The organism is Pseudorhodoferax sp. LjRoot39, from assembly GCF_964253035.1.
GTDB lineage: Bacteria > Pseudomonadota > Gammaproteobacteria > Burkholderiales > Burkholderiaceae_C > Pseudorhodoferax.
In genome coordinates, this window is the sequence record NZ_CAXUQL020000001.1 from 3,560,029 (window position 1) to 3,672,604 (window position 112,576).

Consider the following 112,576-nt stretch of genomic DNA (forward strand, 5'->3'; position numbering starts at 1 on the left):
CACGGTCTACCAGCCCCGCGTGGGCGGCGACAAGGCCAACGGCTCCGCCGTCCCCGCCGCGGCCGCCGCTGCCTCCTCACCGCGCTGAGCCGACGATGAGCGAACCGAACTCCCTGGACCAGCCCAAGGCTGGATTCAACCTCTCGCGCTGGGCGCTCGACCACCCGGCGCTGACGCGCTACCTGATGGTGGTGCTGATGCTGCTGGGTTTTGCCACCTACTTCCAGCTGGGGCAGGACGAGGACCCGCCGTTCACCTTCCGCGCCATGGTCATGCGCACCTACTGGCCCGGCGCCACGGCGCAGCAGGTGGCCGAGCAGGTGACCGACAAGCTGGAGCGCACGCTGCAGGAGGTGCCGTACGCCTTCCGCATCCGCAGCTACTCCAAGCCCGGCGAGTCGCAGATCATCTTCGAGCTCAAGGACAACTCGCCGCCCAAGGACGTGGCCAACCTCTGGTACGTGGTGCGCAAGAAGATCGGCGACATGCGCTACACGCTGCCGCAGAGCGTGCAGGGGCCGTTCTTCAACGACGACTTCGGCGATGTCTACGGCGTGATCTATGCGCTGTCGGCCGACGGCTTCAGCTACGCCGAGCTCAAGACCTTTGCCGACGATGCGCGCCAGACGCTGCTGCGCGTGCCCGACGTGGCCAAGGTCGAGCTGTTCGGCGTGCAGGACGAGAAGGTCTACATCGAGGTCTCGCAGCGCCGGCTGGCGCAGCTCGGGCTGGACTTCTCGCAGGTGCTGGACCAGCTCGGCCAGCAGAACGCGGTGGCCAGCGCCGGTGCCATCCAGACGCCGCTGGACGTGCTGCAGGTGCGCGTGACGGGCCAGTTCGGCGCCGTCGAGCAGCTGCGCGACATGCCGATCCGCGGGCCTTCGGGTGCGCAGCTGCGCCTGGGCGACATCGCCGAGGTGCGGCGCGGCTACGTCGATCCGCCGGGCGTGAAGGTGCGCCACGACGGGCGCGAGGTCATTGCGCTGGGCGTGTCCATGACCAAGGGCGGCGACATCATCCGGCTGGGCAAGGCGCTCAAGACGGCCTTCGGCGACATCGAGAAAGGCCTGCCGGCCGGCGTGCAGCTGGCCCAGGTGCAGGACCAGCCCAGCGCCGTGTCCAACTCGGTCAACGAGTTCGTGAAGGTGCTGATCGAGGCCGTGGTCATCGTGCTGGCCGTGAGCTTCATCGCGCTGGGCTTCCACCGCCGGCCCGGCGAGCATGGCCTGCTGCGCCGCTACTACATCGACATCCGGCCGGGCCTGGTGGTGGGCATCACCATCCCGCTGGTGCTGGCCGTGACCTTCCTGGCCATGTGGTACTGGGGCATCGGCCTGCACAAGATCTCGCTGGGCTCGCTGATCATCGCGCTGGGCCTGCTGGTGGACGACGCCATCATTGCGGTGGAGATGATGGTGCGCAAGATGGAGGAGGGCTACGACAAGGTGCGTGCCGCCACCTTCGCCTACGAGATCACCGCCATGCCCATGCTGACGGGCACGCTGATCACGGCCGTGGGCTTTCTGCCCATCGGCATCGCCAAGTCGGTCACCGGCGAATACACCTTCGCGATCTTCGCGGTGACCGTGATCGCGCTGGTGCTGAGCTGGTTCGTCTCGGTCTACTTCGTGCCCTACCTGGGCACGCTGATCCTCAAGGCCCAGCCGCACCATGGCGAAGGAGCGGAACATGGCCAGCCGCACGAGATGTTCGACTCGGGCTTCTACAACGCCTTTCGCAAGTCCGTGCACTGGTGCGTGGCGCACCGCTGGCTGACCATCCTGGCCACCATCGGCGTGTTCGCGCTGGGCATCGTGGGCATGGGCAAGGTGCAGCAGCAGTTCTTCCCCGATTCGAGCCGGCCCGAGATCCTGGTGGACCTGTGGCTGCCCGAAGGTTCCTCGTTCGCCGCGAACGAGGCGGTTGCCAGGCGTGTCGAGCAGCGGCTGCAGCAGGAGCAGGGCGTGCGCTCGGTCACGCTGTGGATCGGCTCGGGCGTGCCGCGCTTCTACCTGCCGCTGGACCAGGTGTTCCCGCAGACCAACGTGTCGCAGTTCATCGTGCTGACCGACTCGGTGCCGGTGCGCGAGCGCCTGCGCGTGGCCCTGCCCAAGCTGCTGGCCGAGGAGTTCCCCGAGGTACGCGGCCGCGTCAAGCTGCTGCCCAACGGGCCGCCGGTGCCCTACCCGGTGCAGTTCCGCGTGGTCGGTGGCGATCCGCAACTGCTGCGCCTGCGTGCCGACGAGGTCAAGGCCGCGATGCGCGAAAGCCCGAACACGCGTGGCGTCAACGACAACTGGAACGAATCGGTGAAGACCGTGCGGCTGGAGATCGACCAGGCCAAGGCCCGCGCGCTGGGCGTGACCAGCCAGTCCATCGCGCAGACCGCCAACATCGCGCTGACCGGCACGACGGTGGGGCAGTTCCGCGAGTACGACAAGCTGATCGACATCGTGCTGCGCCAGCCGGCCAGCGAGCGTGCGCTGATCACCAACATCGTCAACGCCTACGTGCCGACGGCCTCGGGCCGGTCGATCCCGCTCACGCAGATCGCCACGCCGGTGTTCAGCTGGGAGCCCGGCGTGATGTGGCGCGAGAACCGCGACTACGCCATCACCGTGCAGAGTGACGTGGTGGAAGGCCTGCAGGGTGCCACGGTGACCGACGAGCTGCTGCCCAAGCTGCGTGCGTTGGAGGCCCAATGGAAGCAGCAGGGCCCGGGCGGCTACGCAGTGCAGGTCTCGGGCGCCGTGGAGGAAAGCAGCCGCGGCTCCTCGTCGATCGCGGCCGGCGTTCCCATCATGCTGTTCCTGACCTTCACGCTGTTGATGCTGCAGCTGCAAAGCTTCAGCCGCTCGGTGCTGGTGTTCCTGACCGGCCCGCTGGGCATCGCCGGCGTGGCCGGCGCGCTGCTGGTGCTGAACCGGCCGTTCGGCTTCGTCGCGCTGCTGGGCGTGATCGCGCTGATGGGCATGATCCAGCGCAACTCGGTGATTCTGATCGACCAGATCGAGCAGGATCGTGCGCGCGGCGTGCCGGCCTGGGACGCCATCGTCGAGTCGGCCGTGCGGCGGCTGCGCCCCATCGTGCTGACCGCGCTGGCGGCCGTGCTGGCCATGATCCCGCTGTCGCGCTCGGTATTCTGGGGGCCGATGGCGGTGGCCATCATGGGCGGCCTGATCGTCGCCACGGTGCTCACGCTGCTGTCGCTGCCGGCGATGTATGCGGCCTGGTTCCGCGTGAAGAAGCCCACCGACGAGGAACGCGCGCTGGCGCCGGCACCGGGCGTTTGAATCGCGCCGGCCGGCCCGGAAAGCCGGCCCGCGCAACCGGCTAAAATGCCCGGTTGACCGAAACTGCGCGGGTGGCGAAATTGGTAGACGCACCAGGTTTAGGTCCTGACGCCAGCAATGGTGTGGGGGTTCGAGTCCCCCCCCGCGCACCACACCCTATTTCTTTTACCGAGACCACCATGGCCGTTACCGTTGAAAACCTCGAGAAGCTGGAGCGCAAGATCACCCTGTCGCTGCCGGTGGAAGCGATCCAGAACGAGGTCAACAACCGCCTCAAGAAGCTGGCACGCACCGTGAAGATGGATGGCTTCCGTCCGGGCAAGGTGCCGATGAACGTCGTGGCGCAGCGCTATGGCTACTCGGTGCACTACGAAGTCATGAACGACAAGGTGGGCGAGGCCTTCTCGGCCGCGGCCAACGAAGCCCAGCTGCGCGTGGCCGGTCAGCCGCGCATCAGCGAGAAGGAAGGCGCGCCCGAGGGCCAGCTGGCCTTCGACGCGGTGTTCGAAGTCTTCCCCGAGGTGGTCATCAACGACCTGGGCACGGCCGAGATCGAGCGCCTGTCTGCCGAAGTGACGGACGAAGCCATCGACAAGACGCTGGACATCCTGCGCAAGCAGCGCCGCAGCTTCGCCCAGCGCGCCCAGGACGCCGCCGCCGCTGACGGCGACCGCGTGACGGTCGACTTCGAAGGCAAGATCGACGGCGAGCCCTTCCAGGGCGGCAAGGCCGAGGACTTCCAGTACGTGGTTGGCGAAGGCCAGATGCTCAAGGAGTTCGAGGACGCCGTGCGCGGCATGAAGTCCGGCGAAAGCCGCACCTTCCCGCTGGCCTTCCCGGCCGATTACCACGGCAAGGACGTGGCCGGCAAGCAGGCAGACTTCCTGGTCACGGTCAAGAAGATCGAGTCCAGCCACATGCCCGAGGTGGACGACGCGCTGGCCAAGTCCCTGGGCATCGCCGACGGCACCGTGGCCGGCCTGCGCGCCGACATCCGCAAGAACCTGGAGCGCGAAGTCAAGTTCCGCCTGCTGGCCCGCAACAAGCAGGCCGTCATGGACGCGCTGCTGACCAAGGCCGAGCTGGACCTGCCCAACGCCAGCGTGCAGGCCGAAGTCGGCCGCATGATCGAGAGCACGCGTGCCGACCTCAAGCAACGTGGCCTGAAGGACGCTGACAGCGCGCCGATCCCCGAGGAGATCGTGCGTCCCCAGGCCGAGCGCCGCGTGCGCCTGGGCCTGGTGGTGGCCGAGCTCGTGAAGAAGAACGAACTGCTGGCCAAGCCCGAGCAGATCAAGGCCCACATCGACGACCTGGCCGCCAGCTATGAAAAGCCGGAAGACGTGGTGCGCTGGTACTACGGCGACCGCCAACGCCTGGCCGACGTGGAAGCTGCCGTGATCGAGAACAACGTGACCGACTACGTGCTGGCCCAGGCCAAGGTCACTGACAAGGCGATCGGCTTCGACGAGCTGATGGCGCAGCAGGGCTGATGCCCGTGCGGGCCTTGCGTTGTTGCGCGAGGCCCCCATCTGACGCTTGCCAACCTAATTCCGGAGAAAACATGGCCATCCACAACAGTTCGCTCGAGACCCAGAACCTGGGCATGGTTCCGATGGTGATCGAGCAGTCGGGCCGCGGCGAGCGCTCCTACGACATCTACTCGCGCCTGCTGAAAGAGCGCGTGATCTTCCTGGTGGGCGAGGTCAACGACCAGACCGCCAACCTGGTGGTGGCGCAGCTGCTGTTCCTGGAGAGCGAGAACCCCGACAAGGACATCTCGTTCTACATCAACTCGCCCGGTGGCAGCGTGACGGCCGGCATGGCCATCTACGACACCATGCAGTTCATCAAGCCCGATGTGTCCACGCTGTGCGTGGGCTTCGCGGCCAGCATGGGCGCCTTCCTGCTGGCGGCCGGCGCCAAGGGCAAGCGCTTCTCGCTGCCCAATTCGAAGATCATGATCCACCAGGTGCTGGGCGGCGCACGTGGCCAGGCGACCGACATCGAGATCCATGCGCGCGACATCCTGCGCACCAAGGACCAGATGAACCGCATCCTGGCCGAGCGCACCGGCCAGCCGCTGGAGAAGGTCAAGCACGACACCGAGCGCGATTACTTCCTGGAAGCCAACGAGGCCAAGGACTACGGTCTCATCGACCAGGTGATCGCCCGCCGGCCCTGATCCGGCCCCCCGCGGCAACCGCGCGGACTGCGCGGAAAACGGCGCTTTTTTGCTGAAAGGCGCCGTTTTTCGTTTGGTTATCATTGCCCAACGTCTTTTTAAAGGCATTCCTCCATGGCCGAGAAAAAAGGCTCCTCCAGCGAAAAGACCCTGTACTGCTCGTTCTGCGGGAAGAGCCAGCACGAGGTGAAGAAGCTCATCGCCGGACCGTCCGTGTTCATCTGCGACGAGTGCATCGACCTGTGCAACGAGATCATCCGCGACGAGGTGCCCGCTGCCGGCGAGGCGCGCGAGGGCCGTGGCGACCTGCCGACGCCGCTGGAGATCAAGAACAACCTGGACAACTACGTGATCGGCCAGGAAGTGGCCAAGCGCACGCTGTCCGTGGCGGTCTACAACCACTACAAGCGCCTGCGCTACAAGGACAAGGCCAAGAAGGAAGAGGTCGAACTCTCCAAGAGCAACATCCTCTTGATCGGCCCCACGGGTTCGGGCAAGACGCTCTTGGCGCAGACGCTGGCGCGCATGCTGGACGTGCCCTTCGTGATGGCCGACGCCACCACGCTGACCGAGGCCGGCTATGTCGGCGAGGACGTCGAGAACATCGTCGCCAAGCTGCTGCAGAGCTGCAACTACGACGTGGAGCGGGCCCAGCGCGGCATCGTCTACATCGACGAGATCGACAAGATCTCGCGCAAGTCCGACAACCCCTCGATCACGCGCGACGTGTCGGGCGAGGGCGTGCAGCAGGCTTTGCTCAAGCTCATCGAAGGCACCATGGCCAGCGTGCCGCCGCAGGGCGGGCGCAAGCACCCGAACCAGGATTTCCTGCAGATCGACACGACCAACATCCTGTTCATCTGCGGCGGTGCATTCGCGGGCCTGGAGAAGGTCATCGGCAGCCGCCAGGAATCCTCGGGCATCGGCTTCGGTGCTGCCGTCAAGAGCAAGGCCGAGCGCGCGCTGACCGAGGTGTTCCGCGAGGTCGAGCCCGAAGACCTGATCAAGTTCGGTCTGATCCCCGAACTGGTCGGCCGCATGCCTGTGGTGGCCACGCTGGCCGAACTGAGCGAAGACGCATTGGTGCAAATCCTGACCGAGCCCAAGAACGCGCTCGTCAAGCAATACGCCAAGCTGTTGTCCATGGAGGACGTGGACCTGGAGATCCGCCCCGCGGCGCTCAAGGCCATCGCCCGCAAGGCGCTGGCGCGCAAGACCGGCGCGCGCGGCCTGCGCTCCATCCTGGAGCTGTCGCTGATCGACACCATGTTCGACCTGCCCAACCAGACCAATGTCGACAAGGTGGTCGTCGACGAGTCCACCATCGAAGAAAACAAGGCGCCGCTGCTGGTGTACCGCGAAGCGGCCAAGAAAGCCTGACCGTGCTGCCGGTGTCCGCAAGCGCGGCGCCGGCTTTCTTCAACCCCTCCTGTGCCGCTCGCGGCACGGGTTGAAAATGTGACATCGGCGACCATATTCGCTGGGTCACACAAAGGATTCTGATGTCCGGTCAAACCCCCCTGCCAGCCGAGCCGCTGGACCTGCCGCTGTTGCCGCTGCGCGATGTGGTGGTGTTCCCCCACATGGTGATCCCGCTGTTCGTGGGCCGCCCCAAGAGCATCAAGGCGCTGGAAGCCGCGATGGAGGCCGAGCGCCGCATCATGCTGGTGGCGCAGAAGGCCGCCGCCAAGGACGAGCCGCTGGTCACCGACATGTTCGACGTCGGCTGCGTCTCCACCATCCTGCAGATGCTGAAGCTGCCCGACGGCACCGTGAAGGTGCTGGTCGAAGGCCAGCAGCGCGCACGCGTGAACCACATCGAGGACGGCGAGTCGCACTTCAATGCCAGCGTCACGCCCATCGCGCTACCCGACGCTTCGCAGAAGAACACCGAGGTCGAGGCGCTGCGCCGTGCCGTGATGCAGCAGTTCGACCAGTACGTCAAGCTGAACAAGAAGATCCCGCCCGAGATCCTGACATCGATCTCGAGCATCGACGATGCCGGCCGCCTGGCCGACACCATCGCCGCGCACCTGCCGCTCAAGCTGGACAACAAGCAGGTCGTGCTCGACCTGTCGGACGTGCGCGAGCGGCTGGAGAACCTGTACGGCCAGCTCGAGCGCGAGGTCGACATCCTCAACGTCGACAAGAAGATCCGTGGCCGCGTGAAGCGGCAGATGGAGAAGAACCAGCGCGACTTCTACCTGAACGAGCAGGTCAAGGCGATCCAGAAGGAACTGGGCGAGGGCGAGGAGGGCGCCGACATCGAGGAGATCGAGAAGAAGATCCGCCTCGCCAAGATGCCCAAGGAGGCCTTGAAGAAGGCCGAGGCCGAGCTCAAGAAGCTCAAGCTCATGTCGCCCATGTCGGCCGAGGCCACCGTGGTGCGCAACTACATCGACGTGCTGACCAACCTGCCCTGGAGCAAGCGCACGAAGATCAAGCACGACTTGGCCAACGCCGAGGAAGTGCTCAACGAAGACCACTACGGTCTGGACAAGGTCAAGGACCGCATCCTCGAGTACCTCGCGGTGCAGCAGCGCGTGGACAAGGTCAAGGCACCCATCCTGTGCCTGGTCGGACCCCCGGGCGTGGGCAAGACCTCGCTCGGCCAGTCCGTGGCCAAGGCCACCGGGCGCAAGTACGTGCGCATGGCGCTGGGCGGCATGCGCGACGAGGCCGAGATCCGCGGCCACCGCCGCACCTACATCGGCGCGCTGCCGGGCAAGGTGCTGCAGAGCCTGTCCAAGGTCGGCACGCGCAACCCGCTGTTCCTGCTCGACGAGATCGACAAGCTGGGCACGGACTTCCGCGGCGATCCGTCGAGCGCGCTGCTCGAGGTGCTGGACCCCGAGCAGAACCACACCTTCGGCGATCACTACGTCGAGGTCGATTTCGACCTGTCGGACGTGATGTTCGTCGCCACCTCGAACTCGATGAACATCCCGCCGGCCCTGCTGGACCGCATGGAAGTCATCCGCCTGTCGGGCTACACCGAGGACGAGAAGGTCAACATCGCGCTGAAGTACCTGCTGCCCAAGCAGCTCAAGAACAACGGCGTGAAGGACGAGGAACTGCTGGTCGCCGAAGATGCCGTGCGCGACGTGGTGCGCTACTACACGCGTGAAGCCGGCGTGCGTTCGCTCGAGCGCGAGCTGTCCAAGATCTGCCGCAAGGTGGTCAAGGGCCTGCAGCTCAAGAAGATGACGCCGCAGGTGGTCGTCAACGCCGACAACCTCAACGACTTCCTGGGCGTGCGCAAGTACACCTATGGCCGCGCCGAAAACCAGAACCAAGTGGGCCAGGTGGTCGGCCTGGCCTGGACCGAAGTCGGCGGCGACCTGCTGACCATCGAGGCCGCGACCATGCCCGGCAAGGGCGTGATCACGCGCACGGGTTCGCTGGGCGACGTCATGAAGGAATCGGTCGAGGCCGCCCGCACCGTGGTGCGCAGCCGTTCACGGCTGCTGGGCATCAAGGACGAAGCCTTCGAGAAGCGCGACATCCACATCCACGTGCCCGACGGCGCCACGCCCAAGGACGGCCCCAGCGCGGGCGCGGCGATGACCACGGCCTTCGTGTCGGCGCTGACGGGCATCCCGGTGCGCAGCGACGTCGCCATGACCGGCGAGATCACGCTGCGCGGCGAGGTGACGGCCATTGGCGGCCTGAAGGAAAAGCTGCTGGCCGCGCTGCGCGGCGGCATCAAGACCGTGCTGATTCCGGAAGAGAACGCCAAGGACCTGCAGGAAATTCCCGAGAACGTGAAGAACGGTTTGGAGATCGTGCCGGTCAAGTGGATCGACCAGGTGCTGCAGGTGGCGCTGGAGCGCGTGCCCACGCCGCTGGCCGACGAGGAGCCGGCAGCGGCACCGTTGGACGTGCCCGCGGCGGCGGAAGCCACCCGCGTGTCGACCAAGCACTGAGATCGAAAAGTTCGTTGGTCCGGCCTTGGAGTGGATTTTTTTGGTCTATAATCTGAGGCTTCGCGGGAATAGCTCAGTTGGTAGAGCGCAACCTTGCCAAGGTTGAGGTCGAGAGTTCGAGACTCTTTTCCCGCTCCAAATTGGTACGAAAGTACAAGGCTGCAGAGAAGGCATCGCTCTGCAGCTGCGAAGAATGATGCGGGAGTAGCTCAGTTGGTAGAGCGCAACCTTGCCAAGGTTGAGGTCGAGAGTTCGAGACTCTTCTCCCGCTCCAGTTGCAGAGAAGGCATCGCTCTGCAACGGTGAAGAAAGATGCGGGAATAGCTCAGTTGGTAGAGCGCAACCTTGCCAAGGTTGAGGTCGAGAGTTCGAGACTCTTTTCCCGCTCCAGATCGAAAGGCCTTGCGATTCGTCGCAAGGCCTTTTTCTTTGGCGGTTTCAGTGGCTGCGGGCTGCGCGTGCCACGCTGGCGGGCACCGGGATGCTGATGTCCAGCAGCATCTGCGCCATGCCCTTGCCCAGCGGGTCCATGCGCATGGACGACGGGCCGCCACCGTCCAGCGCTTCGTGCAGCAGGAGGTTCATGGCCGCGATGCCGGGCAGGTAGAAGCGTTCGACGCGGCCGTGCACCATGTGCGCGAAGTAGGCCGCGACCACGGCGGGCGTGAGCCGGTCCCACAGCAGCGGCAGCCATTCGGGCCGGCGCGCCACGATGCCGATGTTGGAGATGTCGCCCTTGTCGCCGCTGCGCGCCCAGGCCAGGTCGATCAGGCGCACTTGCGCGCTGGGCTCGTCCGGTTCGGACCACGCCGGCACGGGTGGGACGGGCGCCGCGCCGCTCTGCGCGCTGCCGGGCCCCATCTCCATGCCCTGGCGCTGGCCGTCGAGCGACACGCTGACCTGCACGGCGCGCTTGTCGAGCAGGAAAGCGAAGGGCTTGACCAGCGGCGACACCGCCGGCCGCCCACCGCCCGGGCTGGTCGTGCCCGGCGCCCAGGAGGTGCCCGAGGGCGCGATCTCGCGCGCGAACATTGCCAGCGCGTTCTTGTCCGGATGGTTGGCGACCACGCGCAGCATCACCTCGCGTGCCGCCGCAGTGCGCGCATGCGGGCCGTACAGCGTCTCGGCGCCCAGCACCTCCAGGTAGGTCGAGGTGTAGGGCGGCAGGCCCTGGGCCTGCAGGATCTCGCTGGTGCGCGCGAGGATGGCCTCGCCCGTGCGGCGCGCCTTCTTCGCCGCGTCGATGCCGACGAACACCATGCTGCCCGCGCAGCGAAAGCCATCGAACTGCGTGGCCGAGACCTTGTAGTGCGGCGTCGGCGCGCTGCCACGGGCCGGGCCCACCCGCACGCGTTCTGCATCCAGTTGCGTGATCTCGACGAAGCGGAAGTCGCAGCGCACATCGGGCAGCAGGTAGTCGCCCGGGTCGCCGATCTCGTAGAGCAACTGCTCGGCCACGTTGGCGCGCAGCATCCTGCCGCCAGTGCCTTCGGGCTTGGTCACGACGAAGCTGCCGTCGGCGCTGCACTCCACGACCGGGTAGCCCATGTGGGCCCAGTCCGGCACGTCCTCCCAGTCCGTGTGCAGGCCGCCCGTGGCCTGGCAGCCGCATTCGATGATGTGGCCGGCCAAGCTGCCCGAGGCCAGCCGGTCGTGGTCGTCGGCAGCCCAGCCGAAGGCGTGCATGAGCGCGCCCAGCGTCACGGCGCTGTCCACGCAGCGGCCGGTGATGACCACGTCGGCGCCGGCCGCCAGCGCCGCTGCGATCGGCGTGGCGCCCAGGTAGGCGTTGGCGCTCAGCACCTTCTCGGGCAGCGGTTCACCGGTGAACATGTCGCGTGCGCCGGCCGCACGCAGCGCAGGCATCTGCGCGCTCACGTCGTCGCCCTCGACCACCGCGATGCGCAGCGCGATGCCCTGCGAATCGGCCAGCGCTTGCAGCGCCGCAGCGCAGCCCTGCGGGTTGATGCCGCCGGCGTTGCTGACCACGCGGATGCCCTGGCGCTTGACCTCGGCCAGCACGGACTTCATCGCGATGTCGACAAAGTCTGTCGCATAGCCCAGCTCCGGTTTCCTGGCCCGCGCGGCGGCCAGGATGGCCATGGTGGTCTCCGCCAGGTAGTCGAACACCAGGTAGTCGAGCCGGCCGCCGCGCACCAGTTGCGGCGCTGCCACCATGCTGTCGCCCCAGAAGCCTGAGGCCCCGCCGATGCGGACGGTCCTGGCGGTGGCGGCAGATGGGCTCATGCGGTGTCTCCTGTCGATGGCGGACAAGCAGCTTAGCCCCTGGCCTTCGCCGCCGCTTGTGTCGAGGCGCTGGCAAAGAAGATTGCAATTTGTTCATTTCACATCACATAATCTCGCGAGATATTGCTCATTTTTTGGACAAGTAACCACTCTTGCCGATCGCCCCCGTAGACCTTTGCCGCGGCGTACAGCCCGTCTTCAACCATGTTCCTCAACCGCTTGCGCGTCGCCCACAAACTCTGGTCCTCCATGCTGCTGCTGTTGCTCGCTGTCGTCGCGCTCGGCGGCCTGACGCTGTACAACGCCGGCCAGGCGTACCGGCAATCCCTGGCGGCCATGACGGCGGCGAATGCCCTGATCGAGCAGTCCATGCTCTGGAAGGGCCTGACCGAAGCAGCGGTCATCCGCAGCATGGCTTCGGCCATCAGCGCCGACCCTGCGGTGGGCGAGCTCTTCAAGGCCAACGTGGCGGGCGACGCCGACCGCATCGCCAAGCTGCGCGAGAGCATCACCAAGCAGGCCGCTGCGCCCACGGACCAGACCCAGCTCAAGGACATCGTCGCCAAGGGCGGCGCGCTGCTGACGGCCAGCCGCAAGGCCCGCGAACTCGGTGCCGCCGGCGAGCGGGCCGCGGCGATCGCATTGGTCCAGGGCGAATACAGCGCCGCCGCCCGCGCCTACCTGGAGTCGATCGACGTGTTCGTCGAGCTGCAGCGCCGCAAGGGTGCCGACGCGGCTGCCGCGGCCGACCGCGCGCGCGAGGCCAGCGCGTCCTGGGGCGCGGCGGGCGCGGTCATCGTGGTGTTGCTGGGCATGCTGGTCGCCTGGTGGCTGGTGCGCTCGATCCGCCAGCCGCTGCAGGAGTCCATCCGCGTGGCCACGGCCATCGCCGAGGGCGACCTGACGCAGCGCATCGATGCGCGCCGCCTCGACGAATTCGGTGAACTGATGCGCGCGCTGCAGCACATGAACAGTTCGTTGGCGAACATCGTGGGCAATGTGCGTTCGTCCACCGACAGCATCGCCACCGCCTCCAGCGAGATCGCGCAGGGCAACGCCGACCTGTCCAACCGCACCGAGCAGACGGCCAGCAGCCTGCAGAGCACCGCCGCGTCGATGGAACAGCTGACCGCCACGGTGCAGCAGACCGCGGGCTCGGCCGGTACCGCCAGCCAACTGGTGGCCTCGGCCACCGAGGTGGCCTCGCGCGGTGGCCAGGTCGTCTCGCAGGTGGTCAGCACCATGAGCGACATCAACACCAGCAGCAAGAAGATCAGCGACATCATCGGCGTGATCGACGGCATCGCGTTCCAGACCAACATCCTGGCGCTCAACGCAGCGGTGGAGGCCGCGCGTGCGGGCGAGCAGGGGCGCGGCTTCGCCGTCGTCGCCAGCGAGGTGCGCAGCCTGGCCGGCCGGTCGGCCGAGGCGGCCAAGGAGATCAAGGGCCTGATCGGCGCCTCGGTGCAGAAGGTCGAGAGCGGCACCCAGCTGGTGGCCGACGCGGGCCGCACGATGGAGGAGATCGTGCATTCGGTGCAGCGCGTCAACGACATCATCGGCGAGATCCGTAGCGCCACATCGGAGCAGAGCCAGGGCATCTCCGGCGTCAACCGGTCGGTCGCGGAGCTGGACCAGATGACGCAGCAGAACTCCGCCCTGGTCGAGCAGAGCTCTGCGGCCGCGCAAAGCCTGCGCGAGCAGGCACAGGGCCTGGCCGGACTGGTGTCGGTGTTCCGGGTGGGTGGCGTGCAGGGCGCACGACCGGCCTTGCCGGGCTGAGCGGCGCCGCCAGGGGCGGGGGGGCTCCAGCCAGTTCGCGCAAGACCGGGGCGTGCGCTGGCCGCTAGCCTTGGTGCCTACCTGGAGGCCCCATGGACTTTCTCGACGCCCCCGCGCTGCCCTTTTACTTCACGCCCGAGCACGAACAATTCCGGGCCGCGCTGCGTGGCTTCATCGCGCGCGAGATCACGCCGCATGTGAACGCCTGGGATGAGGCCGAGACCTTCCCGCGCGAACTCTATGCGCGCGTGGCCGAACTCGGCGTGCAGGGCCTGGGCTATCCAGAGGCGTACGGCGGCACGCCGGCCGACATCTTCTACCAGCTCGTCGTGGCCGAGGAGTTCGCCCGCTGCGGTTGCGGCGGCGTGCAGGCTTCGCTGAACTCGCACAGCATCGCATTGCCGCCCATCCTCAAGGCCGGCAGCGCCGCCATCCAGCGCCGCGTGATCCCGCCCGTGCTGCGCGGCGAGAAGATCGCGGCCCTGGCCGTGACCGAGCCCAGCGGTGGCTCCGACGTGGCGCACCTGCGCACCACCGCCATCCGCGATGGCGACCACTACATCGTCAACGGCGAGAAGACCTTCATCACCTCGGGCATGCGGGCCGACTTCATCACCACGGCCGTGCGCACCGATCCCGCGGTCAAGAGCGCGGGCGGCATCTCGGTGCTCGTGATCGATGGCGACCAGCCCGGCCTCACGCGCACGCCGCTGCGCAAGATGGGCTGGTGGAGCTCGGACACCGCCCACCTGCGCTTCGACAACTGCCGCGTGCCCGTGGCCAACCTCGTGGGCGAGGAGAACCAGGGCTTCAAGGTGATCATGAACAACTTCAACAGCGAGCGCCTGTTCATGGCCGCGCTGGCCTGCGGTTTCGCCGAGGTCTGCCTGCGCGAGGCCGTGGACTGGGCGCGCCAGCGCCAGATCGCAGGCAGCCCGCTGGCCGAACGCCAGGTGGTGCGCCACAAGCTCATGGACATGACGCAGCGCATCGACGCCGCGCGCACCTTGGTCTACGAACTCGCCTGGCGCATCGAGCACCGGCACGCGCGCCCTGCCCAACTCGTCGCCCGCGTGTGCCTGGCCAAGGTACAGGCCACGCAGGCCATGCAGTTCTGTGCCGACCAGGCCGTGCAGCTGCTGGGTGGCATGGGCTTCATGCGCGGCACGGCCAGCGAGCGCATCTACCGCGAGGTCAAGGTCATGATGATCGGCGGTGGCTCGGAAGAGGTCATGAAGGACCTGGCGGCGCGCCAGTTCGGCGTCTGAGGGGCAGCGACTCGGCGCAAGACCCGCTGTGCGCCCTTGCCTAAGCTGCCATGCGAAACCAAGGCTCCTGCCACAGCACGGCGAAACCCCATGAGCACCATCGAGTCCACCATCTCTCCAGGCGGCGACGCCTTCGAAGCCAACCGCACCGGCATGCTGTCCCTGCTCGACCGCGTGCGCGGCTACGAGCAGCGCAGCATCGCCACCTCGGGCAAGTCGCGCGAGCGCTTCGAAAAGCGCGGCCAACTGCTGCCGCGCGAACGCCTCGCGTTGTTGCTGGACCCCGGCACGCCGTTCCTGGAGATCGGAGCGCTGGCCGGCCTGGGCCTGGACAACCCGGATCTTGAGAAGAGCGTGCCCGGCGGTGGCGTGATCGGCGGCATCGGCTGGGTCTCGGGCGTGCGCGTGATGGTCAACGCCTCGGATTCCGGCATCGACGCCGGCGCGCTGCAGCCCATGGGCATTCCCAAGCAGCTGCGCCTGCAGGAGCTGGCCCTGGAGAACAAGCTGCCCTACGTGCAACTGGTCGAGAGCGCGGGTGCCAACCTCATGACCTACCAGGTCGAGGAGTTCGTGACGGGCGGCAACCTGTTCCGCAACCTCGCGCGCCTCTCGGCCGCAGGCCTGCCCGTGGTCACCGTCACGCACGGCTCGTCCACGGCCGGCGGGGCCTACCAGACCGGGCTGTCGGACTACATCGTCATGGTGCGGGGCCGCTCGCGCGCCTTCCTGGCCGGCCCGCCGCTGCTCAAGGCCGCCACGGGCGAGATCGCCACCGAGGAGGAACTCGGCGGCGCCGAGATGCACACGTCCATCTCCGGCCTGGGCGACTACCTGGCCGAGGACGACCGCGACGCGATCCGCATCGCCCGCGAGATCCTGGCCAACATCGACTGGCAGCGCGGCATGCCGGACCAGCCCGCGCGCAGCTTCAAGCCGCCGCGCTACGACGCCGAGGAACTGCTGGGCATCATGCCCATGGACCACAAGCGCCCGGTGGACATGAAGCAGGTCATCGCGCGCATCGCCGACGACTCCGAGTTCCTGGAGTTCGGCGCCAACTACGGCGGCGCCACCGTGGTCGGCCACATCAAGGTCGAAGGCATGCCGCTGGGCATCGTCACCAACAACGGGCCCATCGACCCGGCCGGTGCGACCAAGGCCACGCACTTCATCCAGGCCTGCTGCCAGAGCCGCACGCCCATCCTGTACCTCAACAACACGACCGGCTTCATGGTCGGCAAGGCGTATGAGGAGGCCGGCATCATCAAGCACGGCTCCAAGATGATCCAGGCCGTGACCTGCGCCACCGTGCCGCAGATCACCATCTACTGCGGCGCCTCGTTCGGCGCGGGCAACTACGGCATGTGCGGGCGCGGTTTCCATCCGCGCTTCTGCTTCTCGTGGCCCAACGCCAAGACCGCCGTGATGGGCGGCGAGCAGGCCGCCCAGACCATGGTCAACGTGACCGAGGCCGCCATGAGGCGCAAGGGCGCCGAGGTCGACCGCGCCAAGCTGGCGGAGATGGAGCGCCGCATCATCGAGCGCTTCGACAGCCAGATGAGCGTGTTCACCACCAGCGCGCGCATGCTGGACGACGCCGTGATCGACCCGCGCGACACGCGCGAGGTGCTGGCCCGCGTGCTGTCGATCTGCCGCGAGGCCGAGCTGCGCCAGCCCCAGCCCATGCAGTTCGCGGTCGCCCGCCCTTGAGGAACACAGCGATGCAATTGACGCCCGAACACGAGAGCGTGCGCGACACGCTGATCCGCTTTATCGACAAGGAGGTCAACCCCCATGTCGACGCATGGGAGCGCGACCAGATCTTCCCGGCCCATCAGGTCTTTCGCCGGCTCGGCGAACTCGGCATGCTGGGGCTGACCAAGCCCCAGGAGAACGGCGGTGCCGGCCTGGACTATTCCTACGGCGCCGTGATGGCCGAGGCCCTGGCCCGCATGCACTGCGGCGGCGTCCCCATGGCCATCGGCGTGCAGACCGACATGGCCACGCCGGCGCTGGCACACCGCGGCAGCAAGGAGCTGCGCGAGGAGTTCCTGGCACCCGCTATCGCAGGCGAGTACGTGGCCTGCCTGGGCGTCTCCGAGGTCGGCAGCGGCTCGGACGTGGCATCGGTGAAGACCACGGCGCGCAGGGAGGGCGGCGACTACGTCATCGACGGCGGCAAGATGTGGACCACCAACGGCACGCAGGCGGACTTCTGCGTCGTGCTGGCCAACACCTCGGAAGGCTCCTCGCACAAGAACAAGTCGCTGATCGTCGTGCCCATGAAGACGCCCGGCGTCAGCGTGGCGCGCAAGCTCGTCAAGATGGGCATGCACGCGTCCGACACGGCGCAGCTGCACTTCGACGGCGTGCGCGTGCCGCAGCGCTACCGGATCGGCGAGGAGGGCATGGGCTTCATCTACCAGATGGAGCAGTTCCAGATCGAGCGGCTCTGGGGCGCGCTGAACGCGGGTGCGATGGCGCAGCGCGCCATCGACACCACCGTCGCCTACACGCGCGAGCGGCGTGCCTTCGGCCGCTCCATCCTCGACAACCAGTGGGTGCACTTCAAGCTGGCCGAACTGCAGACCGAGGTGGCGGCCCTGCGTGCGCTGAGCTGGCAGGGCGTGCAGGAGGTGGTGGCCGGGCAGGACGCCACGCGCACCGCCACCATGGCCAAGCTCAAGGCCGGCCGCGTGGTCCGCGAGGTGGCCGACGGCTGCCTGCAGTTCTGGGGCGGCATGGGTTACATGGACGAGACGCCGATCTCGCGCATCTTCCGCGACGGCAGGCTGACCTCCATCGGCGGTGGAGCAGACGAGGTGATGCTCCAGATCCTTTCGAAGTTCATGGGCACGTTTCCTTCTGGGAATTGACATATGACGTTGCGCCATGCACCCATGGGAGAGGCGGGGCCGGACCACGCCGACGGTGTGCTCTCCTCCGCGAATGTCCCCCGGTCCGGGCCGCAGGCGGCCCGGACCTCCTCCTTTATTTCGCTGCGAAGAACACACCGTCGACGTGGTCGGTCAGCGTTGCGTCGCATTTGCCAGCACGACGCAACGTGTCCAAGGTCGAGGGTACAGGGTGGCTCCTGCAGCGAAATAAAGGAGGAGCCTGGGCCGCCTGCGGCTCTGGCGGAGGACATTCGCGGAAGGAGCCACCCGGTGGCCTCGGCCCACGCGCCACCCTCACACGCGACCCCAGCCCCCCAGCGCGAAGAACAGCCGACATGACCACACGCACCACCCCCTTCCGCAAGATCCTGATCGCCAACCGCGGCGAGATCGCGCTGCGCATCATCCGCACGGCGCGCGCGCTGGGCTACCGCACGGTGGCCGTGTATTCGACGGCCGACGCCGGCGCCCGCCATGTGCGCGAGGCCGACCAGGCCGTCTGCATCGGCGAGCCCTTGCCCGCGCAGTCCTACCTGCGCATCCCCGCCATCATCGAAGCGGCCCGCCTGAGCGGCGCCGACGCCGTGCACCCGGGCTATGGCTTCCTGGCCGAGAACGAGGACTTCGCCCAGGCCTGCAAGGACGCGGGCCTGGTCTTCATCGGCCCCTCGGCCGAGGCCATCCGTTCGATGGGCCACAAGGCTGGCGCCAAGGCCTTGATGATCGAGGCCGGCGTGCCGTGCATCCCGGGCTACCAGGGCGAGGACCAGGGCGAAGAACGCATGGCGCAGGAGGCCGCGCGCATCGGCTTTCCCGTGATGGTCAAGGCCACGGCCGGCGGCGGTGGGCGCGGCATGCGGCTCGTCCCCTCGGCCGAACAGTTCGTCGAACTGCTGCGCAGCGCGCGCTCGGAGGCGCTGAGCGCCTTCGGCGACCCCGAGGTGATCCTGGAACGCGCCATCGTGCAGCCGCGCCACATCGAGATCCAGGTCTTCGCCGACCGCCATGGCAATGCCATCCACCTGGGCGAGCGCGACTGCTCGGTGCAGCGCCGCCACCAGAAGCTCGTGGAAGAGGCGCCGTCGCCGGCCGTCGATGCCGCACTGCGCGCGCGCATGGGTGCGGTGGCGGTCAAGGCCGTGCAGGCCATCCGCTACGAAGGCGCGGGCACGCTGGAGTTCCTGCTCGATGGCGACGGCAACTTCTACTTCATGGAAATGAACACGCGGCTGCAGGTCGAGCACCCAGTCACCGAGGCCATCACCGGCCTGGACCTCGTGGCGCTGCAGCTGCGCGTGGCCGCCGGCGAACCGCTGCCGCTCACGCAGGAGCAGGTGCGTTTCCAAGGCCATGCCATCGAGGTGCGCCTGTGCGCCGAGGATGCCGACAAGGGCTTCATGCCCCAGAGCGGCCGCATGGCGCTGTGGCAGATGCCCGCCGCGCTGCGCGTGGAGCACGGTCTGGAGCCCGGCGCCGAGATCCCGCCGTTCTACGACTCGATGATCGCCAAGCTCATCGCCCACGGCGACTCGCGCGAGGCCGCGCGGCGTCAACTGCTGGCGGGCCTGGAGGATGCCGTGGCATTGGGCGTCACGACCAACCAGGGCTTTCTGCAGCGCTGCCTGGCGCATCCGGTGTTCGCGGCCGGTGGCGCCACCACGGCCTTCATTGCGCAGCACCAGGATGCGCTGCTGGCGCCCGATGCGGCCCTGCGCGTGCGCGCCGCGGCCATCGCCGCCGTGCTGCTGGACGAAACCACCGGCGCGCAGCGCGCAGCCTCGGCGCAGCGCATGACGCACCGCCTGCCCATCGGCCTGCGCTTCGAACTCGAAGGCCAGGCCGTCAGCGCAAGGCTGACGCAGCCCAGCCGCCACCGCTACCAGGTGGAGATCGGTGAGTCCCGGCTGGACGTGGTGCTGGACGCCATCGGCGCCGACACCGCGCGCTTCACCTGCGCGGGCCTCGGCGAGCGCGCGGTGTTCCACCGCGACGGCGCCAGCCTGTTGCTGTTGCTGCGCGGCCAGCCGCTGCGCGTGCAGGACCAGACCCGCGCCGCCGCGCAGCGCCAGGGCGAGCAGGGCGGCGATGGCAAGCTGCGCGCCTCCATGAACGGCCGCGTGGTGGCCGTGCTGGCGGCCGTGGGCGACGTGGTGCAGGCCGGCCAGCCGGTGGTGACGCTGGAGGCCATGAAGATGGAACACATCCACGCCGCGCCCTGCACCGGCCGCCTGGTGGCGCTGCACGTGAAGACTGGCGACCAGGTCGCATCCAGGCGTGTGGTCGCCGAGATCGAAGCCGAAGCGGCTGCCTGAACCACCCCACCGGAGAAGCACATGGGAGACACCGCATCCGATGCCGTGGTCTGCGACAAGCGCGGCCACGCGCTGTGGATCACGATCAACCGCCCCGACAAGCGCAACGCCATCAACAAGGACGTGGTGGCCGGCATCCGTGCCGGCTGGCGTGCCGCCCATGCCGACCCCGGCGTGCGCGTGATCGTGCTGACCGGCGCAGGCGAGAAGGCCTTCTGCGCGGGCGGCGACCTGCAGCCCGGCGCCGGCTTCGCGTTCGACCTGTCGCAGCCCAGCGTGGACTACGCCGACATGCTGCGCGAGGTGCAGAACGGCACCCTGCCCTCGATCGCGCGCATCAACGGCGTCTGCATGGCCGGCGGCGTGGGTCTGGCCTGCATGACCGATTTGGCGGTTGCGGCCAAGCATGCGCAGTTCGGCCTGCCCGAGGTCAAGATCGGCCTGTTCCCCATGCAGGTGCTGAGCCTGCTGCAGGACATTGTCCCGCGCCGCACCGTGCGCGAGTGGTGCCTGACCGGCGAGCCCTTCGGTGCCGACGAGGCGCGCGAGGCAGGTCTCGTGAACTACGTGGTGCCGGGGGCGGCGCTGGACGCCAAGACCGACTGGCTGGCCGAGCGCCTGGCCGGCAAGTCGCCCACCGCCATCCGGCGCGGCAAGTACGCGATGCGCGCCATGGCCGCAATGTCCTTCGACGAGGGCATCGCCTACACCGAGAGCCAGATCGCGCTGCTGGCCATGACCGAGGACGCGCGCGAGGGCCTGGCGGCGTTCAACGAGAAGAGGAAGCCGGTGTGGACGGGGCGCTGAACGCCACCGCCGCGGCGGTCGGCGGCGCTGCGTGGTGGGCGCGCCGCGCGAGCCCAAATGAGGTCGCAGACGGCGGCTCGTGCGCCCGCCGGGAGGTCGGTGCCTGGTCGGGGCGAGGGCTGATCGTTCGAGCGCCCGGAATGACTGTGAACGATGGCGGTCTTCGATGCGGTCGATTGCCTGACGACCGAGCAGGCCTGCGCGGAGGACCTGACGGCGGCACTGGAAGACGGTGATCCGGCATTGGTCACCGCTGCATTGGGCGATGTGGCGCGCGCGCTGGGCTTGCAGCTGCACGTGGAGCTCGCAGCATCGGCCTGAGGTGCGCGGGCGAATGCGCTGGTCTCAGCGCTGCTGTGTCGCGAAGCGCCGCCCGATCCACTCCAGCAGCAGCGCGTTGACCTCCTCGGGCTTCTCCTGCTGCGTCCAGTGCCCGCAGTCGGCCACGGTGGCGCGCTCCAGGTCGGGCACGATGCGCTCCATGCCGCGCGTGGTCGCGGGTGGCAGGAAGATGTCCTGCGCTGCGCTGACCATGAGCGCGGGCACACCGACGTTGTCGGGCGTGGCGGCCGTGTCTTCCCAGTTGCGGCGCAGGTTGCGGTACCAGTTGAGCGGGCCCGTGAAGCCGTTGCGCTCGTAGGCGCGCACGAACACGGCCAGTTCCTCCTCGCTGAGCAACGGCGCGCCCATGACCTTGTCGTGGCCCTTGAACAACTCGGCCGGCAGCGCCTGCAAGTCGGGGGATACCTGTTCGAATTCGGCCAGGGTCACGCCGGGGCGGCGCATCAGGCCCCGCAGCGTGGCGTCCACATCCTCGCCCAGCAGCTTCTCGCCGACGCCGGGCTCCTGGTACTGCACCATGTAGTGCGTGGGGCCGCGCGTGCGGCGCATGGTCTCCACGAGGTCGGTCTCGGTGCGGCGCGTGTAGGGCGTGTTCAGCGAGACCACGCCCAGCACGCGGTCGGCATGGTCGCGTGCCAGCGTCCAGGCCAGTGCGCCGCCGAAGTCATGGCCGACGACCACCGCGCGCGCAATGCCCAGCGCATCGAGCAGGCCGGTCACGTCCAGCGCGAGGTTCTGCATGCGGTAGTCCTCCACCGTGCCTTGCGCGCCGGTCTCGCCGTAGCCGCGCAGGTCGGGTGCCAGCACGCCGTAGCCGGCCGCGGCCAGCGCGGCGACCTGGTGGCGCCACGAGTAGGCCAGTTCGGGAAAGCCGTGCAGCAGCACCACGGTGGGTCGGCCCGGCGTGGCCTCGACCATGCTGGCGGCCATGGAGATGCCGTTGCTCTGCAGACGGCGCCAGCCGGGCAGGGCCGGGATGGCGGAGGAGAAGGGGGCGGTGGTGTGCATGCCGCGCACTCTAGCGCGGCGCTGCCCGGCGCGGTGTCGCATGCGCCGCTCGCTCCGGGGCCAGGTTTGCGGGTAAACCCGGTGCATTCGAGCGAAGTGTATCGATATAGTAAATCGATTCAGTAAACCGATGCACAAACGATCAGGAGACCGCCATGCCATCCCGCCGAAGCTTCTTGCAGACCGCCGCCTTGTCTTCCGTCGCCGCCGCGCCCTGGGTGGTGCGGGCCCAGGCGCCGATCGCGCTGCGCTTTTCCTCGTCCATGCTGGCCGACGACAACGCCGCGCACTTCGTCTGGTACCGCAGCTTCGAGACGGCGCTGAAGGCCTCCACCGGCGAGCGCTTCAAGATCGACTACTTCCCGAACAACCAGCTCGGCAAGGAGGCCGACGTGGTGCAGCAGGTCAAGGTCGGCTCCATCGACATGGTGGTCACCGGCTCGTCGATCTTTGCCACCGTGGCGCCCGAGATCGGCATGCTGGACCTGGGCTATCTGTTCGACAGCTACTTTCATGCCGGCAAGGCGTTGGACGGCAGCGTCGGCAGGCAGCTGGACGAGATCCTGAACAAGCGCTCGGGCTGCTCGGTGCTGACCTGGGCCTCGCACTTCGGTGCGCGCAGCGTCTACACCAAGGCGCAGGTGAAATCGCTGGCCGAAATCAAGGGCGTCAAGCTGCGTGTGCTGCCCACGCCGGCCTTCATCGAGACCTTCAAGGCCATGGGCGCCATCCCCACGCCCATCCCGTTTGGCGAGCTCTACATGGCGGCGCAGACCGGCGTGGTCGACGGCTTCGAGCACGACGCCGCCACCGTGCTGGCCAGCAAGCTCAACGAGGTCACCAAGTCCTGCTGGCTGACCGAGCATCTGTTCAGCCCCATGGTGGTGGTGATCGGCAAGCGCGGCCTGGGCAAGATCCCGGCCGACCTCAAGCCCGCCTTCATGAAGGCCGTGGCCGATGCCACTGCGCAGCAGCGCACCATCGCCAGCCAGAAGAGCGCGGCGGCGGTGGAGGAACTCAAGGCCAAGGGCATGAGCTTCTTCCCGATGGCGGCCAACGAGCGCGCCACGGTGCGTGCCGAGATGCAGAAATCGCTGTGGTCGGGCTTCGCCAAGCAGTATCCGGTGACCGAGCCTCTGTTCAAGGCGATCGACGCGGCGAGGAGCCAGGCGTGAGCGCAGCAGTTGGCGCAGCACCCACGCTGGGTTTCCGTTCCGACACCACGGCCGGTAACTGGCTCGGCCGCCTCACGCGCGCGACCGAGGCCCTGTCGGGCATCGTGCTCGCGGTCGACGTGGTCGTGGTGTTCCTGTCGGTCGTCTTCCGCTACTTCCTGCACGACCCGGTGGACTGGGCCGAGGAGATCGCGCGCGCACTCATGATCGTGCTGGTGTTCTTCGGTGCCGCCACCGTGCTGGCACGCAGCCAGCATGTGGGCGTGGACCTGTTCCGCGACATGCTGCCCAGCGCCTGGCGGCCAGCCATGATCCAGGTCGTGCACTGGATCATCGCCGGCGTGTCGGCCAGCCTGTGCCTGTCCTCGGTGCTGCTGCTGGTGGACACCTGGGAGCAGACCACCTCGATCGGCCTGCCGCAATGGCTTTACGTGTTCCCGGTGGTGTTCGGCAGCGCGTTCATGACGCTGTTCGGCATCGCCAACGCCTGCAACGGCCCGGGCCGCCTGGTGCGCGCCACGCTCATCGGCTGCGTGGTCGCCGCGCTGGTGGTCTATGGCTGGAACCTGGTGCTGCCCAGCCACGCGATTCCGCACGGCCTGCTGCTGGCCGTGGGCTTCGTCGGCGGCCTGGTGCTGGGCGTGCCGATCGGCTTCGCGCTGGCCTTCGCGGCGCTGCTGTACTTCCTGTCCGACCCCAGCCTGCCGATGCTGGTGTACTCGCAGCAGGTCATGGCCGGGGCCGACCACTTCGTGCTGCTGGCGATCCCGTTCTTCGTGCTGGCCGGCCTGCTGATGGAGGCCAATGGCATGTCGGCCCGGCTCATCGAGCTCTTGCTGCGCATGTTCGGCCGCGTGCGCGGCGGCCTGGGCATCATCTCCATCCTGGCCACGGCCTTCTTTTCGGGCGTGTCGGGATCCAAGCTGGCCGACATCGCGGCCGTGGGCGGCATCGTGATGCCGGCCGTGCGCCGCACCAAGCAGGACCCGAACGAGGCCGCGGGCCTGCTGGCCTGCACGGCCGTGATGGCCGAGACGATTCCGCCCTGCATCAACATGATCATCATGGGTTTCGTTGCGAACATCTCGATCGCAGGGCTGTTCATGGCCGGGCTGATCCCGGCCGCGGTGCTGGCGCTGTCGCTGGCCGTGATCGCGGTGATCGTGGGCAAGAAGATCAACCCCGACGATGCCTTCGACAAGCGCACCGCGCTGCTGCCGCTGATCGGTGGCGCGCTGGTGGCGCTGCTCATGGTCGGCATGATCGGCAAGGGCGTGACCTCGGGCGTGGCCACCTCCACCGAGGTCTCGGCCTTCGCCGTGGTCTACGCGCTGGTGGTCGGCGGCCTGGCCTTCCGCGAACTGAGCATGGCCTCGGTGGCAGCGCTGTTCAAGCGTTCGGCCTCCATGGCGGGCAGCATCCTGTTCATCGTCGCGGCGGCCTCCAGCGTGTCGTTCGCGCTGACCATCGAGCAGATTCCGCAGATGGTCTCGGGCTGGATGATCGCGTTCGCGCAGGACTACGGCAGCACCATGTTCCTGCTGCTGGCCGTCGGCATCATGATCGTGTTCGGCGCCGTGCTGGAAGGCGCGCCCGCGCTCATCATCTTCGGCCCGCTGCTGGCCCCCATTGCGCAGCAGCTCGGCATCGACCTGCTGCACTTCGGCACGGTCATGGTCATCGCCATGGGCCTGGGCCTGTTCGCACCGCCGATCGGCCTGGGCCTGTTCGCCACCTGCGCGATCACGGGCACCACGGTGCGCGATGTGGCCCGGCCTATGATGAAGTACCTGGCAGTGCTGCTGGCCACGCTCATCGTGCTGGTGCTCGTGCCCGCGTTCTCGCTGTGGCTGCCGAACCGGCTCGGCCTGTGAAATGAAACCACCCCGTTTGGATTTCGAAGGGCGTGTAGAAGTCCCATCCCCCTCCAGGGGCGCACCCAGCGGTCCGGCAGAGCCGGCCCCGCGGGTGCACTTGCATGGCCTGCTCCGCGGCCTTCTGAACCGCTGCTTGCGAGCCGGTTTCGTGCCCTGCGACTGCGCGCTGGCCCATTGAACAACTGAACAGCTTCTTCCCACGTGACCACCATCCAGGACGTCGCCCGCCATGCCGAGGTCTCGGCCAGCACGGTCTCCAACGTGCTCAACGGCCGGGCCGACCGCATGCGGCCCGAGACGCGCGAGCGCGTGCAGGCCGCCATCGCGGCCTTGCAATTCCGCCCCAGCAAGCTGGCCCAGCAGCTCAAGACCGGGCAGACGCCGCTGCTCGGCCTGCTCGTGCCGTCGATGGCCAACCCCATGTACGGCTTCATCGCGCGCGAGGTGGAGACCTGCGCGCAGGAGCGCTTCGGCCTGCGCCTCTTGATTGGCAGCACCTACCGCGATGCGGCCAAGGAGGCCGCCTTCTTCGAGGACATGCTGGCCCACGGCGTGCGCCGCGTGATCGTGATCTCCTCGCTGGCCGAGGAGCGGCACCTGGAGTCGGCCGTGGAGCGCGGCATGGCCGTGATGAGCTACGACCGGCGCGCCACGCCTGGCCAGCCCTCGGCCGTGGGCCACGTGACGCCCGACAACTTCGAGGCCGGCCGCCTGGCTACCGCCCACCTGGTCGCGCACGGCCACCGCCGGCTGGCCTTCATCACGGTGGCCGGCATGACCATGAGCCGGCGCGACAAGATGGCGGGCTTCCATGCCGCCGCTGCGGCCGCTGGCCTGGCCGACAGCGCGAAGGTGCTGGACGGCGGGCCGCTGGACGAGTACGGCGACTCGGTGATCGCCGAGGTCGGCCGCGCCATGGGCCTGCAGCTGGCGGCCGACCCCGGGCGGCCGACCGGCCTGGTCGCGCTCAACGACCTGATGGCGCTGGGCCTCATGGCCGGGCTGCGCGAGGGTGGGGTGGACGTGCCCGGCCAGGTCTCGGTCGTGGGCATCGACGGCCTGTTCCTGGCCGCGTTGTCCAACCCCGGCCTGACCCATGTGCAGCTGCCCATCCGCGAGATGGCGCAGGCCATGGTGGAGGCCATCGCGGGCGAAGGCGCGCCGCCGCCCGAACAGATCTTTCGCCAGGTGCGGCTCGTCGAGCGCGGCTCCGTGGCACCGCCACCGCTTGCAGACAAGGCGAGGACATGACGACGGTTTTTGTGAGCCATCCGCAGGACAAGCTCGAGCACTACTTTGGCCAGCGCGCACTCGCGCAGCTGCGCAGCGTGGCCGAGGTGCGCTGCAACCCCGAGGCACGCGAACTCGCCCTGCCCGAACTCGTCGATGCGCTGGACGGTTGCGACGCACTCATCGCCTACCGCGGCACGGCCGGCCCCGAGGCGCTGTTCGCGGCCCGCCCGCAGCTGGCCGCCTTCGTGCGCTGTGCCATCGACATCCGCACCGTGGACGTGCCGGCCGCCAGCCGCCACGGCGTGCTGGTCACCCAGGCCAGCGCGGGCTTCATCGCCTCGGTGTCGGAATGGATCGTCGGCGCCATGGTCGACCTGGGCCGGGGCACCAGCCGCTACACCGCGGCCTACCACGCGGGCCAGGTGCCGACGCCGGTCATGGGCCGGCAGCTGCGCGGCAGCACGCTGGGCGTGGTGGGCTACGGCCAGATCGCGCGCTACCTGTGCGAGCTGGCGCTGGCGCTGGGCATGCAGGTGCGCGTGGCCGCGCCCGAGGCCGTGCCTGCCGAGGGCGCGCTGCGTCAGGCGCCGCTGCCCGCGCTGCTGGCCGAGAGCGACTTCGTGGTCTGCCTGGCGCCGGCCAAGCCCGAGACCCACCATTTGTTCGACGCCGCAGCCTTCGCCGCCATGCGGCCCGGCAGCTTCTTCGTGAACGCGGCGCGCGGCGAGCTCGTGGACGAGGCTGCGCTGCGGGCCGCGCTCGACAGCGGCCACCTGGCCGGTGCCGCGCTCGACGTGGGCATGGCGCCCGACCAGATGCCCAGCCCCGCGCTGGCCTGCCACCCGCGCGTGGTGGCCGCGCCGCACATCGGCGGGCTCACGCCGCCAGCCATCGAGCACCAGGCGCTGGAAACCGTCGCGCAGATCGGCGCGCTGCTGCGCGGCGAGATGCCGCCCGGGGCCGTCAACGCGGGCGATGCCACGCGCGTGCGGCGCTGGCCTGCCTTCGCTGCCGCCACGGCCTGACTCCCCTGGAACTTCCATGACCACTGCCACTTTCGACGGCGCGTGCGACTGCCACGTGCACATCTACGAGCCCGGCTACGCGCTGGCGCCCACCGCCACCTTCACGCCGCCCGATGCGCCGCTGTCGGCCTACCGCGCCGTGCAGCAGGCCCTGGGCCTGCGCCGCGCGGTGATCGTGCAGCCCACGGGCTATGGTTTCGACAACGCCTGCACGCTGGCGGCCGTGGCGGGGCTGGGCGCCGACGGGCGGGCCGTGGTGGTGGTGCCGCCCGACGTGTCCGACGCCAAACTCGAACGCCTGCATGCGGCCGGCGCGCGCGGCATCCGCTTCATGATGCTGTCCGGCGGCCTGCTGCCTTGGGACGCGCTGGAGACCCTGGCCGCGCGCGTGCAGCCGCTGGACTGGCACATCGACCTGCAGTTCGACGGGCGAGACGTGCCGCAGCATGTGGAGCGGCTGCGGCGACTGCCAGGCAAGCTCGTGATCGACCACATCGGCAAGTTCCTGGGACCGACCACGCCGGACGACGCGGCCTTCGGCGCGCTGCGCCGTGTGCTCGACGCCGGCCGCTGCTGGGTCAAGCTGGCTGCGCCCTATGAAACCTCGCGCAGCGGCCCGCCGGCCTATGCCGACGTGGCGCCGCTCGCGCGTGCGTTGGCCGAGCACCATGCCGAACGCTGCATCTGGGCCAGCAACTGGCCGCACCCCAACGTGCAGCCCCAGCCCGACAACAGGGCGCTGCTCGACTGGGCACTGGCGTGCATCGGCGACACGCAGCGCGCCCAGCGCATCCTCGTGGACAACCCAGCCGCGCTGTACGGGTTCTGAGAAGCTGTGAACGAACCGCTCACGCCCACGCGAGGCCCCCAATGACGAACTTCTCACGTTGCGACCGCTGCTCCCAGGGCCTCGCCCTTCGGGCCGGGGCGCGCCAAGCCACATGCGGGCGTTGCAGTCCTTGCCCGGGCACGAGCCCGGGCGGCGGACTGCGCCTACGCCTGTGGCCCGGCGCACCCCGTCGTGGACGCGATCGGTTCATTCACAGCTTCTGAGCGGACCGGCGCACAGGGCCGCAGGCCGGCCACTGCGTGCACCTGCGTCCCCGCGCGGCGTCTGTGCGCGCATTCATCCATCGCAGGCGCCGCCAAGTCTTGCGCCCAGGCGCTGCGCTGATCGGCGGTCCGTCCGGGCAGACCCGCAGTGCCACAGCGAGTTGACGCAAGAGCCGGTGCAACCCCGCCGGTAGCCTTCCGCCATCGCCACGAGGGCACGGTGGCCGGTTGCAGGCGGCCGGCTGCCGGGCCGCCGGACCTGCTTTCCAACGAAGGACATGCGCATGCAAGACCCCGCCACGAACGACCGCACACTGGTCGATGGCCTGGCCCGCCAGCTCGCCACCCGGCCGCAGGCCCTGGCCTACCGCTGCGGCGAGCGCCGTCTCACGTTCGCCGATGTGGAGCGCGAGACCAACCGGCTGGCCAACGCGCTGGCCGCCAGCGGCGTGGGCCGCGGCAGCCGCGTGGCGGTGCTGACCAAGCACCACATCGAGTGCCTGCTGGTCACGCTGGCGGCCTGCAAGCTGGGCGCCGTCTGCATGCCCGTGAACTGGCGCCTCACGGGGGCCGAGGTGGCCTACATCGTCAACCACGGCGAGGCCAGCTTCCTGATGGCCGATGCCGAGTTCCTGCCCACCGTGCAGGCGGCGGAACTGCCGGGCATCACCACCCTGGTCAGCACGCTGGGCGGCAGCGGCAGCGGCAGCGGCACCGTGCCCGGCCTGGCCGACTGGTACGCCGGCTTCGACGCGCAATGCACGCCCGTGGCGGTGGATGCGCAGGACGCGGCGCTGCAGCTGTACTCCTCGGGCACGACCGGCCTGCCCAAGGGCGTCGTGCTGTCGCACGCCGGGCTGTTGTCGACCTCGCGCGTGGTGGCGCGCGACTGGAAGTTCGACGCGCGGCATGTGCTGGGCAATCCGCTGCCGGTGTTCCACGTGGCCGGCATGACCATGCTGCTGCTCACGCTCTACACGGGCGGGCAGACCGCCTCGTACCCGGACTTCGACCCCAAGGCCTACCTGGCGGCCTTCGCCGCGCACGGCATCACCCACACCTTCGTGGTGCCGGCCATGCTGCTGTTCATGCTGCAGGTGCCGGGCGCCAGGGAAAGCCCGAAGCCGGCGCTGCAGCTGATCGCCTACGGCGGCTCGCCGATCAGCGAGACCGTGCTGCAGCAGGCCTTCGCCGTGTTCGGCTGCGACTTCCTGCAGGTCTACGGCCTGACCGAGGTCTCCGGCCCGGCCACCTTCCTGATGCCCGAGGACCACCGCGCCGGCGATGCGGAACTGCTGCGCGCGGCGGGCCGGCCCATCGGCGGCGCGCGGCTGCGCATCGTGGACCCGATCACCCAGGCGGATGTGGAGGAGGGCGCGGTCGGCGAGGTGTGGATCGAGTCCGACCGCAACCTGCTGGCGTACTGGCGCAACCCCGAGGCCACCGCCGCCGCCTACCCGGAAGGGCGCAACGCCAACGGCGGCTGGTTCCGCTCGGGCGACGGCGGCTACCTCAAGGACGGCTACCTCTACATCCACGACCGCATCAAGGACATGATCGTCTCGGGCGGCGAGAACATCTATCCCGCCGAGGTCGAGAACGTGCTGATGCGCCACCCGGCCGTGGCCGACGGCGCCGTGATCGGCGTGCCCGACAGCACCTGGGGCGAGGCGGTGAAAGCCTGCGTGGTGCTGCGGCCCGGCCACACGGCCGACGCGGCCGGCGTCATCGCCTTCATGCGCGAGCACCTGGCGCACTACAAGTGCCCCAAGAGCGTGGACATCGTCGAGGCCTTGCCGCGCAACCCGAGCGGAAAGATCCTGAAGCGCGTGCTGCGCGAGCCCTACTGGAAGGGCCAGCGCCGCGCCGTGGGTTGACTGCGCCCAACACATCGAAGGAGACAAGCCATGCTGAAGAAATTCGTCCTCGCCGCCACCGCGGCCCTGGCCTGCTGGGCCGTGCCGCACACCGTGCTGGCCCAGGCCGGCAAACCCATCAAGATCGCGCTGATCGCGAGCAAGACCGGCCCGTCGGAGCAGTACGCGCGCGACACCGAACGCGGCGTGCGCCTGGCGCTGGAGTACCTGACGCAGGGCTCCATGACGCTGCTGGACCGCAAGATCGAACTGATCGTCAAGGACGACCAGATGAAGCCCGAGCAGTCCAAGGCGCTGCTGACCCAGGCCTACGCCGACGACAAGGCCGACATCGCCATCGGCACCTCGTGGTCGGGTGGCGCGCTGGCCATGGCGCCCGTGGCCGAGGAGTACGGCAAGATCCTGATGCTGGAGCCGGCGATTGCCGATTCGCTGACCGGATCGGCCTGGAACAAGTACCTGTTCCGCGCCAGCCGCAACTCGTTCCAGGACGCACTGGCTACGGCGGCGGCGCTCAAGGATGGCGACAACGTGGCCTTCCTCGCGCCCGACTATGTCTATGGCAAGGACGGCGTCAAGGCCTTCAAGGACGCGCTGGGCGCCACCAAGCGCAAGGCCAACCTGGTGCACGACGAGTTCATCCCGCTGGCCACCACCGACTTCACCGCGCCCATGCAGCGCATCTTCGACCGCATGAAGGACTTGAAGGGCAACAAGTACCTGGTGGTGATCTGGGGCGCGCCGAACCCGATCCGCAAGATCTCCGAGCTGAACCCGGGCCGCTACGGCATCGAGTTCCTGTCCATCGGCGGTGCCAACCTGGAGAACGCCAAGCCGTGGAAGGGCTTGGACATCGGCGGCGGCACCTTCTACTACTACGACTTCCCCAAGAACCCCATGAACGACTGGCTCGTGGCCGAGCACAGGAAGCGCTACAACGTGCCGCCCGATCTGTTCACCGCCGGCGGCTTCACGGCTGCGGCGGCCGTGGTGGCGGGCATCCGCAAGGCCGGCAGCGTGGACACGCCCAAGCTCATCGCGGCCATGGAGGGCATGGAGTTCGACACGCCCAAGGGCAAGATGACCTTCCGCAAGGAAGACCACCAGGCCATGCAGGTGCAGTACCAGTTCCGCATGAAGAAGGACGGCAAGAGCGAGTGGGACCTCTTCGAACTCGTGCGCGAGATCCCGGCCAGCGAGATGCCGGTGCCGATCACCGTCAAGCCGTAACGGCATGGCGAGCACCCCCGCGCTGGCCAGTCGCGGTCTGGGCATCCGCTTCGGCGGCCACGCGGCCGTGGACGATGTCAGCACCGCATTCGCGGCCGGCACCTTGACCGCCATCGTCGGCCCCAACGGTGCCGGCAAGACCACCTACTTCAACCTGCTGTCGGGCCAGCTCCAGGCCAGCGCGGGCCAGGTGCTCTACAAGGGCGAGGACATCACGCGCCTGAGTGCCGCGCAGCGCACCACGCGCGGCATCGGCCGGGCGTTCCAGCTCACCAACCTGTTCCCGCGCCTGTCGGTGGGCGAGAACGTGCGCCTGGCCGTGCAGAGCCGCCACCGCGCCGGCTTCAACATGCTGGCGCTTTGGCGCCAGCGCGCTGACCTCATCGAAGAGGCCGAGGCCTGCCTGGAGCAGGTGGGCCTGGCCGCGCGGCGCGACGACCAGGCGGCCAAGCTGCCGCACGGCGACAAGCGCAAGCTGGAGGTGGCCATGCTGATGGCGCTGGAACCCGAGGTGGTGATGTTCGACGAGCCCACGGCCGGCATGAGCGTGGACGAGGTGCCGGTGATCCTGGAGCTGATCCGGCGCCTCAAGGCGCGCGGCGACAAGACCATCCTGCTCGTGGAGCACAAGATGGACGTGATCCAAACGCTTGCCGACCGCATCGTGGTGCTGCACAACGGCCGCCTGGTGGCCGATGGGCTGCCGGCCGAGGTGATGGCCTCGCCCATCGTGCAAGAGGCCTACCTGGGCGTGCGGCGCAAGCACAAGGACAAGGGCAAGGAGGTGGCCCATGTCTGAGCCCTTGTTGCGCCTGGAAGGCGTGCACACCCACATCGGCGAGTACCACATCCTGCAGGGCGTGGACCTGGCCGTGCCGCGCGGCGCGCTCACGGTGCTGCTGGGCCGCAACGGCGCCGGCAAGAGCACCACGCTGCGCACCATCATGGGCCTGTGGCAGGCCAGCCGCGGCCGCACCACGTTCGCGGGCCGCGACATCACCGCTGCCAGCACACCCGACATCGCGCGCGCCGGCATCGCCTTCGTGCCCGAGGACATGGGCATCTTCGCCGGCCTCACGGTGCAGGAGAACCTGCGCCTGGCCGCCATCGCGGGGCGCTTCGATCAGGCGCGGCTGGACTGGATCTTCGGCCTGTTCCCCGCGCTCAAGCGCTTCTGGCTGCGGCCCGGCGGCCTGCTCTCGGGCGGGCAGAAGCAGATGCTGGCCATTGCGCGCGCCATCGTCGAGCCGCGCCAGCTGCTGCTCATCGACGAGCCGACCAAGGGCCTGGCGCCGGCCATCATCGACAACCTGGCCCAGGCCTTCGAGGACCTGAAGGTGCGCGACACCACCATCCTGCTGGTGGAGCAGAACTTCCACTTCGTGCGCGGCCTGGGCGAGCACGTGGCCGTGATGGACGACGGCCGCATCGTGCACACCGGCGCGATGGCCGAGCTGTCGGCCGACGAAGCCCTGCAGTCCCGCCTGCTCGGTCTCCACGCGGGAGCGGTCCACTGATGCGCACATTCGCTGGAGACACCATGGCCGTCGTCGAAGCTCCCCAGGCCACCGCCGCGCCCGAACCCCTGCCGGGCCGCCAGCGCGACTGGCTGCCGGCCGCCATGATCGTCGGCTTCATCGCACTGGCGCTGCCGCTGATCGGCAGCGTGCCGACCTGGATCACGCTGACCGTGGCCGCGCTGGCCATGGGCATGATGCTGTTCATCATGGCCAGCGGGCTCACGCTGGTGTTCGGCCTCATGGACGTGATGAACCTGGGCCATGCCGCCTTCGTGGCCGTGGGCGCCTACACGGCCACGCTGCTGGTGGGGCCGCTCAAGGGTCTGCTGGCGTCGCCTTCGGTGGGCGCGAGCCTCGTCGCCATCGTGGCCGTGATCGCGGCCGCCATGGCCGTCACTGCCGCGCTGGGCTGGGTCTACGAGCGGCTGTTCATCAAGCCGGCCTATGGCGACCACCTGAAGCAGATCCTCGTGACCATCGGCTCCATGATCATCGTCGAGCAGCTGGTGCTGGTGCTGTTCGGCGTGAACCAGATGCTGCTGCCGCTGCCCGAGGCCGTGCGCGGCTCCGTCGTCATCGGCGAGGTGGGCATCGAGCGCTACCGGCTGGTGGCGGTCGGCGTGGGCGCCGTGGTGTTCGTGGCGCTCACGCTGCTGCTCGGCCGCACGCGCATCGGCCTGTTGATCCGCGCCGGCGTGGAGAACCGCGCCATGGTCGAGGCGCTGGGCTACCGCGTGCGCGGCATCTTCGTCGGCGTGTTCGTGGCCGGCTCGGCGCTGGCCGGCCTGGGCGGCGTGATGTGGGCCTTCTACCGCGAGCAGTTCACGGTGGCCATCGGCGCCGAGGTGCTGGTGCAGATGCTGATCATCGTGGTGATCGGCGGGCTGGGCTCGGTCGCTGGCTGCTTCGCTGGCGCCATGCTGATCGCGCTGGCCACCAACTACGTGGGCTTCCTGCTGCCGGACCTGGCGCTGGTCTCCAACATCCTCGTGATGACCGGCGTGCTGCTGTGGCGCCCGCAGGGTCTGTACCCCGTGAATCAACACTGACCATGCTCACACACCTGTTGTCCGGCGACTTCCCACGCAGCCGCGTGCTGTCGGGCGTGCTGCTGCTGATCCTGCTGTACCTGGCGAGCGCGCCCTTCCTGTTCCCCGGTGCGCGGGCGCTCAACGTTGCGGCCACCATCTGTGTGTTCGTGGTGCTGGTGGCCTCGTTCGACCTGCTGCTGGGCTACTGCGGCGTGGTCTCGTTCGCGCACGCCATGTTCTACGGCATCGGCGCCTACGGCGTGGCCATCGCCATGCACAGCCTCGGGCCGACCTGGGGCGCGATGGCGCTGGGCACGCTGGCATCGGTCGCAGTGGCGGTGCTGCTGTCCTTCCTGATCGCGCTGATCTCGCTGCGCGTGCGCGCGATCTTCTACACCATGATGACGCTGGCCTTTGGCGCGGCCTTCGGTGCGCTGGTGCTGCGCCTGTCGGACCTGACCGGCGGCGACGACGGCCGCAGCTTCCGCCTGCCCGAGGTGCTGATGCCGGCGTTCCGGCCGTTCGAGGACGATGTGTTCGGCGTCACGGTCAACGGCAAGGTGTTCGTCTACTACCTGGTGTTCGCGGTCTCGGTGCTGCTGTTCCTGCTGATGCTGCGCGTGGTCAATTCGCGCTTCGGCCGCGTGCTGGAGGCCATCCGCGAGAACGACTTCCGCGCCGAGGCGATCGGCTACCGCACGCTGCACTACCGCATCGTCATCAACTGCCTGGCGGCCGCCATCGCGGCCTGCGCCGGCGTGCTGATGGCGCTGTGGCTGCGCTACGTGGGGCCGCAGACCACGGTGGGCTTCAACGTCATGCTCAACATCCTGCTCATGGCCGTGATCGGCGGCCTGGGCACGGTCTACGGCGCGGTGGTCGGCGTCACGCTGTACGTGGTGGCCGAGAACTACCTGCAGAGCCTGCTGGGCGGCGTGAGCGCGGGCGCCAAAGGCTTGCTGCTGCTGCCCGAGCTGTTCCATCCGGACCGGTGGATGCTGTGGCTGGGGGTGGTGTTCGTGCTGGCGGTGTATTTCTTTCCGACGGGGATCGTGGGGCGGCTGCGGGGCTTGCGCGCGCGCTCTGCGTAGTCACTCATGTTGGATGCCAGGGAAAGGGCGGCTTCCGGAACTTGCGGCACGGAAAATGAAAAGTTCGTCGCTCTGCGGGTGTCTGGTGTGCGCCTATGGCAGAAGTCCGAGCTTGCGGACGAGCTACCAGAAAACTGACATCGCGATCGCTAGCGCATGGGCGCGCGCTTGCGCTGCATGGCAACCCTTGATTCGCTTCATACAAGAACCTGAGCGTATGTCAGAACGTGCACTGCGAAAGACGTACGAAGCCGCCGCTGTTGGGCGCTGACGAACCACCGGTCAAGCGGCCGCACGCGCTCGAATGTCTTGCAGGAGATTCACCAGCGCCGACACCTCGTCAGAGGGAAGATAGGTGATCTGCTCGATCACCGCCATCGGGTTGGAGATGCCGCAGGTCCAGAAGGCATTCCAGATGGCGTCGACTTGGCTGCGGAGTTCGCCGGTGAGCATGCGGGGTTCTAGCTTTCGAAAGTGGGTTCAGGTGGTGATGACGACGGGCACGGCCGCCTGCGCTGCCACCTGTTGGGCGACGGGGGTGTAGAGGTCCACGTCGGACTCTGGCGTGCGGATGGAGACGACGAGGCTGTAGCGGGCGGGCAGGTCGTAGCGCTCCTGCGCTGGGCGCGTGCGCCACCAGCCTTTGGCAGGGTACACAGCGATGAAGCCACGGTTGGCCAGTTCGGCGGCGACGCCGCACCAGATATCTTGGTGCAGCGATCCCCGGTGGCGTTGCCTGTCGCCCAGAAGCCAGTTCGGGTCGCGTGGGTCGATGGGGTCGCCGTCGTCTTCCCGCTCGGCCGCCGCGTTGATGCGCGCGACGAAGTCGTCGGTGGTCGCGTCGAGCGGGCGCTGCACATCAAAACGCAGCCGATGTGAGGGGTAGTGGAATTTCGACGACGTGCCGCGGGCCGATGGGTTGGGCTCGATGAAGTACGACAGGGTGACGCACAGCTCGACCTGGGTGTCTGGCGGCAGGGCCAGCAGTTGCTCCTTCGGCCAAGGTAGGGCGTGCAGGTTCATGTCGCGGCTGACGACGCCTTTGCCGGTGACCTTCTGGAAAGGGCGCACCATGTCCTCGACGACCAGCGTCAGGGAGTTGCCTGCGCTCCAGAGCGCACGCTCCAGACTGGGCACGCCCCCAACCGCAGTGACGGATCAAGTTCACATGGTCGGCTTTGCTGGCGTGGCCGTGCGCGGGCAGGTAGCCCGCCTTCATGGCGGTGGTCCATTCGGCTGAGTGGACGATCAGCGCCCGGATCGTCTCGGGCCGCAACCTTGGATAGGCCGCCATCAGTTGCGCCGCCATGCGGGCGCCGAGTGCTGACGCAGCGCTGGTCGCATTGGTGGTCGTGAACAGGCGCTCCAGCGGGAGGTTGTGCATTGTGAGAAGGTGCAGGCTGGTGACGCCGATGGCGCCGCGCGCATCCTTGCCGGCGTTGCCGCCTTCGAAGACCACGTCGGGCTTCAAGGGCCACGCCGAATGCCAGCCGTTCGACGTGCGCGTGTACGGGCTGAGGCCGCCACGCGGCGCCACGGGCACGAGGCCTTGTGCATCAGGCTCGGTGATGGTGACCTTGTCTGTGCAGGCGCCGACTGTCAGTGCATTCCAGGCCTGGCCAGGATCGCGAATGCCGCGTGAACCCAGGCTGGCCGGGTAGGTGTTCCAGGACTGCGCGTCTTCGGTATTGCCGGCGCACAACACGAAGAGGCGAGGAAACTCGCCGTTGCCGTCGTAGTCACTGGCAAGTCGATCCACGGTCGCCGACCAGGCCGAAGGACGGCCTCGGTCTCGGTCATCGTCGGAGGTGACCGCCGACGTGAACACCCGTGGTCGATGGGGGGCAGTGGTCTCGGGCTGCGAGACCGCATCCGCAAACAGATAGCCGTGGTGCCGCGCATCGCCGGGATTTGCACCCTGCTCTGGCGTGAGCTTCACGGACTCCAGGCGGTGCGCCACCGCCAGCGGGCCGTCCGCGGCCAGCGCTGCAGACAGATCGCCCAGCGCCACGAGCCCGGCAAGGCCGGTTCCGTGGTTGGCAGTGTCGTCAACGCCCCAGGTTGGATTCACGGTGTACAGGTCTGCGCTGGCGATGAATGGGGACAGCAGCGGGTGACCTCGGTTGACACCCGAGTCCAGCAGGCACACCCGGGGCGTCGCGTCGTCGTCGGTCGCCACGGTCAAGCGGGCGAGGGCTTCGCCCACCCACTCCTGCTGCTCGGGCGGCGTCATGCCGTCGAAGAAGTGGGCGGTTTCCTTGGCCCGGCGCAGCTCTGCCACGCAATTGAGCGTCATGACCGAGGTTGAGAACTGCTGTTCCGAGCCGAACATCAGCACGATGGTGCGCTCGGGAAAACTGATGTGGTGCTCGCTGACATGGCATTGGGCCAGCGCCGCCAGCTTTCGGAAGTCGGCGAGCACCGCCTGGCGGTCACCGCGTACGGGCAGCCAGACCTCCCACCAGATGGATTCAGCCGTGTCCAGCGGCAGCAGGGCTGGATCGTCGGTCCACAGTGCGCGGACCTCGGCGCGACGGATTGCCGAGATCGTGTTCAACAGCGCATGGTGATCGAGTGCATGACCCTTGACGTTCTTGCGCTCGGCAAGGTAGTCCTCGACATATTTCTCGAAGTGCGCCAGCTTGCCGTCTGGAACGAAGACATTGGCAGAGGTCGTGCCGCCGTCGACACGCACGCTCAGCACCTCGATTTTCTTCTGGGCGTCCTTGCCAAGCTCGTAGCCCAGGCTCTCGAAGGCCAGCGCCGCGTCGGGTTGCCCTACAAACTGAACTTGCAGGCCAAGCCCGCTTTCCAGCCCCTGCGCTTGTTGAACTGCGACGACCTGCTGAGCGAGGGGGCGCAGCGCGAGCAGCTGGGCCTTGAGTGCGTTGCCGTGTTGAGCGCGGTCGAGGACCGGAACAGCGCTCGACCCTCCTCCAGACGACGGCGCTGTGAACGCCTGCGCGGTCGATGTGTTCGCGAGAACGAGGTGTGGGTGTCTATCGGGTGGTTGATCCGGCATGGACTGACGGGTGCTTCGAGTTGTGTGTCAGCCTTGCACTGATCAGGCGGCGTTCCCCCAAGGCTCGCCCCAGCTCCGCTGGTTGCACTTTCGTCTGGTCATGCAGGATCGCGTCTTTGATGGACGCATCGACTGCGCGACATATTTCAGCGTGGCTCAGTCCTTCGGCCCGCCCATGCAGCGCTTCCTTTCGGAAGGGCTTGGGCACGAAGTGGCCCAGACGCGACCGAATAAGTTCTACCGCCTGGACTGGCGATGGCAGGTGGTACTCCACCACATCGTCAAATCGGCGAAAGAGCGCATAGTCCAGAATTTCGGCGTGATTGGTTGCGGCGACGATCAAACTGTTCGACGTGTCCTGCTCGATCATTTGCAGGAAGCTGTTCAAGACCCGGCGGATCTCGCCTACATCATTCGCCATCCCGCGCTGCGTACCGATGGCGTCGAACTCATCGAAAAAGTAGACGCCACGGATGTCCGTGATGGCGTCGAAGACCTGCCGGAGCTTGGCCGCGGTCTCGCCCATGAATTTGGTGATGAGCGAATCCAGGCGGACCAGGAACAGAGGAATACCCAGCTCTCCCGCCAAGGCCGCGGCGGTCAGGGTCTTGCCGGTTCCAGGCGGCCCAACAAGCAGCAGCTTGCGGCGAGGCGCCAGCCCGTGCTCTTTGATTCGGGCAAGCTGGCGCTGTTCCCTGATCACACGATGGAGCTGGGTAGCAGCTACTTCGTCCAGCACCATGTCCCCCAGGCGGTTGGCCGGATGCGACACCATCAACAGGCTGGCCAATTCGCCCTGTGGCTTGGCGGCGCTGCCGATAGCGACCAGCTTTCCCGATGCATCCTGGCCGACACGTGCCTTGGCCGCATCGATCATGTCGCGCAGTTCCTGGGCCAGCTTGCCGTGCCCCAGCTTCGCCTCGTGCGCGGCCACCTGCATGGCGACCGACAAGAACTGCCCATCATCGCGACTGATGTGCGACTTGACGAGCGCCTTGAGTTGGTCTGAACTGGCCAAGGGAAGGGACGGTGTGTGGTGCGGGGAGGTAAGAGGCTATTGTGCCCGTTGAATGCGACTCCACCCCCCGGGCACGGCCCTCAGCCGTGCTGCCTATGGGGCCGCCGTCAAGCTGCCATCGAACAACTCAACCGCCCCGCGGCCGTCGCACCGCACGCACCTTCCCACTGGACCCTCCACCGCAGTAGAACAACTCCGCGCCGTCCCATTCCAGCCCGCTCACATGCAGGCCGGCGGGCATGCGCAGGCGCTCGCGCACGGCGCCGCTGGCCGGGTCGAGGCGGCGCAGTTCGCTCTCGTCGTGTTCCCAGGTGCCGTGCCAGAGTTCGCCCTCGACCCAGGTCACGCCGGTCACGAAGCGGTCGGACGCGATGGTGCGCAGCACGGCGCCCGTGGCCGGATCGACCTGGTGGATGGCGCGGTCGCTGTACTGGCCGACCCAGAGATGGCCCTCGGCCCAGGTCAGGCCCGAGTCCTTGCCGGCGCCGGGCGCGGGGATGGCGTGCAGCACCTCTCCCGTGGCCGGGTCGAGCTTCTCGATGCGCGCGCCGGCGATCTGCCAGAGATGTTTGCCGTCCCAGGCGGTGCCGGCGTCGCAGGCGCGGTCCAGTTGGCGCGTGGGCTCGCCGCTGGCGGGGTCGACCGCGATCAGCGCGCCGTCGGTTGCGACCCAGACCTGGCGGCCGTCGTGCGAGACGCCGTGCACGCGTGGCGCGGCGGGGAAGGGGCCGTACTCGCGCACGACTTCGGCGCTGCGGACGGGGGCTGGGGTGGCGGTGGACATGGGGCTTTTCCTGTGGGGCGGCGAAGGGCGCCGGGTGAAGCCATTGTTAGCCCGGGGGCAGCGCGGTGGGGAGTAACAAGACCGTCGTGAATCCGGCCAGCGGCGGCGCCAGCCAGCGCCGCGCGCGGGCCTGGCCGATGGCGCGCACGCGGCCCTGCGCCGCGAGTTCCACCAGCGCGCGCTGCACCGTGCGCTGGCTCGCGTCCAGCGCCAGGCCCAGGGCCGAGGTGGACCAGGCCGCGCCGTCCGACAGCAGCGCGAGCAGGGCGGCCTGCTCGCCCGCGATCGGCGGTGCGAGCACGGCGACGGCGCGCCCCGCGGCCGGCCGCAGCGCATAGCCGGTGGCCGTGGCCTCGACCAGCGCGTGGCCCCGCAGCAGCGCGCGCAGCCGGCCCAGCTCCACGCGCAGGCGGGCGCGGTGCGTCTCGTCGGGCTGCCGGATGCGGAAGGCCGTGGCGATCAGCGCCGCGCGCTCGGCCGCACCGGGCCAGGCCTGGGCCAGCGCGTGCGCGAGCGTGAACAGCACGGGCCGGCGCGCCAGAGCGATCCAGTGCGGGCCGCATTGCAGGCCACGGCGGCAGCCATCGGCCACCAGCGCGCCCGAGGCGAGCAGGGAGGCCACCGCATCGAGTGCCAGCGGCGCGTCGCGGCCCTGGTCCACGCGCCGGGCGGCCGGCTGTTCCAGCGCGGTCCGGGCCGCCTGCACCTCGGCCTGCAGGGCCGGCACGCCGGCCTGCGCGGCGGCGGCCTGGGCGCGCGCCAGCGCGGCGCGCGCCGGGCCGGTGCGCAGCGCGCGCAGGTCGAGTTCGGCCGCGCAGAGTTCGGCCACGGCGCGCAGCCGGGCCGGCATGGCGGGTGCGGGTTGCAAGGGCGCGAGTGCCTGCGCCGCCTCGGCCAGCCGGCCCAGCAGCAGCGCACGCCGCACCGCGACGAGCCGGGCCAGCAGCGCATTGGCCAGGTCGCCCTGGGCCTGCAGCGTGGCGAGGGCGGCCAGCAGCGGGCGCGTGGAACCGCCCAGGTCGCGCACGGCCAGCGCGATCTCGGCCTCGGCCACCACGCAGCGCGCCCGCGCCACCGCGGCGCGCGGGCCGAAGCCGCGTGCCGCGCGGCGCAGCAGTTCGCGCGCGCGCCCGTGCTCGCCGAGCTGGGCCATGGCGATGCCGCGCAGGGCCAGCGCGGTCGGGTCGTCGTGCAGCGCGACGAGGCGCAGCGCGCCCAGCGCGTCGCCGATGGCGAGCGCGCGGGCGGCGGCGGTGGCGAGGGCCTGCATGCGCGCATTGTGGGCGCGCCGGCCCGTGCAGGCCGTGGCGCTAGATCGACAGCCGCGCCATGCGCGGCAGCGTGCGCTCGCCCGATTTCTGCAGGTGCCGGCGCATGCGCTTCTCGGCCAGGGCCTGGTCGCCGGCCAGGATGGCCTCGGTTATGCCGCGGTACTCGGCCACCATGGCGCGCAGGTCGGCGGCCGTGAGTGCATGGTAGAACTGGGCGCGGAACAGGTGGGCGCGCGATTGCGGCAGCACGCGGTCCAGCTCCTGGTTGCCGGCGATGTCGAACATCACCTTGTAGTAATTGGCGCGCGCATCGAGCACGCGGTCCAGGGCTTCGGGCGTGTCGGCGGTGACGAGCTTGTGCGCCGCCGCCGCGAAGCGGCGCGCATTGTCGCCAGCGCCGATGCGGGCCGCGGCCAGCCGCGCCGCCAGGCCCGAGAGCACCTCCAGCACGCCGAGCAGGTTGGCCGCGTCCTCGTGCGTGAGCGAACGGATCACGGCGCCGCGGTGCGGCGTGAGTTCGACCACGCCGCTGGCGGCCAGGATGCGCAGGGCCTCGCGCACCGTGCTGCGGCTGACCTGCAGCTCACGCGTGAGGTCCGCTTCCACGAGGCGCTGCCCCACGGCGAAGCGGCGCATCAGGATGCCCTTGCTGATCGCATCGGCCACGCGGTCGGGCGTGCTGCGCGGGTGGCGCTCGGCTGCTGCGCCTGTGCGCGAGGCGGCGCGTGCCGCGCTCGGGGATGGGGTTGTGCTCACAGGTCGGCCTCGGTCTGCGCGATGGGTGCGTTGCGCCACAAGCGTGCGGTGCATCGCTGCAGTTCGCACCATACGCCGTCGGGCCTGGATTGTCCGGCAATATCGGCGGACATGGCCCCCTGTGTCGGCAGGCTCGACGCCGCCACCGGCCGGGCTGCTACCGCGCAGATGCCGCCGGGCCGTCGATGGCCTCGACCAACTCCAGCTGGGCGCGCACGACGCCGCGCCGCAGCATGCCCAGTTCGCGCGCGGCGGCCGTCGAGACGTCGCCGATGCGGTCGGCGCTCCAGGCGCCGCGGTCGTTGACGCGCACCACCACGCTGTGCCGGTTGAGCAGGTTGGTCACGCGCACCAGCGTGCCGAAAGGCAGGGTCTCGTGCGCCATGGTCATCTTCTCGGGATCGAAGCGTTCGCCGCTGGCCGTCGGGCGGCCGGCGAGCCGGCGCGCGTAGTAGGTCAGGCGCCCCTCCAGTGCATGCACGGTTCCGGCCACCAGGCCCTCGGCCGCAGCCGGCTGAGCCCGGGCAGGCGCGGTGCAGGCCAGCAGCAGCGCGGCGCAACAGCAGCCCAGGCGGGCGATGCGGACGATGGGCAGGGACTTCATGGCGCCCGCATTGTCGCGCAGGCCGCAGCGCCTGGGCGCAAGCCGCCCGCTCGGGCGCCGCATACGCTCGCGAACAAGGCTTCTTGCCTGCCGGCTTGCACGCCGGACAAACCCTGATGATTGTCAGACAATCCAGCCCTACCATCCACGGCCATTGCAGGTGCCAACCGCGCCTGTTTCAACACGCGGCACACCAGCCGCCCCGAAAGGACGATGTGTACGAGTTCTCGCCCAGGGTCCAGGATCTGCAGCAGCGCCTCGCCGCCTTCATGGAGGCGCACATCTACCCCAACGAGCAGCGCTACTACCGCGAGGCCGAGGAGCTCGGCCCCTGGAAGGTCGCGCCGGTGCTGGACGAACTCAAGCCGCTGGCGCGGGCGGCAGGCCTGTGGAACCTGTTCCTGCCAGCCTCCGAGCACGGGGCCGGCCTGTCGAACTTCGACTACGCGCCGCTGTGCGAGATCATGGGCCGCTCGCACCTGGCGCCCGAGGTCTTCAACTGCTCGGCGCCCGACACCGGCAACATGGAGGTGCTGGCACGCTATGCCACACCCGAGCACCAGGAGCGCTGGTTGAAGCCGCTGCTGGCCGGCGAGATCCGCTCGTGCTTCGCGATGACCGAGCCGGCCGTGGCCTCCAGCGACGCGACCAACATCGAAAGCTCCATCGTGCGCGATGGCGACCACTACGTGGTCAACGGCCACAAGTGGTACACGACCAACGCGACCGACCCGCGCTGCCGCATCTGCATCTTCATGGGCAAGTCCGATCCCGACAACGCCGACCGCCACCGGCAACAGTCCATGGTGCTGGTGCCCATGGACACGCCGGGTGTCAAGGTGCTGCGCTCCATCCCGGTGTTCGGCTTCTACGGCGTGCCCGATCGGGCTTCCGAGGTCGTCTTCGAGAACGTGCGTGTGCCGGTGTCCCACATGCTGCTGGGCGAGGGCCGCGGCTTCGAGATCGCGCAGGGCCGGCTCGGCCCGGGCCGCATCCACCACTGCATGCGGCTGATCGGCCTGGCGGAACGCATGCTCGAACGCATGTGCAAGCGCAGCCTCACGCGCACGGCCTTCGGCAAGACGCTGGCCCAGCAGGGCGTGACGCTGGAGCGCATCGCGCAGTCGCGCATCCTGATCGACCAGGCACGGCTGCTCACGCTCAACGCCGCGCACCGCATGGACACCGTGGGCAACAAGGCGGCCAAGGCCGAGATCGCGATGATCAAGGTGGCGGCGCCGCAGATGGCCTGCCAGGTCATCGACTGGGTGATCCAGGCACATGGCGGCGGCGGCACCAACAACGATCTGGGCATCGCCGCGGCCTACGCCACGGCCCGGCTGCTGCGCCTGGCCGACGGCCCGGACGAAGTCCATTGCGCGCAGATCGGCAAACTCGAACTGGCAAAGTACCGCTGAGGCGCCCGCCGCGCACACCAGCAACAGGAGACAAGGCATGCAGATCGATTTCCAGGGCACCGGCCTGCAGGCCGTCCGCCGCCCGCCCGGCGCCGACTGGCAGCGCATGATGTGGATCAACGCCGACCGCGTGCTCTACCTGGGCCTGCTCGGCGAGCCCACGGTGCGCTGCTTCGGTGGCTTCTCGGTCTATCTGTCGCTGCGCGGCACGCACCGCATCTGCGTGGACGGCGGCGACTGGCAGGACAGCGCGGTCTCCGTGGTGCCGCCCTACGTGCGCCACCGCATCGTCTCGGGCGAACGCATGATCTGCAACCTGCTGGTCGAGGCCGAGACGGTGGACCTGGCGGCGCTGCCGCCGCACCTGCGGGTGGGCCGCGGCGCCGTGGACGCTCCGGCGGCGCTGCAGCGCATGCGCGAGGCGCTGGACATCCTGGGCCGTGCCGACAACCGCCGCTATGCCAGCACGGCGGCGTTCGACGAAGCCTTCTTCGGCGCGCCGCTGCGCACGCGGGCGCTGGATGCGCGGGTGCTGGCCGTGCTGGACCGCATCAAGTCCGACCCGAATGGCCATGTCTCTGCGCAGGAGTGCGCCGCCGCCGCGCACCTGTCGGTCTCGCGCTTCCTGCATCTGTTCAAGGCCGAGACCGGCTCGCCGTTCCGCAGCTTTCGCACCTGGCAACGCGCGCGCAGCCTTCTGTACTACGTGACGCAGAGTAGCAACCTGACCGACATCGCGCTGGACGCGGGCTACCCGGATTCCACGCACTTCAGCCACTCGATCCGCCAGGTCTACGGGCTCACGCCCAAGTCCATCTTCGCGGGCAGCCGCAAGCTGGCGCTGTACGCCAGCGGCGCCGGTGTGCCGCGCTTCAGCTACCACTAGCATGCAGATCGATCTCGACTACACAGGCCGCCATGTCGTCGTGTTCGGCGGCACCACGGGCATCAACTTCGGCATGGCCCAGGCCTTTGCGCGCCAGGGTGCGAAGCTCACCGTGGCCAGCCGCAAGCAGGACAACGTGGACGCCGCCGTGGCCAGCCTGCGCGAGGCTGGCGGCGAGGTGCATGGCGTGGTGGCCGACGTGCGCGACTTCGAGGCCGTGGGCGCGGCCTTTGCGCAGTCGGTGGCGCGCTTCGGGCCGGTGGACGTGCTGGTCTCGGGCGCGGCCGGCAACTTCCTGTGCGCGGCCGAGGCCATGTCGTCCAACGGCTTCAAGGTCGTGGTGGACATCGACCTGGTCGGCAGCTTCCACGTGCTGCGCCAGGCCCACGCGCACCTGCGCAAGCCCGGCGCCTCGGTGATCCAGATCACGGCGCCGCAGTCCTTCGTGCCGATGCGCTACCAGGCCCATGCGAGCGCCGCCAAGGCCGGCGTGGACCAGCTCACGCGCACGCTGGCGCTGGAGTGGGGCGGCGAGGGCATCCGCGTCAACTCCATCTCGCCGGGTCCCATCGATGGGACCGAGGGCTTCCGCAAGCTCATGGCGCCGACCGCCGAAGACCGCGCCTTCGCGCAGGAGCAGGTGCCGCTGCAGCGCTTCGGCAGCCTGGACGACATCGCCAACCTGGCGCTGTTCCTGGGCTCGCCGTATGCGGGCTACATCTCGGGCGCGCTGATCCCCTGCGATGGCGGCGGCGCGCTGGAGAGCGTCAAGCCGGCGCTGGAGGCTGCGGGCCGCCGCGCTCTGGGCTGAGCGGCCAGTCTCACCAGGCCATCGCGTCTGCGTCCCGCGATCACGGGATGCGCAATCACGGGATGGTCGCGCGCGCGCCGTCTCCCGATACTCCAGCGCGTCCCCATGCGGCGCAGGGTGCGCCGGCACGGGAATTCCCTTGCTGGAGGCTGGCGATGGTCAGAAGCTGTGTGCGCGCCGCTGCGGTGGCCTGGGCGGTGTGTTGCGGGCTGCTGCTCGGCGGTCCGTGGTCTGCGGCGCAGGCCGCGCCCATCGTGTTCGAGAAGGCCACGGACAACGGCACGGGCGCGGCTGCGGGCCGTTTCACGGCTGCGTTGAATCCCGGCAGCGGCGCCAGCCAGGCCTTGCTGCAGTTGTTCACCGCGGCGGACCCGGGGGCCCGGATCACAGGCCTGTATGTGCAGGACGGCACGGGCGCCGTCGCACGCGACAGCATCTCTGGCGGTCCGCTGGTGCGGCTGTCCGAGACCCAGGTCCACGAGGTGGTGCTGGCCAGTCCCGGCGCCAACAAGATCGCCGTGATCAAGGCCTTGTCGGACGCTCTGGCCATCCCGCTCGGCGCGGCGAAGAACCTGGTGGACAACGCGCCCAGCGTGGTCCGCACGGGCAGCACGTCCGCGGGCCACGCGCAGCTCCAGCAGGCCCTGGAAAGCGTCGGCGCACAGGTGAGGCTGAACAGCTACCCCGACCCCTCGGTCCCCGCCGGCGCGAACCTGGGCGTGACCATGCCGGGCGCAGCCCCCACGGGCTACGACGTGGTGCTGGCCAGCGTCGGCGCCAGCAAGCTCAACGTCATCAAGGTGGTCCGTGACCTGACCAACCTCGGCTTGACGCAGGCCAAGAAGCTCGTGGACGAGGCGCCATCCGTGCTGCTGGCCAACGCGGGCCGCGACGCGGCGGCCGCGATGCAGCAGGCCCTGCAGGAGGTCGGCGCCACGGTGGTGCTGGAGCCAGTCGGCGGGACGCCGGGGCAGGGCGTCGCGCTGCCGGCCGGCAGCGCCGGCATCGCGCCCGACTTCGCCTTCGGCTTCGCGTACGACGATCCCGATGTCCGGCCCACGCTGCAGTTGGCGCTGAACCTGGACGGCGTGTTGGCCGACCTGCTGCAGGCCTGGCAGGACGGACGCTTCCTGCTGGGCCTGCGCGTCATCGATGGCAACGGCGTCTCCGATCTCTACCTGGCTGCCAGCGACGCACCGCCGGCCGAGGTGCCCGAGCCGCCCACGGCGGCATTGCTTGGGCTGGCGCTGCTGGGCTTGCTGCACCGCCGGGCGCACGCCGGGGCCGCGGGCGCGCTGCCGGCCACGGTGGCCTGAGCGCCCGCTACGGCCGCTACGGGCGCTCGGCCAGGAACGCCGCCACGAGTGCGTTCGCATGCCCATGGCCCAGGCCATGCTCGGCTTTCAGCCAGGCGACGTACTCCATGTGCTTGCGCGGCTCCGCCGTGCGCAGCAGTGCCATCCAGTGGCTGATGGGCTGCCCGTACTTGCTCTCGATCGACGGGAAGTAGGAGGCGGGGCCTTTGCTCGTGCCTGACGTGGCCATGGCGTGATTCCTTCTGTTGTGGCGTGGTGGGGGCGGAACGCGCGGTTCGGCGCATCCCGCTCCCACGACGTGCGACGCCGCAGCATATCGACATGCGCGAACGGTCCGGCCCGCGGCGGGCCGCTCCCGCCTTGGCGTGACAGCGCGGTCGCGCCGCTGGCACCGTACCGCCTCGGCGGGATGTGCGGCGCACCCCCCGCTGCCTACAGTGCGGACGCCCGGTAGCACGGGCCCACGCGGCACGGCGGCTCGCCGAGGTGCCCATGCGTTCTGAACCGGAGCCGTTTCCCCATGCACCTGTTGACGATGTTGTTCACGCCCGCGCAGCGCCGGCGCGCGACCCTGGTCCTGGGCGCCGCCGTGCTGGCCCTGTCCGCCTGCGGTGGCGGTGACGACACCGCGCCAGCGGGCGACCCGGGCACCACGCCGCCCGTGGTCACGCCGCCGGTGACCCCGCCCGCGACACCGCCGGCACCGACCATCGCACAGCAGCCGCAGCCGGCCACCGTCACGGCGGGTGCGCCGGCCAGCTTCAGCGTGGCGGCCAGCTGCAGCAGCGGCACCCTGAGCACGCAATGGCAGCGCAACAACGGCGCGGCCGGCGACTTCGCCGCCATCGCCGGCGCCACCGCGACCGGCTACAGCCTGAACACCGCACTGGCCGACAGCGGGGCCCAGTTCCGCGCCGTGCTGTCCTGCGGCGGCGACAGCACGACCAGCGACGTGGCCGCGCTCACCGTCGAGGCCGCGCCACCGCTGGCAGGGCCGCTGCTGGCGCCGCTGGCCGTCAACGGATTGCGCGACCAGGCCGACATCGGCATGTCGCGCGGCATCGTGCGTGAACCCTCGGGCAGCTTCGCCTTCGTCTCGGGCAACACCGTGCGCCGCCTGGCGGCCGACCTGTCGTCCATCACGCTGATCGCCGGCGAGAGCGACAGCGCCGCACCGCGTTCGACCACGGACGGCACCGGCACCGCCGCGCGCTTCAACCACCCGATGGGCATCGCCGTGGACAGCGACGGCAACCTCTACGTGACCGAGGAGCTTGGCAACACGGTCCGCCGGATCACGCCCGCGGGCGTGGTGACGACGCTCGCCGGCGCGGCCGGTGTGGCTGGGATGGCCGATGGCGCGGGCAGCGCCGCGCGCTTCTCTGCCCCGGTGGGCATCGCCCTGGGCGCCGATGGCGACCTCTACGTGGCGGACAGCGGCAACGCCCGCATCCGGCGCGTCAGCCTGGCTGGCGCCGTCTCCACCTATGCCGGTAACGGCAACTTCAGCTGGCTCGACGGACCGGCCGCCAGCGCGCAGTTCGCCGTGCCGACCGGCGTCGCCGCCGCGGCCGACGGCACCGTGTACGTGAGCGAGTTCGGCCGTGTGCGCCGCATCGCGCGCAGCGGCGCCGGTGCGGGCCAGGTCGACACGTTCGCCGGCAAGGGCCCCGTGCAGGGCGACGACAATGCCGACGGCACCGGCCTGGCAGCTGGCCTGCCGACGACAGGGTTCCTGGCCCTGAGCGGCAACACGCTGTACCTGCGCGATGGTATCGGCCTGCTGCGCGCCATCGACACCGGCACGGCCGTCGTCACCACGGTGGCCGGCTCCCGGCCCACGGCGGCCGAGTACAACGGCCCGTCCTCCTCCTACCCTGGCCTGGTCGACGGCCCGCCCGGCCAGTCGCGGCTGGACCGGTTCCGCGGCGGCGTGGCCGTGGTGGGCGATGGCAGCTTCATCCTGACCGACAACACCGCCGGCGCGGTGCGCCGGGTCGACGCCAGCGGCCTCGTCACCACCATCGCCACGGCCAGTGCCTACGCCGTGGCACCCCAGGCACGCGGCGGCACCGGCGTGCTGGCGCAGATGACGCTGCGCAGTTCCGTGTTCGGCGCCGCGCCCATGGCCGCCGCGCCCGACGGCAGCCTGGTCCTGAGCCAGGCCAACAGCGTGCTGCGGCGCATCGCGCCCGATGGCAGCGTGACCAGCATCGTCGGCCTGCCGGGTAACCGCTGGAACGTCGACGGGACTGGCAGCGCGGCGCTGCTCAATGCCGGCATCGCAACGACCATCGACGCCGCGGGCAACATCTTCTTCTTCGACGCCTTCAATATCCGCCGCATCGACGCCGGTAACACCACGACGCCGCTGGCCGGTGCGGCTTACGACTCCATTCCGAGCCAGAGCGCGCCGCCTCCGGAGCGCGGTGCGGCCGACGGCAGCGGCGCAGCGGCACGCTTCGGCGCGGTCGCGGCGCTGGTGAGCGGTGCGGGCGGCGAGCTGTTCGCCGCCGACCCGGAGAACCGGGCCATCCGGCGCATCGACGCCGCTGGCAACGTGAGCACCTATGCGGGTGCGTTGGGGCAGTCCGGCACCGCCGACGGCCCGGCCGCGAGCGCGCGCTTCAGCGGACCGGAGGGTCTGGCGCGCACGCCCGACGGCGCGCTGTGGGTGCTCGACGGCAGCCGCGGCAACGGCGCCGCGACGCTGCGCCGCATCGCGCCGGACGGAACCGTCAGCAGCTTCGCCAGTCTGGCCCTGCGCATCGCCGTCGATCCGGCCGGCACGCTCTACGCGATCACCAACCTGGGCGACCTGGCCCGCGTGGACCCGGCCACCGGCGCGTTCACGACGCTGATCCCGCGTGGCCAAGGTGTCACGCTGGGCAGCAGCCCGACGTTGGGCGGCACCGGCACGCTGGTGGCGACCGGCATCAAGCGCCTGGTGCTGGTCTCGGACAACCAGCTGCTGCAGGCCACGCTGCCCTGAGAAGCTGTGAACGAACCGCTCACGCCCACGCGAGGCCCCCCAATGACGAACTTCTCACGTTGCGACCGCTGCTCCCAGGGCCTCGCCCTTTGGGCCGGGGCGCGCCAAGCCACATGCGGGCGTTGCAGTCCTTGCCCGGGCACGAGCCCGGGCGGCGGACTGCGCCTACGCCTGTGGCCCGGCGCACCCCGTCGTGGACGCGATCGGTTCATTCACAGCTTCTGAGCTGAACCTAGCGGCTGGCGCGCCGCGGTTTCGGGTGGTGCTCCACGGCCGCGGCTTCGCCCAGCCATTCCGCCTCCCAGCGCCCGCTGGCGATCAGCGTGCGCGCCGCGTCGCCGAGCGCCTGCGCGACCACCGTCGCGGCCGCGTCGAGCGGCCGGTCGGCGGCGGTTGCGAGGCTGTAGCTGCGCTGCAGTTCGGGCTGCACCACGCGCGCGACCAGCCAGGGCGTGCTGCGGCGGCCGGCGTCGGGCAGGGCACAGGCGGGCGTGAACGTGAAGCCGGCGCCGCTCGCGTAGAGCGAGCGGATCACGCGCGCGGAATCGTGCTCGTGCGCGATGTTGAGCACCACGTCCTGGCTGGCGGCGGCATCCTCCACGCGCTGGCGGATCGAGAAGCGGCGCGACTGCAGCACCAGCGGCTGGGCCGCGGCGTCGGCGAAGGCGATGCGCGGATGGCTGCCGCGCTGCGCGGCGCGCTGCAGCAGCGGGGCCACGCTGCCGTCGGCGTCGTGGCCGCAGAAGTACATGGCCTCGCGCGCGAACGGGCGGCAGCGCAGGCCGTCGACCTGGGTCGTGTCGACCAGGAGGCCGATGTCGGCGCGCCGGTCGAGCATGGCCTTCCGCACCATCAGACTCAGGTCGTCGAGCACGAACACGCGGATGCGCGGGTGCGCGGCCTTGAGTCCGGCCAACACCGGCCCCATCAGCAGCGAGGCCAGCAGGAAAGGCAGGGCCACGGTGACCGAGCCCTCGGGGCCCTGCGGCAGGCTGCGCACGCGCTCGCGCACAGCCGCCGCATCCGACAGCAGCCGGCGCGCGTCCTGGTAGAGCTGCAGCCCGGCCGGCGTGGGCGTCATGCCCGCGTGCGAGCGCTCGAACAGCTGGGCGCCGAGATCGGCCTCGAGCTTGCGGATCTGGGCCGTCAGCGCGGGCTGGGCCACGAACAGCGTGCCGGCCGCACGCGACAGGCTGCCCGCCTCCAGCACGGCGATGAAGTAGCGCAGGGTTCGCAGTTCCACGGGGGCCGACTGTAAGCCCCCACCCGCGCGCCTCACATCGGCGCCAGCCCCACGCGCTTCATCATGGCCTCGGTGAAGGCCATCTCGCGCGTGGAGCCGCGCACATAGTCCTCGCCGTCCAGCATGTCGACACCGCCGCCCTGGGCCTGCAGGGCCTCGACCACGCGCGGCTGCTGCAGCGCAGTGCGGAAGGCCGTGCGGATGCGCTCGACCACGGCGTCCGGCGTGCCGGCCGGCACCGACACGCCGCCCCAGGACACCAGCTCGACGCCGGGCACGCCGGCCTCGGCCAGCGTGGGCACCTGCGCCAGCATGGGGTTGCGGCGCGGGCCGGCCACGGCCAGCGCGCGCAGCTGGCCGGCCTTGATCTGCTGGTAGGGTACGGACAGGATGGGCGTGCCGAACACCACCTGCCTGCCCAGCACCGCGTTGACGAGTTCGGAGGCGCCCTTGTAGGGCACGTGCAGCGCACGGGCATCGAGCGCGCTCAGCAGCAGCTCCATGCCCAGGTGCGAGGGCGTGCCCACGCCGCCCGAGGCGTATTCGAGCTTGCCCGGCGCGGCGCGCAGTTTTGCGGCCAGCGCCTGCACGCTGGCTATGCCGGAGTCGGCATGCACGATCAGCACGATGTCCGAACTCGTGAGCCGCATCACGTGGCGGAAGTCCTTGAGCGCGTCGAAGCCGGGCTGCCTGTACATGCGCATGTTGGCCGCCATGGGCGCCGCCGAGTAGACCCAGGTGTAGCCGTCGGCCGGTGCCTTGGCCGCCAGCCGCGCACCGATGTTGCCGGCCGCACCGCCCTTGTTCTCGATCACCACGGGCTGGCCCAGCAGCGGGCCCACGGCCTCGGCCAGGATGCGCGCGGTGTTGTCCGGGCCGGTGGCGGCCAGGTAGGGCAGCAGCCACTTGATGGGGCGGCTGGGGTAGGGATCGGCAGCGCGGGCCAGTGGCGCGAAGGCGGTGGCCAGGCCGGCGCCCAGCAGGGCGCGGCGTTGCAGCTTCAAGGTTTGCATAAGGGGTGTCTCCGGTGTTCTTCGAGGTGTGTGCGGCTCAGGTGGTTTCGAGCAGCTCCTTGGCGATGGTGTTCTTCTGGATCTCGCTGGTGCCGGTCAGCACGCGGTACATGCGCAGCATGCGGAACAGGAACTCCACGCGCCGGCCCTGCACGATGCCTTCGCCGCCGTGGATCTGCACGGCGCGGTCGGCCACGCGGAACGCGGTCTCCGAGCAGAACAGCTTGGCCATGGAGGTCTCGGCCCGCGCGGCGCCGCCGGCGTCCAGCGCGCGGGCCGTGCCCAGCATCAGCGCGCGCGCCGCGGCCAGCTCGGTCGCCATCTCGGCCAGCATGTGCTGGATCGCCTGGAACTGCGCGATGCTGCGGCCGAACTGGCGGCGCTGCAGCGCGTAGTCGCGCGCGTCGCGCAGTGCGAGTTGCGCCAGACCCAGCATGGCCGGGCAGTGCAGCAGCCGGTTCACGCTGATGCGGCCCAGCGCCAGCGCCAGGCCGCGGCCAGGTTCGCCGATGCGGTTGGCCAGCGGCACGCGGCAATCCTCCAGCACGATGTCGCCCGTGCCGCTCTGGCCGGCCATGGTCTTGTAGCCCGTCTCCACGCGCGCACCGGGGCTGCGCAAGTCGACGAAGAAGGCCGTCACCTCGCGCTCGGTGGCGCCCTCGGGGGCGGTGGAGGCCAGCAGCACGGCCGCGTCGGCGAAGGGCGAGCCCGAGATGAAGCGCTTGCGGCCGTTCACGACGTAGTGCTCGCCCTGCAGCACGGCGCGCGTCTGCACGGCGCCGGCGTCCGAGCCGGCCTCGGCCTCGGTCAGCGCGAAGCAGATCGCCATCTCGGCCTGGGCCACGGGCACGATGAACTGCGCCATCTGCTGCGGCGTGGCCTGGCGCGCCAACGCACCCACGCGCGGCGGGCCGCTGAGCTCGCCGAACACGTGCGGCGCGAACGGCGAGCCGCTGGCGTAGATGGCCTCCTTGATCAGCACGTGGTCCAGCACCGGCAGGCCCAGGCCGCCCATGGGCTCGGGCAGCGTCATGCCGTAGAAGCCCAGCGCGTGCGCGCGGCGCCAGACCTGCTGCAGCAACGCGCGGTCGGCGCCGTGCTCGTGGTCGATGCCGTGGGCGCGGGCCAGCTCGGCCAGTTCGCCATGCAGGAAGTCCTGCACGCGCGCGATGATCTCGGCGGCGCGGGGGCTGCCTTCGAAGGGGCCGTCGAACAGAGGTTTGGAAGCGGCGGTCATGGTTCAGTTCACCTTGCGGCTGTGGTTGGCCCAATAGGGAGCCTGGATGGCCTTGCGCGCCACCTTGCCGTTGCTGTTCTTCTCCAGCGCGGCGACGAACTCCAGGTGGCGCGGCCGCTTGAAGCCGGCCAGCCGCTCGGCGCAGAAGGCGTCCAGCGCGCGCGCATCGGCAGCCTGGCCGGGCCGCAGCACCACGTGGGCGGCGACGGACTCGCCCCACTTGTCGTCGGGCACGGCGAACACGCAGGCCTCGGCCACGGCCGCATGCTGGTACAGCACTGCCTCGACCTCGGAGGGGTAGACGTTGAAACCGCCGCTGATGACCATGTCCTTCTTGCGGTCGACGATGTAGACGAAGCCTTCCTCGTCCAGCCGCGCCAGGTCGCCCGTGTAGTAGCGGCCGTCCTTCAAAACCTCGGCCGTGAGTTCGGGCGCGCGCCAGTAGCCGGCGAACACGTCCTCGCCGCCGACCACGATCTCGCCGATCTCGCCCAGCGCGACGGGTTGGCCGGCGTCGTCCAGGATCTGCACGTCGCACTCCAGCAGCGGGCGGCCGCAGGAGGCCAGGCGCTCGGGCCGCGCGGCGCGGGCATGCAGGTGGTCTTCGACCGTGAGGCCGCAGACGCCCGATGTGGTCTCGCCCGCGCCGTAGCCCTGCGACAGCACCGGGCCGAACACGTCCATGGCCTGCAGGATGCGGGCCGGCGCCATGGGGGCAGCGCCGTAGCCCAGGCGCTGCAGGTCGGGCAGGGGCCGGTACTGGCCTTCGAGCTCGGCCAGCAGCATGTTGACCATGGTGGGCACGAGGAAGGTGTGGGTGACGCGCTCAGCCCGCATGTCGGCCAGGAAGCGGTCTGGCGCGAAGCCGCTGAACAGCCGGATGGTGGTGCCGCTGCACAGCGCCGGCACCAATTGCATGCCGGAGGCGTGCGTGATCGGGCCGACCAGGCCCAGGATGTCGCCCGGCCGCGTGGTGTCCGGCCGCATCAGGAACTTGCGCAGCTGCGCGAGCCGGTTGCCGAAGGTCTGCATCGCGGCCTTGAGCACGCCCGACGAGCCCGAGGTGTAGTGCAGCACGGCCAGCTCGTCGGCGTGCACGGCCACGGCCTCGAAGCGGTCGCTGGCGCGTGCCAGCAGGGCCTCGTAGCCGCTGTCCGCCGGGCCGTCGAGCAGCAGCAGGCGGGGCATGGCGCCGCGCACATGCGCTCGGAAGGCCTCGGCGCGCGCCGCGGTGGTGATGACCAGGCTGGCTGCGCTGTTGTCCACGGTGGCGCCGACCTCGGCCGGCGACAGCCGCGCGTTGTAGGGCGCCTTGACCAGCGCGGCCTTGTAGCAGGCCAGCTCGGTCTCGACGATCTCGGGGCAGTTGGGCAGGTAGATGCCGACGCGGTCGCCGCGCGCCAGGCCCAGGCCCAGTAGGGCGTTGGCCAGGCGGTTGGCGCGCGCGTCGAGTTCGGCGTAACTGAGGCTGCGTTCGGGCGTCACGATGGCGCGGCGCGCGGCATGGCGTTGCGCGCTGCGGGCGACGAGGGTGGCCACGTTGGTCACGGGGCGGGGGGCTGGGGCGCTCAAGGGCTTGTCTCCTGGGTGGCGGCGCGGTGCGCTGCGGTGAAGGCACTGTTCCAGAACGCCGGCCATCACGGAAATACGGATTGCTGATGCACGGCCATCGATTTGTGTGATGGCGCGGCGGCACCGTGTCCGGGCAGGCCGTGGGCGTCGGCCTGCGCACCGGCAGCAACTGTCGACGCGCAGATCGGCCATGGGCGCTCGGCCTGGCTGCCGTCCGCCTGACGCGCTGCGTTGCAAATGTCATCGACGCCGCCAGCGCTGCAACGGCGCTGCAGCGCGTGCGCCCCACAGTGCGTCCATGGCAGGGCCGCCGGTCCTGCCGCTTGCAGGAGACGTGCATGTTCGAACCCACCACCACCCTCTCACGCCGCGGCACCCGCCTGCTGCTGACGCTGGCCTGCACGGCGGCGCTGGCCGGCCCGGCGCTTGCCGCCGACGCCAGCCTGGACCAGGTCTACCAGGCGGCCCACAACGGCCATGTGGAGCAGGCCCTGCAGTTGATGGACCCGGTGCTGCGCGACCACCCGAACAGCGCCAAGGCCCACTATGTCGAAGCGGATCTGCTGGCCCAGCAGGGCCGCCTGGGCCCGGCACGCACCGAGCTGGCCACTGCCGAGCGGCTGGCGCCCGGCCTGCCCTTCGTGCAGGACCAGTCGCTGCAACACCTGCGCCGGGTGCTCGACCAGCCGCCCGTGCCGGCCGCCAGCCGCAGCCCGCTGACCATGCCGGCCGCCGAGGCGGCCGAGGCTGGTCGTGGCCGCCCCCTGGCCTGGGGGCTGGCGTTGGCCGTGGGCTTTGGCGCCTTGCTGGGCTGGCTGCTGACACGCGCCAACCGGCCGCGCCCGGCACCCCAGGGGCCGGCCATGGCTCCGATGGCTGCCGCCGGTCCGTCCATGGCCTGGCCGCGTGGCCCTGCGCAGCCCGATGGGGTGGTGCCTTGGGGTGGTGCACCGGCTGCGCCGGCGCCGGCCGGCCCGGGCTGGGGGTCGCAGGTGGCGGCCGGCGTGGCCGGTGGGCTGGCCGCCGGTGCGGCGGCCGTGGCGGGCCAGGAGCTGGGTCGCCGCCTGTTCGGCCACGAGACGGCGTCCGCGCCCGTGTCCGTGCCCTACACCGCGCCGCTGGCGCAGGCCGCGCCCAGCGCAGATGGTTGGGGCGATCCGGACTTCGGCATCCGTGACGCCGGTGGCGGCTGGGACGATGCGACGGACGCCGATGCCGGCGGCCTGGGGGGAAACTGGGACGTCTAGGCGCCGTGGCGCCCAGGCCCGGCATCATGGTCCGGCGCGTTCACCCCTTGCCGAGAGGCACGGACGCATGGGCGGATGCGGCTGCAGGCGGTGGCAAGCGGCCGTTGAGCACGGCATGCGCCACCAGCCCCGCCACCAGCCCCCAGAACGCGCCGCCGATGCCCAGCAGGGTGATGTTGGCGGCGGCCGCCAGGAAGGTGATCAGCGAGGCTTCCCGGGTCCTGGCATCGGCCATGGCGTTGGCGAGGCTGCCGCCGATGGTGCCCAGCAGTGCCAGGCCCGCCAGCGTGGTGATGAAGGTCGCGGGAAAGGCCATGAAGACGGCCGCCAGCGTCACCCCGAACATGCCGACCAGGATGTACAGCGCCCCTGCGGCCACGCCCGCAATCCAGCGTTTGGAAGGGTCCTCGTGCGCGTCCCGGCCCGTGCAGATGGCGGCGGTGATGGCCGCGATGTTGAAGGCGTGCGCACCGAACGGCGCCATCAGCAGCGAGCCCAGACCGGTGGCAGCCACGATGGGATTGGCGCTGGTGCGAAAGCCGTCGTTGCGCAGCACCAGCATGCCCGGCATGTACTGGCCGGTCAGCGTGATGAGGAACAGCGGCAGCGCTACGCTCAGCAAGGCGTTCAGCGAGAACGCGGGCAGGGTGAACACGGGGCTGGCCATCTCCAGGCGCAATCCGGCCAGGTCGACGCGGTCCTGCGCCAGCAGGAAGGCCAGACCCAGCACGAGGATGCCCACCACCGCGTACCGGGCCGCGCAGCGCCTGAGCACCACGTAGGCCAGGACCAGCAGCCCGGCCAGCAGCGGATCGACGTTCATGCCGCCGAAGGCCTTGACGCCGAACTGCAGCAAGATGCCCGCCAGCAGGCCGGCCGCCACGCCCGGTGGAACCATGCGGATGACGCGCTCGAACCAGCCCGACAGGCCCAGCACCACGAAGGCGGCTGCCGAGACGATGTAGGCGCCCACGGCTTCGGCATAGGGTGTGGTCGCCAGCGCGGTGACCAGGAACGCCGCTGCCGGAGTCGACCAGGCGGTGATGATGGGTTCGCGTGAGATCCAGCTCAGGGCCAGCCCCGTCACGCCCACGCCGATGGAGATCGACCACACCCAGGAGGCGGTCAGCGCCGGGCTCAGGCCGGCCGCCTTGGCGGCCTGGAACACCAGGATGAAGGTGCCGCCGTAGTTGACGATGACCGAGATCAGGCCGGCGACGACGGGATGGGTGAGATCGCTCCAGCGGACGGGTGAAGGCGGGGGGGCGGACGGCATGGCTTGGCTGGGAAAGGGAAGAACGGTGGGACGATAGCCTTCAAATGGCATGATGGCCCCTGCCACTTTTTCGATGAGATACCGGCCAATTGTTCAAGCACGCCCAACTGGAATCCGTCAAGGCCTGGCTCGGCGACCCCGCGCACCGCGCCTTGCCGCTGCATGCGCGGGTGCAGCGGGCCGTCCGCCAGTTGATCGTGGACGGCGCGCTCGTGGCGGGCCGCCCCTTGCCTGCGTCGCGTGCGCTGGCGAAGTCGCTGGGGGTGTCCCGTGACACGGTGGAGTCGGCCTACGGCCAGCTGCAGGCCGAGGGCTTCATCGAACGGCGGGTGGGCAGTGGCAGCTTCGTGTCCGAACAGGCGCAGCAACTGCCCGGGCGCGGCAGGCCGCGGCGCACGGCCGCGGCCCTCCAGCCGGCCCGGCGCCTGAGCCAGCGCGGCCAGGCCGTGCTGCAGGGCGGTGGTGTCCGGGACTTCCTGCAGCCCCGCCCCTTCGCGCCCAGCGTGCCGGAGACCCGCAGCTTTCCGCTGCAGACCTGGGAGCGCCTGCAGCGCCAGGTGCTGAGGGAGTACGGCACCCTGGCACTGCTGCCCAGCCCGCCGCAGGGCATGGCGCCCTTGCGCCGCGCCATCGCCGACCACGTCAATCTCGAACGGGGTGCGCGTGCAACGCCCGAGCGGGTCCTGGTGCTGACCAGTGCCCAGCAGGCCATGACCCTGTGTGCCACGGTGCTGCTCGACGCCGGTGAGCGCATCTTCATCGAAGACCCCGTCTACCACGGGGCGCGCAAGGCCTTCGACGCCGCGGGGCTGGCCTGCGTACCGCTGGCCATGGATGCCGACGGCATCCTGGTCGAGCACCTGCAGCGGGCGGCACAGGCGCCTGGCGAGGCGGCCCGTGCCGTGTTCCTCACGCCTTCGCACCAGTTCCCCACCGGGGCCACCCTGGCGCTGGACCGGCGCCTGGCCGTCATCGAATGGGCGCGCCGGCACCAGGGCTGGATCATCGAGGACGACTACGACAGCGAGTTCCACTACGAGGGCAAGCCCACCGCCTGCGTGCAGGGGCTGGACCCGCACGAGCGCACGGTCTACATCGGCACCTTCACCAAGTCGCTGTTCCCCGGCCTGCGCATCGGCTACATGGTGCTGCCCGACGCCCTGGTCGCGCCCATGACCACGGCCCGCACCCTGCTGGACGGGCACAGCGCGCCGGTTCCGCAACTCACGCTGGCGCGTTTCATCGAGGGCGGGCACTTCGGCGCCCACGTGCGCACGATGCGCGCCGTCTACGCCGAGCGGCGCGACGTGCTGGCGCGGCTGGTGCGCCAGCATCTGGCCGACTATGTGGAGCCACGGGTGCCGGCCGGGGGGATGCAGATGCCTTGCGTGTTCGTCCGCGACATCCCCGAACACGAGGCGGTCGAATCGGCGCGGGGGGCCGGCATCGATGTGCTGGGGCTGACGCCGCTGCACGCGGCACGCTGCCACCAGCCGGGCCTGCTCATGGGCTTCGCGGCCCACGCTCCGCACGAACTGGAGGCGGCGGTCCGCAGGTTGGCGGGCTTGCTCCGCGCGCTGTGCCGCTGACCTGCGCGCCGGGCGCTAGTACAGCGTCTCGACGCCCGTGTTGAACAGGTAGCCCGCGCCGCGCTCGGTCAGGATCAGCTGCGGCGTGAACGGATCGGCTTCGATCTTGCGGCGCAGCCGCAGCACCTGCACGTCCACCGTGCGGTCGTAGACCTCGGCGTTGTGCAGGCGCGAGAGCTGCAGCAGCTGGTCGCGGCTCAGCACGCGCTGCGGCGCGCTGCAAAAGGCCGCCAGCAGGCTGAACTCGTTGTTGCTGAGGTCCAGCCGGCGGCCGTCCGCATGGCCGAGCTTGCGCGTGCGCAGGTTGAACTCCCAGCCCGCGAAGCGGTAGGCGCGGCGCTTGTCGTCGCGGCTGGCCAGTTCGGTCTGCACGTGGTAGCGGCGCAGCACGGCGCGGATGCGCGCCAGCAGCTCGCGCGGGCTGAAGGGCTTGGTGACGTAGTCGTCGGCGCCGAGTTCCAGGCCCATCACGCGGTCGGCTTCCTCGGCCTTGCCGGTCAGCAGCACGATGGGAATGCCTGCGCGCTCGCGCAGCGCGCGGGCCAGCTGCATGCCGTCTTCGCCGGGCATCTTGAGGTCCAGCAGCACGAGGTCGATGGCCTCGCGCTCCAGCAGCTCCAGCATGGCCGCACCGCTGGCCACGGCCGAGACGCGCAGCTCGTTGGCGGCCAGGTACTCCTGCAGCAACGCGCGCACGGCAGGATCGTCGTCGACGACGAGGATGTGGCCGGCGGGTGCTGCTGGCGGGGGCGTGGCGGACATACTTGGGGCTTCCGATGGGCTCGATGCAATGGACGATTCCACTATAGCCGCGCCACCGGCCGGCCCCGACCGCGCGCACCTGCGCGGCGTCACCGCCGTGCTGCTGGTGGAGGCGCTGATCCTGCTGGCCGTGGCCTGGGGCCTGTGGGTGCTGCGCCAGCAGTCGCTGGACGGCGAGCTGCGCCGCCTGGGCTCGCTGGCCGCCGCCATGGCGACACAGGCCGACGCCGGCCTGGACGTGGCCGAATCCACGCTGCGCGCCACCCGCACCGAGCTGGCCGAGGGCCTGATCCAGCCGGGCACCGAAGCCGCCCAGAACCTGCTGCATACGCGCATGGCGGCGCTGCCGCAATTCCGCGCGCTGGCGATCGCCGATGCGGCGGGCCACATCCTGGCCAGCTCGGTGCCCGGGCCGCCGCCGGCCGGTTCGCTGGCCGGGCTGGACTTCTTCCGCGCGGCCGAACAGGGGCTGGCCGACCGGACCTTCGTCGGCACACCGTTCCCCAGCCTGCGCGACGGGCGGCCGCTGGTGGGCGTGGCCATGCCCTGGAATGCCGCTGGCGGCGGCTTCCTCGGCGCGGTGGTGCTGCTGGCCGAGCCCGAGGTGCTGGACGGCGACTTCCGCCGCATCGCGCCGGCCGCCGACACCAGCCTGGCGATCTACCGCAGCGACCGCGTGCTGGTCTCCGACGGCCCTGGCGAGGATCCATCCCAGCTGTTGCCCGCCAGTGTGACCGACGCGCTGTGGGATGCGCCGCAACCGCACCGCGTGCGCCTGCCCGATGGCCGCGAGCGCCTGGTGGCCGCGCAGGCCCTGCGCGGCCATCCGCTCATGGTGGTGGTGGCGCGCGACCTGCAGCCGGCGTTGGCCGACTGGGCCGAGCAGGCCTGGCTGGTGGCGGCCTTCGGCGCGTCGGCCCTCACGGTCACGCTGTTCCTGCTGGTGCGCAATGTGCGCGAGCAACGGCTGCGGCTGGTGGCGCAGCAGCTGCTGGCGGCAGAGCAGCAGCGCGCGTTGCGCGCCTTCCAGGCCGCGCAGGAAGGCAACTGGGAGTGGGATGCGCGCACCGGGCGCGTGGACCTGTCGCCGCGCATGAAGGAGCTGCTGGGCCTGGCGCGCGACGCGGCCGTGCCGCCCGATCCCATGTCCTTGCTGCGCGAACGTGTGCACCCGCGCGACCTGCGCGCGCTGCGCCATGCGCTGGCGGCCCATGCGCGCGGCCGCCGGCCGCTGTTCGACGCCACGGTGCGCACGCGCCAGTCCGGCGGCGGCTGGCGCCATGTGCGGCTGCGCGGCAATGCCCGGCGCGATGCGGCCGGCGCGCCGCTGCTGTTCTCGGGGATGGCGGCCGATGTCGGCGAGGAGGTGGAGGGCCGCGCGCGCGAACGTCTGCTTGCCGACCAACTGCAGCGCGCGCGCCGGCTCGAGGCCATCGGCACGCTGGCTGGCGGCGTGGCGCACGACTTCAACAACATCCTGGCCTCGGTGGTCGGCTACGGTGAACTGGCGCGCGCGGCCGCAAGCGAGGGCTCGGACCAGGCGCGCCAGCTCGACCAGGTGCTGCAGGCCGGCCAGCGCGGCAAGGCGCTGGTCGAGCGCGTGCTGTCGTTCAGCCGTGGCACGCCGCATGTGGCACAGCGCTTCGTGCTGCAGCCCGTGGTCGAGGAGGTGCTGCAGCTGCTGGCCGCCTCGCTGCCGGCCGGCGTGCAGCTGGCGCCGGACCTGCAGGCCCCCGCTGCGGTGCTGGCCGGCGACCCCACGCTGGTCTACGAGGCCGTGCTGAACCTGTGCACGAATGGCGTGCAGGCCATGCCCGACGGCGGCGCGCTGCGCGTGCTGCTCGACGTGGAGCGCGTGGACGTGCCACGCACGCTGTTCGAGTCCCGGCTGCAGCCCGGCCGCTACGCGCGGCTGCGTGTGCAGGACAGCGGCACCGGCATCGCGCCGGAGGCGCTGGACCGCCTGTTCGAGCCCTTCTACACCACCAAGGGGCCGCGCAAGGGCACCGGCCTGGGCCTGGCCGTGGTGCACGGCGTGGCGGCCGAACTGGGCGGCGCCATCGACGTGCAGAGCACGCTGGGCGAGGGCGCCTGCTTCACGCTGTACTTCCCCTGCCTGGATGCACCGGCCGACGCCGCGGCCCCGGTGGCCGGCGGCGCGCTGCCGCTGGGCCAGGGCCAGGCCGTGCTGGTGGTGGACGACGAGCCCGCGCTGGTGGCGCTGGCCGAGGAGATGCTGGCCGGCCTGGGTTACGAGCCCTTCGGCCTGGCTTCCAGCACCGAGGCACTGGCGCGCTTCACGGCCACGCCCGGGCGCTTCGACCTTGTGCTGAGCGACGAGCGCATGCCGGGACTCAGCGGCATGGAGCTCGTGGCGGCGCTGCGCCGCATCCGGCCGGACCTGCCCGTGGTGCTGGCCAGCGGCTATGGCGGTCCCGGGCTGGCGCAGCGCGCGGCCGCGGCCGGCGTGCGCGTGCTGGTGGCCAAGCCGCTGACGCGGGCCGAGCTGGCGCGTGCCGTGGCGCAGGCACTGCAGCCCCGGTTGCAAACGTAACCGGCCCGGCGCCGGGCCGCATGGCGGCGTAACCGGGCGCGCGCACAGTGGCTTCCAACGGAGCCGCTGGCGCTTGGCGCACCCGGCCTGTCACGCAGAGGAAAGGAATCCGCCATGCGCAAGATGTTCAACCGCCGTGCCGTGCAAGCGCTGGCCGCAGCCGCCGCGCTGCTGGCCGGCAACGCCATGGCCACCGAATACGGCACCGTGGTCTCCAAGACCGCCGTGTACAGCCAGGTGGCCGTGCCCATGCAGCAGTGCGTGCAGCAGGACCAGCTCAGCCGGGCCCAGCCCAGCGGCGCCGGTGCCCTGATCGGTGCACTGGTCGGCGGCGGCGCCGGCAACCTGATCGGCCACGGCAGCGGCCGCGCGCTGGCCACGGGGGTGGGCGTGCTGGCCGGCGCCATCACGGGCAACAACGTGGAGGCCAATGGCGCTCCGACCGTGGTGACGCCCGTGCAGACCTGCCACCAGGAGCAGCGTGTGGAGAACCGGCTGGTCGGCTTCGACGTGGTCTACGACTACAACGGCCAGCGCTACAGCACGCGGCTGGCCAGCGACCCCGGCGACCACGTGCCGCTCAACGTGAGCGTGGCACCGGCCAATGCGGTGGTGCCAACCGCCCCGGTGGCCTACGGCAACACCACCGTGCTGTCTCCGGTGGTGATGGCACCGGCCCCCGTGCTGGTGCAGCGCCCCTGGGTCGCGCCCGTGGGCGTGCAGATCGACACCGGCTGGGGCTGGGGCGGCCACCACTGGCGTTGAAATGAAACACCCCCGTTTGGATTTCTCACTGCGTGTGGAAATCCCATCCCCCCTCACGGGGGCGCCGCGAGCGGCCGGGCAGAGCCCGTTCCGCCGCGTCTGCTGGCATGGCCTGCTCCGCGGCCGTCGGAGCAGCGGCTTGCGTCCCGGTTTCGTGCCCTGCGGGTGGCGCGCCAGCGCAATGGATCACTGAGATGTTGCAGATGCAACCGGCGTTGCGCGCGGCGTAGCCCGCCCGCAATGCGCACGGCGCACCATGGATCCATCGCAACAACATTTCCCTCAAGGAGTTCACCATGTACAACGACACCGCTTCCCATTCGGTCCTGCTGGGCGCCATCGTCGGTGCCGGCGGCTACGACGGCCACCTGGACACCAGCGCGCCGCCAGCCTCGCACGAGGCGGCCGAACGCGAGGCCCGCCATGACCTGCAGATGGCCCAGGTCGAGCTGTACTGCGACCACCGGGCCCAGGCCCTGGTCGCGATCCGGCACGCCATGCAGCTTCTCGAGGCCTGCGATGACAAGGCGCTGGAGCCGCAGCTGGCCAAGCTCAGCGAGGCCGCCTGGCATGTGCGCCACAACGCCAGCCTCGTGGCGGTCGACCTGCTGGACCAGGCCAAGGACCAACTGCACGCATGATGCACGCGTGACCTGTGCATGCCGCACGCATCACGCGTGCGGCATGGCGAAGGGCCTCAGGCAGCCGCCATGTGCTCTTCGAGCAGTTCGGCCTTGCGCGCCTCCAGCTGCTCGCGCATGGCTACCAGGTCCAGCTTGCGCGCGCTGCGGGCCTTGGGAAAGATCTCGTTGCGCTCTTCCTTGACGTGGTGATCGATGTACTCGCCCAGCACCTTGACCTTGGCGTCGTGCAGCTCGGGGCTGTCGTCGCCGGCCTGGATCTGCGCGATGAGGTCCTTGGCGCTCTGGTGCTCGACCTCGGCCTCGTCGAGCAGGTCGGTCGCCGACATCGCGCCGCGCAGGGCCGGGTAGAAGATCTCCTCCTCGATCTGGGCGTGCACCGTCAGCTGCATGCAGATCTCGCGCGCCAGCTCTTCCTTGCGTGCGGCGGCGGTGCGGCTGCGCGAGCCGGCCAGCTCCTCGTATTCCTTGAACAGCTTCTTGACGGCGCGGTGGTCGGCGTCCAGCAGGTCGCAGGCGTCCTTGGTGGTCTTGGTCGTGGCCATGGTGTCGGTCCTTCGTGGGGGTTGGAAAGCCTCCATGCTGCGCAGTCGTGCGGCGCGCCGGTGTAGGCCTGCGCAGGCAGCGCACGGCACCGCGGGCCTACAGGCGTGTCGCCCGCGTGCTCCTCCCGCCTGTGGGTGTCGGCCGCGTGCGCGGGTCAGGGCCGGGTGACGGCCGTGGCGGCGCGTGGTAGAACCCGCACCCGGATGGCTGTGGCGACGATGGGAGGAGGCCGGCTGGATGCGTCTGGCAGGCCGGGTTCGTGGGCACGGGTTTGCAGGGTCGCCAGGGCTGGGTTCCACCACAAAACGCTCGGGGGTCTTCATGAGGTTTCTGTCCCGCCTGAACATCGGCCCACGGCTGGGCGTCGGCTTCGGCATCGTGCTGCTGCTGTCGGTCCTGGTCGGCGTGCTCGCGCTGCACCGGCTCAGCACCGTCAACGACGCGACCCGGGACATGGCCACCAACTGGCTGATGTCCATGGATGCGCTCGACGACTACCGTACCGACCTGGCGGTGGTCCGCGATGCCGAAGGCGCCCACCTGTCGGCCACCCAGGCCAGCGACATGGCCGCGCAGGAAAGCACGGTCAAGACCGCGCAGGCGGCGATGGACAAGAGCTGGCAGCGCTACGAGCCGCTGGTCGGCGAAGGCGCCGAACGCGCGCTGGCCACGAACGTCAAGAGCGCGCAGCAGGCCTATTTCGTGGCGCTGGAGAGAACCTTCGCCGCATCGCGCAAGGGCGCCGAGGCGGCGGAAGAAGCGCGCCGGCTCTACATGGGCGACAGCGGCAAGGCCTACGCCACGCTGGTGGCGGCGCTCAACAAGACGATCGCACTGCAGGTGGAAGGCGGCGACGCCGCCTACGCGCAGTCGCAGGGCGCGTTCTCGCAGGCGCGGCTGGAGGTCATCGGCATCCTGGCCGCGGCCGTGGCGCTGGGGACCGTGCTGGCCTGGCTGCTGACACGCTCCATCACCGAGCCGCTGGCGCGCGCGGTGCAGGTGGCGCAGACGGTGGCGCAGGGCGACCTGACCTCGGTCATCGAGGTGCAGAGCCAGGACGAGACCGGTGTGCTGCTGGCCGCGCTGCGCGAGATGAACGCGAAGCTGGCCACCATCGTGTTCCAGGTGCGCGACAGCTCGGACTCGATCTCCACCGGCTCCACCGAGATCGCCAGTGGCAACAGCGACCTCAGCGCGCGCACCGAGGCACAGGCCAGCAGCCTGGAGCAGACGGCCGCCTCCATGGAGCAGCTGACCGCCACCATCCGGCAGAACTCCGACACGGCGCAGCAGGCGGCGCAGCTGGCGCAGTCGGCCTCCACATCGGCCCAGGCCGGCGGGCGCGTGGTGTCCGAGGTGATCCAGACCATGCAGGGCATCTCGCAGTCCTCCTCCAAGGTGGCGGACATCATCGGCGTGATCGACGGCATCGCCTTCCAGACCAACATCCTGGCGCTGAACGCGGCCGTGGAAGCGGCGCGCGCTGGCGAGCAGGGCCGCGGTTTCGCGGTCGTGGCTGGCGAGGTGCGCAGCCTGGCGCAACGCAGCGCCGACGCGGCCAAGGAGATCAAGGAGCTCATCACGCAGAGCGGCGACCGCGTGGAGAGCGGCGCCAGGCTGGTCGCGGAGGCCGGCAGTTCCATGGACGAGATCGTGGCCCAGGTGCGGCGTGTGAACGACCTGATCGCCGAGATCAGCGCCGCCAGCCGCGAGCAGAGCAGCGGCATCGGCCAGATCGGCGAGGCGGTCTCGCAGCTGGACCAGGTCACGCAGCAGAACGCAGCCCTGGTGGAGGAGATGGCGGCCGCGGCCGACAGCCTCAAGAGCCAGGCCGTGCGCATGACGGGCGCGGTGGCGGTGTTCCGCGTGGCGGCGAATGCGTCTGCGCATCCCGAGCCGGCGTCCCGGGCGGTGGCGCCGACGCCGCCACGCAGCCCGCAGCGGCCGGCCGCCGTGCGTGCGCCTTCCGCGACCGCCGCGCGCGCCTTGCCGCCCAAGGCCAAGGCCACCAAGGAGAAGGCGACGGCAGAGGCGGACTGGGAGGCGTTCTGAACGCCGCAGGTCAGGCGCGCGTCAGGCGGATGCCGCCGTCGACCACCAGGAGCTCGCCCGTGGTCTTGGCCGCGCCCACGCCGAGCCACCAGGCCGCCTGGGCCACGTCCTCGGGCTGGATGATCTCGGCCAGCGCGGCGCGCTGCTTGTAGCTCTCCACCGACGCGGCATAGGTCGTCTCGCCCAGACCGTTCTTGAGCCAGGGCGAATCGACCAGGCCCGGCGCGATGGCGTTGACGCGGATCTTCGGCCCCAGCGCACGCGCCAGGCCGATCGTCATCGCGTTGAGCCCGCCCTTGGACGCCATGTAGGCGATCGACGATCCCGCGCCCATGAACGAAGCGGTGGACGAGACGTTGACGACGGCGGTGACGGGGTGCTGCTCCAGCAGCGGCACGAAGGCGCGCGTCATCTGGTAGGCGCCCACCACGTTGACCGCGTAGATGCGCTGGAAGTCTTCGGCCTCCAGGCCGTCCAGGTTCTTCAGCGGCACGAAGCGCGTGGTGCCCGCGTTGTTGACCAGCACGTCGGTGCGGCCCCAGCGCGCCTGCACATCGGCGGCCAGCCGCCTGCAGTCGGCGTCAACGGAGACGTCGGCCCGGGCGACCAGCACGTCGGCGCCGAGCGCGCGGCATTGCTGCGCGACCGCTTCGGCTGGCGCCGGATCGCGCGAGTAGTTGACGGCCACGTTCCAGCCCTGGGACGCGTAGAGCCGCGCGGTGGCCGCGCCGATGCCGGAGGAGGAGCCGGTGACGACGCAGACCTTGCGTGCGGGTGCTTCTTGCATGTTCGTGCCTTTCCTGGTTCGCTTGCCGGCCCAGTATCGGGCTGGCCAGCGGCAGGGCCTGTCACGCAGAGAGCAAGCGGCCGCCGCGCCGCAGCGCGTACGGCCCGTCGCCCGCGAGCGCCTCGCGCAGGAACTGCACGCAGGCCCGCACCTTGGCCGAGTGGCTGAGCCGCACCGTGCTGGCGGCCCAGATGTCGGCCGGCTGCGTGGTGCCGGGCAGCACGGGCACGAGCCGGCCGGCGGCCAGGTCCTCGTGCAGGTCCCAGTCGGCCTGCAGCACGATGCCGTGGCCGTCGATGCCCCAGCCGCGCACGATCTCGGCGTTGTTGGACGCGAGCCGGCCCGTGACCTTGACCTTCTCCTCACCGGCCGGGCCGGCCAGGCGCCAGACGCCGAAGGCCTGGTTGCGGTCGCGCAGCACCAGGCAGTCGTGCCGGCTCAGTTCGGCCACGCTGGCCGGAACGCCGCGCCGCGCGAGGTAGCTCGGCGCGGCGCAGAGCAGGCGCGCACCGGCTGCGAGCTGGTGCGCCACCAGGTGCGGCTCGTCGACGGCGCCGACGCGCACGTCCAGGTCCACGTCCTCGGCGATCAGGTCGACGCGGCGGTCCACCGCGTCCAGCGTGATGTCCAGCGCCGGGTGGCGCTGCGCGAGCTGCGAGAGCAGGGGTCCGATGTGGCGCCGGCCCAGGCGAAAGCTCGTGGTCACGCGCAGCGTGCCGCGCGGGTCGATGCGGCCGCCGGCCACGGTCTCGCCCAGGTGGTCCACGCCCTGGAAGATCTGCTGGGCCGCCGCGTAGACGCGCTCGCCGTCCTCGGTCACCGTCACGCGCCGCGCGGCGCGGTGGAACAGCATGACGCTCAGCGCTTTCTCCAGCAGCGCGATGCGCTTGCTGACATAGGCGGGCGAGGTGCCGAGCTCGGTCGCGGTGGCGGCGAAGCTGGCCTTGCGCGCGGCCAGGCAGAACACGCGCAGGTCGTCGAGCTGGAAGTTGAGGTTCACGATTCGTGAATCATAGAACCACATCCGGCAGCTTGTTCATGCGAAGTGTCGTCAGTAGAGTGCCGCCTTCCCGAGGAGACACCCACATGACCCGCCCGATTTCGCTCGCCGCCCTCACGGTGCTGGAGCTGACCCCGCCCGCCATGGTGCGCTGCGCTGCCGAGGCCGGCTACAGCCACATCGGCGTCCGCCTGGTTCCCGCGACCGCCACCGAACCGCAGTACGACCTGGTGGGCGACACGCCCCTGCTGCGCGAGCTCGAGGCCGCGCTGGCCGACACCGGCGTGCAGGTGCTCGATGCCGAGATCTTCCGACTGCTGCCCGGCCGGCGCGTGGCCGACCACGAGGCCGCCGTCGCCACCGCGGCGCGGCTGGGTGCGCGCGAACTGCTGGTGGCCGGCAACGACCCCGACGACGCGCGTCAGGCTGACGCCTTCGCCGCGTTCTGCGCACTGGCCGGCCGCTACGGCCTGGGCGCGGTGCTGGAATTCATGCCCTGGACGCAAGCCAAGGACCTGGCCGCGGCAGCGCGCATCGTGGCGCGCAGCGGCTGTGCCAACGCGGGCGTGCTGATCGACCCCTTCCACTTCAGCCGCTCGCGCAGCCGGCTGGAGGACATCGCACTGGTGCCAGCCGCGCAGCTGCGTTACCTGCAGTTCTGCGACGTGCCGGCCGCCATCCCGCAGAGCATCGACGCGATCCTGGCCCAGGCGCGCGCCGAGCGGCTGTTCCCGGGCGAGGGCGAGCTGGATCTGGTGGCGCTGCTGCGCGCGCTGCCGGCCGGCATTCCCGTCAGCGTGGAGGTGCCGACGCAGACGCTGGCGCGGACCGTGGATGCGACCGAGCGCGCGCGCCGCGCGCTGGCCGCCACGCGGCGCGTGCTGGCGCAGGTGGACCCATGAGGCGCATCGACTGCGACCTGCTGGTCGTCGGCTCGGGCGCCGCGGGCCTTTCTGCTGCCGTCACCGCGGCCTGGCACGGCCTGCAGGTCGTGGTGGTCGAGAAGGCATCCGTGTTCGGCGGCGCCACGGCCTGGTCGGGCGGCTGGATGTGGGCGCCCGGCAACCCCTTGGCGAAGCGCTCCGGCATCCACGAGGACCCACAGCAGCCGCGCACCTACCTGCGCAACGAACTCGGCCCGCACTACGACGCGGCCCGCGTCGACGCCTTCCTCGACAACGCGCCGGCCATGGTGGCCTTCTTCGAGCAGCACACGGCTCTGCAGTTCGTGGATGGCAACGGCATCCCCGACATCCACGGCCAGGTGCCTGGCGCGGCCACGGGCGGCCACCAGCTGATCGCCGCGCCGTACGACGCACGCGGGATCGGCGCGCTGAACCAGCTGCTGCGGCCGACCATGCGCGAGACGGCGTTCCTGGGCATGCCCATCATGGCCGGTGCCGACCTCGGTGCTTTCCTGAGCGTGACGCGCTCGGCGAAGTCCTTCCTGCACGTGGCCGGGCGCTTCCTGCGCCATCTGCGTGACCTCGCGCTGCACGGCCGCGCCATGCACCTCGTCAACGGCGTGGCGCTGATCGGGCGGCTCGCCAAGTCGGCGCAGGACCTGCGGGTGCAACTGATCGCCTCGGCCCCCGCACAGCGGCTGTTGCTGGAGGAGGGTGCAGTGCGCGGCGCCGTCGTCGTCGTGGACGGCGGCGAAACCGAGATCCGTGCCAGCCGTGGCGTGGTGCTCGCGGCGGGGGGCTTCCCCAACGACAGCGTGCGCCGCCAGGCCTTGTTCCCGCGCACGCCCACGGGCCGCGAACACCTGGCCTTGCCGCCGCAGACTTGTTCGGGCGACGGCATCCGCCTGGGCGAGGCGGCCGGTGGCGTGCTGGCGACCGATCTGGCCTCGCCCGTGGCCTGGGCGCCGGTCTCGCGCGTGCCGCATGCAGACGGCACCGTCGGCCACTTCCCGCACATCATCGACCGCGGCAAGCCCGGTGTGATCGGCGTGCTGTCCACCGGCCGGCGCTTCGTCAACGAGGCCGACGGCTACCACGACTACACGGCGGCCATGGTGGCGCAGGCGCCCGCAGGCGAGGAGGTCTGCTCCTGGCTGGTCTGCGACCACCGCTTCCAGCGCCTGTACGGCCTGGGCCATGCGCGGCCCTTTCCGCTGCCCGTGGGCCCGGCCCTGCGCAGCGGCTACCTGCGGCGCGGTGCCACCATCGAGGCGCTGGCGCTGGCTTGCGGCATCGCGCCGCAAGGGCTGGCCGACACCGTGCGGCGCTTCAACGAACATGCGCGCCGCGGCGAAGACCCGGAATTCGGCCGTGGCTCCACGCCCTACAACCGCAAGATGGGCGATGCGCTGCACCAGGGCCCCAACCCCTGCGTGGCGCCCATCGAACAAGGCCCGTTCTACGCCGTGAAGGTGCTGCCTGGCAGCTTCGGCACCTTCGCCGGTCTGCGCACCGATGCCCATGCGCGCGTGCTGGATGCCGGCGGCACGCCCATCGCCGGCCTGTACGCCGTGGGCGCCGACATGGCCAGCGTGCTGGGCGGCTGCTACCCCTCGGGCGGCATCAACCTGGGGCCGGCCATGACATTCGGCTACATCGCCGGCCGCCACGCGGCCGGGGCGTAGTGCTCAGCGGCGCAGCCACCAGGCCAGGCCTGAGGCGCCAGCCGCCAGCGCCATCACCGTCGCCCAGCCGGCGTTGGCCAGCAGCGTGGCGCCCAGCGCCGAGCCGGCGGCCATGCCGACGAACATGCCCGTCAGCAGCACCGCATTGAGCCGGCTGCGCGCGGCCGGGTCGATGCCGTAGACGATGCTCTGGTGCGCCACCAGCGTGGCCTGCACGCCCAGGTCGAAGGCCACGGCGCCCAGGGCCAGCAGCACCAGCTGCGCGGCCACCGGCAGGCTGGCACCCAGGCCCATGGCCACGAAGCTCACGGCCGCGAGGCCCGCACCCAGCCGTGCCACGCGGGCCGGGCCGCTGCGGTCGGCCAATCGGCCCGCGAGCGGCGCGGCCAGCGCGCCGGCGGCGCCGGCCAGGCCGAAGGCGCCTGCCACGCTCGCGCCGATGTGGAAGGGCTCGGCCTGCAGCATCACGGCCAGCGTGGACCAGAACGCGCTGAAGCCCACCGACAGCAGGGCCTGCGCGGCCGTGGCACGGCGCAGGGCAGGGTGCTTTCGCCACAGCTGCGCCAGCGAAGCCAGCAGCGCGCCATAGCCCAGCTGCGTCGTGGCCACGAAGCGCGGCAGCAGCCGCCAGGCGGCCAGCCCCACCGCCGCCACGCCGACGGCCGCGCCCGCGTAGACCGCGCGCCAGTGCCAGTGCTCGGCCACGAAGCCGCTGACCACGCGCGAGAGCAGGATGCCCAGCAACAGCCCCGTCATGACGGTGCCCACGGCCTTGCCGCGTTCGGCCGCCGGCGCCAGCGTGGCGGCCGCCGGCACGATGTCCTGCGCCAGCGTGGCGGCCAGGCCGATCGCCAGGCTGGTGGCCAGCAGCAGGTGCAGCGAAGGCGCGACGGCCGTGGCCAGCAGCATGGCCGCCAGCACGGCGGCCTTGACGAGGATGATGGCGCGCCGGTCGAAGCGGTCGCCCAGCGGCGCCAGCAGCGCGATGCCCAGCGCATAGCCCAGCTGCGTGAGCGTGGGCACGGCGCCGGCCGCGCCGGGCGTCGCCTGCAGGTCGGCCGCCATGCGGCCCAGCATGGGCTGGCTGTAGTAGAGCGCGGCCACCGACATGCCGGCGCCTGTGGCCAAGAGGCCCAGCAGCGGCGCCGGCAGGGCCGGTACCCCTTCGGTCTTCATATTCAACGTTTGCATGATGCCTTCCTTCCAGGATTCAATGCCATGAAGTGTCTCCGCGCATGCTCCCTCTTGGAAGTACCGTAGCTCGCACAATTGCTATACGCTTGGCGTATGAACGACACGACATCGGGCCCTGCGGCGGGCGATCGGCTGCTGCTCATGGACACCTTCGTGCGTATCGTCGAGGCCGGCAGCCTGTCGGCCGCGGCGGCGCAGCTGCAAGCGACCCAGCCCACCGTCAGCCGGCGGCTGCAGCTGCTGGAGCGCTCGCTGGGCGTGCGCCTGCTGCAGCGCTCCACCCACGCGATGCGGCTCACGGTGGATGGCGAGCGCTGTTTTGCGCGTGCCAAGGAGCTGCTGGCCAGTTGGGCTGCATTCGAGGCCGAGCTGCGCGGCGCCCAGCAGGAGCCCGAGGGCACGCTGCGCGTGGCCATGCCGCATGCCTTCGGCCAGGAGCGCTTCATCGCGCCGCTGGCCGGCTTCCTGCGCGCGCACCCGCGCGTGTCGGTGGAATGGCTGTTGCGCGACGACGTGCGCGACTTCATCGCAGCCGGCATCGACTGCGCCGTGCAGGTGGGCGAGCCGGCCGACCCCTCGGTGGTGGCCGTGCGCCTGTCCGAGGTGCCGCGCATCGTGGTTGCCGCGCCGCGGCTGCTGGGCGGCACGCCGCCGCCGCAGGACGCACACGAACTGGCGGCGCTGCCCTGGCTCGCGCTGCAGACCTTCTACCGCCACGAGATCGCGCTGCGCCACCGCGCCAGCGGCCGGCTCGCGCGCATCGCGTTGCAGCCGCGCGTGGCCACCGACAGCCTCTACGCACTGCGCAGCGCTGCATTGGAAGGGCTGGGCGTGTGCGCAGGCTCGGCCTGGCTGCTGGAGGACGACATCGCCCAGGGCCGGCTGCTGCACCTGGCGCCGCAGTGGGAGGCGGCGCCGCTGCCCGTCTACATCGTCTACCCGCAGGCGCGCTACTACCCTTCGCGGCTGCTGCGCTTCGTGGCGGCGATGCGGGAGGCGGTGCCGGGGTTGACGGGCGCGCAGGAGGGACGGGGTGGAACAGCGCCTCAGGCGTGAGCCGGAGCCAGGCGGTCGAGCGGGCTGCGCACGGCCATGCCGCCCATGCGCATCACGTGCGTGTAGACCATGGTCGTGGCCACATCGGCATGGCCCAGCAGTTCCTGCACGGTGCGGATGTCGCTGCCGGCCTGAAGAAGATGGGTGGCGAAGCAGTGGCGCAGCGTGTGCGGCGTGGCTGGCCGGACGATGCCGGCCTGCTGCACGGCGCGTTTGAAGGCCCGCTGGAACGTCTCTGCGTAGAGATGGTGGCGCCGGATGACACCGCTGTGCGGGTCCGTCGAAAGCTTGTCTTGCGGAAACACCCAGAACCAGCCCCAGCTGCTGCCCGCGCGCGGGTACTTGCGCTCGAGCGCGTGCGGCAGCTCGACGCCGGCCTGGCCTGCGGCCACATCGGCGCTCCAGACCAGCCGGGAGCGGGCCAGGTGGGTGCGCAGATCGGGCACGAGGCTGTCGGGCAGCATCACCACGCGGTCTTTGCCGCCTTTGCCTTCGCGCACGAACAACGCCCGCTGCGGGAAATCGAGGTCCTTCACGCGCAGCCGCAGGCCTTCGTTGATGCGCAGGCCGGTGCCGTACAGCAGCCGAGCCATCAGGCCGTGCTCGCCCTCCATGCGGCCCAGCACGGCCGCCACCTCGTCGGGCGACAGCACCACCGGCAGGCGGCGCTTGGGCACGGGCCGGCCGATCTCGGCCATCCATGGCAGCTGCATCTCCAGCACCTTGCCGTAGAGAAACAGCAAGGCCGAGAGCGCCTGGCGGTGGGTGGAGGGCGCCACGCCGCGTTCGGCCGCCAGATGGGTGAGGAATGCCTCGACCTCCTCCTTGCCCATCTCGGCCGGATGCCGCAGGCCGTGGAACCGGATGAAGGCGCGGCACCAGTGCACATAGACCTTCTCGGTCTGCAGGCTGTAGTGCATGAGGCGGATGCGTTCGCGCACACGGTCGAGCAGGCGCGGCGCCTTCAATGGAGGCAGGGCGGCAGCCGCGTTGTTTGTATGCACAGTGGGGCGACGGGATGCAATGGCGGAGTGCGACACGGATGCACCTCGTGGCAAGATCGACAGCCATCCAGCAAACTTGTAACGGCAGCGAGGTTTCGTGCCAAATTTACCACTGGATGAATGATCAGTAAATTGATTGTTTTCCGATGAAGATCAACAACTTATCCGCGCAATATGCGACCAGATCAACGACAGCTGGCGTGATACCTCGCGTTTGCGTGCGTGTGATAACAAGTTGAACCAAACCGCTGACGCGGTGGCTCGGGAAGTGCTCCCGGCCACCGCGTTTTTGCGTGTGCGCGCTTGCATCTGATGGTCGGCCGAGCAGCCTTGAGCTGGGGAATGTTCCCCGGCTTGACGGAGAGCTGCTATGACCGAACTACGCCAGCGCATGATCGAGGCGATGGTGGTGCGCGGGTTTGCCGCACGCACGCAGGATGCCTACGTGGACGCCATCCGGCGCATGGCCAAGCACTACCGGCGCGATCCGGCCGGTTTGACGCGCCAGGAGGTGCAGGACTACCTGTTGCGCATGGTGCGCGAGCAAAGCCTGTCATACAGCACCATGAACCAGGCCGCCTGCGCGGCACGCTTTCTGTACGAGACCGTGCTGGGCCGCTCGCGCGCAGAGTTCCTGGTGCCCATGGCCCGCGTGCCGCAGCGCCAGCCCGATCTGCTCGGGCGCGGTGAGATCGCGCAGCTGCTGCTGGCCTGCGGCCAACCGCGCCAACGCATGCTGCTGCAGACCGTCTACGCCGCCGGGCTGCGCGTATCCGAAGCCTGCGCGCTGCAGGTGCGCGACATCGACAGCGCGCCCGACCGCATGTGCATCCGCGTGCGCGCCGGCAAGGGCGGCCATGACCGCCAAAGCGTGCTCAGCCCCACGCTGCTGGCGCTGCTGCGCGAACACGTGCGCTGCTTTCGGCCGCGGCAATGGCTGTTCGACGACGGGCGCGACGGCGCAGCCCCGTCCATCGAGACGGCCCAACGCGCCTACCAACGTGCCCGCCAGCGCGCCCGCATCATGAAGCGCGGGGGCATCCACACCCTGCGCCACTGCTTTGCCACCCATCTGCTCGAAGGCGGCGTGGACCTGTACACCATCAGCAAGCTGCTCGGCCACGGCCACATCAGCACCACCGCGCGCTACCTGCACCTGGTCAGCCCGCAGTTCCACCCGCCCAAGGACACCGACCCGCTGGACCTGCTGGCTGCGCTGCGCCTGTCCTGATCGCCACCATGGCCGCCACGCTGGCCGAGGTGCTGCGCCGCCATGGGCAGGCGCATCTGGCCCACCATGCCCTGAGCGTGCCGCAGGCCAAGGCCTGGCGCGCCATCGCGGCCTGCCGCACCGCGGCCCTGGGCGGTCGGCAGATGCAGTGCGACCGCTGCGATCACCGCCACTGGCAATACCACTCCTGCCGCAACCGGCACTGCCCGCAGTGCGGCGCGCGCGCCAAGGACGCCTGGCTGCAAGGCCGGCTTGCCGAACTGCTGCCAGTGCCCTACGTCCACCTGGTCTTCACGCTGCCGCACGAACTCAACGCGCTGTACGGCGCCCACCCGCGCTGGGTCATCGACACCCTGTTCGCCAGCACCGCCGCGACGCTGAACACCTTCGCCGCCAACGCCCGCTGGATGGGCGTGGCCGGCGGCACGCCGGCCTTCAGCCTGGTGCTGCACACCTGGACGCAGGACCTGCGCCGGCACATCCACCTGCACGCCGTGATGGCCTGTGGCGTGCTCAAGGACGGGCACTGGCATGCGCCAGCGCGCAAGCCGGACTTCCTGTTCCCGGTGCAGGCGCTGTCCAAGGTGCTGCGGGGCAAGTTCCTGCAGGCGCTCGCCGATGCGCACCGCAGCGGGCGCATCGCGCACGACCCGCAAGGCCAGCACGCGGCCTGGTGCGAACGCCAGCGCGCGCTGTGGCGCCACGCCTGGGTGGTCTACGCCAAGGCGCCGCTGGGTGGGCCGGCGCAGGCCCTGGAGTACCTCTCGCGCTACACGCACCGCACGGCCATCGGCAACGAGCGCATCGGCGCCGTGACCGACAGCGAAGTGGTCTTCACGGTGCGTGCCGACGACAAGGGCGGCAAGAAGACGGTACACGTGCCCGGCGCCGAGTTCGTGCGCCGCGTGCTGCTGCACGTGCTGCCCAGCGGTATCAAACGCATCCGCCACTACGGCGTACTGGCAGCGGCCTGCAAAGGCAAGAAGCTGCAGGCCGCGCGCACGGACCTGCAGATGCCGGCGCCCGAGCCGCGGGCCATGGAGTCGGCGCGGGCCTTCCTCAAGCGCGTGGCGCGCATCGACGCGCAGCGCTGCCCGTGCTGCAAGACGGGGCAGCTGCGCTGCGTGCAGACGCTGGCCGGACTGACGCCGCTGCCCGGGCCCACGGCAGTACCGCGGCAGCACAACCGGGGACCACCTTGAACGGCGCAGCGTCGATGCCGGGCAAAGCGCCGCCGATGCGGTGCGGCTCGGGTGTTGCCCGCGCGGGCGGCCCACGTCGTACGACCCCCTGCCTGTGTGTTGGCCGCAACGCCAGCGTGCCTCGCTTGCGCCATGCGCCAGATGGCGGATGCCGCGCGTGGCCGCCTTGCCCATAATGGCCAGCGCCGTGCCAGGCTGCGCGCCGAGCATTCCCCTATGAACCGCGGGCCACGCGCCCTGTGGCCCGCGGTTCAGTCCAACGAGGTTTATCTGACGCCATGAACGTTGCTCGTCTTTGCCGGCCTTGGGCCTGGCGTCAGATAAACGCTTTCCGTTAGGCATCACGAGACACATGGCAGCGTTTCAAGCACTTAATTGGGGAGACCTCGATGTGTTCGCCCTCTTGGTGGGCGATGGCATCGCAACGCTTGAACCAGCCTCCTCTGAACGGTCTCTCGCTTGGCTTCGTTCAAGGTCGTACCACATCGAACCCATAGACTTTGGGCGCGGCATCGGCCCTGTGGTCGCAGCACTGGGTAAGGAGTTTCGCTGGGAGCAACAGTTCGGCTACACCCTAGAGGCCGAAGATCGAAACCTCGCGCGTCTGCGAGATGGCTTCTGGTATGACGTGGTGGCCCAAGAAGGGCTCGTCATCGAACTACGAAGCTTTCAGCGCGCCTTCGAGGAAGACCGCGACTGGAGCGAAGGCTTCTTACGCATCATCTCAGAGCACAGTCGCCGCCATCTGGCCCTTGGGCACCGCGCCTTTGCGGTCGTCCACGTGCCGAACGGTGAATCGCCTGTTGTCGGCTGCTCCCTGGGTGAAAGATCGGTTCCGTATCCTTACTCGTTTCCGCGGGGCAGTAATGCCTAACCTCTCTACAGGGACTTCCCCTTTCGTCAACAGCGGCTCATAGGTTTTCTTCCTGATAAACGGTATTCGCATTCATTGATCGCGGACGCACGATGAACTCAGAAGCCACCGCAAAAGGACAGACTGCACATCTACAGGCGGGCTTTTGTCGGCCAGTTGGTCCGAGGCCCCAGATACGAACCGCTCAGCAGGACTCCATTCATTCGTCGTGCTTGAAGCACGGACGAGTTATCGAGCTCACCTGCTGCCGGTCTGACCTGTGGTGGTTATCTGCTATCGCACGTCCAACTCAGAGAATCAGTTCATGCCAGTTGCGGCTTCTGCCGCGCCGCCGGTATTTGGGGCACATGGTCGGGGTCGAATGCACCGTCGCGCGTGAGCACCGCCCACAGAATGCGCGCGTTCTTGTTGGCCAGCGCCACCACGGCCTTTTGCCAGCCCACGCGCTCTTTCAGTTGCACCAGCCACTGGCTGATGCGGTCGCTGCGTTTGGCCGCGCTCATCACGGCCGACTTGGCGCCCTGGATCAGCAGCGTGCGCAAGTAGTCGTCGCCGCGTTTGGTGATGCCCCCGAGCCTGGCTTTGCCGCCGGTGGAGTTCTGGCTGGGCACCAAGCCGAGCCAGGCGCCGAACTGCCGCGCGTTGGCAAACTGGCCAAAGTTGCCCACGCTGGCAACCAGCGCCGACGCCGTGGTCGGACCGATGCCCAGCAGAGTGGCTGCCTTGGCCGCCCGCGCATCGGCGCGCACGTGGGCGGCAATGCGCTCGTCGCACCAGGCAATCTGCAGGTCGACGTCGATCCAGTGCAGATGCGCGCGTTGCAGCGCCAACCGTGCCACGCCGGGCAACTCGTTGCTGGCGTCCTCGATCACGCTGGCCAGCACCAGGCGCAGCGCGTCCGGACCTTGCGCGAAGACCAGCCCGAACTCGGTCAACAGGCCGCGGATGCGGTTGATCAACGCTGTGCGCTCTTCCTTGAAACCTTCGCGCAGCCGGTGCACGGCAAGCTGGCCTTGCTGCTCGGCCGTCTTGACCGGCACGAAGCGCATGTGCGGGCGAGCTGCGGCCTCGCAGATGGCAGCGGCATCATTGGCGTCGTTCTTGCCGCTCTTGCCAGCCATGCGGTAGGGCGTGACGAAGTGGCCTGCGATCAGCCGCGCATCCAGGCCCAGCACGCGCAACCGGCGGGCCACATGGTGTGCGCCACCGCAGGTCTCCATCGCCACGATGCAACCGGCCGGCAACTCCGCGCACCAAGAGAAGAAGCGGTCCGGCGGCAACGCGCGGGCTACGACCACGCGCCCAATCGCATCGACCGCGTGAACCTGGTAGACCCGCTTGGACAGATCGACCCCTACCCGCGCCACCGGCGCCCGTGTAATCTCTGCCATGGACTTCCCCTTTCCTGTTTCAGATTGAACTTCCGCGAGTCAATCTTGGTGCCTGGACACCGTGCTGGGATTGGGGAAGTCCCTTCGTATTCAGTCAACCGGACGTGCCTACGGCACGCCGGTTACCTCAAACGTTAGGCGCTCGGAATGCGAGGTGTTTTGTTTGGCCGGTCGGCAGCCGTTGTCGTGTCTCTCTTGGGCTCTCTTCTTTTTGGTGCAGGAGCTGCATGGCTGTACTTCGAACACGGGGCAGTCTCCCCCAATTCATTTTTATGTGGAGCATTTTCAGTAGGGTTATTGCTGGAACTCTGGCGAGGCGAAAGGTCCGCGTCCCCCATCTTGGGTGCGTCGATTGGCATCTATCTCTGCTGGCTTGCAGTCCTATCATTTCGTCTTGGTGTGACCGGACTGCCATCACGCACAATGCCATCGGCTACGGTGCATCGTTCCGAATGGCCTGTACTCTACTGGCTTCTACTTGGCTGTTACGCCGCCTTGGGGCTCGGTTTTCTGTGGTTGGCGGTGTCGGAATGCCGCGCAAATCGGCGGCTGTTTCGGTAAGGCCTAACTTGTCTACAGGGACTTCCCCTTTCGTCAACAGCGGCTCATAGGTTTTCTTCCTGATAAACGGTATTCGCATTCATTGATCGCGGACGCACGATGAACTCAGAAGCCACCGCAAAAGGACAGACTGCACATCTACAGGCGGGCTTTTGTCGGCCAGTTGGTCCGAGGCCCCAGATACGAACCGCTCAGCAGGACTCCATTCATTCGTCGTGCTTGAAGCACGGACGAGTTATCGAGCTCACCTGCTGCCGGTCTGACCTGTGGTGGTTATCTGCTATCGCACGTCCAACTCAGAGAATCAGTTCATGCCAGTTGCGGCTTCTGCCGCGCCGCCGGTATTTGGGGCACATGGTCGGGGTCGAATGCACCGTCGCGCGTGAGCACCGCCCACAGAATGCGCGCGTTCTTGTTGGCCAGCGCCACCACGGCCTTTTGCCAGCCCACGCGCTCTTTCAGTTGCACCAGCCACTGGCTGATGCGGTCGCTGCGTTTGGCCGCGCTCATCACGGCCGACTTGGCGCCCTGGATCAGCAGCGTGCGCAAGTAGTCGTCGCCGCGTTTGGTGATGCCCCCGAGCCTGGCTTTGCCGCCGGTGGAGTTCTGGCTGGGCACCAAGCCGAGCCAGGCGCCGAACTGCCGCGCGTTGGCAAACTGGCCAAAGTTGCCCACGCTGGCAACCAGCGCCGACGCCGTGGTCGGACCGATGCCCAGCAGAGTGGCTGCCTTGGCCGCCCGCGCATCGGCGCGCACGTGGGCGGCAATGCGCTCGTCGCACCAGGCAATCTGCAGGTCGACGTCGATCCAGTGCAGATGCGCGCGTTGCAGCGCCAACCGTGCCACGCCGGGCAACTCGTTGCTGGCGTCCTCGATCACGCTGGCCAGCACCAGGCGCAGCGCGTCCGGACCTTGCGCGAAGACCAGCCCGAACTCGGTCAACAGGCCGCGGATGCGGTTGATCAACGCTGTGCGCTCTTCCTTGAAACCTTCGCGCAGCCGGTGCACGGCAAGCTGGCCTTGCTGCTCGGCCGTCTTGACCGGCACGAAGCGCATGTGCGGGCGAGCTGCGGCCTCGCAGATGGCAGCGGCATCATTGGCGTCGTTCTTGCCGCTCTTGCCAGCCATGCGGTAGGGCGTGACGAAGTGGCCTGCGATCAGCCGCGCATCCAGGCCCAGCACGCGCAACCGGCGGGCCACATGGTGTGCGCCACCGCAGGTCTCCATCGCCACGATGCAACCGGCCGGCAACTCCGCGCACCAAGAGAAGAAGCGGTCCGGCGGCAACGCGCGGGCTACGACCACGCGCCCAATCGCATCGACCGCGTGAACCTGGTAGACCCGCTTGGACAGATCGACCCCTACCCGCGCCACCGGCGCCCGTGTAATCTCTGCCATGGACTTCCCCTTTCCTGTTTCAGATTGAACTTCCGCGAGTCAATCTTGGTGCCTGGACACCGTGCTGGGATTGGGGAAGTCCCTTCGTATTCCTTCAAGCAGACCCGCCTACGGCCGTCCGCTTAAGTCAAACGTTAAAGCGCGCTATGAATCCGCTCATGAACGAAACGAAGTGGAATGAGGTTCGGTTGGCGATGTACCAGCTTGGGCATCTCTCCCCGCAATGCAGAACGTTGAACGTAGAGACCGGGTATCTCTCCGCTTGGGACGGAGAATGGTTCCATCACTTTCAGGTCGGTGGCTATAAGACAATAGAGTGGGTGGAAATCAAAGTTTCATCTCGCGCGCAATTCGAAGCTGTGCGCGATGCTTTGGAAACGGTGCACGTGCCCGGAGAGAAAACTGAGCACGGGTTCAAAGTTATGGGGTACGCCCGAAATGGCGTGGCAGTCGACTACCTCACTCGCTTTAACATGCCGCTGCATCCGACCGCCTTCGGCGTCGGCTGAGCGGCGGCGTTCTCACGGAGCCACTTCGATCACCTGGCGTTTTCGGTGAAGTCGAGCACCAGCTAGGCTGTATACGACTTCGACTTCGACTTCGACTTCGACTTCGACTTCGACTTCGACTTCGACTTCGACTTCACTAAGATGAACGGCGCTTTCGACCTGGGCGTTCCCTACACGATCACCGGGACGTGGACCACGGACACCGACTTCGAAGACAAGCAGGGCAGCGACCAGGACATCTCGCACATCAGCGTCTGGGCGCGTGATCCGATCACGGTGGCCGAGGTCCCCGAGCCGGCTTCGCTGGCGTTGGTCGGCCTGGGGCTGGTTGGCCTCGCTGCTGCGCGGCGCCGCAAGCAAGCCTGACTGGTGTCCTTGCTGTCACGCGACCTGGCCTCGGCCGGGTTTTCCGTTGTCGGCGTTGCTCCAATGACGCAGCGCTGGCGAAAGGCACCGTGTTCACCTGGCGTCGCGCGCTGTCTTGGCGCCTGCGCGGCAATGGCAATTCTTGCGCCAACCACTTGAGGACTGATCTGCAGGGAAAATGGCGGCGCTTTCTTCTGTGTTCCCCCGCCTCCGAATTCCGATGGTTGAGAAAAATCAAGCGCTCCACATCAGCGTCGCCCCGATGCTGGACTGGACCGACCGGCATTGCCGCTATTTCCACCGCCAGCTGTCGCAACGCGCACGCCTGTACACCGAGATGGTGACGACCGGCGCGCTGCTGCATGGCGACGTGGCGCGGCACCTGCGGCTGGACGAGGCCGAGCACCCCGTCGCGCTGCAACTCGGCGGCAGCGAGCCGGCCGACCTCGCGCACTGCGCCAGGCTGGGCGAGCAGTGGGGCTACGACGAGATCAACCTGAACTGCGGCTGCCCGTCCGAGCGCGTGCAGCGTGGCGCCTTCGGGGCCTGCCTGATGGCCGAACCGCAACTGGTGGCCGACGGCGTGAAGGCCATGGTGGATGCGGTCGGCATTCCCGTGACCGTCAAGCACCGCATCGGCATCGATCGCGGCGAGGACTACGGCTTCGTGCGCGACTTCGTCGGCACCGTCAGCGAGGCCGGTTGCAGCACCTTCATCGTGCACGCGCGCAATGCCTGGCTCAAGGGCCTGTCGCCCAAGGAGAACCGCGACATCCCGCCGCTGCGCTACGAGCTCGTGCACCGGCTCAAGCGCGACTTTCCGCAGCTCGCCATCGTCATCAACGGCGGTCTCAAGACCACGGCGCAGGTGGGCGAGCAGCTGGAACTGCTCGACGGCGCCATGCTGGGCCGCGAGGCCTACCACAACCCCTGGTGGCTGGCCGAATGGGACAGCGCGTTCTTCGGCATGCCCACCGATTCCGTGCGCACGCGCGAATCGGTGGAGGAGGCGATGCTGCGCTACATGGAGCGCGAGGCGCGCACGCACGGCACGCACTGGCACGCCATCGCGCGCCACATGATGGGCCTGCGCCACGGCTTGCCCGGCGCCCGGCGCTGGCGCCAGGTCTGGAGCGACCACCGCATGAAGGCGCTGCCGCCGGCCGAGGTCGCGGCGATCGCGCATGCTCCCGTATCCTCGGCCGAGCCGGCGCACGCCGCCTGAGCCGCAACCACCTTCTTTTCAACCGACCGGACTTCTGCATCCATGACCCGACCACGCATCCTCCAGATCGGCAAGCTCTTTCCTGCCACCGAGCAGGCCCTGGCCGCCCAGTACGACGTCCACCTGCTGGTCAGCGAAGCCGATCCCAAGGCCTTTCTTGCGCGCGAGGGTGGCAACTTCGTGGGCGTGGCCACCAGCGCCGGCATCGGCATCGATGCCGCCACCATCGCGGCGCTGCCGAACCTGAAGGTCATCTCCAGCTTCGGCGTGGGCTTCGACAAGGTCGATGTGGCCGCCGCCCGCGCGCGCGGCATCCCCGTGGGCTACACGCCCGACGTGCTCAACGACTGCGTGGCCGACACCGCCTTCGGCCTGGTCATCGACGCGGGCCGCCGGTTCACCGACTCCGACCGCTACCTGCGCCGCGGCGACTGGCTCAAGGCCCCGTACCCGCTGGCCACGCGCATCAGCGGCAAGAAGCTGGGCATCGTCGGCCTGGGCCGCATCGGCCGCGTGATCGCGCGCCGCGCGAGCGGCTTCGACATGCAGGTGCGCTACCACAACCGCCGGCCGGTCGAGGGCGTCGAGGGCTACGAGGCGACGCTAGCAGGCCTGGCGCGCTGGGCGGATTTCCTGGTCGTGGCCGCGGCCGGCGGTGCCGAATCGCGCCACCTGATCTCGCGCGAGATCCTGGCTGCGCTGGGCCCCCAGGGCTTCCTCATCAACATCGCGCGCGGCACGGTGGTGGACGAGCAGGCACTGATCGAGGCGCTGGAGAACAAGACCATCGCCGGTGCCGGCCTGGACGTCTACGAAGACGAGCCGCGCGTGCCCGCCCGCCTGATCGCCTGCGAGAACGCGGTGCTGCTGCCGCACCTGGCCAGCGGTACGCGCGAGACGCGCCAGGCCATGGGCGACCTGGTGCTGGAGAACCTGCGCAGCTTCTTCGCCACGGGGCAGGTGGCCGTCGCCGTTCCCTGAGCCGCAGGGGCTAAGCTCGGGGGCTTGATCCGAGGAGCCCCCATGTCCCCCGTTCTCCCCATCCCTTTCCGACTCGCCGGCGTTGCCGCCGTGCTGGCCTTGGCCGGCTGCGCCACCACCACCGGCCAGGCACCCGCCGCTGCGCTCAAGAAGCCCGAGCTCGAGCAGATCGCCGCGCAACAGCAGGGCCGCGTGCCGGTGTCGTTCGCGGCCTTCCTGGCCCAGGTGGCGCAAGACCGGCCGGCGCTCGCACTGCTGGCCCAGCGCTACCAGCGGCGTGAGGCGCTGACGCCCGACGAGACGCTGCAGGCCGCGCGCCTGCTGGGCCTGCACAACCGGCTGTTGAACCAGGCCGCCGTGATCGACACCACCGCGCGCATGGTGGCGCTGCCCACCTTCCGTGGCAGCGTGCCGCCGCACGAGGACCCGCAGATCATCGCCTTCGGCCAGCTGCTGGGCCGCATGGCGGCCGACTTCGGCCTGTCCTACCGCAACGTGGACAACCGCGTGTTCGAGGTCAAGCTGCCCGGCAGCGGCAGCGAGGAGTTCGGCATCCTCACGCACGCCGACGTGGTGCCCGTGGTGGCCAGCGAGTGGGTGCTGGAAGACGGCACCAAACTCGACCCGTTCAAGCTCACGCGCGTGGGCGGCCTGCTGTATGGCCGCGGCAGCATCGACGACAAGGGCTCCATCGCCACCGTGCTCTACGCCATGAAGGCCGTGAAGGACAGCGGCCTGCCGCTGGCCCGCACCATCCGCCTGATGGTCGACACCACCGAGGAAACCGGCGGCGAGGCGATCCGCTACTACCAGCAGGGCACGCAGCTGCCCCAGTACAACATCGTGCTCGACAGCCGCTACCCCGCCGTGGTGGCCGAGAAGGGCACGGGCGCACTGCGCGCCAGCTTCGCCGTGGCGCCGGCGCGGCCGGCGGCGCCGGGCGCGGCGACGATCACGGCGCTGGCCGGCGCCGCATCGGCCAACGCGATCCCGCAGACCGCCACGGCGCGGCTGCAGGCGGCCGATGCGGCGGCCCTGGCCAGCAGGCTGCAGGCTGCCGCCACCGCATTCGTGCAGCAGTACACGCCGCAGGGCGGCAAGTTCGCCATCGCGGTGGCGCCGCGCGCCGACGGCGTGGACCTCAAGGTCACCGGCGCCTCGGCCCACGGCTCGCGGCCCGAGGAGGGCGTGAACCCGCTGCCGCGCCTGGCGCTGTTCGTGCAGACCGCCGGCGTGCCGCTGGCCGACAACGGCTACGTCCAGGCCACGCGCTACATCGCCGATCTGTTCGGCCTGGACTACCTGGGCAACCGGATGGGCCTGGCCTATGCCGACAGCTTCATGGGCCCGCTGACGGCCTCGCCCACGCTGGTGCGCGAGAACGCGGGCAAGGTCGAGGTGACGGCCAATGTGCGCATGCCGCGCGGCAACACGCCCGAGGCGCTCAGCGCGGCCACGCAGGCCAAGGTGCGCGCCTGGGGCGCGGCCAACGGCATCGCGGTCGAGGTGGCGCACACCCAGGGCAACTGGATGGCACGCGACCCCAAGGGCGCCTGGCTGGCCACGCTGCTCAACATCTTCGGCGACACCACCGGCCTGCCGGCCGCGCCCGTGTCCACCGCCGGCAGCACCACGGCCAAGCAGATGCCCAACGCGATCAACTTCGGCCCGGCCATGCCGGGCAAAAAGTACACGGCGCACAACGCCAACGAGTACAAGGAAATCGCCGACCTGGACGCCGACATGCAGATGTTCACCGAGATGCTGCTGCGCATCGGCAACCTGCCGCAGATGCAGTAACCCTAGATTCGGCAGTTGACCGCTCGTAGCCCTTTGGAAAGCCGCATGAACACTGGACTTGGCGTCTTCGATGAGCTTCACCTTCTGGGTGAGGACGCTATGCACCCGCCGGCACCGCGCTCGCCGCGCCATGCTGCGTTGCTTCTCCTTGCGCACAGGCGTTTGCCGCGTCGTCGCGCCTTGCCTGGCACGCCGATCACGGCACCGTCGGGCGCATCCAACTGCCGAATCTAGGGTAACGGGATCTTGTCCCGGCGGAGACGGCCGCGCCGTGCGGCCGCTGCGAAGATCCTGCGCTGCAACCAAGCCAGACCCCGGGAGAAGACCACCCATGAGCATCCAACGCAAGGCCTGCATCGTCGGCGCCTACGAACACCCCACGCGCAAGGCGCCCGACAAGACCGTGGCCCAGCTGCACGCCGAAGTGGCGCGCGGCGCGCTGCTCGATGCAGGCCTCGCGCTCGGCGACGTGGACGGCTACTTCTGCGCCGGCGACGCGCCCGGCCTGGGCGCGCTGAACATCGCCGACCACATCGGCCTGCACCCGCGCCATGTGGACTCGACCGACATGGGCGGTTCGTCCTACCTGGCCCACGTGGGCCATGCCGCGCAGGCGATTGCCGCGGGCAAGTGCAACGTGGCGCTGATCACGCTGGCCGGCCGGCCGCGCTCGGAAGCCTCCAGCGGCACGCAGCCGCGCAACTGGGGCCCGAACCTGCCGGACCAGCCCTTCGAGGCGCCGTTCGGCCCGGTCACCGTCAACATGTACGCCATGGTGGCCATGCGCCACATGCACGACTGGGGCACCACGGCCGAGCAGCTGGCCTGGATCAAGGTGGCCATGTCGCACCACGCCCAGCACAACCCGCACGCCATGCTGCGCGATGTGGTCACGGTCGAGGACGTGATCAACTCGCCCATGATCTCCGACCCGCTGCACAAGCTCGATTGCTGCGTGGTCAGCGACGGCGGCGGCGCCCTGGTCGTCACGCGGCCCGAGATCGCGCGCAGCTTGAAGCGCCCCATCGTCAACGTGCTCGGCGCGGGCGAGGCGCTCAAGGGGCAGGAAGGCGGCAACATCGACCTGTGGTACTCGGGCGCCGTGTGGTCCGGCCCGCGCGCGTTCGAGGAGGCTGGCGTGAAGCCCGCCGACATCCAGTACGCCTCGATCTACGACAGCTTCACGATCACCGTGCTCATGCAGCTGGAAGACCTGGGCTTTTGCAAGCGCGGAGAGGGCGGCCGCTTCGTGGCCGACGGCAACCTGATCTCGGGCACGGGCAAGCTGCCCGTCAACACCGACGGAGGCGGCCTGTGCAACAACCACCCGGCCAACCGCGGCGGCATCACCAAGGTGATCGAGGCCGTGCGCCAGCTGCGCGGCGAGGCGCACCCCGCGGTGCAGGTGAAGAACTGCGGCCTGGCGCTCGCGCAGGGCACGGGCGGGCTGCTGGGCTCGCGCCACGGCAGCGCCACCTTGATCATGGAAAGGGCTTGAGATGACGACGATGGCACAAGACCGCACCTGGCCCGCGCCCGTGGTCTACCCCGACAACGCCGAGTTCTGGGCCGGCACCGCCGCCGGCCAGCTGCTGGTGCGCCACTGCGAGGACTGCGGCAAGCCGCACTGGTACCCGCGCACGCAGTGCCCGTTCTGCATGTCCGACCGCACGGCCTTCAAGCCTGCGGCCGGCAAGGGCGCGATCTACAGCTTCACCGTGTGCCGCCGCGTGGGGCCTGTGCCTTACGCCATGGCCTATGTGCGGCTGGACGAGGGCGTGACCATGATGACCAACATCGTCGACTGCGACCTCGATGCGCTGGCCATTGGCCAGCGCGTGGAGCTGGTGTTCAAGGCCGCGGAAGGCGGCGCCATGCTGCCGATGTTCCGCCCGGCGGGCTGAGCACGCCCGCGCAGCGCCTCAGCGGTGCGGCGCGGCGGCGATCACCTGCTGCACGCCCGAGATCATCATCTCCACGGCCATGGCGGCCAGCAGCAGGCCCATGAAGCGTTCGAGCGCCACCAGCCCGGAGGCACCCAGCCGCCGCGACAGCACCTGCGCCGAGGCCAGCACGGCCCACACCACGACCATGGCCAGCACGATGGCGGCCGTCCACAACCACGCCCGGTCCGGCTGGCGCGAGGCCAGTACCACCACGGTGGCCAGCGCCGAAGGCCCGGCCAGCAGCGGGATCGCCAGCGGCACCAGCAGCGGCTCGCCCTCGGTCTCGGCGCTGGCCACGCTCACGCCCATGCCGGGAAAGGCCATGCCCAGCGCGATCAGGAACAGGATCACGCCACCGGCGATCTCCAGCGCCACCTGGCTCAGCCGCATGGCCTTGAGCAGCACGTCGCCGCCCAGCATGAACAGCAGCAGGATCACGGTGGCGATGGCGCACTCGCGCGTGATGACCCACAGCCGGCGTTGCCGCGGCACGTCCTTCAGCAGGCTCAGCACCACGGGCACGTTGCCCAGCGGGTCGGCGACGATCAGCAGCACGATGAAGGCCGAGACGAAGTCGTGGTCCATCACACGCTCCGCATCCTGCCGGTCCATTGCGAGACCATCACGCCCAGCACGATCACCGCGGCGCCCGCCAGCGCCCGGCCCGACAGCACTTCGTGGATGTAGAACACCGCCGTGATCGCCGCGAACACCGGCTCCAGGCTGTACATCAGCGCCGCCTCCACCGCCCGCACGCGGGCCTGGCCCCAGGCCTGCAGCCAGACCATGCCGGCACTGGCGGCCAGGCCCAGGTACAGCAGCGGCCAGGCATGCGCCTGGGCACGCGCGGGCAGCGTGGCCAGCGCGTCGCCGCCCTGCATGGCCACCGCTGCGGCGCCCAGGCCCAGCATCAGCGCGGACTGCACGGCCGCCAGCCGCTCTGGCCGGCAGTGCTGGCCCGCGCGCGCCATGGCCCGGCTGCACTGCTCGAAGGTCAGCACATAGACGGCGTAGCAGAATGCGCTGGCCAGCGTCAGCGAGTCGCCCAGGCCCCAGGGCGCGGCCTCGTAGAACATGGCCGACATGCCCAGCACCGACAGCGCCGCGCCGGCCAGCACCGGCCAGCCCAGCCGCTGGCCCAGCAGGCTGGCCAGGATCGGCACCAGCACCACGTTCAGGCCGGTGATGAAGGCATTGCGGTTGCTGGTCGTGAGTGCCAGGCCGCTGACCTGCAGCGCCGTGGCCACGAACATCAGCAGGCCCATCCACGCACCCCAGCGCAGCTCCGGCGCCCGGATGCGGCGCAGGAAGGGCCACAGCACGGCCGAGGCCACGGCGAAGCGCAGCGCGATGATCTCCACCGCCCGCAGCTCGCCGGTCATGGCCTTCATCGCGGGGAAGGTCGTGCCCCAGACCACGGTGACGAGCAGCAGCGCCGCCACGCCCCAGCGGTGCGGCCGGGCGGCCAGCTCAGCCGGCGGGGCGGCCATGCTGCTGCCCGGTGGCGGTGGGCCTCATGCGCAGGCGGTCAGTTGAAGGTGTAGCGGGCCAGCATGTTCAGGCGCGACAGGTCGCCCTTCTCGCCCGCCAGCGTCTTGCGCTGGCCCAGGATGTATTCCAGGCCCAGGTCCACGTTCTTCACCGGGTTGTAGATCAGGCCCGCGTGCAGCTGGTACATGCTGCGGTTGATGCCGTAGCGGCCCGTGCCCAGGCCGTTCGCCTGCGCGAAATCGGTGTACGCATTGTTGAAATTGCGCTGCCAGCCGCCCACGAAGTTGAAGCGCAGGATGTCGCTGGCCTTGTACTGGTAGCCCACCACCAGGCCGCCCACGCGTTCGGTGAGGATGCGGTTGCGGGCCTCGTCGAGGAAGGCGCCCTCGATGTAGTTGAAGTAGCGGCCGATGCCTTCGCCGTAGGTGGCGCCCAGGCTCAGCGCATCCTGCCCGCCGCGCATCTTGATCAAGGTGGTGGCCGCCAGGCCGTAGCCGCGCTTGGAGGCGTGCACGCTGTCGTTGACAACCTTGATCTGCTGCGTCATGGCGCGGATGCTGGCGGCGCCCCAGTCGAAGCCCTTGTCCCAGCGCAGCACCACGTCGGGCGCGGTCGACAGGCCATCCTTCACGACGGCGCCGCTTGCGTCGTAGGCATAGCTGTCCGGGTTCTCCAGGGCCACCGTCCAGTTGCCCGTGTCGGGCGTGGTGTAGGTGTAGCGGATCAGGCCCTGGCGCATGGAGGTCGACCCGATGGGGCCGTTGAAGTCCACGGTTTCGGGCGCGTTGTCCACGTCCATGAAGGTTGACCAGGTTTGCCCGACGGTGAAGCCTGCAAACGTGCCGTAGGCATGGCGCAGCCGGAAACCGTAGGAGTTGGTGGCCTGCTGCGTGAGGATGCTCTCGACGGTTTCACCGGCGGCGCTGTTGCCCAGGCGCGGGTCGTTGTTGAAGTCGCCCTCGACCTTGATGCCCAGCGGCCCGTAGGCTGTGGGCGTGGACGATTCGATGCCCAGGCGCGAGGTGCGCGCGTGGACCTGGGTCTGGTTCCTGCGCGCGGTCGATCCGTTGAGCGGCACGTAGGGCAGGAAGGTGGAGTAGTCGTTGCCGGAGTTGTCGCCCTTGAACTCGTGGATGGCGTTCAGCTCGGCATAGCCGTAGATCTTCAGCGAGGTGTCCGAGCCCGGCAGCCGGAAGCTGCCCGGGATGTCGCCGGCCACCACCGCGTCCTTCTGGCGCAGCTCGATGGCGCCCAGGCGCTCGTCCAGCGCCGCGTTCGCGTTGGCCGAGGCTGCCGGTGCGGCGGCGGGCGCCGCCACCGGTGCTGCGGCCTTCTGGGCCTTGATCTCGTTGAGCTCGCTGCGCAGGCGCATGACCTCGTTGCGCAATTCCTCGAAGTCCTTGGCCGACTGGGCTGCGGCGGGAAGGCAGACGGCGGCGGCGGCCAGGCTGGCCAGGGTCAAGCTGCTCTTTTTCATGGGCTGTGCCTCTTGGGGGGGGGAAAACGGGGCGGGTGCGGCCGTGGCGGAAGGCGGCGCAGTCACGGCGCGCGTCCTTCCACGTCGTAGCGGTGCTCCAGCGCGCCGGCCAGCTGCGTCAGCACGGTGGTCAGGACCAGGTAGACCAGGGCCGTGGTGACCAGCGTGGGCAGCGGCTCGAAGGTGACGGCCTGCAGGCGGTTGCCCACGTTGGTCAGCTCGACCACGCCGATCGCGTAGGCCAGCGACGAGTCCTTGAGCAGCGAGACGATGTTGTTGACCAGCGCCGGCAGCGCGATCTTGATGGCCTGGGGGAACACCACGCCGGCAAAGCTGGCCCAGGCCGACATGCCCAGCGACTGGGAGGCCTGCACCTGGCCCTTGGGCACCGCCTGCAGTCCGGCGCGGATCGCCTCGGCGTTGTAGGCGCCCACGTTGAGTGCCAGCGCGATGCAGGCCGAGGCGAAGTCGCTCACCTTCAGGCCCGGCACCAGCGCGGGCAGGGCGAAGTACACGAACAGCACCTGCACCAGCAGCGGCGTGCCGCGCATCACCCAGATGTACAGGCCGGCCAGCCAGCGCAGCGGCGGCAGCGCCGACAGCTTGGCCAGCGCCGCCAGCAGGCCCAGCACGATGCCGGCTGCACCGGAGACGAGCGTCAGCTGCACCGTGACCCAGGTGCCGTCGGCGAAGTCCTGCGCGTTGGGCCCGATGGGGTCCGGCGCCCAGGCCAGCACGCGGGCCATGAGCCACAGCACGAGCACCAGCGCGGCGCTGGCCGCCAGCATGGTGGCGTTGCTGCGCACAGGCCGGCTCCAGCTGGCGGGCCAGCCAGGCAGTGTCCAGCTCAAGGGAGGTCTCCGCGCGCTACTTGCAGCGCACGTCTTCGCCGAAGTACCTGGTCGACAGCGCCGCGTAGCTGCCGTCGGCCATGACCTCGGCCAGCGCCTTGTTGTAGCCGGCAGCCAAGGTGCTGTTGCCCTTGGCCACGGCGGCGGCGATGCGCTCGATGAACACCATGTCGCCGGCCTTGAGCCCGGCGTTCGGCGCGCTGGCCAGGGCCTGCTTGACGACGAAGCGGTCGGTCACCCAGGCGTCCACACGGCCGCTGACCAGGGCCGAGCGGGCGTCCGTGTCCTTGGGGAAGTTCTTCACCTCCTTGATGCCGGGCAGCTTCTTCACGCTTTCCAGGTAGGTGGTGCCGGTCTGCACCGCCACCACCTTGCCGGCCAGGTCGGCGCCGGTCCTGATGGCGGCGTCCATGGCCACCACCTGGCCGCCGGAGCAGTAGTGCGGGCTGGTGAAGGTGACGGCCTTGGCGCGCTCATCGGTGATGCCGTGCGAGGCGATCACCAGGTCCCAGCGGTCCTGGCGCAGGCCGGCCAGCAACGCGTCGAAGCCCAGCGCCTTCCACTCGATGGCCAGGCCCATCTTCTTGGCCACGAGTTCGGCCAGCTCGACCTCGAATCCGCTGAGCTTGGTGCCCTGGAAGAAGTTGAACGGCGGGAACTGCCCCTCCGTCGCCATCAGGATCTTGCCGTCCTTCTGGATGTCCTCCAGGCTGCGGGCCTGCACCGCGAGGGCGCTGGCCAGGGCGGCGGTCACCAGCAGTGCGCGGCGCAGCCATCGGCCAATGTTCTTCATGCTGAGTTCCTTGCCGGGTCGACCCGAGTCTTGGTGTTGCGGAAAAGCCAGCGTCTCGGCTGGCGTGGGGGCTTGTCAGCGCGACGGGGACTGCAGGGGCGACGCGCTGCGAAGGCATGCAGCATCGGTGGCCGACATGGCGATCCTTCGATGGTTCACGATGTTTTTTGTCTTGGTGAATGTATGCAGCGCATCATCAAAGAAAACCATGCAAATGCCATGGCTGTTTCAAAGCCTTGCACTTATTTCAGTTGCCGGCTTGTGCTGCTGCCGTCGGCGTGCAGCAGGCGCTGCGGCGCGGCTCAGGCCGGTGCGGACGGTGTCGCCAGCAGCCGGTCCAGCAGCACCGCCACGTGGACGGCCTCACGCTCGGCGCCGTCGGCGATCTGGTGCCGGCAGCTCGTGCCGTCGGCCACCACGATGGCGTCGGGCTGCCGGCGCACGGCGGGCAGCAGGCTGGCCTCGGCCATCTGCATGGAGACGGCGTGGTGCGCCGCCTCGTAGCCAAAGCTGCCGGCCATGCCGCAGCAGCTGCTCTCGATCAGTTCGGGCTGGGCGCCAGGGATGAGTCTGAGCACATCGAGGATCGGCGTGACGGCGCCGAAGGCCTTCTGGTGGCAGTGGCCGTGCAGCAGGATGGGCGCGCCCGCGGGCTGCAGCGCGAGGGCGAAGCGGCCGGCCCTGGCTTCGCGTGCGATGAACTCCTCGAACAGCAAGGCCTGCTGCGACACGGTGACGGCCTGCTCGCCCAGGCCCATGACCAGTGCCTCGTCGCGCAGCGTCAGCAGGCACGAGGGCTCCAGGCCCACGATGGCGATGCCGGCCTGCGCGAACGGGGCCAGCGCGGCGACCAGCGCCGCGGCCTTGGCGCGCGCTTCGTCGACCATGCCGGTGGCGAGATAGGTGCGGCCGCAGCAATGGTGGCCGCCGGCTTTTTCCACGGTGTGCAGCAGGTAGCCGGCGGCTTGCAGCACGCGCGCGGCGGCCAATGCGTTCTCGCTCTCGAAGATGCCGTTGAAGGTGTCGACGAACAGCACGGCGGTCTTCTGGCCGGCCTGGGCTGCGGCGAGCAGGGCGTCGCGGCTGGCGAAGCCTGACGCATTGCGCGTGCGCCAGAAGGTCTTGCTGCGCCAATAGGGCAGCGACCGGTGGCGCGACAGGCCCAGCAGCTTCTCGCCCAGCCAGGCCGCTCCAGGCACGCGGTTGTGCAGGTTGGCGAGCCAGGGCAGCCGGCTGGCGGCGTGCGCGTAGTCGGGCAGGTGGGCAACCAGCCTGTCCTTGAGCGTGTGGCCGTGCTTGTTCTTGTAATGGGCCAGGAACTCGATCTTCATCTTCGCCATGTCCACGCCGGTCGGGCAGTCGCGCTTGCAGCCCTTGCAGCCCACGCACAGGTCCATGGTGGCGTGCAGTTCCTCGCTGGCCAACGCATCGGGACCCAACTGGCCCGAAAGCGCCAGGCGCAGGGTGTTGGCCCGGCCGCGCGTGAGATGCTGCTCGTCGCGTGTCACGCGGTAGCTGGGGCACATGGTGCCGGCATCGAACTTTCTGCAGTGGCCGTTGTTGTTGCACATCTCCACGGCCTTGGCGAAACCGCCGGTGCTGTCGCCGCCGGTGCCGGGCGGCGTCGTGACCTCGGTCACCGGATCGGCCTGCACGTTCCAGGCCGACCAGTCGAGCACGGGCTTCAGTTCGATGCGCTGGTATGGCCGTGGCGACGCGGGTGGCGCGAAGCGCAGCAGCGCGGCGTCGTCCATCTTCGGCGGGTCGATGATCTTGCCGGGGTTCAGCAGATTGAGCGGGTCCAGGTGCTGCTTGATGCTGCGGAAGGCCGCGTTGATCGCCGGGCCGAACTGCCATTCGATCCACTCGCCGCGGCACAGGCCGTCGCCGTGCTCGCCGCTGAACGCGCCCTTGTACTTGCGCACCAGCGCGCTGGCCTCTTCGGCGATGGCGCGCATCTTGGCGCCGCCGTCGGTCCGCATGTCCAGGATGGGCCGCACGTGCAGCGTGCCGACGGAAGCGTGCGCGTACCAGGTGCCGCGGCTGCCGTACTTGGCGAAGACTTCGGTCAGCCCATCGGTGTACTCGGCCAGGTGCTCCAGCGGCACGGCGCAGTCCTCGATGAAGCTCACCGGTTTGCCGTCGCCCTTCAGGCTCATCATGATGTTGAGGCCGGCCTTGCGCACGTCCCAGAGGTTCTTCTGCGGCGCGTCGTCGGGCATCTGCACCACGCTGCCGGGCAGGCCCAGGTCGCCCATCAGTTCGACCAGTTGGCGCAGTTGCGGCAGCAACGTGGCCTTCTCGGCCCCGGCGAATTCCACGAGCAGGATGGCGGCGGGCCGGCCGATCAGCGCCGTCTCCACCGTAGGGCGGAAGGCCGGGTTGGACAGGGCCAGCTCGATCATGGTGCGGTCCACCAGCTCCACCGCGGTGGGCCCGAGCTTGACGATGTGCTGGGCTGCGTCCATGGCCGCGTGGAAGCTCGTGAAGTTCACGATGCCCAGCACCTTGGCGCGTGGCAGCTCGGCCAGCTGCAGCGTGAGGCTGCGCGTGATGGCCAGCGTGCCCTCGGAGCCGACCAGGAGGTGCGCGAGGTTCACGCTGCCATCCGTGGTGTAGGGCTTCTCGCTCTGGTTGTAGAAGATGTCCAGGTTGTAGCCGGCCACGCGGCGCATGACCTTGGGCCAGCGTGCGGCGATCTCGGCGCTGTGCTGGGCCGCCAGTCTGCGCACGTGGTCGGCGATCGCGGCCGCGCGGCCGCCGAGACCGGCGACCGGCCCGAAGGTCACGAGCTCGCCATCGGACAGCCAGGCCTGTGCGCCCAGCACGTTGTGCACCATGTTGCCGTAGGCGATGGAGCGCGAGCCGCAGGAGTTGTTGCCGGCCATGCCGCCCAGCGTGGCCTGCGCGCTGGTCGACACGTCCACCGGGTACCACAGACCGTGCGGCTTGAGCTGCGCGTTGAGGTGGTCCAGCACCAGGCCGGGCTCCACCGTGGCGGTGCGGGCCTGCACATCCACGTCCAGCACGCGGCGCAGATGCTTGCTGTTGTCGATGACCAGTGCCGCGCCCGTGGTCTGGCCGCACTGGCTGGTGCCGCCGCCGCGCGCGAGCACGGGCACCTTGAGGTCGCGCGCGATGTCGATGGCCAGCGCCACGTCGCGCGCAGTCCTGGGCACCAGCACGCCCACCGGCATGATCTGGTAGATCGACGCATCGGTGGCGTAGCGCCCGCGCGATCCTGCGTCGAACAGCACCTCGCCCTCGGTCTCCGCACGCAGCCGGCGCGCCAGCGCCTCGCAGGTTTCGTTGGGCGGCAGCACGGTGCCGGCCGGGAGCAGGGCGCTTGCGGGTTCGATCTGCATGGGGTCTTCCTAGTTCTTTCGGGCGGCGGCGGCGATCGGATAGATCTCGCCCGCGCGCAGCAGCGCGAGCACGGTGTCGCGCTTGCGCAGCACGTGGGCCACGAGCACATCGCGCAGCGCAGCCGCATCGCGCGCCTGCAGCGCCGCGACCATCTGCTCGTGCTCCTGCACGGCGTGCTGCCACTTGGCCTCGTCCTGGTTGGTGCGAAAGCGCAGCGACTGCACGCGCGCGTTGATCGCGCGGTAGGTGCTGGCCAGCACCGGGTTGCGCGCGGCGGCGTTGATGGCGGTGTGGATCAGCGCGTTGAGCCGGTAGTAGCCCGACAGGTCGCGCCGCGCATGGCAAGCCAGCATCTCGTAGTGCAGCGCGCGCAGTTCGGCCAGTTCGGCGTCGGTGATGCGCTGCGCCGCGAGCTCGCCCGACTGGCCCTCCAGCATGGCCAGCACCTCGAAGGTGTTGAGCACGTCGGCCTCGGTCAGCTTGACGGCCACGGCGCCGCGGTTGGGCAGCAGGTCCACGAGGCCCTCCGCGGCCAGCAGCTTGATGGCCTCGCGCAGCGGCGTGCGCGAGACGCGCAGCTGCTCGCACAGCTCGCGTTCGTTGAGTTTGGCGCCGGGCGCGATGCGGCCCTCCACCAGCATGGTGCGCAGCCGCGCCGCCACCTGGTCGTGCAGCGCGAGACGGGAGATTTCGATGATGTCGGCCATGGTCTTCCTCGGGCAACTGGATTTTGCATTCAAACTTCAACAGGTCTTTGCATGGAGAGCTAGGGTTATCCATGCCATGAGAATGTTTTTTGAATGCAAAAATTTCGAGAACAACGAGGACCGTACATGCTCCAGCTCGACATCCACCCGACCGGCCGCCACTTCCTGCAGATCCCCGGCCCCAGCCCGGTGCCCGACCGCATCCTGCGGGCCATGAGCCTGCCCACCATCGACCACCGCGGGCCCGAGTTCGCCGGCCTGGGGCTCAAGGTGCTGTCCGGCATCCAGCAGATCTTCAAGACCAAGCACCCGGTGGTGATCTACCCGGCCTCGGGCACCGGCGCCTGGGAGGCCGCGCTGCTCAACACGCTGAGCCCCGGCGACCACGTGCTGATGTACGAGACCGGGCACTTCGCCAGCCTGTGGAACAAGATGGCCACCAAGCTCGGCATCGCCACCGAGTTCCTGGCATGGGAAGGCCGTGACGAACACCTGCCCAACGCCGGCAGCTGGCGCCGCGGCGTGCAGGCCGAACTCATCGAGGCACGCTTGCGCAAGGACACCGAGAAGAAGATCAAGGCCGTGTGCGTGGTGCACAACGAGACCTCGACCGGCGTGACCTCCGACATCGCCTCCGTGCGCAAAGCGATCAACGCAGCCGGCCATCCGGCGCTGCTGATGGTCGACAGCATCTCGGGCCTGGCCAGCGCCGACTTCCGCCATGACGAGTGGGGCGTGGACGTGACCGTCAGCGGCTCGCAGAAGGGCCTCATGCTGCCGCCCGGCATCAGCTTCAACGCCTTGTCGCCGCGCGCGCTGGAAGCCTCGAAGTCGGCGAAGCTGCCGCGCGCCTTCTTCGACTGGGCCGAGATCGTCGAGATGAACAAGACCGGCTACTGGCCCTACACGCCCAGCACCAACCTGTTGTATGGCCTCTCGGAAGCGCTGGACATGGTGCTGGGCGAGGGCCTGGACAACGTGTTCGCAAGGCACCAGCGCTGGGCCGCCGGCGTGCGCGCGGGCGTCAACGCCTGGGGCCTGCCGATCCAGTGCGCCGATCCGGCCGTCTATTCGCCCGTGCTGACCGGCGTGATCACGCCAGAGGGCGTGGACGCCGACGCGCTGCGCAAGCTGATCCACGAGCGCTTCGACCTGTCGCTGGGCACCGGCCTCGGAAAGCTCAAGGGCCGCATGTTCCGCATGGGCCACCTGGGCGACAGCAACGACCTCACGCTGGTGGCCATGGTGGCGGGTGTCGAGATGGGGCTGAAGCTGGCCGGCGTCCAGCTGGCGGGAAGCGGCGTGCAGGCCACCATGGACCACTTCGCCGGCCATCCCGCTCCCTCGCCACTCAAGAACGCCAGCTGAAGCGTTCGCGGCATCCCAACACCACCGGAGACACACGATGCAAAGACGTTCCCTGATCCAGGCCGTGGGCGCCGCGGCGGCCACGCTAGTCGCCCCCTCCCTGTTCGCGCAGGACTGGCCTTCCGGCCCGGTGCGCATCGTGGTGGGCTTCCCGCCCGGCGGTGGCACCGACGCGCTGGCGCGCGTGGTGGCGCAAAAGCTCACGGCCATGTGGGGCCAGTCCGTCATCGTGGAGAACAAGCCCGGCGTGGCCGGCGTGCTGGCGGCCGAATATGTGGCGCAGCAGCCCAGCGACGGCAGCACGCTGCTGATGGCCCACATCAACAGCCATGCGCTGGCGCCCAGCCTGCAGCCCCGGCTGCGCTACGACGTGCAGCGCGACTTCGTGCCCATCGTGATGGTGGGCGTGACGCCCAATCTGCTGATCGCCGGCCCCGGCCAGAAGGCCACGGCGCTCAAGGACATCGTGGCCTTGTGCAAGGCCGAGCCGGGCAAGGTCAGCTTCGGCTCGGCCGGCGCCGGTTCGGCCCAGCACCTGGCGTTGGAGATGTTCAAACTGCAGGCCGGCGTGGACGCCATGCACGTGCCCTACAAGGGCAGCGGCCCGCTGCTGGCCGACCTCATGGGCAACCAGATCCAGTACAGCTTCGAGACCATGACGGCGGCCACGCCGCATGTGAAGAGCGGCAAGGTGGTGGCCGTGGCGCAGACGCGCATGCGCCGCGCCAAGGGCCATCCGGGCGTGGCGACCATGCAGGAGCAGGGCTTCGAAGGCTTCGAGGCCACCACCTGGTACGGCCTGGCCGGGCCAGGCAAGCTGCCGACGCCGATTGCCGACAAGATCAACCGCGACGTGAACACCGTGCTGGCCATGCCCGACGTGCAGGAGCGCATGGACGCCTACGGCGCGGAAGACGGCGGCGGCACGCGCGAGAAGTTCACCCAGTTCATCGCCAGCGAGACCGCCAAATGGAACAAGGTGGTGAAGGACGCCAAGGTCAAGGTCGACGCGTAGCGCCGGCCCCGGCCTCGACCACGGCCACGGCCGCCGCCAGGTCTTCCAGCGCGGTGCCCACGGCCTTGAACACGGTGCGCTCGCCGGCCGTACGCCGGCCCGGGGCGGTGCCGGTCACCAGCTCGGACAGCGTGCCGCGCACGTCCTCCGCGCGGAACACGCCGCGGGACAGCGGCCCAAGCAGGTCGCCGCTTTTCTGCAGCGCCTCGGGCGTGTCGACCCAGACGCCGGCACCGGCGAAGCAGGCATCGTCGGCCTCGACCATCTGGGGCGAAAAGCTGCCGATGAGGTCCAGGTGGCTGCCCGGCGCGAGCCAGGCGCCTTGCACCACGGGCGCCGTGGCCAGCGTGGCGCAGCTCACGATGTCGGCACCCGCGCAGGCGGTGGCCAGGTCGTGGGCGGCGAGTGCGTCGAAGCCGTCCTCGCGCAGGCTCGCGGCCAGGGCCGTGGCCTGCGGCGCCGAGCGCGCCCAGACCGTCACCCGGCGGATCGGCCGCACGGCCGCGAAGGCGGCCGGCAGCAGCCGCGCGAGCCGGCCCGCGCCGACCACGAGCAGGTGCTGCGCGTCTTCGCGCGCGAGGTAGGAGGCGGCCAGCGCCGAGGCCGCCACCGTGCGGCGCGCCGTGATGGCATCGCCGTCGAGCAGCGCCAGCGGCACACCCGTGGTCGCGTCGTGCAGCAGGTAGCTCGCGTGCAGGCCCGGCAGGCCCAGCGCTGCATTGCCGGGCGCGATGTTGATGAGCTTCACGCCGTAGTAGCGCGCGGTCCAGGCCGGCATGATCAACGAGGTGAAGCGGTCCTGCACCGCGTGCGTGTGGCGCAGCGGCACCTGGCAGGGCGTGGCGAAGGCCTGGCGCAGCGTGGCGATCAGATGGGGGAAAGGCAGGGCGGCATGCACCGCGCTTGCATCAATGAACCTCATGCTTCGGCCAGGTAGTGCTTCATCTCCACCGCCTCGCCGGGCAGCACGAAGGCGCGCACCGTGGCCTCCAGTTCATGGTCGGCCTGCGTGTGGCGCGCGCGCTGGTGCAGGTAGTCGGCCCAGCTGCTCACGATGAAGCGTTCTACGTAGCGCGAGGGGTCGGCCAGGTCGCGGTAGACGCGCCAGAAGGTCGCGCCGTCGCGCTTGCGGTGGGCGCGCAGCAGGCTGGTCGCTTCCAGGAAGGCGCTCGCGTCCTCGGGCCGGATGCGGTAGCCGATCTCGATGGCCACGGGGCCGGCCTCGGGTGCAGGCTCCTTGGACACGTAGAGCTCGTCCCAGGGCGTGGTCTGTGTCACCTCCTGGGCCTCGCCCATGCGCAGCGGGAAGGGCTTGCCCAGCAGCAGACCGGCGGCCATGGTGGCTGCTGCGACTACCAGCGTGAAGGTCAGGCCCGTGATGTCGGCCATGGCACCCCAGAAGGCCGAGCCCAGTGCGAACGAGCCCAGCGCGCACAGCGTGTGCATGGCCACCGCGCGCGAGCGCACCCAGGGCGGTACGCTGGTCTGGGTGGCGGTGTTGAAGGTGGACATCACGGCCATCCAGGCCGCGCCGCCGGCCACCAGCGCCAGGTAGACCAGCGCCGGCCAGGGTGCGAAGGCGGCGATCAGGTTCACCACCGCATACACCACGCAGCCGATGGCGACCAGCTTCTCCAGGCCCACGCGCTGGCGCAGCTGCCCCACGACCAGACCGATCAGCACGGCGCCCGTGCCCAGGCAGCCCATCAGCATGCCGTAGCCGGTGGCGCCCAGGCCCAGCTTCTGCGCGCCGATGGTGGGCAGCAGCGCCCACAGCGCCGAGCCGGCACCGGCATAGGCCACGGTGCGCACCAGTTGGGCCAGCACGGTCTGCGAATGCCAGGCAAAGCGCAGCGCGGCCATCATGCCGCCCCACAGCCGTTCGGCCGGCAGCCGCGAGGGCGGGTGCGGCTTGGGCGGGTAGCGCCGGATCGCCAGCGCCATCACCACCACGGCGACCACGGCCAGCGCGAAGTTCCAGGCGCCGCCCACCAGCGTGAACACCAGGCCGGCCAGGGCCGGGCCGACCGCGCGCGCCGCGTTGTAGGCGATGGAGACGCAGGTGATGGCCTGCGGCAGGTCGGCGCGCGTGACCGAGTCGGCGATGGTGGAATTCCAGGCCGGCGACAGCAGCGCCGTGCAGCAGCCGGCCACGAAGATCATGAACAGCACGGTGCCCGGGCCGCCGATGCCGGCCAGCAGCAGCACGGCCATCAGCGTGCCGGCGATGGCCTGCACCACCAGCGCCGTGAGGATGAGCCGGCGCCGGTCGGTGATGTCGGCCATCACACCGGCCGGCAAGGACAGCAGGAACATGGGCAGGAACACGGCCGTCTGCACCAGGGCGGCCAGGAAGGACGAGCCGGTCAGCTCGACCATCATCCAGGCCGCCGCCATGGTCTGCATGGCATTGCCGATGAAGTAGATGCCCCCGGCGCTCCACAGGGCGCGGAACTGCGGGTAGCGCAACGTGGCCCAGATCGACGGGTTGTGGGGCAGGGGCGTGGCGCTCATGGGGCGCAATTGTCCATATTTGCTTCCCCCGCCCCGGGGGATTGGTTAAGCTTCAGGCCGAAGTTGCCAGGCCGGCACGCGGCTGGCGTGTGGCGCGCAAGCCCATCCACTGGGCCTCGGCCAGCAGCACCACGGTCACGGCCTGGGCGATGACCCAGGCCATGCCCAGCGCCGTGACCGCGAACAGGCCGCTGGCCAGCAGCGCCGCGCAGGCGGCGGCCCAGCCGAAGTTGCCGATGGCCACCAGGCCGATCAGCGTGCGCGGCGGCGTGGCGCGGCGGGCCATGGCGGCGGCCGCCGCGGCGTAGGCCAGCAGGAACAGACCGGTGCCCATCAGCAGGCCGCCCGGCAGGCCGGTGAGTCGGGCCAGTGCGTCGGTGAAGCCGACCTGCAGGGCGCCCGTGGCGGCGCAGGAGGCGGCGTCGATCCACATCACGCGGGACAGGAAGCGGGGCGAGGCGAAGAGGGAAGACATGGCGGAACTCCTTGGGTTGCACGCCCTGGGACCATCCCCTGGCGTTGGACCGCATGGTTCCGCAGGCGGCGCTGCGAAGCCATGACCTCGCAGGTCATGGCCTTGGGTGGCCCTGGCGCCAGAATCGGCGCCATGCCCAGCCCCTCCCATGCCCTGCGCCTGCCCGGCGCCCGCGACCCCTTCGGCCTGCACCTGCGCCACTGGCGCCAGCACCGGCGCATGAGCCAGCTGGACCTGGCCAACGAGGCCGAGATCTCCACGCGCCACCTGAGTTATGTGGAGACCGGCCGCGCCGCGCCCAGCCGCGAGATGGTGCTGCGCCTGGCCGAGCGGCTGGAGGTGCCGCTGCGCGAGCGCAATGCGCTGCTGGTGGCGGCGGGCTTCGCGCCCATGTACCGCCAGCGCGGGCTGGACGATCCGGCGCTGGCGGCCGCGCGGCGGGCCGTGGACCTCGTGCTCAAGGGGCACGAGCCCTATCCCGCTCTCGCGGTGGACCGGCACTGGCAGCTGGTCGCGGCCAACGCCATCGTGCCCCTGCTGATGGCCGGCGCGGCGCCCGAACTGCTGCAGCCGCCCGTCAACGTGCTGCGGCTGTCGCTGCATCCGCAGGGCCTGGCCAGCCGAATCGCGAACCTCGCGCAATGGCGCGCCCACCTGCTGGAACGGCTGCAGCAGCAGGTCGCGGCCACGGGCGATGCAGTGCTGCAGGCGCTGCACGACGAGCTGGCGGCCTACCCGGTCGGCGATGCCGGCCATGCGGCCACGGCGGGCGGTGGCGAACTGTCCAGCGTGGTCGTGCCGTTCCAGCTGCGCACCGAGGCCGGTGTGCTGAGCTTCATCAGCACCACGACGATCTTCGGCACGCCGGTGGACGTGACCTTGCAGGAGCTGGCGGTGGAGTCGTTCTTTCCGGCCGATGCGGCGACGGCCCAGGCGCTCGCGGCGTTGAAAGCCTGATCAGTCCAGGCTGGCCAGATGGGTCTGGGCCGCTGCGCCCAGCTTCGCGTCGAAGGTGGCCAACGGGGCCTTGAGTTCGGCGGCCAGCCACAGGTAGGCGGCGTCGTAGGCGCTGAGCTGGTAGCGGATGGCCAGTTCAAGCACCTGTGCGGATGGCACGTCGTGCAGCGTGATCTCGATCTGTGCGAAGGCTGCGAGGCCGTCTTTCGCCGTGTCGGGCATGCCTTGCTTGTGCTTCTTCAGTGCGACGCTCGTGATCTCGGTGGCCAGCAGGTGCGGGGCGTGCAGGGTCCGGGCTTCGATCGCATCGCCCGCCTGCCGTTCCCACTCCTCCTGGAACAGCAGCCCGGCCAGCACGCTGCAATCGACCACCAGCGGGGGCAACACCAGGTAGTGCGCCGGCGGTTCGGCCACATGCAGGGCGGACGGCGGCATCGTCAGCGCGCGTCGCGTTCGGCGCGGATGATGTCCCGCCCGGTCGATACGCCGGTGATGGGCTTGGGGTACTTCGCGCGCAGTTCTGCTGCGATCTGCGCGACGGTTTTCCAGCCCTGGACCTGGGCCACCGGCTTGGCGGCGGGGGCTGGGGTGCCTCCCACGGCGCCTTCCAGAATGGCCATCAACTCGCCCTGCAGCGAGCGGTGGTTGCGCGCGGCGCGTTGACGCAGCGCCTCCGCCCACGCTTCCGGCACATCTTTGACAGAGAGATTTGGCATTTTGGCTCCACATTGGATCTGATCCATTTTGGAACCGAAAGCGAAAGACGTCAAATGGCCGCGCCCCGCCCGCTACCAGCCACCGCCCAGCGCCAGGAACACGCCCACCTGGTCGTCCGCCAGTTGCGCGTCCGAGGCCGCGAGCGCGGCTTCGCTGGCCGCCATCACGCGCTCGGCGTCCAGTGCGTCGAGGTAGCCGGTCTTGCCGTTCTGGTACAGCTGGCGCGCCTGCCGGGCCACGCTGGCACTGTCGTCGCGCGCGGCCTGCAGGGCCGCATGGCGGTCGAGTTCGCGCGCATAGACCACCAGCGCGGTTTCGGTTTCGCGCAGCGCGGTCAGCACGGTGCCGTCGAAGCGTGCCAGCGCCGCGCGCGTGCCGGCCTCGGCCTGCGCGATGCGGGCCTGGGCCACGCCCGTGTTGGGCACGGTCCAGGAGATCAGCGGGCCCAGGCTCCAGCTGAAGGTGTCGCCGCGCGCGAAGCCCGATGCCGCGCCGACCGAGCCTGCCGACAGGCCCAGCGTGACCTTGGGGTACAGATCGCCGATGGCCACGCCGATGCGCGCCGTGGCCTCGGCCAGTGCGCGCTCGGCCTGGCGCACGTCAGGGCGGCGCCGCAGCAGCGCCGCGCCGTCGCCCACGGGAATGGCCCCTGCCACCTGCGGCGGCGTCTCGCAGCTGGCCACGTCGCGCGGGAAATCCTGCGGCAAGGCGCCCGTCAGCGTGGCGATCCGGTACAGCGCGCCCTGGCGCTCGGCTTGCAGCGGCGGCAAGGCCGCGTTCAGTTGCTGCAGCTGGGCGCGGGCGCGTGCGGCGTCGATGCTGCCGGCGCGGCCGGCCTCTTGCAGCCGCTCGGTCACGCCCAGGGCCTCGCGCTGCAGCTGCACGGACTTCTGCGCGGCCTGCAGTCGCAGCCCGCTGGTGCAGGCCTGCGCATAGGCGCGGGCCGTGGCGGCGGCCACGTTCACGCGCACCAGGTCGACGGCGGCCTGCGCGCCGGCGCTGCCGGCTTCGGCCGCCTCGATCGCGCGGCGGATCTGGCCGACCCAGTCGACCTGGTAGGACAGCGACGCATTGGCGCCGTAGTGCACGGCGTTGGGCGGCACGTAGTCCTTCTGCAGCAGCGACAGGCCCGAGACATGGCCGTACGAGGGGCCGCCGCTGATGCCGATGCCGGGCTTGGTCGCGCCGCCGACTTCGGTTTCGACGGCCTGCATGCGCTCCAGGTTGGCCACGGCCTGGCGCAGGTCCGTGTTGTGCGCCAGCGCCTGGCCGACCAGCCGGTCGACCGCGGGGTCGTGCCACAGCCGCCACCAGTCCTGCGGCAGCGGTTCGGCGGAGAACGGCGCGGCCTTTGCACCTGCGAAGGGCAGGGCGGCGGCCGGCTGGCTGGCCAGCGCCTCGGGCGGCTGGTGGTAGTCGGGGCCGACCGGGGCCGTGCTGCAGGCGGCCAGCACCAGGGCCAGGGTGAGCGGAGCGAGTTGGCGCAGCATGCTCAGCTCCTGGGCGCGGCGCCGGCCTCGACCACCTGCACCGTCACGGTCTGGCCCGCCACCAGGTTGGTGCCTGCAGGCAGCGGATCCAGCCGCACCCGCACGGGCACGCGCTGGGCCAGGCGCACCCAGTTGAAGGTCGGCGTCACGCTGGGCAGCAGGTTGGCGCTGGTCGAGCGGTCGCGGTCGGCGATGCCGGCGGCCAGGCTCTCCACCGTGCCGCCCAGCACGCCGCCGCTCATGGGCGTCACGCGCACGCGGTCGCCGATGTGGATGCGCGGCAGCTTGGTCTCCTCGAAGTAGCCCTCGACATAGAGCGAGGCGGCATCGACCAGGGCCAGCGCCGGCCGGCCGGCCGTGGCGTAGCTGCCCTGGCGCAGATCCAGGTTGGTGATGAGGCCACCCACCGGTGCCCGGACCTCGGCGCGCGAGAGGTTCAGCTGGGCGGTGTCGCGCGTGACGGTGGCCTGCGCCACGCCAGCCTGGGCCTGCGCGACGCGCATGCGGGTCTGCTCGCGCACTTCCTGCGAGACGAGATTGCCGAGCGCCTGGTTGCGCGCGTCCTCGCGCTGGGCCTGCGACAGCGCGACCTGTTGCGCACCCAGCGCCGCCTGGGCCTGGCGCAGCGCGAGCAGGAAGCGCGCACGGTCGACCTCGAACAGCAGCGTGCCGCCGGCCACGGCCTGGTTGTCGGCCACCGGCACGGCCGTGACCAGGCCCGAGACGTCGGGCGCGATCTGCACGATGTTGGCGCGCACGCGGCCGTCGCGCGTCCAGGGCGCGACCTCGTAGTGGTCCCACAGCCGCAGGCCGGCCCAGACGGCGGCAGAGGTCACGAGCAGGGTCAGCAGCACGCGGGCGCTGCCCACGGTCCAGGGGTGCTTGAAGAAGGAGGCGGTTTTCATAGGGAACCTGTTTGCAGAAAGTAGGCGGCCCGGCTGAGCCCGTAGAGCAGCAGCACGTACAGCGCCACGTCGAACAGCGCCGGATGCCAGATGTGGCGGTACAGGCCGGTGGCGGCCAGCAGGCGGCGCAGGCCCCACAGCACGCCCAGCGCGCCAAGTGCCAGCGGCATCAGCCAGGGCATGTACAGGCCGTAGAAACTCAGCTCGCCGATCATGGTGTGGCTCCTTGGGCCAGTGGCTCTGCGCCGGGGAAGAGGTTGCGCCGCAGGCCGACCAGCGCGGCCACGGCGGCGGGCCATTCCGCGCCGGCACGCGGCGCGGCCAGCGTGGCCTGCAGCGTGTCGTCCAGCGCCGGCAGCAGGGCAGCGGGCACGGGCGCGGCTGGCCCGCTGCTGCGCGCGCCGAAGAAGCCGGCGATGCCGCCCAGCAACTGGGCCGTCGCCGCCGCGGGCAGATGGGCACGGGCCTGCTGCAGCGTGACGATGTCCTTGCCCACGCGCAGGTCGCGCAGCGCGTCGTTGGTGGTGGCGTCCTTGCGGCCGTCGGCATGCGTGATGCGCAGCGCCAAGAGGCCGATGCGGTCGAGCACGCGCACCGTGTAGCCATCGTCCTGCGGTGCGCGCGGCGCGGCGGCCATCTCGCCGAGTTCGCGCCAGATCGCGCGCTGGATGCGGCGCGCACTCCAGTCGGTGCCGACCGAGCGCATGAGGCCCGTGATGCGGGCCGCGGCCACGGCGCCCAGCGTCTGTGCCAGCGTGGCGTTCAGGAAGCCCACGATGTCGGCGTTGCCGGTGTCGTGCATGGCCAGCGTGCCGCCCAGGCCGCCCATCAGCATGGCCATGGCGGCCAGAAAGGTGCTTGGGCGCGCCATGTAGCAGCCCAGCACCAGGAAGGCCGGCGCGCAGATCAGCACCAGCATGCCGAAGTCCTGCACCAGCGGCAGCAGCACCAGCACGTACAGCGCCGACAGCGGGATGGACCACAGCGTGTACTTCATGAAGGCGTTGATCGCCGGCGCCGGGTCGTCCATGGTCGCGAAGAAGCAGCACAGCACCGCGGCCATCATGGTGGCCACCGAGCCCGAGGGCCAGCCGGTCAGGATCCAGAAGGCGCTGCACAGGCAGACCACCAGCACCGCGGCCGCGCCTGACCACAGCGCCATGCCCACGTCGCGGTGCAGCACGCGGTGGCCCAGCGCCTGGTGGCGTGCCGGTGCGGCGCCCTGCAGGCCGGCGTCGATCTCCTGGCGCAGGGCGGTGCAGGCGGCCCAGCCGTCCACCAGCTCGCCCAGGCGGCAGGCCAGGGCGATGCGCAGCGCGCGCTGCCAGTCGCTGGCCGGGGCCTCGGCCAGCGCATCGATGGCCGGGCGCAGCGGGGTGGGCTGGGCTTGGTGGGGCGCCTGCAACCAGCTGCCGATGCGCGCCAGTACCTCGGTCACGTCGGCGGGCAGCGCACCTGCATCCTGCTCCAGCGCATGCAGCCGGTCTTCCACGGCCGACAGCAGCGGTGTGAGCGCCGCCACCCGGTCCTGCATCGCGCCGATGGCGCCGGCGGTCCAGCGCAAGTGGGTGGTGTCGAAGGGCACGTGGGTGGACAGCAGGCGCAGCTGCGTGATGTCGGCGGCGAGCCGCCGGCGGTCCAGGTCCAGCGCCTGGCCCGCGCCTTGGCCGCCCTGGCGCAGCAGGTCGGCGAGCCAGCGCCGCGCGTCGCGCAGCGTGTTGTCCAAGAGGCCCAGCACGCTGGGCGCCAGGCTCTGCGGCAGCACGATGCTGTGCACCAGCGTGGCGCAGACGATGCCGATCCAGATCTCCTCCACGCGCAGTGTGGCCGTGTCGAACAGGGTCTGCGGCGTCTGGACCGAGGGAAAGCCGATCAGCGCGGCCGTGTAGCCGGCCAGCATGAAGACATAGGAAGCCGGCGAGCGGTCCAGCAGCGAGAAGAACAGACAGGTGCCGACCCACAGCGCCAGCGCCAGCGTCAGCAGCTCGGGCGCCGAGGACAGCGCGGGCACCAGCAGCAGCGTGGCTGTGCAGCCCAGCAAGGTGCCCAGGAAGCGGTAGATGGCCTTGGAGCGCACGGCGCCGGCCAGCGGGTTGGCCACCACATAGGCCGTCAGCAGCGCCCAGAACGGGCGCGGCAGGCCGGCCCGGCTCGCGCAGTACATGGCCAGCATGGCCGCGCCGAAGCTCTTCAGCGAGAACACGAATTCCCCGCGCGTGAAGCGCGGCAGCGCGGGCAACAGCGTCATGGCGCGCGCCGGTTGGCGGAGGGAGATGCGGAGGTAGAAGCGGAGGCGGGCGCGCGACTGGGCATCACGCAGCCCAGGCGCTGCTCCAGCGTGGCGAACACGCGCAGGCAGGCGGCGAGGTCTGCGTCGGGCACGCCCTCGAACAGATGGGCCCGCAGGTCGTGCAGCGTGGCCTCGATCTGGGCGCGGGCGGTGGCGCCGGCCGGGGTCAGGTGCAGGGTCTTGGCGCGGCGGTCGGCCGGGTCTTCGCGGCGTTCCGCGAGGCCGGCAGCCACCAGTTGGTCGAGCGAGCGCACCAGCGAGGCGGCCTCGATGCCCAGCAGTTCGGCCAGCTGGACCTGGCGCACGCCGTCGCCCTGGCGGCCGATCATCACAAGCGGCCAGGCCATGGTGGCCGACACGCCATGGTGGGCCACGGCCTTGTCGGCCATGGACTTGTAGGCCCGCTGCAGCACCGACAGCAGCATGGTGGCCGCCATCAGCGCGGTCTCGCGCTCGGGCGGCTGGCTCAGCGGGTTTTCGGACATTTCGTTAGCGCTCTATTAATTAGCTTGCTAACGATTATAGGGGTTTACCCTTTTTCTTGCAGAGCGCCCCGTTGCAGCGCTGGATCGGCTGCGGTGCGGGGCCTGCGCCGTGGCAGGCCCCGGATCGCCGATCAGTATTCCCAGAAGACGCGCTGCAGGTCGGCCGTGCTCAGCGGCTTGGTCAGCGCGACCATGGCCAGGATGCGGGCCTTCTGCGGGTTCAGGTCGTGCGCGACCACCCAGTCGTACTTGTCGTCGGGCTGCTCGGCATTGCGCAGCACGAAGCCGCCCGTGTTCACGCGCGAGGAACGGATCACCTGCACGCCATCGGCACGCAGCTTCTGCAGCGCGGGCACCACGCGGTCGGCGACCGAGCCGTTGCCGGTGCCGGCGTGGATGATGGCCTTGGCGCCCTTGCCGATGGCTTCGACCGTGGAGGCGGGCACGTTGCCGTAGCCGTAGGCGATGTCGACCTGCGGCAGCGCCGTGATCTCGTCGATGTTGAACTCCGACTGCGTGGTGTGGCGCTTGACCGGCGCGCGGAACCAGTAGTTCTTGCCTTCCACGATCATGCCCAGCGGGCCCCACTGGCTCTTGAAGGCCTCGGTCTTGATGTTAATGGCCTTGGCCACGTCGCGGCCGCTCTGGATCTCATCGTTCATCGTGACCAGCACGCCCTTGCCCTTGGCGTCCTTGCTGGCCGCCACGTTGACGGCGTCGAACAGGTTCAGCGCGCCGTCGGCCGACAGCGCCGTGCCCGGGCGCATGGAGCCGACCACCACGATGGGCTTGTCGGTGCGCACCACGAGGTTCAGGAAGTAGGCGGTTTCCTCCAGCGTGTCGGTGCCGTGCGTGACCACGATGCCGTCCACGTCGGACTGCTTGACCAGGGCCGAGACGCGCTTGGCCAGCACCAGCAGGTTGTCGTTGGTGAAGCTTTCCGAGGCGATCTGGAAAGTCTGCTCGCCCTTGACGTTGGCGACCTTGGAGATCTCGGGCAGGCCGGCGATCAGCTTGTCCACGGGCACCTTGGCGGCGGCGTAGGTGGCGCTGTTGGCGGCCGAGGCGCCAGCGCCGGCGATGGTGCCGCCGGTGGCGAGGATCACCACATTGGGCAGTTGCTGGGCCTGGGCGATGGCGCTGGCCGCGAGCAGGGCTGCGCCAGCCGCGAAGGCGCGGATGCGGGAGGGGAAGTACATGAGGAAAACTCCTGGAATATTGGCTTTGTCGCCCGGCCCGGCGCCGCGCGCCGCCATGGTTTGGTGCATGGCAGCCGTGGGGCCGGCCAGGGCGCGGCGGAAGATACAGGAAGCGTGCCCGCCCCGGTCTGCTGTTACATGCTGTCTCCGCATGGGGTGATGCGGGGCCCGGCCTGGCATGTGCCACCATGGCCGCATGCCCTTCGATTTCGACGCCGCCGTGCAGGCGCCGTTCCGCATGCAGCCGGGCCTGCGCCGGCTGGCGGCCGGTGCCGCGCAACTGAGCCCGGTGCGGCCGGGCAGCGCGCACTGGCGCGCCAAGCTGGCCGTGCTGTCGGCACGCGCGCCGCAGGCCTTGTGCGCCGCACCGGGGTTCGATGTGGCGCCGGCCCTGCAGGCCCTGTGCCGCCACGCCGCGGCCGAGCATCCTGCGGCCTGGATCTGGGACGGCGCGCGTGCCCAGGCGTCCGCGCTGGGCCTGGCCGTGGCCGGCGACGCGGTGCAGCCATTGGGCAGTACCGCCGACCCCGAGACACTGGCCTGCCTGCGCGCCCTGCCGCCCGGCTGGCGCCTCGCCGGCCTGCTGAGCCTGGCCTTCGCCGAGGACTTCGCGGTGCTGGACGCCGCCAGCACCGCCATCCCCTGGCTGGCCGTGGCCCTGCCGTCGCACTGGGCGCCCGAGCTGAAGGTCGGCCGCCCGTTCGCCGCCGTGCATGCGCCGGTGGCCGACAACGCGCTGCTGCTGCAGGCCGCGCAGGGGCTGGCCCGACTCGTGAGCGGCCCGGACCATTGGGAGCGCTTTGTCTGGACGGTGTCTCCGCACCGCGCGCTGGCCGCCCATCCTGCGCACCTGCCGCCCGGCGGTTGGCAAGGCCTGCCCGTGGAGGAGGCCTGGTGGCGCACCGAGCGCCAGACCTTCATCCCGGTGCCTGGGGTGGCGCAGGCCGTCTTCACGATCCTGGTCCAGGTGCAGCCCCTGGCCCAGGCCATCGGCACCCCGGCCCAAGCGGCGCGCTTGCACGCGGCCATCGCCAGCATGAGCGCCGAGGTGCTGGCCTACCGCGGCCTGGCCGGCGTGCACGGCCGCCTGCTCGACTGGCTGGCGGCCCGGTGCTGAAGGGCCCGGGTGTGATGCGGCTGTCACATGCGGCCCGCACCATGGCTGGCTTTCAACCCAGGAGCCTTCGATGCAGCACGCCCCCAGCTTCGCCCAGATCCTCGCCGCCGCCGACCTGGCAGACGGTTTCATCGCCGAGATCCTCGACGCCGACCCGGCCCTCCTGGTCGGCAAGGTGGCTGACCAGGACAACAAGGACATCGCCAAGGCCGCACGCAAGCTGGCCGAGTTCCGCAAGCACCTGATCGACGCGCTGGCCCAGCAACCCCTGGGCGGTGTCGACGTCGACGACGACTACGCCTTGGAGGAGGACGAGGAAGAGGACGAAGAAGAGGACGAAGAGGAAGAGGGGGTGGAGGACCAACCCGCCCCGGCCAAGGCCCGCGGCAAGCGCGCCTGAACACCGGCCGCCCTGCCGCCAGGGTGGTCTCCACGGTCGAAATAAGGGTTAACCCCAGGTTTTGCGACAATGTCGGGTTCGCCGCAGCGGCCGCACCCGCGCCGCTGCATGCCTTGCAAGCACCCGACATTTCGATGACAGACACCGAACAACAACACCGGGGCCGCCGCTGGCCCCTCGTCGCGCTGGGCGCGCTCACGCTCCTGATGGGCGCATTCCTGGCCGTCGGCGGCGCCTGGCTCGTCGGCCTGGGCGGCAGCTGGTACTTCGTGCTGGCCGGCATCGCGCTGCTGGCCTGCGGCTACCTGGTCGCGCGCGGCAAACCTGCCGGCGCCTGGCTGTTCGCGCTGGTGCTGCTGGCCACGGCCTTCTGGGCACTGGTCGACGTGGGCCTGCGCTTTTGGCCGCTGGTCTCGCGCCTGATGGCTTTCGGCGTGCTGGGCCTGCTGATGGCGCTGGCCTATCCGGCCCTGGTCCGCGCGGCCGGCGGCAAGCCCGGCAAGGGCGCCTATGGTGTGGCCGGCCTGTTGCTGGCGGCGTTGGTGGCCGCAGGCGGCTATGCCTTCGTGCCCGTGCCCGTGGTCGCCGCGCAGAACCCCGGCCAGCCGGCCGCGCCGGTGGCGCCCGGCAGTGAACAGAAGGACTGGCTGCACTGGGGCAACACCACGGCCGGCAGCCGCTTCGCGGCGCTGGAGCAGATCACGCGCGCCAACGTGGGCCAGCTGCAGGTGGCCTGGACGGCCCACACCGGCGACATCCCGCAGAGCACCGGCGCGGGCGCCGAAGACCAGAACACGCCGCTGCAGGTGGGCGACACGGTCTACGTCTGCACCGCCTACGGCCGCGTGCTGGCGCTGGACGCCGACACCGGCGCCGAGCGCTGGAAGTTCGACCCGCAGGCCAAGGCCCCCAACTGGCAGCGCTGCCGTGGCCTGGGCTACTTCGACCAGGACGCCGAAGCGCCCGTCGCGACTGCACAGCCGGCCGCCGCCTGCCGCCAGCGCCTGTTCCTGCCCACGCTGGACGCGCGCCTGATCGCGATCGACGCCAACACCGGCAAGCCCTGCGCCGACTTCGGCAAGGACGGCACGGTCGACCTGTCGGTCGGCATGGGCGAGATCAAGTTCGGCTGGTACCAGCAGACCTCCACGCCGCTGGTGGCGGGCCGCCTCGTGGTCGTGGGCGGCCGCGTGGCCGACAACTGGTCGGTCGACGAGCCGCCCGGCGTGGTGCGCGCGTTCGACGTGGTCACGGGCGAACTCGCCTGGGCCTGGGATTCGGGCAACC

General features: G+C 70.0%; 96 protein-coding genes and 4 tRNA genes (2 of these 100 running past the window's edge). 58 read left to right on the plus strand and 42 right to left on the minus strand.

Annotation, left to right across the window (positions count from 1 at the left end; genetic code table 11):
- From ACSQ4M_RS16575 to ACSQ4M_RS16620, 10 genes are all read left to right on the plus strand, one after another.
- Positions 1-88, plus strand: the final stretch of a protein-coding gene (locus ACSQ4M_RS16575; protein ID WP_436190536.1) for an efflux RND transporter periplasmic adaptor subunit. The gene continues 1,085 nt to the left of window position 1, outside the view; the window shows 88 of its 1,173 coding nt (coding positions 1,086-1,173); the start codon falls outside the window, past its left edge; the stop codon is at positions 86-88.
- A 7-nt stretch (positions 89-95) separates the two neighbouring features.
- Complete coding sequence (locus tag ACSQ4M_RS16580) at positions 96-3,293, plus strand: efflux RND transporter permease subunit (protein ID WP_436190537.1); 3,198 nt, start codon at positions 96-98, stop codon at positions 3,291-3,293.
- Positions 3,294-3,358: 65 nt separating this feature from the next.
- A tRNA-Leu gene (locus ACSQ4M_RS16585) sits at positions 3,359-3,445 on the plus strand.
- A 27-nt stretch (positions 3,446-3,472) separates the two neighbouring features.
- Positions 3,473-4,786 (plus strand): trigger factor, encoded by a 1,314-nt coding sequence (gene tig, locus ACSQ4M_RS16590; RefSeq protein ID WP_436190538.1) that lies wholly within the window; start codon positions 3,473-3,475, stop codon positions 4,784-4,786.
- Between the two features lie 71 nt (positions 4,787-4,857).
- Positions 4,858-5,478: an ATP-dependent Clp endopeptidase proteolytic subunit ClpP gene (clpP, locus tag ACSQ4M_RS16595; RefSeq protein WP_436190539.1), complete on the plus strand. Its 621-nt coding sequence runs from the start codon at positions 4,858-4,860 to the stop codon at positions 5,476-5,478.
- Between the two features lie 114 nt (positions 5,479-5,592).
- Positions 5,593-6,858: an ATP-dependent Clp protease ATP-binding subunit ClpX gene (clpX, locus tag ACSQ4M_RS16600; RefSeq protein ID WP_436190540.1), complete on the plus strand. Its 1,266-nt coding sequence runs from the start codon at positions 5,593-5,595 to the stop codon at positions 6,856-6,858.
- Positions 6,859-6,980: 122 nt separating this feature from the next.
- Positions 6,981-9,404 carry an endopeptidase La gene (gene lon / locus ACSQ4M_RS16605; protein WP_436190541.1) on the plus strand — a complete coding sequence of 808 codons (2,424 nt, stop codon included), beginning with the start codon at positions 6,981-6,983 and terminating at the stop codon, positions 9,402-9,404.
- Between the two features lie 62 nt (positions 9,405-9,466).
- Positions 9,467-9,542, plus strand: a tRNA-Gly gene (locus tag ACSQ4M_RS16610).
- A 60-nt stretch (positions 9,543-9,602) separates the two neighbouring features.
- A tRNA-Gly gene (locus ACSQ4M_RS16615) sits at positions 9,603-9,678 on the plus strand.
- Positions 9,679-9,718: 40 nt separating this feature from the next.
- Positions 9,719-9,794 (plus strand) — tRNA-Gly (locus tag ACSQ4M_RS16620).
- Positions 9,795-9,842: 48 nt separating this feature from the next.
- On the opposite strand, the gene ACSQ4M_RS16625 is transcribed toward ACSQ4M_RS16620, so the two are convergent.
- Complete coding sequence (locus tag ACSQ4M_RS16625; RefSeq protein ID WP_436190542.1) at positions 9,843-11,651, minus strand: acyclic terpene utilization AtuA family protein; 1,809 nt, start codon at positions 11,649-11,651, stop codon at positions 9,843-9,845.
- A 249-nt stretch (positions 11,652-11,900) separates the two neighbouring features.
- On the opposite strand from ACSQ4M_RS16625, the gene ACSQ4M_RS16630 reads away from it, so the two are divergent.
- The 7 genes from ACSQ4M_RS16630 to ACSQ4M_RS16660 all read left to right on the plus strand — a co-directional run bounded on the left by ACSQ4M_RS16630 (position 11,901) and on the right by ACSQ4M_RS16660 (position 21,041).
- Positions 11,901-13,433, plus strand: a complete 1,533-nt coding sequence (locus tag ACSQ4M_RS16630; RefSeq protein ID WP_436190543.1) for a methyl-accepting chemotaxis protein — start codon at positions 11,901-11,903, stop codon at positions 13,431-13,433.
- 92 nt (positions 13,434-13,525) lie between these two features.
- Positions 13,526-14,701 carry an acyl-CoA dehydrogenase family protein gene (locus ACSQ4M_RS16635; protein WP_436190544.1) on the plus strand — a complete coding sequence of 392 codons (1,176 nt, stop codon included), beginning with the start codon at positions 13,526-13,528 and terminating at the stop codon, positions 14,699-14,701.
- 90 nt (positions 14,702-14,791) lie between these two features.
- Complete coding sequence (locus ACSQ4M_RS16640) at positions 14,792-16,414, plus strand: acyl-CoA carboxylase subunit beta (RefSeq protein WP_436190545.1); 1,623 nt, start codon at positions 14,792-14,794, stop codon at positions 16,412-16,414.
- Positions 16,415-16,425: 11 nt separating this feature from the next.
- Positions 16,426-17,580 carry an acyl-CoA dehydrogenase family protein gene (locus ACSQ4M_RS16645; RefSeq protein WP_436190546.1) on the plus strand — a complete coding sequence of 385 codons (1,155 nt, stop codon included), beginning with the start codon at positions 16,426-16,428 and terminating at the stop codon, positions 17,578-17,580.
- Between the two features lie 356 nt (positions 17,581-17,936).
- Positions 17,937-19,913 (plus strand): acetyl-CoA carboxylase biotin carboxylase subunit, encoded by a 1,977-nt coding sequence (locus ACSQ4M_RS16650; RefSeq protein WP_436190547.1) that lies wholly within the window; start codon positions 17,937-17,939, stop codon positions 19,911-19,913.
- Between the two features lie 21 nt (positions 19,914-19,934).
- The gene (locus ACSQ4M_RS16655) at positions 19,935-20,720 is read left to right on the plus strand and encodes an enoyl-CoA hydratase/isomerase family protein (protein WP_436190548.1); all 786 of its coding nucleotides are present in this window, start codon (positions 19,935-19,937) and stop codon (positions 20,718-20,720) included.
- A 153-nt stretch (positions 20,721-20,873) separates the two neighbouring features.
- Positions 20,874-21,041: a DNA-binding protein gene (locus ACSQ4M_RS16660; protein WP_436190549.1), complete on the plus strand. Its 168-nt coding sequence runs from the start codon at positions 20,874-20,876 to the stop codon at positions 21,039-21,041.
- Between the two features lie 24 nt (positions 21,042-21,065).
- Here ACSQ4M_RS16660 and ACSQ4M_RS16665 read toward each other — a convergent pair whose 3' ends face one another.
- Positions 21,066-22,070 carry an alpha/beta fold hydrolase gene (locus tag ACSQ4M_RS16665; RefSeq protein WP_436190550.1) on the minus strand — a complete coding sequence of 335 codons (1,005 nt, stop codon included), beginning with the start codon at positions 22,068-22,070 and terminating at the stop codon, positions 21,066-21,068.
- A 155-nt stretch (positions 22,071-22,225) separates the two neighbouring features.
- Here ACSQ4M_RS16665 and ACSQ4M_RS16670 point away from each other — a divergent pair, with 155 nt between their 5' ends.
- The 11 genes from ACSQ4M_RS16670 to ACSQ4M_RS16720 all read left to right on the plus strand — a co-directional run bounded on the left by ACSQ4M_RS16670 (position 22,226) and on the right by ACSQ4M_RS16720 (position 35,182).
- Complete coding sequence (locus ACSQ4M_RS16670; protein ID WP_436190551.1) at positions 22,226-23,245, plus strand: TRAP transporter substrate-binding protein; 1,020 nt, start codon at positions 22,226-22,228, stop codon at positions 23,243-23,245.
- A 26-nt stretch (positions 23,246-23,271) separates the two neighbouring features.
- A complete protein-coding gene (locus ACSQ4M_RS16675; protein WP_436194027.1) occupies positions 23,272-25,119 on the plus strand; it encodes a TRAP transporter large permease in 1,848 nt (615 codons plus the stop codon).
- A gap of 204 nt (positions 25,120-25,323) precedes the next feature.
- Positions 25,324-26,373 carry a LacI family DNA-binding transcriptional regulator gene (locus ACSQ4M_RS16680; RefSeq protein WP_436190552.1) on the plus strand — a complete coding sequence of 350 codons (1,050 nt, stop codon included), beginning with the start codon at positions 25,324-25,326 and terminating at the stop codon, positions 26,371-26,373.
- Positions 26,370-27,380, plus strand: a complete 1,011-nt coding sequence (locus tag ACSQ4M_RS16685; protein WP_436190553.1) for a hydroxyacid dehydrogenase — start codon at positions 26,370-26,372, stop codon at positions 27,378-27,380. Before ACSQ4M_RS16680 ends, ACSQ4M_RS16685 begins: the two co-directional genes overlap by 4 nt.
- A 16-nt stretch (positions 27,381-27,396) precedes the next feature.
- On the plus strand, positions 27,397-28,209 hold the full coding sequence (locus tag ACSQ4M_RS16690) for an amidohydrolase family protein (RefSeq protein ID WP_436190554.1): 813 nt from the start codon (positions 27,397-27,399) through the stop codon (positions 28,207-28,209).
- 508 nt (positions 28,210-28,717) lie between these two features.
- A complete protein-coding gene (locus tag ACSQ4M_RS16695) occupies positions 28,718-30,310 on the plus strand; it encodes a long-chain-fatty-acid--CoA ligase (protein ID WP_436190555.1) in 1,593 nt (530 codons plus the stop codon).
- 30 nt (positions 30,311-30,340) lie between these two features.
- On the plus strand, positions 30,341-31,540 hold the full coding sequence (locus ACSQ4M_RS16700; RefSeq protein ID WP_436190556.1) for a substrate-binding domain-containing protein: 1,200 nt from the start codon (positions 30,341-30,343) through the stop codon (positions 31,538-31,540).
- 4 nt (positions 31,541-31,544) lie between these two features.
- Positions 31,545-32,339, plus strand: coding sequence for an ABC transporter ATP-binding protein (locus ACSQ4M_RS16705; RefSeq protein WP_436190557.1), 795 nt, complete (start codon positions 31,545-31,547; stop codon positions 32,337-32,339).
- Entirely contained in the window at positions 32,332-33,057 is a 726-nt protein-coding gene (locus ACSQ4M_RS16710) for an ABC transporter ATP-binding protein (protein WP_436190558.1), read from the plus strand. Before ACSQ4M_RS16705 ends, ACSQ4M_RS16710 begins: the two co-directional genes overlap by 8 nt.
- Before the next feature lie 23 nt (positions 33,058-33,080).
- Complete coding sequence (locus ACSQ4M_RS16715) at positions 33,081-34,109, plus strand: branched-chain amino acid ABC transporter permease (protein WP_436190559.1); 1,029 nt, start codon at positions 33,081-33,083, stop codon at positions 34,107-34,109.
- 2 nt (positions 34,110-34,111) lie between these two features.
- On the plus strand, positions 34,112-35,182 hold the full coding sequence (locus tag ACSQ4M_RS16720) for a branched-chain amino acid ABC transporter permease (RefSeq protein ID WP_436190560.1): 1,071 nt from the start codon (positions 34,112-34,114) through the stop codon (positions 35,180-35,182).
- 282 nt (positions 35,183-35,464) lie between these two features.
- On the opposite strand, the gene ACSQ4M_RS16725 is transcribed toward ACSQ4M_RS16720, so the two are convergent.
- From ACSQ4M_RS16725 to ACSQ4M_RS16760, 8 genes are all read right to left on the minus strand, one after another.
- Positions 35,465-35,635 (minus strand): hypothetical protein, encoded by a 171-nt coding sequence (locus ACSQ4M_RS16725; protein WP_436190561.1) that lies wholly within the window; start codon positions 35,633-35,635, stop codon positions 35,465-35,467.
- Between the two features lie 27 nt (positions 35,636-35,662).
- A complete protein-coding gene (locus ACSQ4M_RS16730) occupies positions 35,663-36,040 on the minus strand; it encodes a hypothetical protein (protein ID WP_436190562.1) in 378 nt (125 codons plus the stop codon).
- 1 nt (position 36,041) lies between these two features.
- On the minus strand, positions 36,042-38,204 hold the full coding sequence (locus ACSQ4M_RS16735) for a S8 family peptidase (RefSeq protein ID WP_436190563.1): 2,163 nt from the start codon (positions 38,202-38,204) through the stop codon (positions 36,042-36,044).
- Positions 38,182-39,222 (minus strand): AAA family ATPase, encoded by a 1,041-nt coding sequence (locus ACSQ4M_RS16740; RefSeq protein ID WP_436190564.1) that lies wholly within the window; start codon positions 39,220-39,222, stop codon positions 38,182-38,184. The genes ACSQ4M_RS16735 and ACSQ4M_RS16740 overlap by 23 nt, the downstream gene beginning before the upstream one ends.
- Positions 39,223-39,349: 127 nt before the next feature.
- Positions 39,350-40,006 (minus strand): Vgb family protein, encoded by a 657-nt coding sequence (locus tag ACSQ4M_RS16745; RefSeq protein ID WP_436190565.1) that lies wholly within the window; start codon positions 40,004-40,006, stop codon positions 39,350-39,352.
- Positions 40,007-40,052: 46 nt separating this feature from the next.
- Positions 40,053-41,276 carry a helix-turn-helix domain-containing protein gene (locus ACSQ4M_RS16750; RefSeq protein WP_436190566.1) on the minus strand — a complete coding sequence of 408 codons (1,224 nt, stop codon included), beginning with the start codon at positions 41,274-41,276 and terminating at the stop codon, positions 40,053-40,055.
- Between the two features lie 40 nt (positions 41,277-41,316).
- On the minus strand, positions 41,317-42,033 hold the full coding sequence (locus ACSQ4M_RS16755) for a GntR family transcriptional regulator (protein ID WP_436190567.1): 717 nt from the start codon (positions 42,031-42,033) through the stop codon (positions 41,317-41,319).
- A 157-nt stretch (positions 42,034-42,190) separates the two neighbouring features.
- Positions 42,191-42,637 (minus strand): septal ring lytic transglycosylase RlpA family protein, encoded by a 447-nt coding sequence (locus ACSQ4M_RS16760; protein ID WP_436190568.1) that lies wholly within the window; start codon positions 42,635-42,637, stop codon positions 42,191-42,193.
- Positions 42,638-42,852: 215 nt separating this feature from the next.
- On the opposite strand from ACSQ4M_RS16760, the gene ACSQ4M_RS16765 reads away from it, so the two are divergent.
- The 4 genes from ACSQ4M_RS16765 to ACSQ4M_RS16780 all read left to right on the plus strand — a co-directional run bounded on the left by ACSQ4M_RS16765 (position 42,853) and on the right by ACSQ4M_RS16780 (position 47,068).
- Positions 42,853-44,055, plus strand: coding sequence for an acyl-CoA dehydrogenase family protein (locus ACSQ4M_RS16765; protein WP_436190569.1), 1,203 nt, complete (start codon positions 42,853-42,855; stop codon positions 44,053-44,055).
- A 37-nt stretch (positions 44,056-44,092) separates the two neighbouring features.
- The gene (locus ACSQ4M_RS16770; RefSeq protein WP_436190570.1) at positions 44,093-44,941 is read left to right on the plus strand and encodes a helix-turn-helix domain-containing protein; all 849 of its coding nucleotides are present in this window, start codon (positions 44,093-44,095) and stop codon (positions 44,939-44,941) included.
- A gap of 1 nt (position 44,942) precedes the next feature.
- Entirely contained in the window at positions 44,943-45,752 is an 810-nt protein-coding gene (locus tag ACSQ4M_RS16775; RefSeq protein WP_436190571.1) for an SDR family oxidoreductase, read from the plus strand.
- Positions 45,753-45,907: 155 nt separating this feature from the next.
- On the plus strand, positions 45,908-47,068 hold the full coding sequence (locus ACSQ4M_RS16780) for a ribosomal protein L7/L12 (protein ID WP_436190572.1): 1,161 nt from the start codon (positions 45,908-45,910) through the stop codon (positions 47,066-47,068).
- A 16-nt stretch (positions 47,069-47,084) separates the two neighbouring features.
- Here ACSQ4M_RS16780 and ACSQ4M_RS16785 read toward each other — a convergent pair whose 3' ends face one another.
- A complete protein-coding gene (locus ACSQ4M_RS16785; protein ID WP_436190573.1) occupies positions 47,085-47,297 on the minus strand; it encodes a DUF4287 domain-containing protein in 213 nt (70 codons plus the stop codon).
- Positions 47,298-47,588: 291 nt separating this feature from the next.
- Here ACSQ4M_RS16785 and ACSQ4M_RS16790 point away from each other — a divergent pair, with 291 nt between their 5' ends.
- Positions 47,589-50,060 carry a hypothetical protein gene (locus ACSQ4M_RS16790; RefSeq protein WP_436190574.1) on the plus strand — a complete coding sequence of 824 codons (2,472 nt, stop codon included), beginning with the start codon at positions 47,589-47,591 and terminating at the stop codon, positions 50,058-50,060.
- Between the two features lie 232 nt (positions 50,061-50,292).
- Here ACSQ4M_RS16790 and ACSQ4M_RS16795 read toward each other — a convergent pair whose 3' ends face one another.
- From ACSQ4M_RS16795 to ACSQ4M_RS16810, 4 genes are read right to left on the minus strand one after another with little or no spacing between them, the layout of a single operon-like run.
- Positions 50,293-51,303: a LysR family transcriptional regulator gene (locus ACSQ4M_RS16795; RefSeq protein WP_436190575.1), complete on the minus strand. Its 1,011-nt coding sequence runs from the start codon at positions 51,301-51,303 to the stop codon at positions 50,293-50,295.
- A gap of 32 nt (positions 51,304-51,335) precedes the next feature.
- The gene (locus tag ACSQ4M_RS16800) at positions 51,336-52,316 is read right to left on the minus strand and encodes a Bug family tripartite tricarboxylate transporter substrate binding protein (RefSeq protein WP_436190576.1); all 981 of its coding nucleotides are present in this window, start codon (positions 52,314-52,316) and stop codon (positions 51,336-51,338) included.
- A gap of 37 nt (positions 52,317-52,353) precedes the next feature.
- Entirely contained in the window at positions 52,354-53,553 is a 1,200-nt protein-coding gene (locus ACSQ4M_RS16805; RefSeq protein ID WP_436190577.1) for an acyl-CoA dehydrogenase family protein, read from the minus strand.
- A gap of 3 nt (positions 53,554-53,556) precedes the next feature.
- Positions 53,557-55,191 (minus strand): AMP-binding protein, encoded by a 1,635-nt coding sequence (locus ACSQ4M_RS16810; protein WP_436194028.1) that lies wholly within the window; start codon positions 55,189-55,191, stop codon positions 53,557-53,559.
- Positions 55,192-55,463: 272 nt separating this feature from the next.
- On the opposite strand from ACSQ4M_RS16810, the gene ACSQ4M_RS16815 reads away from it, so the two are divergent.
- Positions 55,464-56,372, plus strand: a complete 909-nt coding sequence (locus ACSQ4M_RS16815; RefSeq protein WP_436190578.1) for a tetratricopeptide repeat protein — start codon at positions 55,464-55,466, stop codon at positions 56,370-56,372.
- Between the two features lie 40 nt (positions 56,373-56,412).
- Here the strand turns inward: ACSQ4M_RS16815 and ACSQ4M_RS16820 are convergent, their stop codons facing one another.
- Positions 56,413-57,648, minus strand: coding sequence for a benzoate/H(+) symporter BenE family transporter (locus ACSQ4M_RS16820; RefSeq protein ID WP_436190579.1), 1,236 nt, complete (start codon positions 57,646-57,648; stop codon positions 56,413-56,415).
- Between the two features lie 89 nt (positions 57,649-57,737).
- Between ACSQ4M_RS16820 and ACSQ4M_RS16825 the strand changes: the two genes are divergently transcribed.
- Positions 57,738-59,237 carry a PLP-dependent aminotransferase family protein gene (locus tag ACSQ4M_RS16825; RefSeq protein ID WP_436190580.1) on the plus strand — a complete coding sequence of 500 codons (1,500 nt, stop codon included), beginning with the start codon at positions 57,738-57,740 and terminating at the stop codon, positions 59,235-59,237.
- Positions 59,238-59,252: 15 nt separating this feature from the next.
- On the opposite strand, the gene ACSQ4M_RS16830 is transcribed toward ACSQ4M_RS16825, so the two are convergent.
- Positions 59,253-59,999 carry a response regulator gene (locus ACSQ4M_RS16830; RefSeq protein ID WP_436190581.1) on the minus strand — a complete coding sequence of 249 codons (747 nt, stop codon included), beginning with the start codon at positions 59,997-59,999 and terminating at the stop codon, positions 59,253-59,255.
- 28 nt (positions 60,000-60,027) lie between these two features.
- Here ACSQ4M_RS16830 and ACSQ4M_RS16835 point away from each other — a divergent pair, with 28 nt between their 5' ends.
- The 3 genes from ACSQ4M_RS16835 to ACSQ4M_RS16845 all read left to right on the plus strand — a co-directional run bounded on the left by ACSQ4M_RS16835 (position 60,028) and on the right by ACSQ4M_RS16845 (position 63,959).
- Positions 60,028-62,553, plus strand: a complete 2,526-nt coding sequence (locus ACSQ4M_RS16835) for an ATP-binding protein (RefSeq protein WP_436190582.1) — start codon at positions 60,028-60,030, stop codon at positions 62,551-62,553.
- A 114-nt stretch (positions 62,554-62,667) separates the two neighbouring features.
- Positions 62,668-63,318: a glycine zipper 2TM domain-containing protein gene (locus tag ACSQ4M_RS16840; protein WP_436190583.1), complete on the plus strand. Its 651-nt coding sequence runs from the start codon at positions 62,668-62,670 to the stop codon at positions 63,316-63,318.
- 296 nt (positions 63,319-63,614) lie between these two features.
- The gene (locus tag ACSQ4M_RS16845) at positions 63,615-63,959 is read left to right on the plus strand and encodes a hypothetical protein (RefSeq protein ID WP_436190584.1); all 345 of its coding nucleotides are present in this window, start codon (positions 63,615-63,617) and stop codon (positions 63,957-63,959) included.
- A gap of 56 nt (positions 63,960-64,015) precedes the next feature.
- Here ACSQ4M_RS16845 and ACSQ4M_RS16850 read toward each other — a convergent pair whose 3' ends face one another.
- Complete coding sequence (locus ACSQ4M_RS16850) at positions 64,016-64,504, minus strand: hemerythrin domain-containing protein (RefSeq protein ID WP_436190585.1); 489 nt, start codon at positions 64,502-64,504, stop codon at positions 64,016-64,018.
- Positions 64,505-64,826: 322 nt separating this feature from the next.
- Between ACSQ4M_RS16850 and ACSQ4M_RS16855 the strand changes: the two genes are divergently transcribed.
- Positions 64,827-66,557 carry a methyl-accepting chemotaxis protein gene (locus tag ACSQ4M_RS16855; protein ID WP_436190586.1) on the plus strand — a complete coding sequence of 577 codons (1,731 nt, stop codon included), beginning with the start codon at positions 64,827-64,829 and terminating at the stop codon, positions 66,555-66,557.
- 10 nt (positions 66,558-66,567) lie between these two features.
- Here the strand turns inward: ACSQ4M_RS16855 and ACSQ4M_RS16860 are convergent, their stop codons facing one another.
- Together ACSQ4M_RS16860 and ACSQ4M_RS16865 are read right to left on the minus strand one after the other, a co-directional pair.
- Positions 66,568-67,344 (minus strand): SDR family NAD(P)-dependent oxidoreductase, encoded by a 777-nt coding sequence (locus ACSQ4M_RS16860; protein ID WP_436190587.1) that lies wholly within the window; start codon positions 67,342-67,344, stop codon positions 66,568-66,570.
- 61 nt (positions 67,345-67,405) lie between these two features.
- Positions 67,406-68,344, minus strand: coding sequence for a LysR family transcriptional regulator (locus ACSQ4M_RS16865; RefSeq protein WP_436190588.1), 939 nt, complete (start codon positions 68,342-68,344; stop codon positions 67,406-67,408).
- 86 nt (positions 68,345-68,430) lie between these two features.
- On the opposite strand from ACSQ4M_RS16865, the gene ACSQ4M_RS16870 reads away from it, so the two are divergent.
- Both ACSQ4M_RS16870 and ACSQ4M_RS16875 read left to right on the plus strand, forming a co-directional pair.
- Entirely contained in the window at positions 68,431-69,246 is an 816-nt protein-coding gene (locus ACSQ4M_RS16870) for a sugar phosphate isomerase/epimerase family protein (RefSeq protein WP_436190589.1), read from the plus strand.
- Positions 69,243-70,934: an FAD-dependent oxidoreductase gene (locus ACSQ4M_RS16875; RefSeq protein WP_436190590.1), complete on the plus strand. Its 1,692-nt coding sequence runs from the start codon at positions 69,243-69,245 to the stop codon at positions 70,932-70,934. Before ACSQ4M_RS16870 ends, ACSQ4M_RS16875 begins: the two co-directional genes overlap by 4 nt.
- A gap of 3 nt (positions 70,935-70,937) precedes the next feature.
- On the opposite strand, the gene ACSQ4M_RS16880 is transcribed toward ACSQ4M_RS16875, so the two are convergent.
- Entirely contained in the window at positions 70,938-72,125 is a 1,188-nt protein-coding gene (locus ACSQ4M_RS16880; protein WP_436190591.1) for an MFS transporter, read from the minus strand.
- 96 nt (positions 72,126-72,221) lie between these two features.
- Here ACSQ4M_RS16880 and ACSQ4M_RS16885 point away from each other — a divergent pair, with 96 nt between their 5' ends.
- Positions 72,222-73,184 carry a LysR substrate-binding domain-containing protein gene (locus ACSQ4M_RS16885; RefSeq protein WP_436190592.1) on the plus strand — a complete coding sequence of 321 codons (963 nt, stop codon included), beginning with the start codon at positions 72,222-72,224 and terminating at the stop codon, positions 73,182-73,184.
- Here ACSQ4M_RS16885 and ACSQ4M_RS16890 read toward each other — a convergent pair.
- Positions 73,175-74,188 carry an integron integrase gene (locus ACSQ4M_RS16890; RefSeq protein ID WP_436190593.1) on the minus strand — a complete coding sequence of 338 codons (1,014 nt, stop codon included), beginning with the start codon at positions 74,186-74,188 and terminating at the stop codon, positions 73,175-73,177. The two genes, ACSQ4M_RS16885 and ACSQ4M_RS16890, sit on opposite strands and share 10 nt — an antisense overlap.
- Before the next feature lie 370 nt (positions 74,189-74,558).
- Between ACSQ4M_RS16890 and ACSQ4M_RS16895 the strand changes: the two genes are divergently transcribed.
- The 3 genes from ACSQ4M_RS16895 to ACSQ4M_RS16905 all read left to right on the plus strand — a co-directional run bounded on the left by ACSQ4M_RS16895 (position 74,559) and on the right by ACSQ4M_RS16905 (position 77,495).
- Positions 74,559-75,419 (plus strand): tyrosine-type recombinase/integrase, encoded by an 861-nt coding sequence (locus ACSQ4M_RS16895; RefSeq protein ID WP_436189083.1) that lies wholly within the window; start codon positions 74,559-74,561, stop codon positions 75,417-75,419.
- Between the two features lie 8 nt (positions 75,420-75,427).
- On the plus strand, positions 75,428-76,621 hold the full coding sequence (locus ACSQ4M_RS16900) for an IS91 family transposase (protein WP_436189084.1): 1,194 nt from the start codon (positions 75,428-75,430) through the stop codon (positions 76,619-76,621).
- 352 nt (positions 76,622-76,973) lie between these two features.
- Entirely contained in the window at positions 76,974-77,495 is a 522-nt protein-coding gene (locus ACSQ4M_RS16905) for a hypothetical protein (protein WP_436190594.1), read from the plus strand.
- Positions 77,496-77,797: 302 nt separating this feature from the next.
- On the opposite strand, the gene ACSQ4M_RS16910 is transcribed toward ACSQ4M_RS16905, so the two are convergent.
- Both ACSQ4M_RS16910 and ACSQ4M_RS16915 read right to left on the minus strand, forming a co-directional pair.
- A complete protein-coding gene (locus ACSQ4M_RS16910) occupies positions 77,798-78,886 on the minus strand; it encodes an IS110 family transposase (RefSeq protein WP_436187902.1) in 1,089 nt (362 codons plus the stop codon).
- A gap of 870 nt (positions 78,887-79,756) precedes the next feature.
- On the minus strand, positions 79,757-80,845 hold the full coding sequence (locus tag ACSQ4M_RS16915; RefSeq protein ID WP_436187902.1) for an IS110 family transposase: 1,089 nt from the start codon (positions 80,843-80,845) through the stop codon (positions 79,757-79,759).
- Between the two features lie 146 nt (positions 80,846-80,991).
- Between ACSQ4M_RS16915 and ACSQ4M_RS16920 the strand changes: the two genes are divergently transcribed.
- The 7 genes from ACSQ4M_RS16920 (at position 80,992) to ACSQ4M_RS16950 (ending at position 87,630) form a co-directional block, all read left to right on the plus strand.
- The gene (locus tag ACSQ4M_RS16920; RefSeq protein WP_436190595.1) at positions 80,992-81,354 is read left to right on the plus strand and encodes a DUF6678 family protein; all 363 of its coding nucleotides are present in this window, start codon (positions 80,992-80,994) and stop codon (positions 81,352-81,354) included.
- 141 nt (positions 81,355-81,495) lie between these two features.
- Entirely contained in the window at positions 81,496-81,720 is a 225-nt protein-coding gene (locus ACSQ4M_RS16925; RefSeq protein ID WP_436190596.1) for a PEP-CTERM sorting domain-containing protein, read from the plus strand.
- Between the two features lie 220 nt (positions 81,721-81,940).
- Positions 81,941-82,945: a tRNA dihydrouridine(20/20a) synthase DusA gene (dusA, locus tag ACSQ4M_RS16930; RefSeq protein ID WP_436190597.1), complete on the plus strand. Its 1,005-nt coding sequence runs from the start codon at positions 81,941-81,943 to the stop codon at positions 82,943-82,945.
- Between the two features lie 42 nt (positions 82,946-82,987).
- Positions 82,988-83,926 carry a 2-hydroxyacid dehydrogenase gene (locus ACSQ4M_RS16935; protein WP_436190598.1) on the plus strand — a complete coding sequence of 313 codons (939 nt, stop codon included), beginning with the start codon at positions 82,988-82,990 and terminating at the stop codon, positions 83,924-83,926.
- A 42-nt stretch (positions 83,927-83,968) separates the two neighbouring features.
- Positions 83,969-85,726 carry a dipeptidase gene (locus tag ACSQ4M_RS16940; RefSeq protein ID WP_436190599.1) on the plus strand — a complete coding sequence of 586 codons (1,758 nt, stop codon included), beginning with the start codon at positions 83,969-83,971 and terminating at the stop codon, positions 85,724-85,726.
- A 331-nt stretch (positions 85,727-86,057) separates the two neighbouring features.
- The gene (locus ACSQ4M_RS16945) at positions 86,058-87,224 is read left to right on the plus strand and encodes a thiolase domain-containing protein (protein ID WP_436190600.1); all 1,167 of its coding nucleotides are present in this window, start codon (positions 86,058-86,060) and stop codon (positions 87,222-87,224) included.
- Position 87,225: 1 nt separating this feature from the next.
- Complete coding sequence (locus ACSQ4M_RS16950; protein WP_436190601.1) at positions 87,226-87,630, plus strand: Zn-ribbon domain-containing OB-fold protein; 405 nt, start codon at positions 87,226-87,228, stop codon at positions 87,628-87,630.
- An 18-nt stretch (positions 87,631-87,648) separates the two neighbouring features.
- On the opposite strand, the gene ACSQ4M_RS16955 is transcribed toward ACSQ4M_RS16950, so the two are convergent.
- From ACSQ4M_RS16955 to ACSQ4M_RS16985, 7 genes are all read right to left on the minus strand, one after another.
- On the minus strand, positions 87,649-88,257 hold the full coding sequence (locus tag ACSQ4M_RS16955; RefSeq protein ID WP_436190602.1) for a MarC family protein: 609 nt from the start codon (positions 88,255-88,257) through the stop codon (positions 87,649-87,651).
- Positions 88,257-89,162 carry a DMT family transporter gene (locus tag ACSQ4M_RS16960; protein WP_436190603.1) on the minus strand — a complete coding sequence of 302 codons (906 nt, stop codon included), beginning with the start codon at positions 89,160-89,162 and terminating at the stop codon, positions 88,257-88,259. The genes ACSQ4M_RS16955 and ACSQ4M_RS16960 overlap by 1 nt, the downstream gene beginning before the upstream one ends.
- Before the next feature lie 38 nt (positions 89,163-89,200).
- The gene (locus ACSQ4M_RS16965; protein WP_436190604.1) at positions 89,201-90,640 is read right to left on the minus strand and encodes a DcaP family trimeric outer membrane transporter; all 1,440 of its coding nucleotides are present in this window, start codon (positions 90,638-90,640) and stop codon (positions 89,201-89,203) included.
- Positions 90,641-90,702: 62 nt separating this feature from the next.
- Positions 90,703-91,428, minus strand: coding sequence for an amino acid ABC transporter permease (locus ACSQ4M_RS16970; protein ID WP_436194029.1), 726 nt, complete (start codon positions 91,426-91,428; stop codon positions 90,703-90,705).
- A 79-nt stretch (positions 91,429-91,507) separates the two neighbouring features.
- Positions 91,508-92,284: an ABC transporter substrate-binding protein gene (locus ACSQ4M_RS16975; protein WP_436190605.1), complete on the minus strand. Its 777-nt coding sequence runs from the start codon at positions 92,282-92,284 to the stop codon at positions 91,508-91,510.
- Between the two features lie 302 nt (positions 92,285-92,586).
- On the minus strand, positions 92,587-95,649 hold the full coding sequence (locus ACSQ4M_RS16980) for an FAD-binding and (Fe-S)-binding domain-containing protein (RefSeq protein ID WP_436190606.1): 3,063 nt from the start codon (positions 95,647-95,649) through the stop codon (positions 92,587-92,589).
- Positions 95,650-95,658: 9 nt separating this feature from the next.
- Positions 95,659-96,357, minus strand: a complete 699-nt coding sequence (locus ACSQ4M_RS16985; protein WP_436190607.1) for a GntR family transcriptional regulator — start codon at positions 96,355-96,357, stop codon at positions 95,659-95,661.
- Positions 96,358-96,483: 126 nt separating this feature from the next.
- On the opposite strand from ACSQ4M_RS16985, the gene ACSQ4M_RS16990 reads away from it, so the two are divergent.
- Together ACSQ4M_RS16990 and ACSQ4M_RS16995 are read left to right on the plus strand one after the other, a co-directional pair.
- A complete protein-coding gene (locus tag ACSQ4M_RS16990; protein WP_436190608.1) occupies positions 96,484-97,725 on the plus strand; it encodes a pyridoxal-phosphate-dependent aminotransferase family protein in 1,242 nt (413 codons plus the stop codon).
- Positions 97,726-97,762: 37 nt separating this feature from the next.
- A complete protein-coding gene (locus ACSQ4M_RS16995; protein WP_436190609.1) occupies positions 97,763-98,740 on the plus strand; it encodes a Bug family tripartite tricarboxylate transporter substrate binding protein in 978 nt (325 codons plus the stop codon).
- Here the strand turns inward: ACSQ4M_RS16995 and ACSQ4M_RS17000 are convergent.
- The 3 genes from ACSQ4M_RS17000 to ACSQ4M_RS17010 are packed head-to-tail and all read right to left on the minus strand — an operon-like array spanning position 98,724 to position 101,729.
- Positions 98,724-99,662 carry an ornithine cyclodeaminase family protein gene (locus ACSQ4M_RS17000; RefSeq protein ID WP_436190610.1) on the minus strand — a complete coding sequence of 313 codons (939 nt, stop codon included), beginning with the start codon at positions 99,660-99,662 and terminating at the stop codon, positions 98,724-98,726. The two genes, ACSQ4M_RS16995 and ACSQ4M_RS17000, sit on opposite strands and share 17 nt — an antisense overlap.
- Positions 99,659-101,254, minus strand: a complete 1,596-nt coding sequence (locus ACSQ4M_RS17005) for an MFS transporter (RefSeq protein WP_436190611.1) — start codon at positions 101,252-101,254, stop codon at positions 99,659-99,661. Before ACSQ4M_RS17005 ends, ACSQ4M_RS17000 begins: the two co-directional genes overlap by 4 nt.
- Before the next feature lie 52 nt (positions 101,255-101,306).
- On the minus strand, positions 101,307-101,729 hold the full coding sequence (locus ACSQ4M_RS17010) for a hypothetical protein (protein WP_436190612.1): 423 nt from the start codon (positions 101,727-101,729) through the stop codon (positions 101,307-101,309).
- A 132-nt stretch (positions 101,730-101,861) separates the two neighbouring features.
- Between ACSQ4M_RS17010 and ACSQ4M_RS17015 the strand changes: the two genes are divergently transcribed.
- The gene (locus ACSQ4M_RS17015; RefSeq protein WP_436190613.1) at positions 101,862-102,686 is read left to right on the plus strand and encodes a helix-turn-helix domain-containing protein; all 825 of its coding nucleotides are present in this window, start codon (positions 101,862-101,864) and stop codon (positions 102,684-102,686) included.
- Here the strand turns inward: ACSQ4M_RS17015 and ACSQ4M_RS17020 are convergent, their stop codons facing one another.
- The 8 genes from ACSQ4M_RS17020 to ACSQ4M_RS17055 all read right to left on the minus strand — a co-directional run bounded on the left by ACSQ4M_RS17020 (position 102,687) and on the right by ACSQ4M_RS17055 (position 109,772).
- A complete protein-coding gene (locus ACSQ4M_RS17020; RefSeq protein ID WP_436190614.1) occupies positions 102,687-103,121 on the minus strand; it encodes a type II toxin-antitoxin system VapC family toxin in 435 nt (144 codons plus the stop codon). It abuts the gene before it with no gap.
- Between the two features lie 2 nt (positions 103,122-103,123).
- Positions 103,124-103,429, minus strand: coding sequence for a FitA-like ribbon-helix-helix domain-containing protein (locus tag ACSQ4M_RS17025; RefSeq protein WP_436190615.1), 306 nt, complete (start codon positions 103,427-103,429; stop codon positions 103,124-103,126).
- A 45-nt stretch (positions 103,430-103,474) separates the two neighbouring features.
- Complete coding sequence (locus ACSQ4M_RS17030) at positions 103,475-104,893, minus strand: efflux transporter outer membrane subunit (protein ID WP_436190616.1); 1,419 nt, start codon at positions 104,891-104,893, stop codon at positions 103,475-103,477.
- 2 nt (positions 104,894-104,895) lie between these two features.
- The gene (locus tag ACSQ4M_RS17035; RefSeq protein ID WP_436190617.1) at positions 104,896-105,798 is read right to left on the minus strand and encodes an efflux RND transporter periplasmic adaptor subunit; all 903 of its coding nucleotides are present in this window, start codon (positions 105,796-105,798) and stop codon (positions 104,896-104,898) included.
- The gene (locus tag ACSQ4M_RS17040) at positions 105,795-106,013 is read right to left on the minus strand and encodes a DUF1656 domain-containing protein (RefSeq protein ID WP_436190618.1); all 219 of its coding nucleotides are present in this window, start codon (positions 106,011-106,013) and stop codon (positions 105,795-105,797) included. Before ACSQ4M_RS17040 ends, ACSQ4M_RS17035 begins: the two co-directional genes overlap by 4 nt.
- On the minus strand, positions 106,010-108,046 hold the full coding sequence (locus tag ACSQ4M_RS17045; protein ID WP_436190619.1) for an FUSC family protein: 2,037 nt from the start codon (positions 108,044-108,046) through the stop codon (positions 106,010-106,012). Before ACSQ4M_RS17045 ends, ACSQ4M_RS17040 begins: the two co-directional genes overlap by 4 nt.
- Entirely contained in the window at positions 108,043-108,573 is a 531-nt protein-coding gene (locus ACSQ4M_RS17050; RefSeq protein ID WP_436190620.1) for a MarR family winged helix-turn-helix transcriptional regulator, read from the minus strand. Before ACSQ4M_RS17050 ends, ACSQ4M_RS17045 begins: the two co-directional genes overlap by 4 nt.
- 131 nt (positions 108,574-108,704) lie before the next feature.
- Entirely contained in the window at positions 108,705-109,772 is a 1,068-nt protein-coding gene (locus tag ACSQ4M_RS17055; RefSeq protein WP_436190621.1) for a type II asparaginase, read from the minus strand.
- Positions 109,773-109,968: 196 nt separating this feature from the next.
- Between ACSQ4M_RS17055 and ACSQ4M_RS17060 the strand changes: the two genes are divergently transcribed.
- The 3 genes from ACSQ4M_RS17060 to ACSQ4M_RS17070 all read left to right on the plus strand — a co-directional run.
- Positions 109,969-110,889, plus strand: a complete 921-nt coding sequence (locus ACSQ4M_RS17060) for a heme-dependent oxidative N-demethylase subunit alpha family protein (protein ID WP_436190622.1) — start codon at positions 109,969-109,971, stop codon at positions 110,887-110,889.
- 70 nt (positions 110,890-110,959) lie between these two features.
- The gene (locus tag ACSQ4M_RS17065) at positions 110,960-111,289 is read left to right on the plus strand and encodes a hypothetical protein (protein WP_436190623.1); all 330 of its coding nucleotides are present in this window, start codon (positions 110,960-110,962) and stop codon (positions 111,287-111,289) included.
- 134 nt (positions 111,290-111,423) lie between these two features.
- A protein-coding gene (locus ACSQ4M_RS17070; protein WP_436190624.1) for a glucose/quinate/shikimate family membrane-bound PQQ-dependent dehydrogenase crosses the window boundary here: on the plus strand, positions 111,424-112,576 show its 5' end (the start). It continues 1,229 nt past the right edge of the window; only the first 1,153 of its 2,382 coding nucleotides appear in the window; it begins with the start codon at positions 111,424-111,426; its stop codon lies beyond the right edge, outside the window.

Coding starts and splice junctions, on each gene's coding strand:
- ACSQ4M_RS16635 (WP_436190544.1), top strand. CDS start 13,526: ATGGACTTTCTCGACGCCCCCGCGCTGCCCTTTTACTTCACGCCCGAG.
- ACSQ4M_RS16995 (WP_436190609.1), top strand. CDS start 97,763: ATGCAAAGACGTTCCCTGATCCAGGCCGTGGGCGCCGCGGCGGCCACG.
- ACSQ4M_RS16715 (WP_436190559.1), top strand. CDS start 33,081: ATGGCCGTCGTCGAAGCTCCCCAGGCCACCGCCGCGCCCGAACCCCTG.
- ACSQ4M_RS16700 (WP_436190556.1), top strand. CDS start 30,341: ATGCTGAAGAAATTCGTCCTCGCCGCCACCGCGGCCCTGGCCTGCTGG.
- ACSQ4M_RS17055 (WP_436190621.1), bottom strand. CDS start 109,772: ATGTACTTCCCCTCCCGCATCCGCGCCTTCGCGGCTGGCGCAGCCCTG.
- ACSQ4M_RS16760 (WP_436190568.1), bottom strand. CDS start 42,637: ATGAAGTCCCTGCCCATCGTCCGCATCGCCCGCCTGGGCTGCTGTTGC.
- ACSQ4M_RS16840 (WP_436190583.1), top strand. CDS start 62,668: ATGCGCAAGATGTTCAACCGCCGTGCCGTGCAAGCGCTGGCCGCAGCC.
- ACSQ4M_RS16860 (WP_436190587.1), bottom strand. CDS start 67,344: ATGCAAGAAGCACCCGCACGCAAGGTCTGCGTCGTCACCGGCTCCTCC.
- lon (WP_436190541.1), top strand. CDS start 6,981: ATGTCCGGTCAAACCCCCCTGCCAGCCGAGCCGCTGGACCTGCCGCTG.
- ACSQ4M_RS16940 (WP_436190599.1), top strand. CDS start 83,969: ATGTCCCCCGTTCTCCCCATCCCTTTCCGACTCGCCGGCGTTGCCGCC.
- ACSQ4M_RS16650 (WP_436190547.1), top strand. CDS start 17,937: ATGACCACACGCACCACCCCCTTCCGCAAGATCCTGATCGCCAACCGC.
- ACSQ4M_RS17010 (WP_436190612.1), bottom strand. CDS start 101,729: ATGTCTTCCCTCTTCGCCTCGCCCCGCTTCCTGTCCCGCGTGATGTGG.
- ACSQ4M_RS16970 (WP_436194029.1), bottom strand. CDS start 91,428: ATGCTGGCGGCCAGCGCCGCGCTGGTGCTCGTGCTGTGGCTCATGGCC.
- ACSQ4M_RS16925 (WP_436190596.1), top strand. CDS start 81,496: ATGAACGGCGCTTTCGACCTGGGCGTTCCCTACACGATCACCGGGACG.
- ACSQ4M_RS16660 (WP_436190549.1), top strand. CDS start 20,874: ATGGCGGTCTTCGATGCGGTCGATTGCCTGACGACCGAGCAGGCCTGC.
- ACSQ4M_RS17040 (WP_436190618.1), bottom strand. CDS start 106,013: ATGATCGGCGAGCTGAGTTTCTACGGCCTGTACATGCCCTGGCTGATG.
- ACSQ4M_RS17015 (WP_436190613.1), top strand. CDS start 101,862: ATGCCCAGCCCCTCCCATGCCCTGCGCCTGCCCGGCGCCCGCGACCCC.
- ACSQ4M_RS17065 (WP_436190623.1), top strand. CDS start 110,960: ATGCAGCACGCCCCCAGCTTCGCCCAGATCCTCGCCGCCGCCGACCTG.
- ACSQ4M_RS16830 (WP_436190581.1), bottom strand. CDS start 59,999: ATGTCCGCCACGCCCCCGCCAGCAGCACCCGCCGGCCACATCCTCGTC.
- ACSQ4M_RS16945 (WP_436190600.1), top strand. CDS start 86,058: ATGAGCATCCAACGCAAGGCCTGCATCGTCGGCGCCTACGAACACCCC.
- ACSQ4M_RS16710 (WP_436190558.1), top strand. CDS start 32,332: ATGTCTGAGCCCTTGTTGCGCCTGGAAGGCGTGCACACCCACATCGGC.
- ACSQ4M_RS16655 (WP_436190548.1), top strand. CDS start 19,935: ATGGGAGACACCGCATCCGATGCCGTGGTCTGCGACAAGCGCGGCCAC.
- ACSQ4M_RS16990 (WP_436190608.1), top strand. CDS start 96,484: ATGCTCCAGCTCGACATCCACCCGACCGGCCGCCACTTCCTGCAGATC.
- ACSQ4M_RS16800 (WP_436190576.1), bottom strand. CDS start 52,316: ATGCAAACCTTGAAGCTGCAACGCCGCGCCCTGCTGGGCGCCGGCCTG.
- ACSQ4M_RS16780 (WP_436190572.1), top strand. CDS start 45,908: ATGGTCAGAAGCTGTGTGCGCGCCGCTGCGGTGGCCTGGGCGGTGTGT.
- ACSQ4M_RS16745 (WP_436190565.1), bottom strand. CDS start 40,006: ATGTCCACCGCCACCCCAGCCCCCGTCCGCAGCGCCGAAGTCGTGCGC.
- ACSQ4M_RS16685 (WP_436190553.1), top strand. CDS start 26,370: ATGACGACGGTTTTTGTGAGCCATCCGCAGGACAAGCTCGAGCACTAC.
- ACSQ4M_RS16645 (WP_436190546.1), top strand. CDS start 16,426: ATGCAATTGACGCCCGAACACGAGAGCGTGCGCGACACGCTGATCCGC.
- ACSQ4M_RS16750 (WP_436190566.1), bottom strand. CDS start 41,276: ATGCAGGCCCTCGCCACCGCCGCCGCCCGCGCGCTCGCCATCGGCGAC.
- ACSQ4M_RS16810 (WP_436194028.1), bottom strand. CDS start 55,191: ATGGCCGGCGTTCTGGAACAGTGCCTTCACCGCAGCGCACCGCGCCGC.
- tig (WP_436190538.1), top strand. CDS start 3,473: ATGGCCGTTACCGTTGAAAACCTCGAGAAGCTGGAGCGCAAGATCACC.
- ACSQ4M_RS16790 (WP_436190574.1), top strand. CDS start 47,589: ATGCACCTGTTGACGATGTTGTTCACGCCCGCGCAGCGCCGGCGCGCG.
- ACSQ4M_RS16835 (WP_436190582.1), top strand. CDS start 60,028: ATGGACGATTCCACTATAGCCGCGCCACCGGCCGGCCCCGACCGCGCG.
- ACSQ4M_RS16885 (WP_436190592.1), top strand. CDS start 72,222: ATGAACGACACGACATCGGGCCCTGCGGCGGGCGATCGGCTGCTGCTC.
- ACSQ4M_RS16955 (WP_436190602.1), bottom strand. CDS start 88,257: ATGGACCACGACTTCGTCTCGGCCTTCATCGTGCTGCTGATCGTCGCC.
- ACSQ4M_RS16785 (WP_436190573.1), bottom strand. CDS start 47,297: ATGGCCACGTCAGGCACGAGCAAAGGCCCCGCCTCCTACTTCCCGTCG.
- ACSQ4M_RS16805 (WP_436190577.1), bottom strand. CDS start 53,553: ATGACCGCCGCTTCCAAACCTCTGTTCGACGGCCCCTTCGAAGGCAGC.
- ACSQ4M_RS17030 (WP_436190616.1), bottom strand. CDS start 104,893: ATGCTGCGCCAACTCGCTCCGCTCACCCTGGCCCTGGTGCTGGCCGCC.
- ACSQ4M_RS16870 (WP_436190589.1), top strand. CDS start 68,431: ATGACCCGCCCGATTTCGCTCGCCGCCCTCACGGTGCTGGAGCTGACC.
- ACSQ4M_RS16910 (WP_436187902.1), bottom strand. CDS start 78,886: ATGGCAGAGATTACACGGGCGCCGGTGGCGCGGGTAGGGGTCGATCTG.
- ACSQ4M_RS16815 (WP_436190578.1), top strand. CDS start 55,464: ATGTTCGAACCCACCACCACCCTCTCACGCCGCGGCACCCGCCTGCTG.
- ACSQ4M_RS16735 (WP_436190563.1), bottom strand. CDS start 38,204: ATGCCGGATCAACCACCCGATAGACACCCACACCTCGTTCTCGCGAAC.
- ACSQ4M_RS17020 (WP_436190614.1), bottom strand. CDS start 103,121: ATGCCGCCGTCCGCCCTGCATGTGGCCGAACCGCCGGCGCACTACCTG.
- ACSQ4M_RS16915 (WP_436187902.1), bottom strand. CDS start 80,845: ATGGCAGAGATTACACGGGCGCCGGTGGCGCGGGTAGGGGTCGATCTG.
- ACSQ4M_RS16905 (WP_436190594.1), top strand. CDS start 76,974: ATGGCAGCGTTTCAAGCACTTAATTGGGGAGACCTCGATGTGTTCGCC.
- ACSQ4M_RS17000 (WP_436190610.1), bottom strand. CDS start 99,662: ATGAGGTTCATTGATGCAAGCGCGGTGCATGCCGCCCTGCCTTTCCCC.
- ACSQ4M_RS16855 (WP_436190586.1), top strand. CDS start 64,827: ATGAGGTTTCTGTCCCGCCTGAACATCGGCCCACGGCTGGGCGTCGGC.
- ACSQ4M_RS16725 (WP_436190561.1), bottom strand. CDS start 35,635: ATGCTCACCGGCGAACTCCGCAGCCAAGTCGACGCCATCTGGAATGCC.
- ACSQ4M_RS16965 (WP_436190604.1), bottom strand. CDS start 90,640: ATGAAAAAGAGCAGCTTGACCCTGGCCAGCCTGGCCGCCGCCGCCGTC.
- ACSQ4M_RS16985 (WP_436190607.1), bottom strand. CDS start 96,357: ATGGCCGACATCATCGAAATCTCCCGTCTCGCGCTGCACGACCAGGTG.
- ACSQ4M_RS16960 (WP_436190603.1), bottom strand. CDS start 89,162: ATGGCCGCCCCGCCGGCTGAGCTGGCCGCCCGGCCGCACCGCTGGGGC.
- ACSQ4M_RS16950 (WP_436190601.1), top strand. CDS start 87,226: ATGACGACGATGGCACAAGACCGCACCTGGCCCGCGCCCGTGGTCTAC.
- ACSQ4M_RS16690 (WP_436190554.1), top strand. CDS start 27,397: ATGACCACTGCCACTTTCGACGGCGCGTGCGACTGCCACGTGCACATC.
- ACSQ4M_RS16695 (WP_436190555.1), top strand. CDS start 28,718: ATGCAAGACCCCGCCACGAACGACCGCACACTGGTCGATGGCCTGGCC.
- ACSQ4M_RS16980 (WP_436190606.1), bottom strand. CDS start 95,649: ATGCAGATCGAACCCGCAAGCGCCCTGCTCCCGGCCGGCACCGTGCTG.
- ACSQ4M_RS17035 (WP_436190617.1), bottom strand. CDS start 105,798: ATGAAAACCGCCTCCTTCTTCAAGCACCCCTGGACCGTGGGCAGCGCC.
- ACSQ4M_RS16920 (WP_436190595.1), top strand. CDS start 80,992: ATGAATCCGCTCATGAACGAAACGAAGTGGAATGAGGTTCGGTTGGCG.
- ACSQ4M_RS16580 (WP_436190537.1), top strand. CDS start 96: ATGAGCGAACCGAACTCCCTGGACCAGCCCAAGGCTGGATTCAACCTC.
- clpP (WP_436190539.1), top strand. CDS start 4,858: ATGGCCATCCACAACAGTTCGCTCGAGACCCAGAACCTGGGCATGGTT.
- ACSQ4M_RS16770 (WP_436190570.1), top strand. CDS start 44,093: ATGCAGATCGATTTCCAGGGCACCGGCCTGCAGGCCGTCCGCCGCCCG.
- ACSQ4M_RS16640 (WP_436190545.1), top strand. CDS start 14,792: ATGAGCACCATCGAGTCCACCATCTCTCCAGGCGGCGACGCCTTCGAA.
- ACSQ4M_RS16845 (WP_436190584.1), top strand. CDS start 63,615: ATGTACAACGACACCGCTTCCCATTCGGTCCTGCTGGGCGCCATCGTC.
- ACSQ4M_RS16670 (WP_436190551.1), top strand. CDS start 22,226: ATGCCATCCCGCCGAAGCTTCTTGCAGACCGCCGCCTTGTCTTCCGTC.
- ACSQ4M_RS16665 (WP_436190550.1), bottom strand. CDS start 22,070: ATGCACACCACCGCCCCCTTCTCCTCCGCCATCCCGGCCCTGCCCGGC.
- ACSQ4M_RS16880 (WP_436190591.1), bottom strand. CDS start 72,125: ATGCAAACGTTGAATATGAAGACCGAAGGGGTACCGGCCCTGCCGGCG.
- ACSQ4M_RS16820 (WP_436190579.1), bottom strand. CDS start 57,648: ATGCCGTCCGCCCCCCCGCCTTCACCCGTCCGCTGGAGCGATCTCACC.
- ACSQ4M_RS16975 (WP_436190605.1), bottom strand. CDS start 92,284: ATGAAGAACATTGGCCGATGGCTGCGCCGCGCACTGCTGGTGACCGCC.
- ACSQ4M_RS16775 (WP_436190571.1), top strand. CDS start 44,943: ATGCAGATCGATCTCGACTACACAGGCCGCCATGTCGTCGTGTTCGGC.
- ACSQ4M_RS16705 (WP_436190557.1), top strand. CDS start 31,545: ATGGCGAGCACCCCCGCGCTGGCCAGTCGCGGTCTGGGCATCCGCTTC.
- ACSQ4M_RS16720 (WP_436190560.1), top strand. CDS start 34,112: ATGCTCACACACCTGTTGTCCGGCGACTTCCCACGCAGCCGCGTGCTG.
- ACSQ4M_RS17050 (WP_436190620.1), bottom strand. CDS start 108,573: ATGTCCGAAAACCCGCTGAGCCAGCCGCCCGAGCGCGAGACCGCGCTG.
- ACSQ4M_RS16625 (WP_436190542.1), bottom strand. CDS start 11,651: ATGAGCCCATCTGCCGCCACCGCCAGGACCGTCCGCATCGGCGGGGCC.
- ACSQ4M_RS17045 (WP_436190619.1), bottom strand. CDS start 108,046: ATGACGCTGTTGCCCGCGCTGCCGCGCTTCACGCGCGGGGAATTCGTG.
- dusA (WP_436190597.1), top strand. CDS start 81,941: ATGGTTGAGAAAAATCAAGCGCTCCACATCAGCGTCGCCCCGATGCTG.
- ACSQ4M_RS16850 (WP_436190585.1), bottom strand. CDS start 64,504: ATGGCCACGACCAAGACCACCAAGGACGCCTGCGACCTGCTGGACGCC.
- ACSQ4M_RS16630 (WP_436190543.1), top strand. CDS start 11,901: ATGCTGCTGCTGTTGCTCGCTGTCGTCGCGCTCGGCGGCCTGACGCTG.
- ACSQ4M_RS17060 (WP_436190622.1), top strand. CDS start 109,969: ATGCCCTTCGATTTCGACGCCGCCGTGCAGGCGCCGTTCCGCATGCAG.
- ACSQ4M_RS16935 (WP_436190598.1), top strand. CDS start 82,988: ATGACCCGACCACGCATCCTCCAGATCGGCAAGCTCTTTCCTGCCACC.
- ACSQ4M_RS16875 (WP_436190590.1), top strand. CDS start 69,243: ATGAGGCGCATCGACTGCGACCTGCTGGTCGTCGGCTCGGGCGCCGCG.
- clpX (WP_436190540.1), top strand. CDS start 5,593: ATGGCCGAGAAAAAAGGCTCCTCCAGCGAAAAGACCCTGTACTGCTCG.
- ACSQ4M_RS17005 (WP_436190611.1), bottom strand. CDS start 101,254: ATGAGCGCCACGCCCCTGCCCCACAACCCGTCGATCTGGGCCACGTTG.
- ACSQ4M_RS16900 (WP_436189084.1), top strand. CDS start 75,428: ATGGCCGCCACGCTGGCCGAGGTGCTGCGCCGCCATGGGCAGGCGCAT.
- ACSQ4M_RS17025 (WP_436190615.1), bottom strand. CDS start 103,429: ATGGATCAGATCCAATGTGGAGCCAAAATGCCAAATCTCTCTGTCAAA.
- ACSQ4M_RS16895 (WP_436189083.1), top strand. CDS start 74,559: ATGACCGAACTACGCCAGCGCATGATCGAGGCGATGGTGGTGCGCGGG.